The organism is Rhizobium sp. Root483D2, assembly GCF_001426685.1.
Taxonomy (GTDB): Bacteria; Pseudomonadota; Alphaproteobacteria; order Rhizobiales; family Rhizobiaceae; genus Pararhizobium; species Pararhizobium qamdonense.
This window is the reverse complement of the sequence record NZ_LMFB01000041.1, coordinates 90,989-189,200: the sequence shown is the minus strand read 5'-3', so window position 1 is coordinate 189,200 and position 98,212 is coordinate 90,989. Positions and strand designations below refer to the sequence as shown.

85 protein-coding genes and 1 riboswitch (1 of these 86 only partly in view) are annotated in these 98,212 nt (G+C 61.0%); of the genes, 37 read left to right on the top strand and 48 right to left on the bottom strand.

Annotated elements, in window-relative coordinates; all coding sequences use genetic code 11:
* Window positions 1-114: 114 nt before the first annotated feature.
* Window positions 115-606 carry an STM3941 family protein gene (locus ASD32_RS25700; protein WP_156383355.1) on the bottom strand — a complete coding sequence of 164 codons (492 nt, stop codon included), beginning with the start codon at window positions 604-606 and terminating at the stop codon, window positions 115-117.
* A 269-nt stretch (window positions 607-875) separates the two neighbouring features.
* On the opposite strand from ASD32_RS25700, the gene ASD32_RS25695 reads away from it, so the two are divergent.
* Window positions 876-2,213 (top strand): glycosyltransferase family 1 protein, encoded by a 1,338-nt coding sequence (locus tag ASD32_RS25695; RefSeq protein ID WP_060640863.1) that lies wholly within the window; start codon window positions 876-878, stop codon window positions 2,211-2,213.
* Entirely contained in the window at window positions 2,195-2,956 is a 762-nt protein-coding gene (locus ASD32_RS25690) for an HAD-IIB family hydrolase (protein ID WP_244490270.1), read from the top strand. The genes ASD32_RS25695 and ASD32_RS25690 overlap by 19 nt, the downstream gene beginning before the upstream one ends.
* A gap of 91 nt (window positions 2,957-3,047) precedes the next feature.
* Here the strand turns inward: ASD32_RS25690 and ASD32_RS25685 are convergent, their stop codons facing one another.
* From ASD32_RS25685 to recA, 3 genes are all read right to left on the bottom strand, one after another.
* Window positions 3,048-3,899: an AraC family transcriptional regulator gene (locus tag ASD32_RS25685; RefSeq protein ID WP_060640861.1), complete on the bottom strand. Its 852-nt coding sequence runs from the start codon at window positions 3,897-3,899 to the stop codon at window positions 3,048-3,050.
* A 164-nt stretch (window positions 3,900-4,063) separates the two neighbouring features.
* Entirely contained in the window at window positions 4,064-6,727 is a 2,664-nt protein-coding gene (alaS, locus tag ASD32_RS25680) for an alanine--tRNA ligase (RefSeq protein WP_060640860.1), read from the bottom strand.
* Window positions 6,728-6,952: 225 nt separating this feature from the next.
* Window positions 6,953-8,044: a recombinase RecA gene (gene recA, locus ASD32_RS25675; protein ID WP_060640859.1), complete on the bottom strand. Its 1,092-nt coding sequence runs from the start codon at window positions 8,042-8,044 to the stop codon at window positions 6,953-6,955.
* A gap of 247 nt (window positions 8,045-8,291) precedes the next feature.
* Between recA and ASD32_RS25670 the strand changes: the two genes are divergently transcribed.
* Complete coding sequence (locus ASD32_RS25670) at window positions 8,292-9,239, top strand: carbohydrate kinase family protein (RefSeq protein WP_060640858.1); 948 nt, start codon at window positions 8,292-8,294, stop codon at window positions 9,237-9,239.
* A gap of 31 nt (window positions 9,240-9,270) precedes the next feature.
* Window positions 9,271-10,194, top strand: coding sequence for a pseudouridine-5'-phosphate glycosidase (locus ASD32_RS25665; protein ID WP_060640857.1), 924 nt, complete (start codon window positions 9,271-9,273; stop codon window positions 10,192-10,194).
* A gap of 46 nt (window positions 10,195-10,240) precedes the next feature.
* Here the strand turns inward: ASD32_RS25665 and ASD32_RS25660 are convergent, their stop codons facing one another.
* Window positions 10,241-11,314 carry a D-alanine--D-alanine ligase family protein gene (locus tag ASD32_RS25660; RefSeq protein ID WP_060640856.1) on the bottom strand — a complete coding sequence of 358 codons (1,074 nt, stop codon included), beginning with the start codon at window positions 11,312-11,314 and terminating at the stop codon, window positions 10,241-10,243.
* A 216-nt stretch (window positions 11,315-11,530) separates the two neighbouring features.
* Window positions 11,531-14,131, bottom strand: a complete 2,601-nt coding sequence (locus ASD32_RS25655) for a PAS domain-containing sensor histidine kinase (RefSeq protein ID WP_060641009.1) — start codon at window positions 14,129-14,131, stop codon at window positions 11,531-11,533.
* A 380-nt stretch (window positions 14,132-14,511) separates the two neighbouring features.
* Here ASD32_RS25655 and ASD32_RS25650 point away from each other — a divergent pair, with 380 nt between their 5' ends.
* On the top strand, window positions 14,512-15,630 hold the full coding sequence (locus ASD32_RS25650) for a flagellar biosynthetic protein FliO (protein ID WP_060640855.1): 1,119 nt from the start codon (window positions 14,512-14,514) through the stop codon (window positions 15,628-15,630).
* Between the two features lie 102 nt (window positions 15,631-15,732).
* Here the strand turns inward: ASD32_RS25650 and dksA are convergent, their stop codons facing one another.
* Window positions 15,733-16,152, bottom strand: coding sequence for an RNA polymerase-binding protein DksA (dksA, locus tag ASD32_RS25645; RefSeq protein ID WP_037096519.1), 420 nt, complete (start codon window positions 16,150-16,152; stop codon window positions 15,733-15,735).
* A 490-nt stretch (window positions 16,153-16,642) separates the two neighbouring features.
* Here dksA and ASD32_RS25640 point away from each other — a divergent pair, with 490 nt between their 5' ends.
* The 3 genes from ASD32_RS25640 (at window position 16,643) to ASD32_RS25630 (ending at window position 19,840) form a co-directional block, all read left to right on the top strand.
* Complete coding sequence (locus tag ASD32_RS25640; RefSeq protein ID WP_060640854.1) at window positions 16,643-17,173, top strand: histidine phosphatase family protein; 531 nt, start codon at window positions 16,643-16,645, stop codon at window positions 17,171-17,173.
* 115 nt (window positions 17,174-17,288) lie between these two features.
* A complete protein-coding gene (locus tag ASD32_RS25635; protein ID WP_060640853.1) occupies window positions 17,289-18,764 on the top strand; it encodes a YcjX family protein in 1,476 nt (491 codons plus the stop codon).
* Complete coding sequence (locus ASD32_RS25630; RefSeq protein ID WP_060640852.1) at window positions 18,761-19,840, top strand: TIGR01620 family protein; 1,080 nt, start codon at window positions 18,761-18,763, stop codon at window positions 19,838-19,840. Before ASD32_RS25635 ends, ASD32_RS25630 begins: the two co-directional genes overlap by 4 nt.
* A 26-nt stretch (window positions 19,841-19,866) precedes the next feature.
* On the opposite strand, the gene ASD32_RS25625 is transcribed toward ASD32_RS25630, so the two are convergent.
* On the bottom strand, window positions 19,867-20,658 hold the full coding sequence (locus ASD32_RS25625; protein WP_060640851.1) for a molybdopterin-binding protein: 792 nt from the start codon (window positions 20,656-20,658) through the stop codon (window positions 19,867-19,869).
* Window positions 20,655-21,518: a cytochrome b/b6 domain-containing protein gene (locus tag ASD32_RS25620; RefSeq protein ID WP_060640850.1), complete on the bottom strand. Its 864-nt coding sequence runs from the start codon at window positions 21,516-21,518 to the stop codon at window positions 20,655-20,657. The genes ASD32_RS25625 and ASD32_RS25620 overlap by 4 nt, the downstream gene beginning before the upstream one ends.
* Window positions 21,519-21,779: 261 nt before the next feature.
* On the opposite strand from ASD32_RS25620, the gene ASD32_RS25615 reads away from it, so the two are divergent.
* Window positions 21,780-22,328, top strand: a complete 549-nt coding sequence (locus ASD32_RS25615) for a hypothetical protein (RefSeq protein WP_060640849.1) — start codon at window positions 21,780-21,782, stop codon at window positions 22,326-22,328.
* Between the two features lie 51 nt (window positions 22,329-22,379).
* Here the strand turns inward: ASD32_RS25615 and folK are convergent, their stop codons facing one another.
* From folK to folP, 3 genes are read right to left on the bottom strand one after another with little or no spacing between them, the layout of a single operon-like run.
* On the bottom strand, window positions 22,380-22,907 hold the full coding sequence (gene folK, locus ASD32_RS25610; RefSeq protein WP_060640848.1) for a 2-amino-4-hydroxy-6-hydroxymethyldihydropteridine diphosphokinase: 528 nt from the start codon (window positions 22,905-22,907) through the stop codon (window positions 22,380-22,382).
* A gap of 1 nt (window position 22,908) precedes the next feature.
* Window positions 22,909-23,277 carry a dihydroneopterin aldolase gene (folB, locus tag ASD32_RS25605; protein ID WP_060640847.1) on the bottom strand — a complete coding sequence of 123 codons (369 nt, stop codon included), beginning with the start codon at window positions 23,275-23,277 and terminating at the stop codon, window positions 22,909-22,911.
* On the bottom strand, window positions 23,274-24,158 hold the full coding sequence (gene folP / locus ASD32_RS25600; protein WP_156383354.1) for a dihydropteroate synthase: 885 nt from the start codon (window positions 24,156-24,158) through the stop codon (window positions 23,274-23,276). The genes folB and folP overlap by 4 nt, the downstream gene beginning before the upstream one ends.
* Window positions 24,159-24,353: 195 nt before the next feature.
* On the opposite strand from folP, the gene ASD32_RS25595 reads away from it, so the two are divergent.
* Window positions 24,354-24,977, top strand: coding sequence for a DUF922 domain-containing protein (locus tag ASD32_RS25595; protein WP_060640845.1), 624 nt, complete (start codon window positions 24,354-24,356; stop codon window positions 24,975-24,977).
* 422 nt (window positions 24,978-25,399) lie between these two features.
* Here ASD32_RS25595 and ASD32_RS25585 read toward each other — a convergent pair whose 3' ends face one another.
* Both ASD32_RS25585 and ASD32_RS25580 read right to left on the bottom strand, forming a co-directional pair.
* Window positions 25,400-25,720, bottom strand: coding sequence for a 2Fe-2S iron-sulfur cluster-binding protein (locus ASD32_RS25585; protein WP_060640843.1), 321 nt, complete (start codon window positions 25,718-25,720; stop codon window positions 25,400-25,402).
* A 250-nt stretch (window positions 25,721-25,970) separates the two neighbouring features.
* Window positions 25,971-26,336 carry an Hpt domain-containing protein gene (locus ASD32_RS25580; protein WP_060640842.1) on the bottom strand — a complete coding sequence of 122 codons (366 nt, stop codon included), beginning with the start codon at window positions 26,334-26,336 and terminating at the stop codon, window positions 25,971-25,973.
* A 665-nt stretch (window positions 26,337-27,001) separates the two neighbouring features.
* On the opposite strand from ASD32_RS25580, the gene ASD32_RS25575 reads away from it, so the two are divergent.
* Together ASD32_RS25575 and ASD32_RS25570 are read left to right on the top strand one after the other, a co-directional pair.
* A complete protein-coding gene (locus tag ASD32_RS25575; RefSeq protein ID WP_060640841.1) occupies window positions 27,002-33,934 on the top strand; it encodes a kinesin in 6,933 nt (2,310 codons plus the stop codon).
* Window positions 33,935-34,117: 183 nt separating this feature from the next.
* Window positions 34,118-34,459 (top strand): hypothetical protein, encoded by a 342-nt coding sequence (locus ASD32_RS25570; RefSeq protein ID WP_156383353.1) that lies wholly within the window; start codon window positions 34,118-34,120, stop codon window positions 34,457-34,459.
* A gap of 404 nt (window positions 34,460-34,863) precedes the next feature.
* Here ASD32_RS25570 and ASD32_RS25560 read toward each other — a convergent pair whose 3' ends face one another.
* From ASD32_RS25560 to ASD32_RS25535, 6 genes are all read right to left on the bottom strand, one after another.
* The gene (locus ASD32_RS25560; protein WP_060641008.1) at window positions 34,864-35,757 is read right to left on the bottom strand and encodes a cytochrome c1; all 894 of its coding nucleotides are present in this window, start codon (window positions 35,755-35,757) and stop codon (window positions 34,864-34,866) included.
* A gap of 29 nt (window positions 35,758-35,786) precedes the next feature.
* The gene (locus ASD32_RS25555) at window positions 35,787-37,061 is read right to left on the bottom strand and encodes a cytochrome b N-terminal domain-containing protein (protein ID WP_060640838.1); all 1,275 of its coding nucleotides are present in this window, start codon (window positions 37,059-37,061) and stop codon (window positions 35,787-35,789) included.
* A 14-nt stretch (window positions 37,062-37,075) separates the two neighbouring features.
* Complete coding sequence (gene petA, locus ASD32_RS25550; RefSeq protein ID WP_060640837.1) at window positions 37,076-37,654, bottom strand: ubiquinol-cytochrome c reductase iron-sulfur subunit; 579 nt, start codon at window positions 37,652-37,654, stop codon at window positions 37,076-37,078.
* 371 nt (window positions 37,655-38,025) lie between these two features.
* Entirely contained in the window at window positions 38,026-39,894 is a 1,869-nt protein-coding gene (locus ASD32_RS25545) for an ABC transporter ATP-binding protein (protein ID WP_060641007.1), read from the bottom strand.
* 113 nt (window positions 39,895-40,007) lie between these two features.
* Entirely contained in the window at window positions 40,008-40,391 is a 384-nt protein-coding gene (locus ASD32_RS25540) for a hypothetical protein (protein WP_060640836.1), read from the bottom strand.
* A gap of 42 nt (window positions 40,392-40,433) precedes the next feature.
* A complete protein-coding gene (locus ASD32_RS25535) occupies window positions 40,434-42,302 on the bottom strand; it encodes an ABC transporter ATP-binding protein (RefSeq protein ID WP_060641006.1) in 1,869 nt (622 codons plus the stop codon).
* Between the two features lie 394 nt (window positions 42,303-42,696).
* On the opposite strand from ASD32_RS25535, the gene ASD32_RS25530 reads away from it, so the two are divergent.
* Window positions 42,697-43,161 carry a tRNA (cytidine(34)-2'-O)-methyltransferase gene (locus ASD32_RS25530; protein ID WP_060640835.1) on the top strand — a complete coding sequence of 155 codons (465 nt, stop codon included), beginning with the start codon at window positions 42,697-42,699 and terminating at the stop codon, window positions 43,159-43,161.
* Between the two features lie 16 nt (window positions 43,162-43,177).
* Here ASD32_RS25530 and ASD32_RS25525 read toward each other — a convergent pair whose 3' ends face one another.
* Window positions 43,178-43,747: an NAD(P)H-dependent oxidoreductase gene (locus tag ASD32_RS25525; protein WP_060640834.1), complete on the bottom strand. Its 570-nt coding sequence runs from the start codon at window positions 43,745-43,747 to the stop codon at window positions 43,178-43,180.
* A 74-nt stretch (window positions 43,748-43,821) separates the two neighbouring features.
* Here ASD32_RS25525 and soxR point away from each other — a divergent pair, with 74 nt between their 5' ends.
* Window positions 43,822-44,301 (top strand): redox-sensitive transcriptional activator SoxR, encoded by a 480-nt coding sequence (soxR, locus tag ASD32_RS25520; protein WP_060640833.1) that lies wholly within the window; start codon window positions 43,822-43,824, stop codon window positions 44,299-44,301.
* Between the two features lie 28 nt (window positions 44,302-44,329).
* On the opposite strand, the gene ASD32_RS25515 is transcribed toward soxR, so the two are convergent.
* Window positions 44,330-44,590, bottom strand: a complete 261-nt coding sequence (locus ASD32_RS25515) for a hypothetical protein (RefSeq protein WP_060640832.1) — start codon at window positions 44,588-44,590, stop codon at window positions 44,330-44,332.
* A 214-nt stretch (window positions 44,591-44,804) separates the two neighbouring features.
* Here ASD32_RS25515 and hemF point away from each other — a divergent pair, with 214 nt between their 5' ends.
* A complete protein-coding gene (gene hemF / locus ASD32_RS25510) occupies window positions 44,805-45,716 on the top strand; it encodes an oxygen-dependent coproporphyrinogen oxidase (RefSeq protein ID WP_060640831.1) in 912 nt (303 codons plus the stop codon).
* Window positions 45,717-45,785: 69 nt separating this feature from the next.
* On the opposite strand, the gene ASD32_RS25505 is transcribed toward hemF, so the two are convergent.
* Window positions 45,786-46,040, bottom strand: coding sequence for a hypothetical protein (locus ASD32_RS25505; RefSeq protein ID WP_060640830.1), 255 nt, complete (start codon window positions 46,038-46,040; stop codon window positions 45,786-45,788).
* A 156-nt stretch (window positions 46,041-46,196) separates the two neighbouring features.
* Between ASD32_RS25505 and ASD32_RS25500 the strand changes: the two genes are divergently transcribed.
* The gene (locus ASD32_RS25500) at window positions 46,197-46,460 is read left to right on the top strand and encodes a BON domain-containing protein (protein WP_060641005.1); all 264 of its coding nucleotides are present in this window, start codon (window positions 46,197-46,199) and stop codon (window positions 46,458-46,460) included.
* A 30-nt stretch (window positions 46,461-46,490) separates the two neighbouring features.
* Here ASD32_RS25500 and ASD32_RS25495 read toward each other — a convergent pair whose 3' ends face one another.
* The 4 genes from ASD32_RS25495 to ASD32_RS25480 form a co-directional block, all read right to left on the bottom strand.
* On the bottom strand, window positions 46,491-47,105 hold the full coding sequence (locus ASD32_RS25495; protein ID WP_060640829.1) for an ABC-type transport auxiliary lipoprotein family protein: 615 nt from the start codon (window positions 47,103-47,105) through the stop codon (window positions 46,491-46,493).
* A 211-nt stretch (window positions 47,106-47,316) separates the two neighbouring features.
* Window positions 47,317-48,687, bottom strand: coding sequence for an MlaD family protein (locus ASD32_RS25490; RefSeq protein ID WP_060640828.1), 1,371 nt, complete (start codon window positions 48,685-48,687; stop codon window positions 47,317-47,319).
* A 93-nt stretch (window positions 48,688-48,780) separates the two neighbouring features.
* Window positions 48,781-49,596, bottom strand: a complete 816-nt coding sequence (locus ASD32_RS25485) for an ABC transporter ATP-binding protein (RefSeq protein WP_060640827.1) — start codon at window positions 49,594-49,596, stop codon at window positions 48,781-48,783.
* A gap of 35 nt (window positions 49,597-49,631) precedes the next feature.
* A complete protein-coding gene (locus tag ASD32_RS25480) occupies window positions 49,632-50,774 on the bottom strand; it encodes an ABC transporter permease (RefSeq protein ID WP_060640826.1) in 1,143 nt (380 codons plus the stop codon).
* Window positions 50,775-50,914: 140 nt separating this feature from the next.
* Here ASD32_RS25480 and dgcA point away from each other — a divergent pair, with 140 nt between their 5' ends.
* On the top strand, window positions 50,915-51,898 hold the full coding sequence (dgcA, locus tag ASD32_RS25475; protein WP_060640825.1) for an N-acetyl-D-Glu racemase DgcA: 984 nt from the start codon (window positions 50,915-50,917) through the stop codon (window positions 51,896-51,898).
* Here the strand turns inward: dgcA and ASD32_RS25470 are convergent.
* On the bottom strand, window positions 51,868-53,070 hold the full coding sequence (locus tag ASD32_RS25470) for an MFS transporter (RefSeq protein WP_060640824.1): 1,203 nt from the start codon (window positions 53,068-53,070) through the stop codon (window positions 51,868-51,870). The genes dgcA and ASD32_RS25470 overlap by 31 nt on opposite strands.
* Before the next feature lie 93 nt (window positions 53,071-53,163).
* Window positions 53,164-53,997 carry a UDP-2,3-diacylglucosamine diphosphatase gene (locus ASD32_RS25465; protein ID WP_060640823.1) on the bottom strand — a complete coding sequence of 278 codons (834 nt, stop codon included), beginning with the start codon at window positions 53,995-53,997 and terminating at the stop codon, window positions 53,164-53,166.
* Window positions 53,998-54,202: 205 nt separating this feature from the next.
* Here ASD32_RS25465 and ASD32_RS25460 point away from each other — a divergent pair, with 205 nt between their 5' ends.
* From ASD32_RS25460 to ASD32_RS25445, 4 genes are all read left to right on the top strand, one after another.
* Window positions 54,203-56,515 carry an NADP-dependent malic enzyme gene (locus ASD32_RS25460; RefSeq protein WP_060640822.1) on the top strand — a complete coding sequence of 771 codons (2,313 nt, stop codon included), beginning with the start codon at window positions 54,203-54,205 and terminating at the stop codon, window positions 56,513-56,515.
* A gap of 172 nt (window positions 56,516-56,687) precedes the next feature.
* Window positions 56,688-57,425, top strand: coding sequence for a LuxR C-terminal-related transcriptional regulator (locus ASD32_RS25455; RefSeq protein ID WP_060640821.1), 738 nt, complete (start codon window positions 56,688-56,690; stop codon window positions 57,423-57,425).
* Window positions 57,426-57,623: 198 nt separating this feature from the next.
* Window positions 57,624-58,268 (top strand): acyl-homoserine-lactone synthase, encoded by a 645-nt coding sequence (locus tag ASD32_RS25450; RefSeq protein WP_060640820.1) that lies wholly within the window; start codon window positions 57,624-57,626, stop codon window positions 58,266-58,268.
* 247 nt (window positions 58,269-58,515) lie between these two features.
* Window positions 58,516-59,553 carry a DUF2865 domain-containing protein gene (locus tag ASD32_RS25445; RefSeq protein WP_244490282.1) on the top strand — a complete coding sequence of 346 codons (1,038 nt, stop codon included), beginning with the start codon at window positions 58,516-58,518 and terminating at the stop codon, window positions 59,551-59,553.
* Here ASD32_RS25445 and bluB read toward each other — a convergent pair whose 3' ends face one another.
* The 3 genes from bluB to ASD32_RS25430 all read right to left on the bottom strand — a co-directional run bounded on the left by bluB (window position 59,554) and on the right by ASD32_RS25430 (window position 62,649).
* Window positions 59,554-60,246, bottom strand: a complete 693-nt coding sequence (gene bluB / locus ASD32_RS25440) for a 5,6-dimethylbenzimidazole synthase (RefSeq protein WP_060640819.1) — start codon at window positions 60,244-60,246, stop codon at window positions 59,554-59,556.
* Window positions 60,247-60,289: 43 nt separating this feature from the next.
* Window positions 60,290-60,503: riboswitch (cobalamin riboswitch) on the bottom strand.
* A 43-nt stretch (window positions 60,504-60,546) separates the two neighbouring features.
* Complete coding sequence (locus ASD32_RS25435) at window positions 60,547-61,368, bottom strand: SDR family oxidoreductase (protein WP_060640818.1); 822 nt, start codon at window positions 61,366-61,368, stop codon at window positions 60,547-60,549.
* Between the two features lie 87 nt (window positions 61,369-61,455).
* A complete protein-coding gene (locus ASD32_RS25430; RefSeq protein WP_060640817.1) occupies window positions 61,456-62,649 on the bottom strand; it encodes a phytanoyl-CoA dioxygenase family protein in 1,194 nt (397 codons plus the stop codon).
* Window positions 62,650-62,754: 105 nt separating this feature from the next.
* Between ASD32_RS25430 and ASD32_RS25425 the strand changes: the two genes are divergently transcribed.
* The gene (locus ASD32_RS25425; protein ID WP_060640816.1) at window positions 62,755-63,783 is read left to right on the top strand and encodes a LacI family DNA-binding transcriptional regulator; all 1,029 of its coding nucleotides are present in this window, start codon (window positions 62,755-62,757) and stop codon (window positions 63,781-63,783) included.
* A gap of 65 nt (window positions 63,784-63,848) precedes the next feature.
* On the opposite strand, the gene ASD32_RS25420 is transcribed toward ASD32_RS25425, so the two are convergent.
* Window positions 63,849-64,682, bottom strand: coding sequence for a TolB family protein (locus tag ASD32_RS25420; RefSeq protein ID WP_060640815.1), 834 nt, complete (start codon window positions 64,680-64,682; stop codon window positions 63,849-63,851).
* Window positions 64,683-64,698: 16 nt separating this feature from the next.
* Window positions 64,699-66,378 carry an NAD+ synthase gene (locus ASD32_RS25415; protein WP_060640814.1) on the bottom strand — a complete coding sequence of 560 codons (1,680 nt, stop codon included), beginning with the start codon at window positions 66,376-66,378 and terminating at the stop codon, window positions 64,699-64,701.
* Window positions 66,379-66,647: 269 nt separating this feature from the next.
* Here ASD32_RS25415 and ASD32_RS25410 point away from each other — a divergent pair, with 269 nt between their 5' ends.
* The 5 genes from ASD32_RS25410 (at window position 66,648) to ASD32_RS25390 (ending at window position 72,737) form a co-directional block, all read left to right on the top strand.
* Window positions 66,648-68,594: an LTA synthase family protein gene (locus ASD32_RS25410; protein WP_060640813.1), complete on the top strand. Its 1,947-nt coding sequence runs from the start codon at window positions 66,648-66,650 to the stop codon at window positions 68,592-68,594.
* Window positions 68,595-68,683: 89 nt separating this feature from the next.
* Complete coding sequence (locus ASD32_RS25405) at window positions 68,684-69,229, top strand: DUF1003 domain-containing protein (RefSeq protein ID WP_060640812.1); 546 nt, start codon at window positions 68,684-68,686, stop codon at window positions 69,227-69,229.
* 215 nt (window positions 69,230-69,444) lie between these two features.
* Entirely contained in the window at window positions 69,445-69,867 is a 423-nt protein-coding gene (locus ASD32_RS25400) for a TadE/TadG family type IV pilus assembly protein (protein ID WP_060640811.1), read from the top strand.
* A 1-nt stretch (window position 69,868) separates the two neighbouring features.
* Window positions 69,869-71,602 (top strand): pilus assembly protein TadG-related protein, encoded by a 1,734-nt coding sequence (locus ASD32_RS25395; RefSeq protein WP_060640810.1) that lies wholly within the window; start codon window positions 69,869-69,871, stop codon window positions 71,600-71,602.
* A gap of 214 nt (window positions 71,603-71,816) precedes the next feature.
* Window positions 71,817-72,737: a hypothetical protein gene (locus ASD32_RS25390; protein ID WP_060640809.1), complete on the top strand. Its 921-nt coding sequence runs from the start codon at window positions 71,817-71,819 to the stop codon at window positions 72,735-72,737.
* A 128-nt stretch (window positions 72,738-72,865) separates the two neighbouring features.
* Here the strand turns inward: ASD32_RS25390 and ASD32_RS25385 are convergent, their stop codons facing one another.
* The 5 genes from ASD32_RS25385 to rpiA form a co-directional block, all read right to left on the bottom strand.
* The gene (locus ASD32_RS25385; RefSeq protein WP_060641003.1) at window positions 72,866-73,264 is read right to left on the bottom strand and encodes a GFA family protein; all 399 of its coding nucleotides are present in this window, start codon (window positions 73,262-73,264) and stop codon (window positions 72,866-72,868) included.
* 120 nt (window positions 73,265-73,384) lie between these two features.
* The gene (locus tag ASD32_RS25380; protein WP_060641002.1) at window positions 73,385-74,758 is read right to left on the bottom strand and encodes a 3-deoxy-7-phosphoheptulonate synthase class II; all 1,374 of its coding nucleotides are present in this window, start codon (window positions 74,756-74,758) and stop codon (window positions 73,385-73,387) included.
* Between the two features lie 276 nt (window positions 74,759-75,034).
* Window positions 75,035-76,426: a glutathione-disulfide reductase gene (gor, locus tag ASD32_RS25375; protein WP_060640808.1), complete on the bottom strand. Its 1,392-nt coding sequence runs from the start codon at window positions 76,424-76,426 to the stop codon at window positions 75,035-75,037.
* A gap of 182 nt (window positions 76,427-76,608) precedes the next feature.
* Window positions 76,609-77,160, bottom strand: a complete 552-nt coding sequence (locus ASD32_RS25370) for a DUF2059 domain-containing protein (protein ID WP_060640807.1) — start codon at window positions 77,158-77,160, stop codon at window positions 76,609-76,611.
* Window positions 77,161-77,357: 197 nt separating this feature from the next.
* A complete protein-coding gene (gene rpiA, locus ASD32_RS25365) occupies window positions 77,358-78,050 on the bottom strand; it encodes a ribose-5-phosphate isomerase RpiA (RefSeq protein ID WP_060640806.1) in 693 nt (230 codons plus the stop codon).
* Between the two features lie 220 nt (window positions 78,051-78,270).
* Here rpiA and ASD32_RS25360 point away from each other — a divergent pair, with 220 nt between their 5' ends.
* Window positions 78,271-78,948, top strand: coding sequence for an HAD family hydrolase (locus tag ASD32_RS25360; RefSeq protein ID WP_060641001.1), 678 nt, complete (start codon window positions 78,271-78,273; stop codon window positions 78,946-78,948).
* A 316-nt stretch (window positions 78,949-79,264) separates the two neighbouring features.
* Here ASD32_RS25360 and ASD32_RS25350 read toward each other — a convergent pair whose 3' ends face one another.
* The gene (locus tag ASD32_RS25350; RefSeq protein ID WP_060640804.1) at window positions 79,265-81,142 is read right to left on the bottom strand and encodes a murein L,D-transpeptidase; all 1,878 of its coding nucleotides are present in this window, start codon (window positions 81,140-81,142) and stop codon (window positions 79,265-79,267) included.
* A gap of 164 nt (window positions 81,143-81,306) precedes the next feature.
* Between ASD32_RS25350 and ASD32_RS25345 the strand changes: the two genes are divergently transcribed.
* The 3 genes from ASD32_RS25345 to ASD32_RS25335 all read left to right on the top strand — a co-directional run bounded on the left by ASD32_RS25345 (window position 81,307) and on the right by ASD32_RS25335 (window position 84,338).
* Window positions 81,307-81,687, top strand: coding sequence for a hypothetical protein (locus ASD32_RS25345; protein ID WP_060640803.1), 381 nt, complete (start codon window positions 81,307-81,309; stop codon window positions 81,685-81,687).
* 18 nt (window positions 81,688-81,705) lie between these two features.
* Window positions 81,706-83,097, top strand: a complete 1,392-nt coding sequence (gene fumC, locus ASD32_RS25340) for a class II fumarate hydratase (RefSeq protein ID WP_060640802.1) — start codon at window positions 81,706-81,708, stop codon at window positions 83,095-83,097.
* Window positions 83,098-83,270: 173 nt separating this feature from the next.
* Entirely contained in the window at window positions 83,271-84,338 is a 1,068-nt protein-coding gene (locus tag ASD32_RS25335; protein ID WP_060640801.1) for a GGDEF domain-containing protein, read from the top strand.
* Window positions 84,339-84,368: 30 nt separating this feature from the next.
* Here ASD32_RS25335 and ASD32_RS25330 read toward each other — a convergent pair whose 3' ends face one another.
* From ASD32_RS25330 to ASD32_RS25315, 4 genes are all read right to left on the bottom strand, one after another.
* Entirely contained in the window at window positions 84,369-85,172 is an 804-nt protein-coding gene (locus ASD32_RS25330) for a M15 family metallopeptidase (RefSeq protein WP_060640800.1), read from the bottom strand.
* Complete coding sequence (locus tag ASD32_RS25325) at window positions 85,156-85,542, bottom strand: hypothetical protein (protein ID WP_082546935.1); 387 nt, start codon at window positions 85,540-85,542, stop codon at window positions 85,156-85,158. Before ASD32_RS25325 ends, ASD32_RS25330 begins: the two co-directional genes overlap by 17 nt.
* Window positions 85,543-85,648: 106 nt before the next feature.
* Window positions 85,649-86,257 (bottom strand): pyridoxamine 5'-phosphate oxidase family protein, encoded by a 609-nt coding sequence (locus ASD32_RS25320; RefSeq protein ID WP_060641000.1) that lies wholly within the window; start codon window positions 86,255-86,257, stop codon window positions 85,649-85,651.
* Between the two features lie 99 nt (window positions 86,258-86,356).
* A complete protein-coding gene (locus tag ASD32_RS25315; RefSeq protein WP_060640798.1) occupies window positions 86,357-87,271 on the bottom strand; it encodes an alpha/beta fold hydrolase in 915 nt (304 codons plus the stop codon).
* 47 nt (window positions 87,272-87,318) lie between these two features.
* Between ASD32_RS25315 and ASD32_RS25310 the strand changes: the two genes are divergently transcribed.
* Window positions 87,319-87,804: a MarR family transcriptional regulator gene (locus ASD32_RS25310; RefSeq protein ID WP_060640999.1), complete on the top strand. Its 486-nt coding sequence runs from the start codon at window positions 87,319-87,321 to the stop codon at window positions 87,802-87,804.
* 15 nt (window positions 87,805-87,819) lie between these two features.
* Here the strand turns inward: ASD32_RS25310 and ASD32_RS25305 are convergent, their stop codons facing one another.
* The gene (locus ASD32_RS25305) at window positions 87,820-88,194 is read right to left on the bottom strand and encodes a DUF971 domain-containing protein (RefSeq protein WP_060640797.1); all 375 of its coding nucleotides are present in this window, start codon (window positions 88,192-88,194) and stop codon (window positions 87,820-87,822) included.
* 197 nt (window positions 88,195-88,391) lie between these two features.
* Here ASD32_RS25305 and moaA point away from each other — a divergent pair, with 197 nt between their 5' ends.
* Window positions 88,392-89,441 (top strand): GTP 3',8-cyclase MoaA, encoded by a 1,050-nt coding sequence (gene moaA / locus ASD32_RS25300; RefSeq protein ID WP_060640796.1) that lies wholly within the window; start codon window positions 88,392-88,394, stop codon window positions 89,439-89,441.
* A gap of 49 nt (window positions 89,442-89,490) precedes the next feature.
* A complete protein-coding gene (locus tag ASD32_RS25295; RefSeq protein ID WP_200953651.1) occupies window positions 89,491-90,396 on the top strand; it encodes an aminoglycoside phosphotransferase family protein in 906 nt (301 codons plus the stop codon).
* Between the two features lie 62 nt (window positions 90,397-90,458).
* Here ASD32_RS25295 and ASD32_RS25290 read toward each other — a convergent pair whose 3' ends face one another.
* Complete coding sequence (locus ASD32_RS25290) at window positions 90,459-93,011, bottom strand: HAMP domain-containing methyl-accepting chemotaxis protein (protein WP_060640794.1); 2,553 nt, start codon at window positions 93,009-93,011, stop codon at window positions 90,459-90,461.
* A 455-nt stretch (window positions 93,012-93,466) separates the two neighbouring features.
* On the opposite strand from ASD32_RS25290, the gene ASD32_RS25285 reads away from it, so the two are divergent.
* Genes ASD32_RS25285 through mobB form a run of 3 tightly spaced genes read left to right on the top strand, consistent with a single transcriptional unit; the run spans window position 93,467 to window position 95,587 of the window.
* Window positions 93,467-94,372 carry a DMT family transporter gene (locus ASD32_RS25285; protein ID WP_060640793.1) on the top strand — a complete coding sequence of 302 codons (906 nt, stop codon included), beginning with the start codon at window positions 93,467-93,469 and terminating at the stop codon, window positions 94,370-94,372.
* Between the two features lie 25 nt (window positions 94,373-94,397).
* Window positions 94,398-95,054, top strand: coding sequence for a molybdenum cofactor guanylyltransferase MobA (gene mobA, locus ASD32_RS25280; RefSeq protein WP_060640792.1), 657 nt, complete (start codon window positions 94,398-94,400; stop codon window positions 95,052-95,054).
* Window positions 95,051-95,587 (top strand): molybdopterin-guanine dinucleotide biosynthesis protein B, encoded by a 537-nt coding sequence (gene mobB / locus ASD32_RS25275; protein WP_060640791.1) that lies wholly within the window; start codon window positions 95,051-95,053, stop codon window positions 95,585-95,587. Before mobA ends, mobB begins: the two co-directional genes overlap by 4 nt.
* 10 nt (window positions 95,588-95,597) lie before the next feature.
* Here mobB and ASD32_RS25270 read toward each other — a convergent pair whose 3' ends face one another.
* Together ASD32_RS25270 and ASD32_RS25265 are read right to left on the bottom strand one after the other, a co-directional pair.
* Complete coding sequence (locus tag ASD32_RS25270) at window positions 95,598-96,332, bottom strand: polysaccharide deacetylase family protein (protein WP_060640998.1); 735 nt, start codon at window positions 96,330-96,332, stop codon at window positions 95,598-95,600.
* Between the two features lie 124 nt (window positions 96,333-96,456).
* A protein-coding gene (locus tag ASD32_RS25265) for an OmpA family protein (protein ID WP_060640790.1) crosses the window boundary here: on the bottom strand, window positions 96,457-98,212 show its 3' portion. 470 nt of this gene lie beyond the right edge of the window; only the last 1,756 of its 2,226 coding nucleotides appear in the window; its start codon lies beyond the right edge, outside the window — the gene reads right to left on this strand; the stop codon is at window positions 96,457-96,459.

Here is a 98,212-nt window from a genome sequence, read left to right as displayed (position 1 = left end):
CCTCGACAAGATCGACGAGAACCTGAAGAAGGCAATGGCTGCCTAAGCAAGCCGTTGTGATGACATTGTCTTGAAATGAGAAGCCCGGCCGTCGTGCCGGGTTTTTTCATGGCGTTATGGATGAGACGGCGTGGTGGTCTGAGCCCTTTGCGCCCATTCGGCGATCATCTCGATGAGTTTTACGGGCGTGATATCCAGGCCCGCTCCGCTCAGGCACACACCTTCAAAACCAAGCCCACGATTGGCCGAGCGCGTGAACCGCACCATCCGGGTGAACGGCAGCGACTGCTCGGCCGATGGCGACAACATCAGTTCGATGATCGGCTGACGGCGATAGGTGACCAGCCGCGCGGCCAGAATATCCGGCCACCCGATCAGCGTCGCCGACACCTCGCGCGCCAGAAGGCCTTCCGGCAAAAATTCAAGCGCCGGCCGCCGGTCGAAAAGCTTGATGGCACCAACGATGGCGCACAATCCGAAGAACAGGATACTGACGAGGCCGATGAAAACGCCGAGCGCTCCGGCGCCCTCATCCTCATAGGTGACTTTCATCATGAAGGCACCGAGCGCGACGAATGCCAGCGCGCCCAGGAGGAGAAGAAGCATTTTCGTTCGCGATCGATGAACCAAGATTGGCGCCTGCGTCATAAAACTCTCCTCAAAATCCATGTCCGGCTCCCGTACCTAAAACTCGAGCGAAAATTTCCATCGGCTTAGACGCCTGCGCTGGCGGGGATTGGAGTTCGCGACCGGCAACCTGGATACTCTTCCGCAGCAAATTTAATTGGAACCTTTCCGGCGCCCGGCCGTTCGCGAAGTGAACCCTTTCGCATGCTGCACTGCACGCACCCTCCTTCCAAAAGAATTGTGACCGCATGACCAGTTCCCCCGATAAGAGCCACCTTCCCCGCATCGCGCTGGTGTCGACGCATGGATATGTCGCGGCCGAACCGCCGCTCGGTGCCGCCGATACCGGTGGCCAGGTCGTCTACGTCATCGAGCTTGCCCGCAAGCTTGCCCTTCTCGGCCATCAGGTCGATATCTACACACGGCGGTTCGAGGATCAGCCGGAGTTCGACGAAGTCGATGACCGCGTCCGCGTCATCCGCATTCCCTGCGGTGGCAATGATTTCATCCCCAAGGAATATCTCTACAAACATCTGATGGAGTGGTGCGAAAACGCTGTCCGCTTCATCCGGAAGAACAATTTCACCTATACGCTGATCAACAGCCACTATTGGGACGCCGGTATTGCCGGACAGCGCCTGTCGGAAGCCCTGGCCGTCACCCATATCCACACGCCGCATTCGCTGGGCATGTGGAAGAAGAGCCAGATGGAAACGGATTATCCGGACAAGGCCGCCGAATTCGACAAGGAATTCAACTTCTCCGAACGCATCAAGCATGAACTGATCATCTACCGCTCCTGCAGCATGGTCATTGCCACGACGCCGATCCAGGTGGAAATGCTCGTCAACGACTACAATCTGCCGCGCGACCGGGTGCACATGATCCCGCCCGGCTATGACGACAACCGCTTCTTCCCGGTATCGCGGGCAACGCGCGAAATGGCGCGCCAGCGCTTCGGTTTCGAGGGCAAGGTGGTGATGGCCATGGGGCGTCTCGCCACCAACAAGGGCTACGACCTCCTTATCGACGGTTTTTCGGTTCTGGCCGAGCGCGAGCCGGAAGCGCGGCTGCATCTGGCAGTCGGCGGCGAAAACATGGACCCTCAGGAAGCGGGCATTCTCGATGAGCTAAAACAGCGCGTTGAGGCCCTCGGGCTGAACGGCAAGGTGATATTTTCCGGCTTCGTGGCCGACGACGATCTGCCCGACTTCTACCGCGCCGCCGATATTTTCGTGCTGTCCAGCCGCTATGAGCCGTTCGGCATGACCGCTATTGAGGCCATGGCCAGCGGCACCCCAACCATCATCACGGTTCACGGCGGCCTTTTCCGTGCCGTCAGCTATGGCCGCCACGCGCTGTTTGCCGATCCCTTCGACAAATATGACCTCGGCATCACCATGATGAAGCCGCTGAAACACGAACGGCTCTATGGCCGCCTGTCGCGCATGGGCGCGCACAAGGCGCGCAGCCTTTTCACCTGGACCGGCATTGCGCAGCAACTGATCGGCGTCGTTGAAGGACGGCCGATGCCGCAGGCGATGGATGACAACGAATGGGCCGAACCATGGACGGACGGAGATTGAGGCGCGTCCGGCTGTTCTGCAGCGATATCGATGGCACGCTGGCAGGAAACAGGGACGCGGAGGCGCGGTTTAGCGTGGCCTGGCAAAGCCTGAGCAAGAACGTACGGCCACTTCTGGTCCTCAACAGCGGCCGCCTGATCGAGGACCAGAAGGCCTTTATCGCGACCACGGCGCTGCCGAAACCGGATATCTATATTGGCGGCGTCGGCACCATGCTCGACAATGAAAAAGAACCCTCCCACTGCGCCGCCTATTCCAACTCCATCGGCGCCGGTTTCGACCGCAGTAGAATTGCGAAGGCCCTGGCCGGCATTCCCGGCCTCGCCGTCCAACCGGACGTCTACCAGCATGCGCAGAAATCCAGCTGGTATCTGCGCGATGCCGACGCGGTCACCCTGGCCGGGATAGAGGAACGGCTGGCAAGCGCGGGTATTGCCGCACGCCTAGTCTATTCCAGCAACCGCGATCTCGACATCCTGCCCGACGGTGTCGACAAGGGGGCAGCCCTGACATGGCTCTGCCGCCAGCTCGGCCTGTCCCATGACGATGTCGTGGTGGCTGGCGATACCAACAATGATCGCAGCATGTTTGAACTGCCGGGCGTGCGCGGCATTGTTGTTGCCAATGCTCTTCCCGAACTAAAGGCGATTGCCGAGGACCGGCCGGACATCTACGGCGCTCACGGCCTGATCGCCGATGGCGTGCTGGAGGGGCTGGTGTATTGGGGCGTGCTGGAAAACTAGTCTCGGCGCCGCATCAGTCAAATCTTCCTTAGCCAGCTCATAAAAACAACGAACCCGGCGTCGCGATTGCATGGCCGGGTCCGTTCAGCCGCTATTTCAGCGGCAGATAAATGTCCGTCAACAGCTCCGTCGGCGCGGCCTCGCGCGGGTTATTGATATATTCCTCGAACATCACGCTATCGCGCACGTCCCGGCCCGACTTCGGCAGCCATTCGCCATAGAGCCATTGATAGGCTTTGTGCATATCGGCGTAAGGCCCCTTGTGACGCAGGACCGCATATTCGCCGCCATCCAGATGCTGATGGACCAGCGGCGCGTCAGCCGGCACGTGCTGGCCCTCCGTCACACAGGCGAAAGACCGCAGCTTATCCTCCGGCACCAGATCCGGATCATCCAGATAGAGGCCCACCATCCTCATCTCTGGCCTATAGAGCCCGCGCGCCTGCAGCGTGCCGCCAAGCGTTTCGAAAGCCAGGCCTATGCCCATATAGGAGCCGGTATGGCTGACCCCGACCAGCTCGCGCGGGGCAATCGTTTTCGTCGTAACAGGATACATGGCGCCAAATCCTTTGCCATTTGCCGATTGAAAGACCGTATGGCTCCCCTCTCTCCGGTAACGGGCCGGCGGCACGCCGAACACCGATTTGAAAATCCTGGTAAAGGATTGGAGATTGGGATAGCCGGCCCGCCTTGCGATCACATCGACACGAAGAGTGGTGCGCACCAGATCACCCGCCGCCCGGTGCAGCCGCAACCGCTTGACGGTCGCGGCCAGCGTCTCGCCGTGCACGGCCCGGTAAATCCGATGCCAGTGATGCGGCGACAGGCAGGCAATGTCTGCAAGCCGGTCAAGATCGAGCTCTTCATCCAGATGGTCGTAGATATAGGCCGATACGCGCTGCAGACGCTGCTCATACGCGGCCCAGATGCTTGCCTCCTTCATGCCGTACCTCTCGCAATCCGAACAACCAGACAGAACCACATCCGGATTTGACAAATCCTGCGGACTTGGCCGCGCCGATTTCAACACAGGAAAAGCTATCGAACACAAAAAAACCGGACCTTTCAGCCCGGTTTTCAAAGATCACATTGCGATGCCAGCCGGAATCAACCGGCGAGCGCTGCGCCGACGGCTTCGATGGCTTGTGCGGCCTTTGCGCCATCCGGACCGCCGGCCTGCGCCATGTCGGCACGGCCGCCGCCGCCCTTGCCGCCGAGAGCGGCTGACGCAATGCGCACCAGGTCGACAGCGCTGAACCGCGCGGTCAGGTCGTCGGTCACCGCAACCACGGCGCTCGCCTTGCCGTCTTCGGAGACGCCGACGAAGGTGACGACGCCGGAGCCGAGGCTGGTCTTGCCGTCATCAGCCAAACTCTTCAAGTCCTTCGGCTCGACGCCGGTGACCACCTTGCCGAGGAATTTCACGCCGCCGATTTCCTGGACCTGATCGGCCGCACCACCGGCATCGCCGCCGCCGAGCGCCAGTTTTTTCTTGGCCTCGTTCAACTCGCGCTCCAGCTTGCGGCGCTCGTCCACCAGCGCCTCGACACGTGTCAAAACCTCGGCCGGCTGAACCTTCAAGGCCGTGGCCAGCGTCTTGACCCGCTCGTCCTGCTCGTTGAGATAGGCAAGCGCCGAAACGCCCGTCAACGCTTCCAAACGGCGGACGCCAGCACCAACGGCACTTTCGCCGACAATGCGCACGAGGCCAATCTCGCCGGTTGCGCCGACATGGGTGCCGCCGCACAGCTCGACCGAATAGGGCCGGTTGGCCTTGGCGCCATGGATGCCCTGCCCCATCGACACGACGCGCACCTCATCGCCGTATTTCTCGCCGAACAGCGCCATCGCGCCCTCGGCAATCGCGTCATCGACGCTCATCAGCCGCGTCGTCACCGGGCTGTTCTGCACGATGATCTCATTGGCCATGTCCTCGACAATCTTCAACTCCTCAGCCGACATGGGCTTGGGATGCGACACGTCGAACCGCAGGCGCTCGGGCGCGACCAGCGACCCCTTCTGAGCCACATGGGTTCCGAGCACCTCGCGCAGCGCCTCATGCAGCAGATGGGTCGCTGAATGGTTGGCGCGCAAGCGCGAGCGGCGGGCGTGATCGACGGTGAGTGCTGCCGCATCGCCGAGCTTGACCGTGCCGTCGTCAACGATGCAGGAATGCACGAACAGACCCTCGCCGCGCTTTTGCACGTCGGTCACCGTCAGCTTGGCATGATCAGTCGAAATGACGCCGGTATCACCCATCTGGCCGCCGGATTCGCCGTAAAACGGCGTCTGGTTCAGCACCAGCTGCACCGTCTCGCCCTTGGATGCGCTTTCCAGCGCCTTGCCGTCGCGCACGATCGCCTGCACGACGCCTTCGGCCGTCTCCGTGTCGTAGCCGAGGAATTCGGTGGCGCCGAGCTTGTCCTTGAGCTCGTACCAGATGATTTCCGTCGCCTTGTCGCCGGAACCGGACCAGGACGCGCGGGCTTCCGCCTTCTGGCGCTGCATGGCGGCCGAAAACGCGTCGGTATCGACGCCGATGCCGCGGGCGCGCAACGCGTCCTGCGTCAGGTCAAGCGGAAAACCAAACGTATCGTAGAGCTTGAACGCGGTGTCGCCGTTCAGCTGATCGCCCTCAACGAGATCGGTCGTTGCGTCCGACAGGAGGCCGAGGCCGCGCTCCAGCGTCTTGCGGAAACGGGTTTCTTCCAGCTTCAGGGTTTCCGAAATCAGCGATTCCGCCCGGATGAGTTCCGGATAGGCGCGGCCCATCTGGCCGATCAGGGCCGGCAACAGCCGCCACATCAGCGGATCGCGGGCGCCGAGCAGCTGCGCGTGGCGCATGGCGCGGCGCATGATGCGGCGCAGCACATAGCCGCGGCCTTCGTTCGACGGCAGGACGCCATCGGCGATCAGGAAGGCGGATGCGCGCAGATGGTCGGCAATGACGCGGTGGCTGGCGCGGCGGTCACCTTCGGCCTTGACGCCGGTTGCCTCTTCCGAGGCTGCGATCAGGGCGCGAAACAGGTCGATATCATAATTGTCATGCTTGCCCTGCAGCAGAGCCGCGACGCGCTCGAGGCCCATTCCGGTATCGATCGAGGGACGCGGCAGGTCGACGCGTTCTTCCTTGGTGATCTGCTCATACTGCATGAAGACGAGGTTCCAGATCTCGATGAACCGGTCACCGTCTTCATCCTTGGAGCCGGGAGGTCCGCCCCAGATGTGATCGCCGTGATCGTAGAAGATTTCCGAGCAAGGACCGCACGGGCCGGTATCGCCCATCGCCCAGAAATTGTCAGAGGTCGGGATGCGGATGATCCGGTCGTCAGACAGGCCGGCGATCTTCTTCCACAGGCCAAAGGCCTCGTCATCGGTGTGGTAGACGGTGACAAGCAGGCGCTTGGCATCGATGCCGAAATCCTTGGTGATCAGGTTCCAGGCAAGCTCGATCGCCCGCTCCTTGAAATAGTCGCCAAAGGAGAAATTGCCGAGCATTTCGAAGAACGTATGATGGCGAGCGGTGTAACCGACATTGTCGAGGTCATTGTGCTTGCCGCCGGCGCGCACACATTTCTGCGCGGTCGCAGCCGTCGAATAGGGCCGCTGCTCAAGGCCTGTAAAGACATTCTTGAACTGCACCATGCCGGCATTGGTGAACATCAGGGTCGGGTCGTTGCGCGGAACCAGCGGGCTCGACGAGACAACCTCATGGCCGTTCTTCTTGAAGTAGTCGAGGAACGTCGACCGGATTTCATTCACGCCGCTCATATTGCGCCCTTATCTCTTGCATCGGACCGTCCGCAGCCTGCTTGGCTAAACCGCGAACCGGAAAACTTTTGAAAATCGCGGACCACCGGACATCCGCCGATCCTTCGCCGCCCCATTGGAACACAGGCTTTTATCGTCCGGGCCAATCCCTGTCCAGACGGCAAAAGAAAACCGGCCGCTCTGGTGGGAGCGGCCGGCAAACATCAGGTCGAAAATCAGACGATCTTATGCCAAAGCGGCATCGTCCTCGTCATCCTGGGCTTCCGGGCCGCCGTTTTCCAGGAACTTTTCGGCAATCAGGCCGGCATTCTGGCGCAGCGACAGTTCGATTTCCTTGGCCGTATCGGGATTGTCGCGCAGGAAAGACTTGGCATTCTCGCGGCCCTGGCCAAGGCGCTGGCTGTTATAGGAGAACCAGGCGCCCGACTTCTCGACAATCCCGGCCTTGACGCCGAGATCGACCAGTTCGCCGGTCTTGGAGACGCCCTCGCCATACATGATGTCGAACTCGACCTGCTTGAAGGGCGGTGCCATCTTGTTCTTGACGACCTTGACGCGCGTCTGGTTGCCGATGACCTCTTCGCGTTCCTTGACGGCACCGATGCGGCGGATGTCGAGGCGGACGGAGGCGTAGAATTTCAGGGCGTTGCCGCCTGTCGTCGTTTCCGGCGAACCGAACATGACGCCGATCTTCATGCGGATCTGGTTGATGAAGATGACCATGCAGTTCGACTTGGAGATCGACGCGGTCAGCTTGCGCAGCGCCTGGCTCATCAGGCGGGCCTGGAGGCCGGGAAGGCTGTCGCCCATTTCGCCCTCGATTTCAGCGCGCGGCACCAGGGCTGCGACCGAATCGATAACGAGAACGTCGATGGCGCCGGAGCGCACCAGCGTATCGGTGATTTCCAGAGCCTGCTCGCCGGTGTCCGGCTGCGAGATCAGGAGATTTTCAAGATCGACGCCGAGCTTGCGGGCATAGACCGGATCCAGCGCATGTTCCGCATCGACGAAGGCGCAGATGCCACCCTTCTTCTGGGCTTCGGCAATGGTCTGCAACGCCAGTGTCGTCTTGCCGGAGCTTTCCGGTCCATAGATTTCGATCACGCGCCCCTTGGGCAATCCACCGATGCCCAGCGCGATATCGAGGCTGAGCGATCCCGTCGAAACGGTTTCGATTTCGACAATGCTGTCTTTTCCACCGAGCTTCATGATCGATCCCTTGCCGAACGAGCGTTCGATCTGGGAGAGTGCCGCTTCAAGTGCCTTGCTTTTATCCACCGATTTGTCCTCTACAAGCCGCAAAGAGTTTTGTGCCATGTGATCCACCTTTAGGTTATGGAGCCTGCCGAGGCAATGAAGCTGCCGTTGAAAGCTATGTACACTTTTTGTTCTCATTTCGCAAGGCCTATCTATCAACTTGAATCGTCAACAGAAACGGATGCGTGTTCCTTTCTTGTTCCACAGATTTTACGATCGTGGAAATGACTGAAACAAAAAGCATATCAGCATCGAGAAGGTGCGAATCGCCCTCGACTGGCACATGGACCGGCACACAGGAAAACGCATGACAGGCAGACAGGTTTCCATTTTCGGCGGCGCGCATATCGACCGCCGGGCCCGAATCTTCGGCACCACCGTTCCCGGATCGAGCAATCCCGGCAGCTGGTTCGAAGAGGCCGGCGGCGGTGGGTTCAACGCAGCCCGCAACCTGGCGCGGCTTGGCCTTGATGTCCGCATGATCAGCCCGCGCGGCGGCGATGCGGCAGGCGAAACGGTCGCACTTGCCGCGATCGAGGCCGGGGTGATCGATTGCCCCTTCATTTTCCTTGACCGCAAAACGCCGAGCTACACGGCCATTCTGGAAAACGACGGCAATCTGGTCATCGCGCTCGCCGACATGGAGCTTTACCGGCTGTTTTCCCCAAGACGATTGCAACAAAGGGCTATGCGCGAGATCATTTCCGCAAGCAACCTGATCGTCACGGACGCCAACTTGCCGGAAGAGACGCTGGCGGCGCTGGTCAGCCGCGCTGCCGACGAATCAAAACCGGTCGCAGCCATCGGCATTTCGCCGGCAAAAGTCGGACGGCTGGTGAAAAGCCTCTCCGGCCTCACCTTTCTGTTCATGAATGAAGCGGAAGCGCGCGCATTGACGGGCCGCGACAGCGCGGACGCTGTTGAATGGCCTGCCCTTCTACAGGATGTGGGCCTTTCCGGCGGCGTCATTACCCGTGGGGGCCTGCCGGCGATTGCCTTTCACAACGGCAAAATCGTCACGGTGGCGCCGCCGCAACTCGATGCCCTCAGCGATGTCACCGGTGCCGGCGATTCGCTTGCGGCAGGGTTTCTGGCGGCGTTTGTGGCGGGCGAACCGCTTGATCTCTGCCTCCGCTCCGGCGTCGCGGCTGCCGGGATCACCGTGCGTTCCCCGCTCGCCGTCTCGGAAAAAATGTCGCGGGCCGCGCTCGACGAAGCAATTCGACTTGTGCCACCAGCCGAAATCCTGTCATGAACGCGCCTTAAAAAGCCAAAAAGGATCCGCGATGACCAAGCCCTTCTCCCCCCTTCTGCCGATGGAATATTCCAGCGAAGTCGCGGCCGCCAAGGCTCGCGGCGCGGCAGTCGTCGCGCTGGAATCGACCATCATCACCCATGGCATGCCCTTCCCCGGCAATCTCAACATGGCGCGCAGCGTCGAGGCGATCATCCGCGAGGAAGGTGCTGTGCCGGCCACCATCGCCGTCATCGACGGCGTCCTGCATATCGGTCTTGAAGATGCCCAGCTGGAAGCGCTGGCGCAGACGCAAGGCGCCATGAAGCTGTCGCGTGCCGATCTCGCCTTTGCGATCGCCGAGCGCCGCACCGGCGCCACCACGGTTGCCGCGACCATGATCGCCGCCTCCCGCGCCGGTATCCGCGTGTTTGCCACCGGCGGTATCGGCGGTGTGCATCGCAAGGCCGAGGAGAGCTTTGATATCTCCGCCGATCTCGACGAACTGGCACGCACCGGCGTCATCGTCGTCTGCGCCGGCGCAAAGGCCATCCTCGACATTCCCAAGACTTTGGAAGTGCTGGAAACACGTGGCGTCCCGGTCGTCACCTATGACAGCGACATCTTCCCGGCCTTCTGGTCGCGCGACAGCGGCCTGAAGAGCCCGTTGATGCTCAACAGCCCGGCGGCCATCGCCAATTTCCAGCGGATGCGCGATCTGCTCGGCGTCGATGGCGGCATGCTGATTGCCAATCCGGTCCCGCAAGCCAACGAAATCCCGCGCGACGAGATGGAAATCTACATCACCCGGGCGCTCGATAATGCCGAGCGCGATGAAATTTCCGGCAAGAAAGTCACGCCCTACCTGCTCGACAGCATTTTCGGCCTGACCGATGGCCGAAGCCTGGAGACCAATATCGCGCTGGTCGAAAACAATGCCCGGCTCGCCGCCGAGATTGCGGTTGCGCTGGTCTGAAGAACCGTCGCGACAACACGGGGGCTGACTTCCAGCCCCCGTCCGGTCAACCCTGCCGCGCGGCGCGCGCAAGCCCATGCGCGATCAGCCGGTCGATAATGTCGGCATAGGCAATGCCGCTGGCCGCAAGCGCCTTGGCGTACATGCTGATATCGGTAAAGCCGGGGATCGTGTTGACCTCGTTGATAACGGCGCTCATGTCGGGGCGCACGAAAAAATCGATGCGCGCCATGCCGTCACAGCCGAGAGCCCGGAACGCCTTTTGCGCCACGGTCCGCATATTTTCAGTGACCTCTTCAGGCAGTTGCGCGGGAATGCTGAGAACGGCGCCGTCCGGGTCGATATATTTGGCATCATAGCTGTAAAAGCCGTGGCTGCCGGCGGGAATGATCTCTCCGGGAAGCGAGGTGATCAGCGTACCGTCTGCCTCTTCCAGAATGCTGCACTCGATCTCCCGCCCGTTGATGAATTCTTCGACAAGGATTTTCCGGTCGTGGCGGAAGCCTTCAGCAACTGCGGCATCAAACTCGCCTGCCGTCCGCGCCTTGCTGACGCCGACCGACGAACCCTGCCGGGCCGGCTTGACGAACACCGTTTTTCCCAGCGCCGCCACGGCATCGTCGAAGGATGGAATGTCCCCCTGATGGAAGGTCAGCGAGCGTGCCACCGGCAATCCGGCTTCGTTGAGCAGGCGTTTGGCAATATCCTTGTCGATGGCGGTGGCAGAGCCCAAGATGCCGCAGCCGGCAAACGGCACCATCGCGGTTTCGGCAAGCCCCTGCACCGAGCCATCCTCGCCGTGCGGACCATGCAGGACGGGAAACACGATATCGACCGGCGGCAATTCGCGGATCGTTGCGTCCTCGGGAATGGCCAGAAGGCGGCCACGCCCACCCGGCAACAGGCAAGCGATCGTCTTTACCGCATTCAGCGGCTCCGGCAAGGCGCCATCCCGCAATTCCTGCAGCAGCCATGTGCCCTGGCGGTCGATCAGGATGGGTACGGCATCGTATTTTTCAGGGTCAAGCGCCTTGAGGACATTGCGCGCCGACAGAACCGACACATCATGTTCGGCGGAACGGCCGCCAAAAAGAACTGCAACCCTTAGCTTTGACGTCATTCTTGCGCTCGCCCGGTTTAGAGATGGAGCGCTGCACCCGATCAAGAGAAACCTCCCAAACGGACAGACAGCGCTGACCTGCGCAAATGCAATCGCGAAAAGGACCTTTTTACGACGGCTGGCATCCAGCGAAAACTATCGTCGCGAACGGTTAATGCACGGGCCGCAACAGGTTAACGGACGCGCTTGGACCCGGCTGCGAATGGTGGTGTCCGGTCAACTATCGAGCATTTCGCGCACGGCAACGGCCAGCTGCTTCAAGGAGAAAGGCTTGGGCAGGAAGCCGAATTTGGCGTCCGCCGGCAGGTTTCGCGCAAAAGCATCCTCGGCATAGCCGGAGACGAAGATGAATTTCAGGTCCGGATAGCTCTTGCGGATTTCCTTGAGCAGGGTCGGGCCATCCATTTCCGGCATGACGACGTCGGACACGACGATATCAACGGCGCCGTTCAGTTCCTCCATGACCTCAAGGGCTTCGACGCCGGAACCGGCCTCGTGCACCGTGTAGCCACGGGTTTCCAGCATGCGCTTGCCGCCCCGGCGCACGGCCTCCTCGTCTTCCACCAGAAGAACCACGGCCGAATTTCCAGTCAGATCCGTCGGTTCCGGCTTGACCGGAATCTTCGCAGCGAGCGCCGCCGCAGCCTGCGCCTCGCCGGCCTCGCCCGGCAAAGGCGCCTCCTCGATATAGCGCGGCAGAAGGATGCGGAATGTCGTGCCCTTGCCGACTTCGGATTCCGGATAGATATAGCCGCCGGACTGCTTGATGATGCCATAGACCATCGACAGGCCAAGGCCAGTTCCCTTGCCGACTTCCTTGGTGGTGAAGAAAGGCTCGAAAATCTTGTCGAGGATTTCAGGCGGTATTCCCGTCCCCTGATCGGCGACCTCGACCACCACATAGTCTTCTTCGGGAAGCTCACGCAAGTTAAAGGCTGCCACTTCGGCGGCCGGCAAGTTGCGGGTGCGCAGCGTGATGACGCCGCCATTCGGCATGGCGTCGCGCGCATTGACGGCCAGATTGAGCACGACCTGCTCGAACTGGCCAAGATCCGTGCGCACCGGCCAGAGATCGCGGCCGTAATCGACCTCGAGCTTCACATTGGTTCCGGTCATCCGGTCGACCAGCATGCGCAAATCTCCGACCACATCGGTCATCGACAGAACGGTCGGCCGCATCGTCTGCTTGCGCGAGAAAGCGAGAAGCTGGCGCACCAGCACGGCCGCGCGGTTGGCGTTGCGCTTGATTTCCATCAGGTCGGCAAAGCTCGCATCCGAGGGCCGTGCCGACAACAGCAGGTGGTCCGAGGAAAGCAGGATTGCCGTCAGCACATTGTTGAAGTCATGCGCGATGCCACCCGCGAGCGTGCCGACGGCATTCATCTTCTGCGTCTGCGCCATCTGGGTTTCGAGCGCCTTTTGTTCGGTAATTTCAACGGCATAGACGATCGCGGCCTCTTCCGGTGCTTGGTCGCTCTGGTCGATGACCGCATTCACGTAGAAGCGGAAATGCCGGGCCTCGTCGGTCGGGTGCAGCGAATCGATTGGCGCGATATCACCCTGCCGGTCCTTGGCCGCATCGAGAGCCGCACGCAGGCGCGCCTGGTCGGTCGCGTGCACGAAGGCTTCCAGCAATGCGCCATGTTCCATGTCATCCTGCGAGACGACGGCAGAGAAAAGCTTCAGGAACGGCGCGTTGGTGCGCAAGATCCGGCCATCGCCATCGACAGAGGCAATCGCCATCGGCGTATTGTTGAAGAAGCGGGTAAAGCGCATCGCAGCGATCGATGCCGACTGGTCGCTTTCGTCGTCGTTGGAGCGGGCAAGAACAATCGTGCGGCTTTCGCCAGGCGCGCCATCGCGGGCGGAAGACACCCGGTGCACCATACGCACGGCAAAGCTCTGGCCATTGGCCTTGCGCAAGTCGAGATCGAGTGTCTTGGTCTTTTTCAGCCCCGGCTCGGCCTGCACCGACTGGACGAGCGCCAGCCCCTCGCCAGCCACCAGATCGGCGATCGTCATCGATCCCGGCTGGAACTTGGTGAGATCCAGGCCCAGCCAGTCGGCCAATGTGGCGTTGACATAGAAAATCTCGCCCTTCTTTCCGGCCGAAAAAAAGCCGGCCGGGGCGTGGTCGAGATAGTCGATGGCGTTCTGCAATTCCTTGAAGAAGCGCTCCTGGTCGTCACGCTCCGAGGTGATGTCGGAAATCTGCCAGATATAATAGGGATTGCGCTCGCCATCCTCGAGCGGCAGCACACGCGCCTTCAGACGAAACCAGTGCGCGCCGGACCCGGCCGAGCCGCCGCCCGAGCGCAGCGGCTTCAAAAGCCTGAATTCCTCATGACCGGCCTTGCCTTCGTGCAGACCGTTTGTCAGCCGGTAGATCGCTTCCGTGGCTTCGCGGTTGCGCGACAGGATGGTTTCGAGCGACTGGATTTCCGTCGCCTTGGTGGCGCCGGTCAGGGCACCATAGGCAGCATTGGCATAGATGATCCGGCCCTTGCGGTCGGTGACCAGCGTGCCGTCCTGATGGCCGTCAAGGAAGGCGCGCGCCAGCTCGTCCGGACGCGATTGCGGCATGACCTCGATGAAGCCGATGACCGAGGAGACCAGAAAGAAAATCCCGACCATGGCCAGCACGCCGAGAATGCCCAGCACGATCTGGTTTCCCAGCTGATTCTTGAAAATGACGAAGGCGACGGCGGATGCAGTCAAGACGAGGGCGAGCAGAATGATCCGCAGCACCGTTCCGGGCCGCGTTCCACGGTCTACAATCGGCATGTGATAGTCACCTGCCTGCCGCAATTTCGTCATAAGGCCCTCATTTTTCGACCCTGCCATGCGCGTCCGGCCTGCCATGCGCGCCCGGAATGAACGCGCGGGTTGGGTCTTCATGCTCAGCTCAGCGGCACCCGGCGGCGAATCTTGCGCCCGCGCCGGCGGACCGCGAAACACCAAGCAAGAATCATCTTTAACAGCCGCAGGGAAGAGCAGAAAGCATCTGTTTGAGCGCCATTGCCCTGAATTCACAGAGAATGTCCCGCAAGGTCTCGCCGATGGTGGAAACCGCACTAGATTGGCGATAGGACAAACACAATTGGACAAAACCGTCACGACACTCATCACGGCTTGTATCAGTCTGAAAAAAGCCGTCAAATGAGCACAGGACACGCGTTCACGAAGGAGTATCGCATATGATCGAAGATATCGTTGGCAACAACGGTAGCCGTTTCATCATTGCCGCAGGCGCCGTTGCCCTCGGCTTGCTGTGCCTTGTGGCCGTGTTCTGGTTCATCCGCAACCGTCCGTCCTCGCCCTTTATCCGCGGCGGCAAGAACCGCCAACCGCGGCTGGCCGTGCTGGATGCCGCCGCGATCGATACGCGCAGGCGGCTCGTCCTGGTGCGGCGCGACGATGTCGAACATCTGATCATGATCGGCGGACCGACGGATGTTGTCATCGAAAGCCGGATTGCCTCCGCTGCCCAGCCGCCGATGCAGGCGATCGTTGCCGAGCCCCGGTCCGATGCCGCCCTTGCCGCACGCCCAACCCCTGAACGTTCCCTTCCGGAGCGACCGGCCGCAGACCGTCAACTCTCCGAACGCCAAGTGGCAGAGCGCCGCATCGCCCCGCAGCCGGACGCCAGACATCTTGATGTCAGGCAGCCTGATGTCAGGCAGGCGCCGGTATCCGCGATGGGGCAGGTCTTCTATGGCGAAAGCACCGAGGCTTCCACGCCCCCGGCGCGGGCCGTCCAGCCGGTGCAGCAGCCTAGAATCGATACCGCCACACCGCGCCAGGCCGTCCCCGAGCGGATGATTCCGGCGCAGGCGCAGGTTCGCCCGCAACCGGCAGCGTTAAGCACGCCGCCGGCCGTGACAGTCGAAACAGCCAGATCGCCGGAGGATATTCTCGATGCTGCCCGCTCGCGGGTGCTGACGGGAAATCAGACCGTTGCCGCAGAGCGGCCCCTGCCCCAGATCCCCGCAGCTGCCGCTACCGTGGCAGCGCAGGTGCAACCCGTTCAAAGCGAGCCGGTTCCACAGGCCCAGCCAACGCCTCCAGCCCACAAGGACGCAAGCGCCCTTGAATTCGAGCGTATCCTGGATGCCCAGATCACCGGCGACCTCGGCAAGCTGAGCGCCGACCCGGTCCGTGTCGATGGTGAAACGCGCGCAAGTCAGGCCGTGCCCACGCCGGCGATCCGCCAGGAGCCCCGCCTCGGCCCCGCCCAGGGTGGCCGCACGGAACCGTCCCTGGAAGACGAAATGAACCGCATGCTGAACGAGATCAGCGCAAACCGAAAAAACTGAACCTGTTGCCGCCGTCAGTCTGGCTGCGGCAACAACAGCACTCAAAACGCAAAAACGGCGCGATCATCTCGCGCCGTTTTTTATGCGTGTGACTGACAAAGATTATTCGTCGCGGTAAACTTTTTCCCGGCGTTCGTGACGCTCCTGCGCCTCGATCGACAGGGTGGCGATCGGTCTTGCGTCGAGACGCTTGAGCCCGATTGGTTCACCGGTTTCTTCGCAGTATCCGTATGTGCCCTCGTCAATTCTCTGAAGGGCCGCATCGATCTTGGAGATCAGCTTGCGCTGCCGGTCCCTTGCCCGGAGCTCGATGGCCCGGTCGGTTTCCGAAGATGCTCTGTCTGCAAGATCAGGGTGGTTTGCACTTTCCTCGGCCAGATGTCCGAGGGTTTCCCGGGCCTCGCGGAGGATGTCATTTTTCCAGGCGTTCAGCTTTGCTCTAAAATATGCACGCTGGTTGGTATTCATGAATTCCTCGGTCTCAGACAAGACAAAGGAACTAAGATCGATCTTCTCACTCAACGCGATTCTCCTGAAGAACATCTCATGTGCGGCGGTGTATAGACCCATGCACGCGCCGTTTCAAGTCTTTGAAAAACAGCCCACCGTTTTTTAAGCCTTGCTTACTTGGGAGGCTAACAGGCTAATATTTCATCAAAATTACAGATTTGAAATTTTTCTTGAAATTGTCTTGCTGCCATCCTTCGACATCCATCGTCAAACATGCGGGTCAACGACAGTAAATTTCGGCTAACGCTTTTTCTGGCGTTCTGCGCCGCACAGCAAATAGGCAAAACTTTTTTCATGCCCTTTCGAACTGGCCGCAAGGCCCGTCCATCCGATGCTTCAATGCCGTCAATCTTCAGATAATCCCTGCGGCATATCCGTTCGAAAAGAGCCTCTCCCGGCTTGATCTTTCCCTGCTCCCGGCGGACAAAGCAGTACCCTTATCGACGCCCTGCCTGGAACGGATAGCAAATCAGGCGGCAATACCATTTCCAGGATATCTCCCATGCCCGCTGCCTCCGCTCCGGTTTTTCGCCTTTATCTTCTCCGGCATGCCAAGGCCGCCTGGGCTCTGCCGGGCCAGAAGGATTTCGACCGGACGCTCGATGATACCGGCTATGCCGATGCCGAGATCGTCGCCGATATGGCGGCGGACAAGGGGTTGCGGCCCGATCTCGTCCTCTGCTCGACCGCCGTTCGCTGCCGCCAGACGGCCGATGCGTTGCGCCGGTCCATGACGGAAGAACTCGATATCCGCTATGTCGACGAACTCTATAGCGGCAGCGCCAATGTTTACCGCGATATCATCGGCAGCCAGGACCCGGCCCTCTCAGCCATCATGCTGGTCGGCCATAATCCGGTGATCGAAGACATACTGCGCGACGTCATCGGCGAGGACGCGGCAAACAAGGTTGCCGCAGCAGGATATCCTCCGGGCGCGCTCGCCGCGATCGACTTCAAGACACGCCCCGGCGACGGCATCCTGCCACTGGGTATTCTGGCCGCATGGCTCGATCCGGACGGCCGCAGCCGTTGATCCCGGCCAACAGCCGTGGCGTGAGTCACCTTTATTCGGCGGCGTGGCACACTATATGGCAAACGATACACATGGCCGTGAGGCCATGTTCCACGCATAGCTAGGGCCGCACCTCTTGCCACCATTCATGACACGCTTCACCGATGACGCGCGCCTTGCGCTGGACACGCTGACCGACCGCGCATCGGGTTTCGTCAACCCGACCTTGCGCCTGGGCGTCACCGGGCTTTCCCGCGCCGGTAAGACCGTGTTCATCTCGTCGCTGGTCCACAATCTCTTGAATGGCGGCCGCCTGCCGGTGTTTGAGGCCGTGCGCTCCGGGCGGGTCTCGAAAATCCGGCTGGAACCGCAGCCCGATGACGCCGTGCCGCGCTTCCAGTATGAGGATCATATTGCAGCGCTAGTGCGCGACCGGCTCTGGCCGGATTCGACACGCGCGATCTCGCAATTGCGCATCACGCTCGACTATGAAAGCGCCAGCGGCTGGAACCGGATGTTTTCGCCCGGCCGGCTGTCGATCGATATTGTCGATTATCCCGGCGAATGGCTGCTCGACCTGCCGCTTCTCACCCAGGATTTTCGCACCTTCAGCACGCGCACCGCAGATCGCGCCAAGACCGGTATTCGTGCGGAATTGTCGGCCGCCTGGCTGGCGCTGGCCGCATCGCTGGATGTGACAGCGCCCGCCTCAGAGGCGGATGCCCGCGCGTTGGCCGAAGTCTTCACCGGCTATCTGCGGGCCTGCAAATCCGACGAGCGGTCGCTGTCGACGCTGCCGCCCGGCCGCTTCCTGATGCCGGGCGACCTTGAGGGTTCACCGGCCCTGACCTTTTCGCCGTTGCCGGATCTGCCTGAAGGCCGGGCGCCAAAAGGCTCGCTCTGGGCAATGATGGAGCGGCGCTACGAAGCCTACAAGACCTATGTGGTCAAACCGTTTTTCCGCGAACACTTCGCCCGGCTCGACCGGCAGATCGTGCTGATCGACGCGCTGCAGGCCATCAACCGTGGGCCGGAATCACTGCTGGACCTGGAGAGCGCATTGGCCGACGTTTTGGCGAGCTTCCAGCCCGGCACCAATTCCTTCCTGTCCTCCTTTCTCACCAAGCGGATCGACAGGGTGTTGATCGCCGCCACCAAGGCCGACCATCTGCATCATGAGAGCCACGACCGGCTGGAGCGGATCACCGAGCGGCTGGTGCGGCGCGCCGTCGAACGCATCGGCATGAGTGGCGCCGGCCTCGAGGTCATGGCCATAGCCTCGGTCAGGGCCACCCGCGAGGCGACCGTCGAGCACGGGGGCCATACCTTGCCGGTGATCGTCGGAACGCCGATCGCAGGCGAAACCATCAATGGCGAGACCTTCGACGGCGAACGGAAAACAGCCATATTTACCGGTGACTTACCGAGGAATCCTGATGAGCTTTTTCAAGGCCTTGAGTCAAAGCCGGAAGAAAGCCTTGTGCCCGATCTGAGCTTCGTCCGCTTCCGGCCGCCGCCGATCGAGGAAACCGGCGGCGGCCTGAAATTGTCCGTCCCGCATATCCGGCTGGACCGGGCCATGCAATTCCTGTTCGGAGACCGGTTGGCATGAGCGACACGCCCAAGATTCCGCAGCGCAAACCCGCCGTGTTCACGATCGGCGATACCCCATCTGCGCCTGCCGAAAGGCCGGCGCCGGTCAAACGCCCACCGGCCAGTTTCGACGACAGGATCGTCATGACGGCGGATGCCGATGACCCCTTTGCTTCGACCACGACGGCTTTGCCCGACATGCCCGAGGCCGCGCCGCGCAAACGGCGCTTCTCCTTTGCCAAGCTTGCCGCCGGCGCGCTCAGCGTCCTGATATCCCTGGCTGCCGGCCTGTGGATCGATAGCCTCGTGCGCGATCTCTTCACGCGCGCGGACTGGCTCGGCTATCTCGCCATCGGCGCTGTCGCCATCGCCCTCATCGCCTTCCTGGTCATTATCACCCGTGAACTGTCGGGGCTGATGCGGTTGAATGCCGTGCAGGCTCTGAAGCAGGAGGCTGTCGATGCCAGCCTGTCGCAGACGGCAAAACCGGCGCGCAAGGTGATGGACCATCTCGTCCACCTCCTGGCCGCCAAGCCGCAGACGGCGCGCGGCCGCCTGCGGTTGAAGGAAACCGAGACGGAGATCATCGACGGCCCTCACCTGCTCGACCTCACCGAGCGCGAACTCCTGACGCCGCTCGACCGGGAAGCCAGAGGCCTGATCCTGAACGCCTCCAAACGCGTGTCGATCGTCACGGCCGTCAGCCCGCGCGCGCTGGTGGATCTCGGCTATGTCATCTACGAATCGGCGCGGCTGATCCGGGCGATGGCCGACCTCTACGGCGGCCGGCCGGGCACGTTGGGACTGTTGCGCCTGATGCGCGACGTCATTGCCCATCTGGCGGTCACCGGCTCGATTGCCGCCGGCGACAGCCTGATCCAGCAGGTGCTGGGCCATGGCCTGGCCTCGAAACTGTCGGCACGGCTGGGCGAAGGCGTCATCAACGGCCTGATGACGGCGCGGATCGGCATTGCAGCGATGGACCTGTGCCGGCCGATGCCGTTTCGGGCGCTGAAACGCCCCGGCATCGGCGATTTCATCGGCGACCTGACACCGGGATCCTCCAAGGCAAGGGCGCAGGACGAAAACGGCTAGCGCGGCTTATCCTTGAAGGCTCGCCCTTAAATCCCGCCATACCAATCGTAGCCCAGATCCTCCCAGAAGCCGCCCTTGCCACCGCCAAAGGGCGCCAGCGACGAGACGAGTTCGATGCCCTTGATATATTTCGCCATCTTGTAGCCGAGCTGCCGCTCGACACGGACCCTCAGCGGCGCCCCGTTGGCGACCGCCAGCGGTTTGTCATTGTTGCCATAGGCAAGAATCGTCTGGGGATGGCGTGCATCGATGAGATCGATCGATTCGTAATAGGGCACGGCGCCCTGCAGCCCGAGACTCATGGTGTCGTAACATTGAAACACCACGAAACGGGCCTCTGGTTTTACCTTGGCCTCATCGAGAATCTGGCGCAGCGGTACGCCGGTCCATTTGGCGATGCAGCTCCAGCCCTCGACACAGTCATGGCGGGTGATCTGCGTGCGCGCCGGCATGTTGCGCAACTCGTCAAGACTGAAGCTGACCGGCTTCTCCACCAGCCCGCCAACCGTCAGACGGTAATTGGCAAATGCCGCATCCTTCAGCGCAAGATAATCGGTATCGGTTGGATCCGTGGAGCCGTTCGGACGCTGGCCCTGGCGGATTTCGCTGGCGGCAAATTCCGGCACCAGCGTGTCGGCGCCGATCAGCGCGCGGTGCGCCCGGTAGGTGAGACCATTTGCCGAGGCGAGAAACTCGCGCACCCGGCTCTGTCCCGACAGCATGCTGTCAAAGGCATCGCAGCCGGAGAGCGGGATCGCAGACGCCGCAACGCCGGCCATCGTCAGGAACTTTCGCCGATTGATGATAAACCGGGTCATGCCGAATGCTCCTCGTTCTTCTGCTTGTCGGTTCGATACCAGCCGGTGACGATCGAGCGCATTTCGTTGAGCGGCCCCGCAGCAAGAACCATGACGATGTGAATGGCGAAGAATAGCACCAGCGCCGCCATGCAGAGAAAATGGATGGTGCGCGCCGTCTGCCGGCCGCCGAAAATATCAAGCAGCCACGGCCAGGCCGCGTTCATGCCCGGCGACATGGTGAGGCCAGTGGCGATGATCAACGGAAAGATGACCAGCAGCACACCCGCATAGGCGAGCTTCTGCAAACCGTTGTAACGGCCGTCATGGTGAAAGCGGAAACGCAGGTGATCGGCGATGCTGCGCGGCAACGCCTTGATATCGGCCATGGAGGGAAGGATATCACGCTTCAAATGCCCGCTGATCAGGCTGCTGACAAACCAGATCAGGAAGGCCGCGGAAAAGAACCAGGCAAAGAAGAAATGCACGACGCGTCCGGTCGCCAGATCCTGGTAGGACGGCAATGTCGCCCAGGCCGGAAAGCCGCGATAGGCGGGGTCGCCGGCCGGACCGCTCATCCCGAGCACGCCGGTCGTATCGAATGTATGGCCAAGCACCGTCGTATAGCCGCCAACCGTCCCGTCGGCCGCCTGCAGCGCGCGCATCGACAGCACGCTGTTGTCGAACTCGAAGCCGGATTGCTGGCCGATATAGAGTGTAGGATGGGCATTGAAGATCTGCAGCCCGCTCAACAGCAGAAAGAACAGCGCAATCGCCCAGGTCCAATGGGTGACGCGCGTCGCGATCCGGTGCCGGTAGATGACGGCGCCATCATCGTGCTTTGGTGGCGAGCGCGACTCGATATCATCAGTGATGGTCATCTCGTAACTCCCTTATATGCGCAACTACGTATCAAGCAGCATGACAGTTTCCAAAGCACATCCTGTCACCGCTTAACACGTCCTGGTGATGGACCCGTGAAAATGCTGGATTTCCAAGGGTTTCAACGCTTCGCAACCCCATGCATGAAACATTTCGTGAGCGTTGATGACCACGATCAGGCGAGCCAGCGAAACGCTCCATTAACCAATTAAGTGCAAATGTAGCCTCACATTCCTGACATCGACCATCAAGGATCGTTCATGTTCTCGCGCCCTTCTTTGATCGCTCGCGGCGTCGCCGCAGCCTCGCTTACCGCCCTGACCTGCGCAGCATCGCCTGCTTTTTCGAGCGACGACAAGGCGTTTTTCGAACAGGTGTCCGGCCAGTGGAAAGGTCCGGGCGAAATCGTTGCCGGCAAGTACAAGGGCACGAAATTCACCTGCGACCTGACCGGCGAACCGGCTGACGGTGCCGCCGCAGGCATCAAGCTCGACGGCACCTGCCGCGTCGGCGTCTTCAAGCAGCCCATGTCGGCTTTGATCACCCAAAAGGGCAAGACCTATACAGGCAAGTTCCTGGATGGCGCCAACGGCAAGGGTCTCGACATCGTCTCGGGCAATGTCGCCAAGGACAAGGTCGTGGTCGGCATCAATCGCAAGAAACTGAACGGCGCCATGATCGCCCGCCTGCAGGATCCGTCCACGCTGAACATCACCATTTCGGTCAAGGTCGAAGATGCGATGGTGCCGGTGATCGGCGTCAGCTTGAGCCGCCAGGTCGACACCATGGCCGTCGGTTCGATCGAGTAAAACGCGGAGACATCGCTACTCGAAGAGCCGGCTTGTCCGGCTCTTTTGCGTTCAGGGTGAAGATGTCTGCGAAATCTGCCGCCACCAGTCGCTGCGCGCATCGGCTGTTTCGATGCCAGCCACATCGGCATCTTCAAGCCAGTTTGCAACGGTGCGGCCGGAAATAACCAGATGCGGTGCAAAATCCGCCAGCGGCTTCAAGACGAACCCACGCTCGGTCATCCGCGGATGCGGTATTTCCAGCGTCTGCGAATGCTGCGTGCGGTCGTCATAGGTCAAAACGTCGATATCGATCGTGCGCGGCCCCCAGCGTTCCAGCCGTTCCCGCTTCATTTGCCGTTCGATCGACAGGCATGCCTCCAGCAGATCATCCGGAGCCAGCGTCGTGCGCACCGCAGCGCAGGCATTGAAAAACCAGGCCTGGTCGATTTTCCCCCAGGGCGGCGTACGGTAGAGTTTCGAGACATGCTCCACCGCGCAATCCGGCCGGGTGTCGAGAAGAACGAGCGCGCGCGCCATCGAGGCGGTGGGATCGCCGATATTGCCGCCAAGGCCAAGCGTCGCCAGATGTCCGTCCATGTCAGGCAAAATGCTCGACTGTCACTTCCACATAATCGAGCACGCCGGGAACGGGCGCGTTCGGCTTGCGAATCGATATTTTCGCCCGGCGGATCTGCGGAAAAACCGAACAGAGCGTCGTCGCCACTTCCAGCGCCAGCGCCTCGATCAGGTAGCGACGGCGGCCGGTGATGATCTTCTCGATCTCGGTGAAGGCGATACCGTAATGGACGGTATCATTGATCGAATCCTCAAGCAGCGCCGTGCCCTGCTCGACATCCAGTTCCGCATCGACGAAGAACCGCTGTCCCAAAAACTCCTCCTCGTCATGAACGCCGTGGCGCGCGAAAAAGGCGCAGTTCTTCAGGGTGATCGTGTAGATCGCTGTCATGGTCGATTTTCCTTCCCAGGCCGTTCCGGCATATTTCTTTTTGCGGCGAGCATAGCATCCGCCACCAGAAGCGCATCCCTGTTGATTGCGACATCATGTACCCGGAAAACCGCAGCACCCGCTATTCTGAGCAGCGCCGTCGTTGCAGCCGTGGCCGCATCCCGCTCCTGCGCCTCGCGGCCGGTCATGGCCCCCAGAAAGCGTTTTCGCGACGTGCCGGCCAGAAGCGGCAGCCCGAAACCCACAAGTTCCTCAAACCGCGCCATCAGCGCGATGTTTTCACCGGTGTCCTTGGCAAAGCCGAAGCCGGGATCGAGCACGATCCGCCGGCGCTCGACACCGGCAGCAGCGGCGATTTCCAGCGACCGTTCCAGGAACAGATATTGGTCGCGCACCACATCCGTCAGTTTTTCGCGGTCCCGGCCGGTATGCATGATGCACAGCCCTGCCCCGGTCGCAGCCGCGACAGCGGCCAGATCGGGCTCGCGTTGCAAGCCGTGCACGTCGTTGATGATGTGGGCACCGGCGGCAATGGCGAGGCGTGCGGTCGCTGCCCGGTATGTATCCACAGAAATGATCGCATCGGTCCGGCTGGCAAGTGCCGATATCACCGGCAGTACCCGGTCCTGTTCCTGCGCTGCCGTCACGGCGGCAGCTCCCGGGCGGGTCGATTCACCGCCGATATCAAGGATATCAGCGCCGTTTTCCAGGCAGCGCAAGGCCTGCGCTACTGCGGCTTGCGTATCGGTATAGCTGCCGCCATCTGAGAACGAATCCGGCGTGACGTTGATGATCGCCATCAACCGCCCGGCCGGGCCAAGCGTCAACGTCCGGCCATGCGCCAGGGCCCATTCGAAGGGGAGAAAAGGATCGATCATGATGGTTTCATTCCCTTTCTAGCACGGGACGGCCGGCTGGCTCCTCACCTTGCAAGCATACGCAAACCGGGTCGCAGCAAATATCCGAATTTCATTGGCTTTTCCGGATTGCCGGGGGCTGTTGCCTATTTGCTGTTGCGCTTGCGCTGGCTATGCCCCAAGCTCATGGGAAGTTCAACTGCCGAGACCTGTAAACATATGCCGACTGGCCGCATTTCCTTCGCCGCGCTTCTGATCGCCAGTATCGTGGCAAGCCCCTCCGCGATAGCCCATGCCGAAACTGTCGTGAACAAGAGCATCACCTATTTTTCGATCGGCGGGCGTACGGCAGAAGAGCTGGACAAGGCGCTGTCGGAAAACGGCCCGATGATGAAAAGCAGCGGCTCGCGCCATCCCGGCGCCACCAAGATCAAGTTCGGCGGCACGGTCACCTATGTGAGGCACGGCAGCCGCTGCGCCGTCGGCAGCGCCAAGGTCACGCTCAGCACCCGGCTGATCCTGCCGCGCTGGACAAACCGGCGCAAGGCAAGCCGCGACCTCGGCCTCGTCTGGGATACGCTGTCGAGCGATATCAAGCGTCACGAGGAACGCCATGCCGAAATTGCCCGCAACCATGCGCGCAAGCTGGAGAAGGACTTCCTGTCGCTGAGACCCGAGGCCGATTGCGAGCGGATGCAGGCCCGCGTTGCCCGGCTCAGCGAAACCGCCATCCAGGCCCATGACCGCGATCAGGCCCGCTTCGACAGGACGGAAGCCGCCAATTTCGACCGGCGGATGATCCGGCTCTTGCAGTACCGGCTGGACACGCTCACCAAGCGCTAGAGCCTCGCACAATCAAACGTCCGGTGGAGAACCACGTGGCTTGCGCAAAGCATGCGCGTCAACAGTATATCATTGGTGATTTCTAGCGATACAACAACGCTGCAGGATGATGTACAGTGCAAGCATAGAGTGAAGAACAGGAAACGATCCAGCTTCATTTCAGTCCGGACTACTGAATGCGCGCCCATAGAGGCTGCGCCGAACCGGAACTATTGCTTCGTGCCTGACGGTCTCTCCGGATTGATGTTTAACCGGCCGGAGCGATCCTGCAGACTATGTTTTCGCAGATCGTGTTCTCCTGGCGTATCCTGATGCAGCAGATGTTCCCTCCCTCATCTGCATGCGATGCGCCCTCCTGGCCCTGCTCGCCGATCGCGGCAAGCGGGGCTTTTTTTGCACATCGCATCAGGCTTGCGGAAAACTCAGGCCTGGCGCTCGGGAACATGAACGACGAGCCCATCCAGGGCGTCGCTCATCTTGATCTGACAGGACAGCCGCGAGGTCGGCTTCACGTCGTAGGCAAAATCGAGCATGTCCTCTTCCATCGCCTCAGGCGCGCCCACCCTCGCCGACCATTCCTCGTCCACATAGACATGACAGGTGGCACAGGCACAGGCACCGCCGCATTCGGCCTCGATGCCGGGCACCGAGTTGCGGACAGCGTTTTCCATGACGGTGGAGCCTGCTTGAACGTCCAGTTCGTGGCGCGTGCCGTCAAAGGCAATGATACTCAGTTTTGGCATTGTTTCTTCCGGATGCTTGGCGTTGTTTCGGCGTGCCGCAAGAACAAACACGCCGCCCCGAAACAGAGGCGGCGGCGGAACGCGGCGAATTCACCCGATTTCTTCCAACAAATCCCGCCACCAGTCAACTCAGCCGGTCAACTCGGCCATCTCGCGCCTATGGGATTTGGCACGGTCCGGCATCTCAACAACCCCATGCTGCCGAGATTTTCCCGTGACGGTTGCCGGCTTCCTCACCGGCAACGTTCAGTTACCGGCAGAGTTTCAGGATAAACAATTCGGCTTCAAGCACGGCTGCACCCAGCGCCGCAAGGTTTCCGGCGTCCTGCGGCGCCGCTTCGACTGCTGCCGCCGTCTCTGCCACGTTAAAAGCGCCGATGGCGAGAGCCGCGCCCCGCAGGCGATGGGCGGTAGCGAGGCGGGCATCCGAGCTGTCGGACGAAAGTTCCTTCATCAGCTGCCGGGTCTGGCGGGCAAACATCTGCAGAACTTCGATTTCGAGAAGCTTGTCCCCCATCGTCTGCGTCGCCAGATGCACGAGATCGATGGGCCGCGCCGAAGGGCAAGCGCCCCCGAAATTGTCGGGTGCTTCGAATGCGATCTTGAGAGCCGCCATGTGCCAATGTCCTTGTTGTGTTTTTTTCTGACGCACCGGCTCGCAACCGGACGTCCCGTTTTAAAAATCCGGTCTTCACCGTCATGACGCTCCGGATTGCCCGGATGTCTCTGGAAGTGCCTGACCCGTCTACCTATTATAAGGCTTCAAGATGGCGGAGACCTTTTGGCCGCCTGCCCTGCAAAGCCGCTATTTGCATCAACTCTGGCGCTGATTAAGCCGGAGTGGCGCTGCTATCTGATTAAAACGCGGCACAATGAGGGCAGCTTTCGCTTGGCATGGTTAACGGTCATTAAACCGCCTGATTACAAGGGTTTTTGGCCTAAACGCCTCCAATTTTCATTAAGAACTTGTTAGGATTTTAACGAATGCCCAAGGGGCTTAATTGTAAGAAACCGGTGAATGTGTCACTACGGTACGTTGAGGGATTTGTTCATATCTTCTGATAGGAACGGTCCTGGCAGAAAACTGTATTGAATGAAGCACCTACGGGTCTCAATGCGTTATCCGCCGGTGCGTGGTTGAAATGGGTGCATGTCAGGGTTCTGCGTAGATGGTATGCGCGTATCCTCATGTCACCGTCCGAGTTTCGGAGGTGTTCCCAATGCAGGCGGTGTTGCGGCGGATCCTTCCGAAAGGACAGTTTAGTAACGAGGCGTATCCGCATGGCGACAAATAAAAGCAATGAGTCGATCGACGACAAGGCATTTCAGGCGTTGGAAGACGCTCTGAAAATCGATTTTGACGAGCTTAAGTCTGCCCTCAACGACAAGGCCTCCCCGGATCATCCGGAGGACAATGTGTCCGGCGCGCCCAAACACGCTTCAGCGCCCAGTGCGGCGAAGAGCCAGAAGGCGCAGCAGGAGCAGGCCGCCAAGGCCGCCCGCGCCGCCGAAACCCAGAGAGCCCTGTCTCCGGAGCCCGCCCCCAAGGCCCCCTCCTTCGCGCCCGCAAACGACGACGGCCGCAAGACGCCTGCCGCGATCCTGCGATCGCTGGACGTCCGCTCCAGCCGCTCGGCCATGCGCATTGCCGCTGCCGTCTCAGCCCTTTGGATTGTCGGTGGCCTGGGTGTCGCCAATCTGCTCTACGGCCCGGAAATCTGGCAGATCCGTTCGCTGGCCGATCTTTCGGCTATGCCGGGCGCCATCGGCGTGGCGATCTTCATCGTCCTGCCGGTCATGCTGTTCTTTTCCTTTGCCATCATGATTTCGCGCGCGCAGGAATTGCGCAGTGCCGCCCGCTCCATGGCCGAAGTCGCGCTGCGCCTTGCAGAGCCCGAAACGGCGGCCTCCGAACGCATCATGACGGTCGGCCAGGCCGTTCGCCGCGAAGTATCGGCGATGAACGAAGGCATCGAGCGCACGATCGCGCGCGCCACCGAGCTTGAGACGCTGGTTCATTCCGAAGTCAACGCGCTCGAGCGCAGCTACAGCGACAATGAACTGCGTGTCCGCACCCTCGTGCAGGAACTGGGTCTTGAGCGCGAATCGATCGTCGGCCATGCCGAACGCATCCGCTCGTCGATCTCGGGTGCCCATACCCAGCTGAAGGACGAGCTGGCGATTGCCGGCGACGACATTTCAAACCGCATCGCCACCTCCGGCGAAGCTTTTGCCTCGATGATCGAAACCCGTGCCGCCGCCCTGATGGAGCGTTCCGATAACGCCACACAGACGATCGGCGCCATGCTGTCGACCCGCACCGACGCCCTGCTTTCGGGCCTGACCACCGCCGGCGTCTCCCTCAGCAACGAATTCGACACACGGCTGGACAATCTCAGCCAAACGCTGGCAAAGCGCGGACAGCAGCTTCTCGGCCAGTTCGAGACCCGCGCCTCCTCGCTCGATGCCAATACGGAAAAGCTGAATGCCGCGCTCAATGAGCGCGCCCGCCAGCTCAACGAGACGCTGATTGCCCGTACGCGCGATCTCAACGAGAGCCTCAATATCGGCCAGCAGGCCATTACCGGCGGTCTCGACGATATCTTGAATACGCTGAATGCGACGCTGGACGAAAAGGGCGCGAATTTCCGCCAGAGCCTGAAGTCCAGTGCCGATGACATGATCATGGACATCGACCTGCGCACCGGTTTCTTTGATGAGAAACTGCAGACGACCGTCGGTCACCTGGCCACCGCCTTCGACAGCCGCTTCCACGAATTTGCCACCGCCTTCGACAAGCGCGCCAGCCTGCTCGATTCCAAGCTGATGGAAAGCCTTGCCCGGATCAACCAGTCGGTGACCGGCGGTGCCGATTCCATCGGCGGCATTCTGGACGGCGGCATCGACCGCTTCGAAACCGCCCTGCAGGATCAGTCGCTGACATTGGCGACGACGCTCGGCACCACGCAGGATTTCATCGAGCAGACCATCAGCGGCAAGACAGCCGAACTCAGCGACGCCATCGGCAACGCCCATGTCCGCATCGACGGTGTTCTGTCGGAACGGTCCGGCAGCCTGATGGGCGCATTGACGGCGGCCCAGGACCGGCTCGAAAACGGCTTTGCGCAGCGCGCAATCTCGCTTGAAACGGCACTTACCGAGAGCCAGCAGCGGCTTGCCGACACGCTGGATGCCCGCACCAGCGCGATCAATGCCAGCAACCAGCAGCTCGCTCAAAACCTGGACACGCACACAACCGGCTTTATTGACGGCCTGCAGGCCATCCACGGCCGCATCGAGGAAACGCTGACCAACCGCGCCGACGAGATCACCACGTCGATTGCCGCCAGCCAGCTGCGCCTCGACAATACATTGTCGGAACGAACCGTCGAACTCTCCAGCCTGCTCGCCGCAAGCTCGGAATCCATCGACAGCGCCTTTGAAGGCACGGCGGAACGGATCGATACGATCCTGGCACAGCGCACCGGCGCCCTATCCAACGTCCTGTCCTCTTCGACAGCAGCCATCGACGGCGCTTTTGATGGCACCGCCGAGCGGATCGACTCAATCCTGGCGCAGCGCACTGGCGCCCTTGCGGAGGTGCTGTCCACCTCGACTGCAACGATCGACGGCGCATTCGATGGCACGGCCGAGCGGATCGACGCCATCTTGTCACAGCGCACCGGCGCGCTTGCCGAGGTGCTGTCCACCTCGACCGCAGCCATTGACGGCGCATTCGACGGTACGGCCGAGCGGATCGACACGATCCTGGCACAACGCACCGGCGCTCTTGCCAATGTCCTGTCCACATCGACGGCCGCGATCGACGGTGCATTCGACGGCACGGCCGAGCGGATCGACACGATCCTCTCGCAGCGCACCGGCGCCCTTGCCAATGTCCTGTCCACATCGACCGCCGCCATCGACGGCGCGTTTGACGGTACGGCCGAGCGGATCGACACCATCCTGTCGGAACGCACCGGCGCGCTCGCCAATGTCCTCTCCTCATCGACCGCAGCCATTGATGGCGCGTTCGATGGCACAGCGGAACGTCTCGACACCATCCTGTCGCACCGCACGGGTGCATTGGCCAACGTCTTGACCTCCTCGACGGGTGCGATCGAACAGGCCATCGGCGGCACTGCCGATCGCCTGGAGAGCGTCATGAGCGAACGCAGCCGCGCGCTCGGCGACACGCTCTTGACCCAGACCACCACGCTCGACATGCTTTTGTCGGAACGTTCCGCCGAAATCTCCGGCACCATGGCTGCCCGCGCCACCGAAATGACGGAAACGCTCAGCACCCAGACCGAGGAAATTGCCGACAGCCTGTCCTACCGCGCCAGCGCCATTGCCGAAACAATGGCCGACCGCGTCAGCGACATCGAAAAGGAACTCTCCGGCCGCGTTGCTGCGATTGCCGACGATCTCTCGGGCCGCGTCAGCGATATTGCCGGCACGATGACCAGCACCTCGGCGGAAATTGCCAGCGCCCTGTCCGGTCATGCCTCCGAGCTGGCTCTCGCCATGACCGGCCGCGCAGCCGATATCGAGCAGACTCTTGCCGGCCGCGCCGATCAGCTATCGACCTCGCTGTCCTCCACCCACGATCAGATCCGCGCAACGCTCGCCGACCGGATCAACGCGATCCACGTCGCCGTGGCGCAAGGCACCGGCCAGCTGTCCGATGTTCTGGCCGAACAGTCCATGTCGATCGCCACGACGCTTGCCACCTCCGCCAGCATGCTGGAAATGTCGCTGGACGAACGCCAGGCCGAACTGGGAAGCACGATCGACAGAAGTGCGCTTGCACTTGAGCAGCGCATGCTCGCCAGCACCAGCCACGTGGCCACCCAGCTTGGCGAAACGGCCGACCAGATCAGCCGCGCTGCCGACACGCTGACGCACCGTATGGATACGTCGCTCACCGCGATCAACAGCAGCGTCGATGAGACCGGCGCCCGCATCGAAACCAGCCTTGGCGCCCTTGAGGGCCGCATCCGCGAAAGTGTCGGTGGTGTCAGCGAATTCGTTGATAATGCCGGTCAGCGGATCGCCGATACGCTCTCTGCCAAGGTCTCCGAACTGGATGAAGTCAGCGACCGCGCCGCTGCGCGCATTGCCGGCAGCCTGTCCGGCCACACCGGCGAGATCGACCGCATCGGCAGCGTCGCCGCCGCGCGGATTGCCGATGCGCTCTCCAGCCATACGGCCGAATTCGACCAGATCAGCACGGCAGCTGCCGCCATGATCACCGACAGCCTGGCTGGACGGACCGAAGAGATCGACCGCGTCGGCAATGCCGCCGCAGCGCGCATCGCCTCGACCCTGTCCGACCACACGGCCGAACTTGACCGCGTCGGCACGCTCGCCGCCGACCGGATCGCGGTCAGCCTTTCCGGCCGCGCCGACGAGATCGGCCGCATCAGCGGCGAAGCCGCGACCCGTATCACCGAGACGCTCACCACCCATACCGCCGAACTCGACCGCGTCACGGCCGCTGCCGCGACCCGCATCGAAGCCAGCATCGAAGGTGGCACAGGCCGTATCGAAGAGCGCCTCGGCACCATGGACCGCGCGCTGTCAATCGGCCTCGACAATGTCAGCCGCACGATCGAGGGCAAGGCCGCCGGCCTCGTCACCAACCTGCGCGGCGCCGTCGGCGAAGCGGCCCAGGGCATCGACGCCGAAGCCCAGCGCTCGGCCGAACTGCTCGCCAAGGCCGGCGACGATTTTGCCCAGGCGATGGCGGCACGCCAGGCCGATTTCCAGTCGGCGGTGGAGCAGACGGCAGCGACCGCCGCGATGCGCAGCGCCGAGCTTGCCCGTTCCGTTGGCGAAGCATCCGATGGCGCTGCCGCCCGCATCGCCCAGACCCAGTCGCGCGTTGCCGAACAGGCGTCCTCGCTCAACCAGAGCCTTAGCGATGTCGAGAAGGCGCTGGAGACCCGTGGCAACTCGATCCGCACCACGCTTGACGACAGCACCCGCGAGCTCAACTCGATGCTCGCTGGCCGGTCCGCCGAGCTGACACGCATCATCGACGAGCAGGCCCGTCCGATCATCGACCAGTATGCCGCCACCGGCAAGGAAGCGGCCGACCGGATCAGCGAAGTGGCCCAGCAGAGTGCGCAGCGTCTGCGCGCTGAAAATGCCAGCCTGCTCGACAGCCTGACCGAGCGCACCGGCGAGACGCTGAATGCGATCTCCAGCCGTGCCGAAGAGACGGCCAAGGCCATGAAGATGGTCGAAAACCGTCTGCAATCGACGGCCATGGGCCTGATCGACCAGCTGGCTGCCAGCAACAGCTCGATCGCCGGGGTCATCGAACAGGCCAGCACCAATCTCGGTGCCATGGACGAGCAGCTGGAATCCACCACCGCGCGCTTCTCCGAATCCGCCACCCGCGCCTCCGACATGCTGTCCACCTCGACCCGGCTTCTCGAAGGCAAGGTCGATAAGCTGGCCGATATTTCCGGCTCCACCCTGTCGCAGATCGGCGGCATTGTCGGCCGCTTCGAAGACCATTCCAAGGTTCTCAGCCAAGCGTCCGATCTGCTTGCCGCCGCCCAGTCCAATCTGGTCAGCACGCTCGAGGAGCGCCAGGATGCGCTGCGCACCCTTTCCATCGGTCTCGTCAGCCGGTCCGAAGAGATCGAAAAGACCATGCATGCGCTTGAAGGCTTCGTCGATGGCGCCTTCCAGCGCGCGGAAGACCGCTCGGCCCAGGTCGCCGGAAACCTGCGCTCCGGCATCCAGTCGTCCTTCAGCGATGTCGGCCGCATTCTGAGCGAAGCCGAACAGCGCGCCGCTTCGGCCGCCGAAGCCATGCGCAACGCGGTGGTCAAGGCTGGCGACGAAGCGAGCCTGTCGGTCGAATCGGTCTTCGTGCGGGCAGAGGAACGCTCCAACGAGATCGCCAGCAACCTGCGCGCCGGTGTCCAGTCGTCCTTCGCCAATGTCAGCAAGACGCTTTCGGAAGCCGAAGCCCGCGCCGCCTCCGCCAGCGAAGCCATGCGCGCCGCCGTCACCAAGGCCGGCGAAGATGCAAGCCTCTCGGTCGAAGGCGCCTTCGTGCGTGCCGAGGAACGGTCAAAGGAAGTTGCCTCCCGCCTGCGCGGCAGCGTTGGTGCATCGCTCTCGGACATCGATCGCCTGATGACCGAAACCAGCAAGAAATCCGATGGCACAGCCGAGCATATGGGCACGGCCATCCGCCAGGCCGTCGAAGAGGCGGTCAGCCGCTTCAGCGGGGCCACCGACGAAATCCGCCGCTCGGCGCACGAGATCCGCAAGGAACTCGACATGACCCGCGAGGAACTGAAGCGCGGCGCCTTCGACCTGCCGGAAGAAGCCAAGGAAAATGCCTCGGTCATGCGCCGTGCGGTCGCCGAACAGATCAAGGCGCTGCAGGAACTGTCCGACATCATCGGCAAATCCTCCGGCCAGCTCGAGATCGCCCAGCCGTCCGTCCGCCAGCCGACAACGGCCCAGCAGGCCATCCAGCAGGCCGTAGCGCCCGCCCCGGTCCGCGCCGTAACCCAGCAGCCCGCGCCTGAGCCACGCCGCCCTGAGCCCGCCCTTCGCGGCAGCCTCGGTATCGAGCAGCCGCGTCCCGCAACGCCGCAGCCCGTTGCCCAGCAGCCGGCCGTTCAGCAGCCTGCCCTTCAACAGCCCGTTGCCCGTCAGGCGGAGCCACAGGCAGCAGGCAGCCAGCGGACGGAAGAAGGAAGCGGCTGGATGCGCGACCTCCTGCGCGGTGCTTCGCGTGACGAGGACCCCGCAACCACAGCAGCACCGGTCCAGCGCACTGCGGAACCGCAGCCGGCAGCGCCTGCGGCCCGCTCCGGCGACACACGCAACCCGCGCCATGTGATGGAATCGCTGAACTCGCTGTCGGTCGATATCGCCCGCGCCATCGATCACGATGCCTCCGTCGATCTCTGGCGCCGCTACCAGCGCGGCGAACGCGACGTGTTCACGCGCCGCCTCTATACGCTCAAGGGCCAGCAGACCTTCGACGAGATCAAGCGCAAGTATGACCGCGAACCGGAATTCCGCACCGCCGTCGATCGCTATATCGCCGACTTCGAAAAACTGCTCGGCGACGTCGCCCGCAACGACCGCGACAAGGTGATGACGCAGACCTACCTGACGTCGGACACGGGCAAGGTCTACACCATGCTCGCTCATGCCGCCGGACGGTTCAGCTGAAAGCGTTGAGCGCAGTCTGAGACATCAAGGCCCCGGAGGAAACTCCGGGGCCGTTTTATTATCGACAAGGCCTCTCAGGATGTCCTCTTTGACCGGAGGCGGAGATGTTGTCAGGGGTCGATGATCGGCTACCATACCTCGCCTAGACCCCTCCGGCACAAGCGAGCCAGCATGGTTCCCCAGGTGAAAATTTCCGATATCGCCATTTGGATCAAGCATGTCGAAAACCCGCAACTCCGTGCGCGGTTGAAGGCTTTGCCGGACGAGGAATTCATTAATCTGGAAACGGATGGAGTTATCGGCCGGTGGGTGCGCATGAAAAGCGGAAAAGACGGCCGTCCGACAGAAGGCATCCGGCCAGACGGGAATATGAAAAAAGTCTGGAACGATTGGTATAAAACCAGAAGAGGCGAACTCGTCTCGATCCGCGAGGTGCAGTTCGCAGACGATTATCTGGTCAATGTTTCCAAGCTATTTGTCGAATGGGACAGCCCGGAGGATAAGGAAGCATTTCGTGATCTGTGAAAGATACGAAACCATTGTCGTCCCCTTTCCCTTCTCAGACATTCCCATTTTAAAGCGGCGCCCGGCAGTGGTCCTTTCAGGAGCAGCATTTAATCATGTCAACCAATCACCGTAGTCGCGATGATTACTACGGCGAAGGCGACATCGTGGCCAAGCGACGTCGTGCTTAAAGACCTGTTGTCCGCAAATCTCCCGCAGCCTTGCCTCGTCCGGTGGCGACTGGCCACGATCCCCAACGCTCTTATTCTCAGAAAGCTCGGCGCATTGGCTGTTATTGATCGGCTGGCGTGTGAGCGCGAGTTCGCCAACATTTTGACTTAGAGCCTCGGACGGCCCGAAATAATGGGCACAAAAAAAGGCGGCCACCCGGACCGCCTCTTGTCGTTCGAAAGCCGTGACAGGCCTCAATGTTCCTTGTTGGCGTAAACCGACTTCTTCGTCAGGTAGATCAGGCCCGTAAAGATCAACAGGAAGATCATGACCATGAAGCCGGTGCGCTTGCGCGCTTCCAGATGCGGCTCTGCAGCCCACATCAGGAAAGCGGAGACGTCGCGCGAATATTGCTCGACCGTCTGCGGCGAACCATCGTCATAGGTGACCTGATCGTCGGAGATCGGCTTTGCCATCGCAAGTGCCGCCGCATTGGCGAAATACGGGTTGTAATGGGTGCCCGGCGAAATCTCGACGCCTTCCGGCGCATCCTGGTAGCCGGTCAGCAGCGCGTGGATATAGTCCGGGCCGCCTTCCTGATACTGGGTGAACATGTCGAAGATGAAGGTCGGGAAGCCGCGCTCGATACCGCGCGCCTTGGCGATCAGCGAGAAGTCCGGCGGTGCTGCACCATTGTTGGCGGCAGCGGCAGCCTCGGCATTCGGGAATGGCGAGGGGAAATGATCCGAAGCCACGGCCTTGCGGGTATACATTTCGCCGTCGGCGTTCGGGCCGTCCTGGACTTCGTAATTGGCGGCAAAGGTCTTTACCTGGGCCGGCGAGTAGCCGAGGCCTTCCAGCGTGCGGAAGGACACAAGGTTCATCGAGTGGCAGGCGGAACAGACCTCGGTGTAGATCTTCAGGCCGCGCTGCAGCTGGCCCTTGTCATAGTGGCCGAACGGTCCGGCAAAGGACCACTCTTCCTGTTCCGGCTTGTGGATCGGGTAATGCGGCGTGCCGCCACCATGCTCTTCCTCAGCGGCAGCACCGGCAGGCTTGGCTTCACCGGTCTCAGCGGCGAACACCATGCCTGCACCAAGACCGGCGACGACTGCGAGCGAAAGAATGCCTGTAACAAGCTTTTTCATTGTTTTGGGTTCCTTGATCTTCGCAGACATCACGCAGCAACTGGCTTTTTCTTCGCAGCCTGTTTTTCCAGAACCGCTTCGGTAATGGAATTCGGGATGCGCTTCGGCGTCTCGACCAGGCCGAGAACCGGCATGATGACGAGGAAGAAACCGAAGTAATAGAGAGTGCCAAGCTGCGACATCACGACGTAGAGGCCTTCAGCAGGACGCGAGCCCAGCCAGCCGAGCAGGATGGCGTTGATCACGAAGAGCCAGAAGAACAGCTTGTACCAGGGGCGGTAGACGGCGGAGCGAACCTTCGACGTATCGAGCCATGGCAGGAAGAACAGGATGATGATCGCACCGAACATCACCAGAACGCCACCGAGCTTGGAATCGATCGGGCCGACATTGAAGGTGATGGCGCGCAGCATCGCGTAGAACGGCAGGTAGTACCATTCCGGAACGATATGGGCCGGTGTCTTCAGCGCATTGGCCGGGATGTAGTTGTCGGGATGGCCAAGGAAGTTCGGCATGTAGAAGACGAACCACGCGTAGAACAACAGGAAGACCGATACGCCGAGCGCATCCTTGAGGGTCGCGTAAGGGGTAAAGGCAACCGTGTCCGTCTTGGTCTTGACCTCGACGCCGGTCGGGTTGGTCTGGCCGACCACATGCAGGGCCCAGATGTGAAGGACGACGACGCCGGCGATCATGAAGGGCAGCAGGTAATGCAGCGCGAAGAAGCGGTTGAGCGTCGGATTGTCAACCGCAAAGCCACCGAGCAGGAACTGCTGTATCCATTCACCGACCAGCGGGAAGGCCGAGAAGAAGCCGGTGATAACCGTGGCGCCCCAGAACGACATCTGACCCCAGGGCAGAACGTAGCCCATGAAGCCGGCAGCCATCATCAGAAGGTAGATGACCACGCCGAGGATCCAGAGGATTTCGCGCGGCGCCTTGTACGAGCCGTAGTAGAGACCGCGGCCGATATGCAGGTAGACGGCGATGAAGAAGAACGACGCACCGTTGGCATGCATGTAGCGCAGCAGCCAGCCCTGGTTGACGTCGCGCATGATCTTTTCGACGGAATTGAACGCAACCGTCGTTTCGGCGGCGTAATGCATGGCCAGAACGACACCGGTCAGGATCTGGATGATCAGCATCACCGAGAGCATGGCGCCGAATGTGTAGGCGTAGTTCAGATTGCGCGGAACCGGATAGGAAACGAAGCTGTCATGCACGAGCCGCGGCAGCGGCAGGCGCGAATCCACCCATTTCTCGATACCGGACGTCGGCGTATAGGTTGAATGATCACCACTCATAATCAGTATTCCCCTCAACCGATCTTGATGACTGTGTCGGTAGCGAACGCAAATGTCGGTACGGCGAGGTTCTGCGGTGCCGGGCCCTTACGGATACGGCCGGCCGTATCGTAGTGAGAGCCGTGGCACGGACAGAACCAGCCGCCAAAATCGCCGGCCTGGCCAAGCGGTACGCACCCCAGATGCGTGCAGGAGCCGACCATGACGATCCAGTTTTCTTTTTCCTTGCCGGCGGAGCGGTCAAGGTCGGTCGCCGTCGCATCGGCCGGCAGGTTGGCGTTGCGCGCAACCGGGTCCTTCAGGTCGGCCAGCGCCACCGCATTGGCCTCCTCGACTTCCTTGTCGGTCCGGTTGCGGATGAAGATCGGCTTGCCGCGCCATTTCACCGTCAGCGACATGCCCGGCTGCAGGCTTGCGACATCGACCTCGATCGAGGCCAGCGCCAGCGTCGAGGCGTCGGGCCGCATCTGGTCGATGAACGGCCATGCAACGGCGGCTGCACCAACCGCACCGGCCATGCCGGTGGTCAAATACAGGAAATCGCGGCGAGTGGGCTCGCCCGAGGTTTCGCTTGATATCTCGTGTTCGCTCACGGCTAAACCATCCTCTCACGCAATGTTTTGCGGAAACCGCACTGTCCCCGGCGTCGATCCGCGCCCCGTGCTGACACTTGAGCGAAAGAACAGCGCCAAATCAATAAGCCTCTATGCACGATTCGAAGAAAACTTTCGCCTTCTCCGCTCATGCACCAAAACCGGGCAAACCTCGCCCATCAAAAAAACGGCAGATTCCCCCGGCATTCCGGCGCGTTCTATGCTTGATCGCTGGGGATGTCTAGCCTTGGGTGCAAGGGGTGAGCCACATTGTCGCGGGAAAACCGAAGCCGATGTTCGCAAACCGCTTTTTGCCGCCCGGTGCGATCGAAACGCGGCATTGCAGGGCCGCTTGACGCCACGCCGGTGCGTTATTCGGCCGCAGCCTCGCGGGCCAGAAAACCGCCGGACTGGCGCAGCCACAGATCGGCGTAGAGACCGCCGGCTGCGATCAGCTGGTCATGGGTCCCATCTTCGACGATCCGGCCCTGATCCATGACGATCAGACGGTCGAGCGCTGCGATGGTGGACAGGCGATGCGCAATGGCAAGCACGGTCTTTCCGTGCATCAGCCGGTCAAGATTGGACTGGATGGCGGCCTCGACTTCCGAATCAAGCGCCGAAGTCGCCTCGTCGAGCACGAGGATCGGCGCGTCCTTCAGCATCACGCGTGCTATCGCCACCCGCTGGCGCTGCCCGCCGGAGAGCTTCACTCCGCGCTCGCCCACATGCGCGTCAAATCCCCTGCGGCCCCTTTGGTCCTGCAGATTCTCGATAAACTCCAGAGCCTCTGCCTTTTCGGCGGCGTCGCGCAGGCCATGCTCATCGGCATCGGGACGGCCGAACAGGATATTGTCGCGGATCGAGCGGTGTAGCAGAGAGGTATCCTGGCTGACGACGCCGATTTGCATGCGCAGCGATTCCTGCCGCACCAGGGAAATGTCCTGCCCGTCGATCAGGATGCGGCCGGATTCCAGATCGTAAAAGCGCAGCAGCAGATTGACGAGCGTCGTCTTGCCAGCACCTGAGCGGCCGACAATGCCGATTTTCTCACCCGGCCGGACCACGAGAGACAGGTTATCGATAACGCCCTGCCCCTTGCCGTAATGGAAATGAATATTCTCGAAACGGATCGCGGGGCTTTCGACGACAAGGGCCGGCGCATCCGGCTGGTCGACCAGCTGGACCGGCTGCGAGATCATTTCGGCGGCGTTCTGGATCGTGCCGATATTGCGCATGATGCCGTTGAACTGAACCATCATCCGGCTAAGGAGAAAATTCAGCCGCAGGATCAGCGCCATGGTAAATGCGACGGCGCCTGAGCTGATTGCCCCGGACAGCCAGAGATCGACGCTCAACCCCGCCATGGTGACGATCATGATCCCCGACAGAAATGCCATGGAGGCGCGAACGCCGGTGATGAACCGGGTGAAGCGCAGGATCGTATCCTGATAGATATCGAAACCCTGCCGCATGTAGCGGTCGTTTTCCTCGTCGCGCGCAAACAGTTTCAGCGTCTGCATGTTGCTGTAGGCATCGACCATGCGGCCGCTCAGCATGGACGACGCTTCGGCCGTTTCCTTGGAATGTTTGCGGATGCGCGGCACGAAATAGCGCGCCAGGAAGGCAAAGCCGATCAGCCAGAGCAGAACGACGACGGCAAGCGACAGATCGAGCTGCCCGACCAGCACCAGCGTCGAGACCGAATAGATGCCGACGAACCAAACACTTTCCATCAGCGACGTCACGACATCGCCGACCGCCTGCCCGCCCGACCAGACCTTGGTGACGATGCGGCCGGAAAAATCGTTCTGGAAGAAAGAAAGCGACTGACGCGAGACATGCAGATAAGACTGCCAGCGCACCAGATTGTAGAACCCGGGCGTGATCACCTGCTGATCGACCAGCGCCATCACCAGCGACACCACGAAACGGACAATGCCGATCAGGACGAGCATACCGAACAGCTCGGCGCCGTGCGCCGCCAGAAGCCCGCTCCAGCCGTCGGCCGGTTTGACCGTTGCGAGGATATCGACGACGCGGCCGACAAACCAGAACAGCGTCGCCTCGATCGCCGCCGTCAATCCGCCGAGAATAAGCATGGCGATGAATGGCGCCTTGGCCTGGCGGATGTAGAACCAGATATAGGGGATCAGCCGTTCCGGCGGCTGCAAGCCGTCGCGAACAGCGAAAGGCTGTATCCAGTTCTCGAAATAGGCAAACAGGGCGCGCAGCAGCATCTCTCCGATATAGGCAGATTCGCGCGCGCGGCAATCCGGAATCGGCCGCAACCGCCGATGATCTCGATTACAAATCCGTCATGTTCAAAAGCGGTGCTTCCAGCCCCCAATTTTCAGTCGTCATCATGGCCGGCGAACGGATAGACGCAAAACTCGAGTTCATAGCCAAGCGCCGAAACCCGAGCCATGGTCGAGGGCTTGAGGCCAAGGCTGAAACCCGCCGTCGTCGCGCTGTCGAAATAGACGGCGATGCGAATGCAATGACCATGCCCAAGATTTCTAAGCAACGACAACTGGGCCGCATATGCATCGAGATGCAGCGCCACGAAACGGCTGGCATCCGTTTCATCCAGGGTCAGCTGAGGCGGCTCACTGAGGAAGCCGCCATTCTTTCCGTAGCGGCAGGTCCAGTCCGGATTTCCAGCGGTGAAGACATCGAATGCCGCCGTGCGCTCACCCTTTATCAGGACGTCGAATTCAAAACCGATATCGCTCACGCCGATCGCCCTAGAAGTTGACATGCAAGGCTTGGAGGCGGCCTATTCGGCCGCCTCCTCCTTTTGTTTGTCCGTGCCATCGCCATCATCGGCGATGAACCCGCCGGATTGCCGCGACCAGAGATCGGAATAGAGACCGCTGCGGCTGATGAGCTCGGCATGGCTACCGGTCTCGACGATCTTGCCGGCTTCGAGAATGACCAGCCGGTCCATCTCCGTCAGCGTCGACAGGCGGTGGGCGATGGCGATTACCGTCTTGCCCTTCATCAGCGCAAACAGGTTTTCCTGAATGGCCGCTTCCACTTCCGAATCGAGCGCCGAGGTTGCCTCGTCGAGGATGAGGATCGGCGCATCCTTCAGGAAGACCCGGGCGATGGCGATCCGCTGGCGCTGACCGCCGGACAACTTGACGCCGCGTTCGCCGACCTGGGCATCCAGTCCCCTGCGCCCCTGGTTGTCCTCGAGCTGTTCGATGAAATCCAAGGCATTGGCCCGCTTGGCGGCGGCGATAATGTCGGCATCCCCGGCTTCCGGGTGACCATAGGCGATGTTGTCCCGGATCGAGCGGTGCAAGAGCGAGGTATCCTGCGTTACCACGCCGATCTGGGCGCGCAGGCTGTCCTGCGTCGCCGCAGCGATATCCTGCCCGTCGATCCGGATCGTACCCGATTCCAGATCGTAGAAGCGCAGCAACACGTTCATCAGCGTCGTCTTGCCAGCGCCCGAGCGTCCAACCAGGCCGATCTTCTCGCCCGGCTTGATCGCGAGCGAGAGGTTTTCGATCACGCCCTTGTTCTTGCCGTAGTGGAAGCCGATATTTTCGAACGCGATGGCCCCCTGCGGCGCCTTCAGCACCTTGGCATTGTCGTTATCGACAATGTCATGCGCCTTGGTCATCATGCTCATGCCGTCATAAACGGTGCCGATATTCTCAAACAGCGCCGAGACTTCCCACATGATCCACTGCGACATGCCGTTGATGCGCATGGCGAGCGATACGGCAATGGCGATCGAACCGACCGACATGCCGCTGGTCATCCAGAAATAGATGCCGAGCGCCGAGATCGCAAACAGCGCGATGCAGTTGTTGGTGTAGACGAGCACATGGAACAGCGTCACCTTGCGCATCTGCCGGTGCACGGTCTGCAGAAACGCATCCATGCTTTCCTTGGCATAGATCTCCTCGCGGCCGGCATGCGAAAACAGCTTGACGGTGGCGATATTGGTATAGCTGTCCACCACGCGGCCGGTCATCATCGAGCGTGCATCCGCCTGATCCTTGGAGATCTTGCGCAGACGCGGCACGAAATGCGTCACGATGCAGATATAGATGATGATCCAGACGATCAGCGGCGCCAGAAGCCGCCAGTCGGCGGCGGCCACAACGACAAGCATCGAGATGAAATAGGCAACGACATAGACGAAGACGTCGAGGATCTTCATCACCGTTTCGCGCACGGCAAGCGAGGTCTGCATCACCTTGGTGGCGACGCGGCCGGCAAACTCGTTGGCGAAAAAGGTCATGCCCTGGCGCAGCAGATACCGGTGCATCTGCCAGCGCGCGATCATCGGATAATTGCCGAGAAGCACCTGGTGCATGATGATCGAATCGATCGCGACGACCGTTGGCAGGCCAATCAGGATGAGCGCGCCCATCCAGATCAGTTTGGTGCCTTCGCTTTGCAGGAACGTGTCCTGCCTGGCGGACGACAGCCAATCCACGACATTGCCGAGAAACTGGAACAGTGCCACTTCGCCGATCGCGATCAGCATAGTGCAGACCGACATGGTCAACAGCCAGGGGGCCGCCGGCTTGGTATAGTGCCAGCAGAACGCAAACAGACCCTGCGGCGGAACCGTGGGCTCCTCGACGGGATAGGGATTGAGGCGGGATTCAAACCAGCCGAACATGCTAAGCTCCTTCAGGAAGCCAATGAAGGAAGGCGGGACATCCCGCATTCATCGATCAGAAACATAAAAACCCGGAAAACAGCTCAATCGTGAACGCGAGACGTGTTCGTCCGGAATGCGGGCGGTCGAGCGCAAGGATGCCGTAAAAGGAAAAGCGCGAAACCGGTCAGCCGAAAAGGACTGGAGGCACAGCCTGGAGGCTGGTGGTCATTCGAATATCCATGCATGCCTCCTATGGTTCGCGTTGAAGATGAAGCATGACTAGAATGATTTGCGCCGGTACGCCAGATTGTCCATGGCGTTTTTTTCATCATTTTTGTCTCTGGCAGGATTCTGTTGCCATTACGGCACAGATTGATTACGGCCATTGATGAAGCCCATAAGACTTGTTGATATGTCGCCACATTCACTGCGCATCGCCCTCTACCAGCCCGATATTCCCGGCAATACCGGGACGATTCTGCGCCTTGCCGCGTGTCTGGGCCTTGCCGTCGATATTATCGAGCCCGCCGGGTTCGATCTGTCCGACAAGAACCTGAAGCGCGCCGGCATGGATTACATCGCCTCTGTGACCCTGACCCGCCACGTCAACTGGGAGTGCTTCGAGGCGGTGCGTCTGCGTGAGGGCCGCCGCCTGGTGCTGGCCTCCACCAAGGCGGCAGAGCCCTATACGCGGTTCTCCTTCCAGCCCAACGACACGCTGCTCTTTGGCCGCGAAAGCGCCGGGGTTCCCGATCACGTCCATGACAGGGCGGACAGCCGCATCATCGTCCCGATGGTCGAGGGCCAGCGGTCGCTGAACGTGGCCATGTCGGTGGCGATGATCGCGGGCGAAGCGCTCCGGCAGGTCGCCGGCTGAGAGCGACGCTTCCGCGTCACGCCGCAACGCCCGCATAGGCGTTTTCGGCCCGGGCCGCTTTCAGGGCGCTCGCCCACCATTTCAGGCGCCGCAGCATCACCATCAGCCCGGCCTTGGCTTCCGCCGCCTTGAACGGATTGCCGGCGGCATCGAACTGGCCCCAGACATTGGAAAAGCTGACGGTGTCGCGGATGGTGACGGTGTGCAGTTCGGCAAAGACCTGGCGCAACTGCTCGACGGCGCGCAAGCCACCGGAAATGCCGCCATAGGAGATGAAGCCGACCGGCTTTGCGTGCCAGGGCTCGTAGCAACTGTCGATCAGTTCCTTCAGGCAGGCCGGATAACCGTGGTTATATTCCGGCGTCACGATGATGAAGGCGTCGGCGGCAGCGATCTTGTCTTCAAGCGCCTCACCGTCGAGCACCCCGTCTCCGGCGCCACCCTTCAGCTCCAGAGGATCGATCAGCGTGATGCGGAACCCGCATTCGGCCCACAGCTCCGTCAAGGCCCAGTTGACGACGGTGTCGCAGAAGCGCCCTTGGCGTGCGCTGCCATAGACGACGGCGATGGTCATTTTCTCGTTCATGTCTGCAAAAGCTCCGTTGCCGATAGAATGGAGCTCATGGTATAAAACCTCAACTAAAGTTGAGGTCAATAGAGATGCCGGAAAAAAACCAGGGCCAGCTGCCACGCCGCGAACTGACCGTCGGAGAAGTCGCTGCCCGTAGCGGCGTCGCGGTCTCGACGCTGCATTTCTACGAGACCAAAGGCCTGATCCAGAGCATGCGCAGCCGCGGCAACCAGCGCCGCTATCCCCGCAGCGTCCTGCGCCGCATCGCCGTCATCAAGATTGCTCAGCGCACGGGCATTCCGCTCGCCGATATTCAAAAGGAGCTTTCCGCCCTACCGAACGACCGGCAATTGCTGGTCAGCGACTGGGAGCGTCTGTCGGAACACTGGAAGGCCGATTTGAACGAACGGATCGCCAAGCTCACCGCGCTGCGCGACCAGCTGACGTCCTGCATCGGCTGCGGCTGTCTTTCCATGCGCGACTGTCCGCTGCGCAACCCGGATGACACATTGTCGGAAAAGGGCGCCGGCGCCTATCTGATCGAACATGCCGGCGAAGAACAGGGCTGATGCTGGGGATGGAGAATGTTATCGGCCGTCAATCGGCGCTGGGCAGACGCCGCATGGTGAATTCGATCTGGTCACCGTCCAACAGCCGCCAGCTTTCCACCTCAGTCCAATAGGCGGCTTTTGGCCAGGCATCGAACCATTCCTGCGCTTTCTGCCGCGCATCGCTCCGCTCGAGCCGGAACGTCTCGCGCACGAACAATCCGTCATTGCGTTGCGGATTGTCCTTGCGGTGCCGGTCGATCTGACGTTTCAACCCGTCGAGCGGCGGTGCTGCCGGAAGTCTTGCCATGAGCTCCTACCTTTCGCCAGTCGAACTCGCCTGTTGAAGATAGGGAAATATTCCGGGTTTTGCGAGTCCGAATCAAAGGGTCGGCCCCTGCGGCACACTGACCGGTTCGCGCCCTGCGCCGTTGCCAGCTGTGGCAAAAATCTGAACTGTCGGCCAAGATGCGAATCGGCGCGCTTTGTTGCCGCTTCAGGCCACGCCAAACAGGATTACTTTCATGGAACGACCCAACCTGCCGCAAGGATTGCCTGCGGATATCGAAGACAAGAAGGCGAGAGCAACGGCTTGGTTTCAATCCTTGCGCGACAGCATCTGCGCCGCGTTCGAGACCATCGAGGACGAACTGGCAGGCCCCTTGTCCGACCGCGAGCCGGGGCGCTTCATCGGCAAGGACTGGCTGCGCGACAAGGGTGCCGGCGGCGGCGGCCGCATGTCGATGATGGACGGCCGGGTTTTTGAAAAGGTCGGCGTTCACACATCCACCGTCCACGGCGAGTTCTCGCCGGAATTCCGCAGCCAGATCCCCGGCGCCGAGGAAGACCCGACCTTCTGGGCGTCCGGCATTTCGCTGATTGCCCATCCGGTCAATCCGAACGTGCCCGCCGTGCACATGAACACCCGCATGGTCGTCACCACCAGCCACTGGTTTGGCGGCGGCGCCGATCTCACGCCGGTGCTCGACAGCCGCCGCACGCAGACCGATCCGGATACGATGCTGTTTCATCGCGGTATGGAGATCGCCTGCCGGCGCCACGCCGTTGCCGATTACCCGCGCTTCAAGGATTGGTGCGACGAGTATTTCTTCCTGAAACACCGCAACGAATCCCGCGGCATCGGCGGCATCTTCTTCGACTGGCTGCATTCCGGCGAGGAAAAAGGCGGCTGGGAGGCCGACTTCGCCTTCACCCAGGATGTCGGCAAGGCGTTCAGCCTGATCTATCCCAAGATCGTGCGCGCCAATTTCAACAGGCCTTGGACCGAGGAAGATCGCGACGAGCAGCTGGTGCGCCGTGGCCGCTATGTCGAATTCAACCTGCTCTACGATCGCGGCACGATCTTCGGCCTGAAAACCGGCGGCAATGTCGATTCGATCCTGTCCTCGCTGCCGCCCGTGGTTCGCTGGCCCTGAGAAGTGATGCCTGACGCAAAAATCCGGCCGCTGTCAACGGCCGGATTTTTGTTGCCTGAAGAGTGCGTATCAGTCGCAGATCTTGATGCGGCGGATATGCAGGTTACCCCAGCGGTCCCAGCGCTTCACCTTCTTGGTGTAGCAGGATGGCTGATAGTAGCCGCCGCCATAATATCCATCGCCATAATAGCCCGTGTTGTAGAAGCCGATGGAGAATCCGCCATGGTGACGGCCGTGATGGTGATGTCCGCCGGCCTGCGACGGTGCGGCAAACGAGATGGCGGCAATGACTGCGACGGCGGCGGAAAGAATGAACTTGCGCATGCTGAAATCTCCTCTGTTGGTTCCTGATGAGTTCGTCTCATCCAGTGATCCAACAGTCTCACGCGCCGCTTATCTGCGCTGTTTCGAATGGAACAGGGCTGAACAAAAGGCTCAATGCCGCGTTATCCGCGCATAACCGCATCGGAGCACAAAGCCATGGTTTTCAAAGAGCGCACATTCTACGGCAAAACGCCCGAAGAGCTGATCGAGGGCGATGAGGCGGATCTCGAAACGCGGGTCGCCAATTGCCTGGCCACCGTGGACGGACTGGACGCATCGGATATTTCGGTGGTCTCGAAGGGAAACACGATCGTGCTCAACGGCACGGTAGCGACCATCGAAGAGGTGGAGCGGGCAGAAGAAGCCGCAAACTCAGTAGAAGGCGTTGCGGAAACCGTCAACCGGATCGTGGTGGCTTGATCCCGGTTACCTGATCGGGTTCTTGTCCGATCAGATCGCTTTCAGCGTCCAGCGGACAATCTCGCCGGCAACCTGTGCAAATGCACCGTCAAGACCCGCGACGAATGCCGGCGCTCCGCTCCCGCGCACCGGAACGGTAGCGCGAAATGCCTTTTGTGCCCCGACAGTGCCGGTGCGATCATTGAGGATCTTGGCGAAAATTTCCACGACGGCGGTATCGGAGCCAGCCGTCGATATTTCGAACGAGCGGATTTCGGTGATCACCTGATAGTCGATGGCGAGTCCCTCGCCCGGCTTGCCGACGCCGCCAATCTTGCCGGTATTCTCAAAGGCCTGCACCAGCTTCGCCTGCACCATTTTCGGCAAGCGGTCGCTCCACTGCGATTTGGCCAGATACTGGATTTCCGAACCCGACAGCCGGATCACCACCTGGTCGCTATCCAGTGCCTTCAGCGCCGTCGGCTCGGGAACAAGGATCTGCTTTTTGCTCGAAGAAGGCCCTTCGACAACGGGGGAAGCGGACAGGCTATAGGTGTCGTTATTGGCCTTGCCGGCACAGGCGGAAAGCGTGGCGGCAAGAAGGAGTGCAGAACAGGCCCGGATCAAACCTGCCTTACGACCAAACGACATACCGGGAAAATTCATTGCAAACACTATCCTTCGCCAATCAGCAGCAACGTAGAGGCTGATCCGGTCAAAACAAGCCAAAAAAGCAGTGAAACCGCTGCGGATAGGTTAAAAAACCGCCAAGGCGTGCAGCCTTGCCACGCAAACGTCACGTCGATGGAAGCAAAGCGCTGTTCGCTGGTGGTCTCAGCGCCAATTTCCCGTCCCGATGATTGCCGTTATGCTCGAATCAGCGCCGCGTGCGTCCGTCATATTGCTTGACCGTTTCGCCTCCGAACAGCAGCCGCTGCGGATTCTTGTCGAAGGTCGAAATCGTCGTATCGAGCGAATTGACGGTCCGGCGGGTATCGCTGACCAGTGCTTCGATATCGCGCAGGCCAGACCCCGAGAAACGCTTGAGGTTTTCCGCGATCGGACCGATCTGCGCATTCAGATTGTCGGCAACCTTGCGGAAGGACTGAAGCGTCGCGCGGGCGTCCGCTGACAGTGACGGCGCATCGGCATCGCCCAGGAAGCCGTCGAGCTTGACCAGGATACCATCGACGCGGCTCGACGCGGCATTCAGCTTGTTGGCCATCTGCGTGACATCGGTGATCGTCTGGTCGATATCGTTCTGGCGGCCCTTGATGCTCTCGGCAAAATCCGCCACCGACGCAACCGCCTTGCGGGCATCGGCGCTGGCCGCTGAGACATCGTTGACGACGCCGGAGACCTTCTGCGTGTCGATGGAGGCAATCAGCAGATCGACACGATCGAGCGATGCCGTCGCCTTTTCGCCAAACCGTTCATAGGTATCGGCCGTCTTCTTGAACGAGGCGATGGTATCGGCCACGCCGGAGGAAGCAGCGCTCAGGTCGTTGCTCATCTTCTCAACATTGGCGACGATATTGTCGATCTTCCTTGGATCAACCGATTTGACCAGCGTATCGGCGGCAGACAGGGTGGAATCGAGCTTGCTCGCCGCTGACGTGATCGAGGTCGATAGCGCGCTGACGCTTTCCAGGAATTTGTCGATGCCTTCCGAATTGTCGGCCAGCGACCGGGTGAAACGGTCGGCATTGGAGATCGTATTGGTCAACGGCCCGCGCACATCCTTGACGAAGCCCTGGATGTCGCCGATCGCGTCATTGGCACGGTCGAGGATTTTGTCGGCGGTGGCCAGAAGGCTGGTGACGCTGGACTGGTCGGCGGTCAGCTGTGCGGATGTGCCGGTGTCCAGCGCCTTGCGCAGGATATTCTCGTCACCCTTGTTGCCGCCGCTGAGCTCGATATAGGCAGCCCCTGTCAGACCCTGGATTTCCAGGGTTGCCGTGGTCGATTTCAGCACCGGCGCATCGGCCGACACCTCGGTCACGGCAACGGAATAGCGCGGATCGTTGGAATTGATGGCAAGGCTGCGCACCGAACCGACGGGAATACCGTTGAAGCGCACCGGTGATCCGACGCTCAAGCCGTTGGCCGAGCCAGGAATGCTGATGACAAGCTCAGCCATTTCGCCGCTTCTGCCATATTGGGACATCCAGTAGACAAAGCCGAAGGCCGCGAAGATGACCGCGACGGTGAAAAATCCGACGATGGCGTAATTGGCTTTTGTTTCCATTGCTACCGGTACCCTTGGGGGACGCCGCCAACGCGGCTCCTTGCTTCAATTAATCAGTCGGCTTCAATTCGTCGTTCCTGTCATGCAGCGCTGTCAGGAGGCTTTCGTGTCATCGTCGCGCACGATCGAACGCGCGCGCTTGCCCTGGAAGTAGGAGGTCACCCACTCGTCGTCGCAGGCCAGCATGTCCTCGATCGTGCCTTCGACCAGAACCTTCTTCTTGCCGAGCACCGCAATCCGGTCGCAGACCGAAAACAGGCTGTCGAGGTCGTGAGTCACCATATACACGGTCAATCCCAGGGTGTCGCGCAGTTTGGCGATCAGATTATCGAACTCCGCCGCCCCGATCGGGTCGAGCCCGGAGGTCGGTTCATCGAGGAAGACAAGGTCGGGATCGAGTGCCAAAGCGCGTGCTAGAGCCGCGCGCTTGATCATGCCGCCGGAAAGTTCGGATGGAAACTTGTCGGCCGCTTCCGGCGCGAGGCCCACCATATCGATCTTCAACCGGGCCAGCTCGTCCATCAGCTCCTGCGGCAGGTTGAGATATTCCCGCATCGGCACCTGGATGTTTTCCTTGACCGTCAGGGAGGAAAACAGCGCGCCGTGCTGGAACAGCACGCCCAGGCGCATGTCGAGCTCCATGCGTTCCTCCTCGCTGACGGCATCATATTCGACGCCGAGAATCTTGATCGAGCCGGACCGGCGCGGCAAAAGCCGCAGAACCGTGCGCATCAGTACCGATTTGCCGGTGCCCGACGCCCCGACGAAACCGAGAATTTCGCCGCGATAGATATCCAGGTTCAGCTTGTCGAGAACGATATTGGAGCCGAAACCGACGGTCAGGTCCTTTACCGACAGGATGACTTCCGTGCCGTCTTCACCCGGCTGTTTCACCGCGTCGTCTGTCATCTCGTCCTCTACATCCACCGGCAAAACCTCTCCCATCAGAAATTGATCGCCGCATAGAAGATCGCAAACAGGCCATCGACGAGAATGACCACGAAGATCGACTTCACCACCGACTGGGTCACGTGCTTGCCAAGCGATTCGGCGCTGCCGCCGACCTTCAAGCCTTCAACGGCGGCAACCACGCCGATGATCAGCGCCATGAAGGGCGCCTTGATCATGCCGGCCAGGACAGAGGAAAAATCGACTGCTTCCTGAAGGCGCGCCAAAAAGGTGGAAAACGTGATGCCGGAATAGCTCCAGGTCACCACGGCAGCACCCGTGAGCGCAGAAAAATTGGCGATGATCGTCAACAGCGGCAGCGCCACGGTCAGCGCCACCAGCCTTGGAAATACCAGGACGCCGATCGGGCTCAGTCCCATCACTTTCAGCGCATCGATTTCCTCGCGCATCTTCATCGAGCCGATTTCGGCCGTGATCGCGCTGCCGGAACGGCCGGCGATCATGATGGCGGTGAGCAAAACGCCGATTTCACGCAGCTGCAGGATGCCGACGAGATCGACGACAAAGAGTTCGGCGCCGAAATAGCGCAGCTGGAACGCCCCCTGCTGGGCAATGATCGCGCCGATCAGAAACGACATCAACAGGATGATCGGCACCGCCTGGACACCCATGCGATCGATCTGGTTGATAATGGCCGCCGGCGACACTCCGCTCTGGCGGCCAAGCTTCAATTGCGCACCGCGCACCGCCGACCCGAGAATGAACATCGCGGCAACGGTGTCTTCCCAGGCGGAGACGACCGAATTACCGACCGGGGTAAAGATGCGGACAAACAGTGATCTGGCGCTCTTGCCGTCTTCGGCCGGCTCGGGCAGCGCTTCCGGCAAGGCGCTCAGGAGTTCGATATAGCGCGGCTTGTCGCTGGTGAGCTTCACGTCGCCGATCTGCGTCATGAAGCGGCGGATGACCCAGGCGCCGGCCGTGTCCATCGCGGTGACGCCGCTCAGATCCACCTCGCCCGCCTCGCCGCCCTTGGCCGCGAACGCATCCAGCTTCGGCGTCGCCAGGTGAATGGAGACGCTGCGCCAATCGCCGCTAAACCGATAGGCCCGGGTGCTGCCATCGTCAGCTTCTGCGAGCTCGACGTCGGTATCGGTTTTCAGTTGGGAACGCGTCACGTGTGTTAGGTCTTCCGGAGATGGCTGCATTTGATAAAACGTCAGCGACTCATAGCCGCTAGAACCCGGTCTGTCACCGATTGAAACGTTTCCGTACCAAACGGTTGCCAGCTGCGCCATGGAAGACACAGGAGAACGCCATGACCCGCCAGATGAAAACCACTGCCGAACACTTTCCGATCTCAGGCAGTTTCACGATTTCGCGCGGCAGCAAGACCACCGCCTCCGTGGTGACCTGCCACGTTTCCGACGGCGGATTTTCTGGCATCGGCGAATGCGTGCCCTATGGGCGCTACGGTGAAACCATTGACAGCGTTCTGGCGGCAATCGAAGCGATGCGCCCGCAGATCGAGGCTGGCATCGGCCGCGGGGAGTTGCGGCAGATCATGCAAGCCGGTGCGGCGCGCAATGCCGTCGATTGCGCGCTTTGGGATCTGGAAGCGAAAAAAGCCGGGATTCCCGTCTTCACGCTTGCCGGACTTGCTGAGCCCCGCCCGCTGACCACCGCCTATACGATTTCGCTCGGTGAGCCCGAGGCCATGGCGGCACAGACCGCACATTATGCGCACCGGGCGCTCTTAAAGGTCAAGGTCGGAACGGCCGACGATGCCTCGCGGATCCGCGCCGTGCGGGCGGCGGCCCCAGATAGCGCCATTATTCTCGATGCCAATGAAGGCTGGACGGAAACCAACCTCGCCTATCACTTCGCCGTCTGCGCCGAATCGGGAGTATCCTTGATCGAGCAGCCGCTTCCCGCAGGACACGATGCGCCGCTCGCCTCCATCAGCCGCCCCGTCCCGGTCTGCGCTGATGAAAGCGTCCACAAGACCGAGGACCTGCCGAAGCTTGCAGGGCTTTATGACGCCGTCAATATCAAGCTCGACAAGACCGGCGGCCTGACCGAGGCGCTGCGCATGCGCGATGCGGCGCGGGCACTCAACCTGAAAATCATGGTTGGCTGCATGGTCGGCACGTCGCTCGGCATGGCGCCGGCGGTGCTTTTGGCTGAGGGCGCCGAGTTCGTCGATCTCGACGGTCCGCTGCTTCTCGCCCGTGACCGCGAGCCCGGCCTGCACTACGAGGGATCGCTGGTCTACCCGCCTCGTCCCGCTCTCTGGGGCTGAAGAACCCAGGCGGCAAAGGCAGAACAGCAGCCGATAAAGGCAACGACCGACATCGAGTAGAAGCCGTGCACGCCAAACCAGGTGTAGAAATAGCCGGAAGTGAACGTGAAGATCGCCGTGAAGATGCCGGTATAAAAGAAGTACAGCCCCTGCGCCGAGGATTCCTGTTCCTCCGGAACGCGCTGCACCAGGATATTCTGCATCCCCGTATGCATGATTGCATAGGTGAAGGCGTGGAAGCATTGGAGGGCGAAATAGCCCCAGAAGCCGAGATCCATCGGAAAGATGATCCAGCGTACGACGGCAAGGAGGCAGCCTGAAAAGATCATCGTCCACAGGCTGAACCGCCGGATGATCATTCTCGCGCAGAAGAACATCGCAACTTCAGCGGCAACCCCCGCACTCCAGAGAAGACCGATTTCGGTGCCGGTAAAGCCGATATGCTGCCAATAGATCGCCGAAAAGGCAAACAGCATCGCATGGCTGCCGTTGACCAGCGTCACGCCGATCAAAAGCAGCTGCAGATCCAGTTTGCGCAGCGCCTTGGGTGGCGGCTCCGTGAGCGTCGTCAGGGTGGACGGACGGCGCGGCTTGCCGACGCGTGGCGCAATGAAGGTCAGCGCAATCATCAGCAGAAAACCACCGGCCATGGCAGGCAGCACCATCGCGCCGCCGTAAAGGCCGATCATCACCCCGCCCAGCATGGTCGCCCCGATGAAGGCGACGGAGCCCCAGACGCGCATCGTCGCATAATCGAAACCCCAGCGCCGCACGCCGGTCAGCGCAATCGCCTCGACGATCGGCACATAGGGCGCATAGACGCCGCCCTGGACGGCGTAGATGATCAGCACGAACCAGAAACTGTGGGAGACGAAGAGCGCGAGTGCCGTCAGCAAGGACAGCACGGCCGACCAGATCAGCACTTGCGCCCGCTCGCCGATTTTGTCGGCCAGAAGCCCGACCAGCGGCGCCGTCACGACGCGCACGAACATCGGCACGGCGAGGATGATGCCGATCTCGAAATCGCTCAGCGACAACGTGCTCAGCCAGACCGGAAAATACGGCATGGCAAAACCATTGACGACCAGCGGCGCGCAAAAGAGCAAGGCGATCCGCACCACGAAATAACGCGGCGCTTCCTCGCGAACGGGAGGCGGAGACAAGGGAATCATGGAAGGACCTGACAGTAACGTGCAGGATTTATCACGCGAGCTGAGAACAGCGCCAGCCGCTAGTTTTCCCTACAGGGCCTGCCAACCACAGTTTTAGGCCGCCTGTTGCGAAAGAGCCCGCGCCATCATGATTTCGACCTCGGTCGTGTCTTCGCGCGTAACCGGCGCGCTGCTCAGCTCCCGCCAGGTAATCAGCTCCATGGTTCCGTCATGATGCTCGGCGATCGCCGTGCAGCTCTCCACCCAGTCGCCGGTATTGATGTAGCGGATGCCGCCAATGTCTTCCATCACGGCATGATGGATATGGCCGCAGATGACACCATCGGCATTTTCGCGGCGGGCCTCGTCGGCCACCACGCGCTGGAATTCGCCGATGAAGTTGACCGCGTGCTTGACCTGCAGCTTCGCCCAGGCGGAAAACGACCAGTAGGGCATTCCAAGACGGCGGCGGATGGCAGCCAGGCCGATATTGATGACGATCGCCGTGTCATAGGCCCAGTCGCCGAGATAGGCGAGAAGGCGGGCATTGCGCACGACCACGTCGAATTCGTCCCCGTGCAGCACCAGATATTTGCGGCCGTCGGCAGCCTCGTGCATGTGGCGCTGGGCCACCTCGATGCCGCCGAAATGCACGCCTGGAAAATCGCGCATGAACTCATCGTGATTGCCGGGAATGTAGATGATGCGGGTGCCCTTGCGCGCCTTGCGCAGCAGTTTCTGGACGACGTCGTTGCACGATTGCGGCCAGTACCAGCTGCGCTTCAGCCGCCATCCATCGACGATATCGCCGACAAGGATGATCGTCTCGGCCTCGGTCACACGCAGGAAATCGAGGAGATAATCGGTCTTGGCGGCCTTTGAACCCAGATGAACGTCGGAAATGAACAGGGTCCTGAAACGCTGGGGTTCTTGCTCTTTCTCGGTCATGCTGCCTCGCAACGGTCTGTCGTGCCTCTCTTGTAAGCCTTCAAAAACAGACTCTTGTTTCAGGATAATGACAGCCTGTGGAACCAGCGGCATGCCCGGAGAAACACCTGTTCCCGAAAACCGGGGATAAACGCCCGTTTCGAAACTGTACGGAGCCGACTTTTCATGCAAAAAGAGCCGCGACGAATAGGTAGGGAATGACGATATGAGCACCGGCGACAAGGCCAAGACCCCAGCGGCCCCAGCAAGCGGCGACCTCGACGAGCAGGCGCTGTTTTTCCACCGCTATCCGCGCCCAGGAAAGCTCGAGATCCAGCCGACCAAGCCGCTTGGCAACCAGCGCGACCTGGCGCTTGCCTATTCCCCCGGCGTTGCAGCCCCCTGCCTTGCCATACGCGACGATCCGGCAACCGCTGCCGACTATACCGCGCGCGCCAATCTGGTCGCCGTCGTCTCGAACGGCACGGCGGTTCTGGGCCTTGGCAATATCGGCCCGCTCGCCTCCAAGCCGGTCATGGAGGGCAAGGCCGTCCTGTTCAAGAAATTCGCCGGTATCGACGTCTTCGATATCGAGATCGATGCGCCTGAAATCGACCAGATGGTCAATGTCATCTCGGCGCTGGAGCCGACCTTCGGCGGCATCAACCTGGAAGACATCAAGGCGCCGGAATGTTTCGAGGTCGAACGCCGCCTGCGCGAAAAGATGGATATTCCGGTTTTCCACGACGACCAGCACGGAACCGCAATCATCGTTGCCGCCGCCATCCTCAACGGCCTGGAGCTGGCCGGCAAGGACATCGCCAAGGCGAAGATCGTTACCTCCGGTGCCGGTGCCGCAGCCCTCGCCTGCCTCAATCTTCTGGTGACGCTCGGCGCAGAGCTTCAAAATATCTGGGTGCACGATCTCGAAGGCCTCGTCTATACCGGCCGCGAAGTGCTGATGGACGAGTGGAAGTCGATCTATGCGCAAGATAGCGACAACCGTGTGCTGGCCGACAGCATTGCCGGTGCTGACGTCTTCCTCGGCCTCTCTGCCGCCGGCGTTCTGAAGCCGGAACTTCTGGTCCAGATGGCGGAAAAGCCGCTGATCATGGCGCTCGCCAACCCCAATCCCGAAATCATGCCGGAGGTTGCGCGGGCAGCCCGCCCCGACGCCATGATCTGCACCGGCCGCTCGGACTTTCCCAACCAGGTCAACAACGTCCTCTGCTTCCCCTATATCTTCCGCGGCGCGCTCGATTGCGGTGCCCGTACGATCAACGAGGAAATGAAGATGGCGGCCGTGCGCGCCATCGCAGCTCTTGCCCGCGAAGAACCTTCCGATGTCGCCGCCCGCGCCTATTCCGGCGAAACCCCGGTCTTCGGCCCGGACTACCTGATCCCCTCGCCGTTCGACCAGCGCCTGATCCTGCGGATCGCGCCGGCTGTTGCCAGGGCCGCCGCCGATAGCGGCGTCGCCAACCGGCCGATTACCGATTTCGACGCCTATCTCGATCAGCTCAACCGTTTCGTCTTCCGCTCCGGCTTCATCATGAAGCCGATCTTTGCCGCCGCCAAGAATGCTCAGAAGAACCGGGTGATCTTTTCGGAAGGCGAGGACGAGCGCGTGCTGCGCGCCGCCCAGGTACTCTTGGAAGATGGCACGGCCCGCCCGATCCTGATCGGCCGCCCGCAGATCATCGAAACCCGCCTGAAACGCTACGGCCTGCGCATCCGCCCGGACGTGGATTTCGAAGTCGTCAATCCGGAAGGCGATCCCCGGTTCCGCGACTATGTCGATGATTATTTCGCGCTGGTCGGCCGCCTCGGCGTCATTCCGGAAGCAGCCCGCACCATCGTTCGAACCAACCAGACCGTCATCGGCGCGCTTGCCGTGCGGCGCGGCGAAGCCGATGCCCTCATCTGCGGCGTCGAAGGACGCTACAGCGCCCATCTGCGCGCCGTCTCGCAGATCATCGGCAAGCGTGAGGGCGTGCTGGACTATTCCGCGCTCAGCCTGCTGATCTCGCAGCGCGGCGCGACTTTCCTTACCGATACCTATGTGACCTTCAATCCGACGGCCGAGGAAATCGCCCAGAAGACGGTCATGGCCGCCCAGGAAATCCGCCGCTTCGGCATTACCCCGCGCGCGGCCCTGGTCTCCCATTCGAATTTCGGCTCGCGGGATTCGGAAAGCGCCTTCAAGATGCGCAAGGCCATGCAGATCGTGCGGGAACTGGCGCCCGATCTGGAGGCCGATGGCGAGATGCACGGCGATTCCGCCATTTCGGAAGCCCTGCGCCGCCGCGTTATGCCCAACAGCACACTGGCCGGCGAGGCCAATCTCCTGGTCTTCCCCAATCTCGACGCAGCCAATATCACGCTCGGCGTCGTCAAGACCATGACCGATAGCCTGCATGTCGGACCGATCCTTCTGGGTACGGCCCTGCCCGCGCATATCCTGTCGCCATCGGTCACATCGCGCGGCGTGGTCAACATGGCCGCACTGGCGGTGGTGGAAGCCTCCTACCCCGCCTAGTAAAAAACGGATCAAACCGGCGTAAAAACCGGTTTGATCAAAATAAATCCACAATCTAAACTGCAATTTATAGTTTAGTGTATCAAAAATACACAGTTAACCAAAGATTGCACTGGACAAAGACTGAAACGGTTATCATGCTGAAACCCACAAAATAACAGGGTATCGTAGCATGGCTGACCAACAGGCATTCTTTGACCTGCTGGACATTATGGAAAACGAGGAACTCGTTGAGCCGACACGGTTTTTCGACCTGATGTGCAGCACTTTCAGCATTGCAAACCTGCTTTACCTCGACGTCGGCATTCTGACGGCCGGTGTGGTTATCCACAGGCTGCACCACACGTTCAGCGCCCGCAGCCTCTCAACCTATATCGACAAGCAATACCAGCGTATCGATCCGATCCTGCGCATGACCATGGGCGGCTTGCGGCCCGTGGATTGGGCAACGGCGCGCAAGCTTCATCCCGAAAGCGAGCCCCTTTTCTCCTCGGCCACGCAGCTCGGCCATGGGCTCGACGGCGTCACCCTGCCGCTTGCCACACCGCCGCGGCGGCTGGCCTTTTTGGCAATCCAGGCCGATGTCCCCGCCGACGAATGGCCGGCCTACAGGCGTCTGCACCTGCGCGATTTCCAACTGCTGGCCAATCTCTTCCACGCCGCCCTGCTGGAAAGCGACGAGGAGTGTCAGCCGCCCGAAGAATGCGCCAAGGCGTTAACCCACCGGGAAACCGAAGTGCTCGGCTGGGCTGCCGCCGGCAAGAGCTACTGGGAAATCGCCACCATCCTTGGCATTTCGGAGCGCACCGTCCGCTTCTTCATGACCAATGCCCGGCGAAAGCTGAACGTCGTCTCCAACAGCCAGGCCGTCGCCCAGGCCGTCCGGCGCGATCTCATCCCCACCTTCTGACATCGTCCGCAAGGGTTCGTCGTAGCCCGAAGCCCCTTCATCCCTTGTTTTCCGTCTTCTCCTGATCGGAGGTCCTTTTGGACCTCCGATCAGGAGAAACGCATTGGCGTGCATTGGAAACCTGTCACTACCGACAGTTATGCCAACCCATAAAATTTGACAGCATTTGCTCCTGAACCATCAACACAGGAGCAAACCATGATCAGGATTTTCAACCGCAACACCGGCAAGCAGAATCCCGGCGACCTCGATGCCATGTTCCGGCTGCGCAAGCGCGTCTTTCACGACCTGCTGAAATGGGACGTTTCGCTGCGTGGCGATTGGGAAATCGATCACTACGACGACGCCAATCCGCTCTATGTCATGTCCTATTCGGACCAGACGGGCCGTCTGCGCGGCGCGTTGCGGCTGCTGCCGACGCTCGGACCGAACATGCTGGATGATACGTTTCCGATCCTGCTCGGCGACAATCCGCAGGTGCGCAGCGCCTCCATCTGGGAATCCAGCCGCTTCTGCATCGATCCGGCCATCTCGCAGGATCGCGGCTCCAACCAGGTGACGATCGCAGCGGCGGAGCTGATGTGCGGCGTCGGAGAGCTCGGCCTGTCCTCCGGCCTCAGCCATATCGTCACCGTCACCGATGTCTTCCTGGAGCGCATGTTCCGGCGCATGGGCTGCCCTGGCGAGCGCATCGGCGAACCGCAGCGGATCGGCTCGGTGTTTGCCGTTGCCGTTGCCTGGGAGGTCACAACCGGCCTTCTGGAGCAGATGAAAACTGTCGCCGAAATCGGCGGTTCGGTGCTGGAGCGGCCAATGTCGCTTGAAACCGCCCGGGCGGCATGACCGGATATCCGGGAGAGCCGCCGATTGTGGCTCTCCCGCCTCGCCCCGCATTTATCTCCCGCTTCCCGTTAACGCTGGCAACGAGACTGCGTTGCAGCAGCGCCGAATGACGCTATGATGGGCAAAAAGTCAGAGTGCGAGGATGTTCCTTCGCACCCGGCAGGGAGCCGGTATGCTCAGGCGAGAGAAACACGTGATTTTCCGTTCGATATCCACTGCGGCGCTGATCGCTCCGCTTCTTCTGGCCATGACGGCAACCGCCAGCGCCTCGGCGGTGTGTGAACGGCTGAATGCCCGTCTTGCCAGCCTGCCGAGGATCGTCGCCTCCAATGCCAATGTGCGCGACTATACCGGCGCAATCTCCCGCCAGAATCTCGACCTGCGTCAGGCGCGCAGCGATCTCAGGCGGATGGGCTGCAGTTCGGGCAGCGTCATCATTGTCGGCGGTCCGAATGAAGACGCCTGCGATAGCCTCAGCGCTGAAATCTCGCAGATGGAAATGGATCTTCAAACGCTGAAGGCCCGCCGCCAAAGCCTGGTGACGGGAAGCGACAGCGACGTCATCCGCCGCCGCATCGAGGCCGCCCTTGCCGTCAATCGCTGCTTTGACGATCAGGACGAGGTTCTGGAAGCCGCCATTGAAGAGCCGGAAGCCCACCGCAATATCCTGAACGGCCTGCCGCCGATCAGCGACGGTTACGATGACATGCGCGGCAGCGATACCGACTTCACCACGCCGCATGACAACTACGGCCCCGGAGCCACCGGAAGTTTCCGGACGCTCTGCGTGCGCACCTGCGACGGCTCGTTCTTCCCGATTTCGTCCGATGCCTCACCCGCCGATTTCCAGCGCGATGCGGAAACCTGCCGGCAGCGGTGCCCGGGCGCAGAGACGGCGCTGTATTATCACGCGCTGACGACCGAAGAGACCGACCAGATGGTGTCGGCCGCCACCGGCGAGCCCTATGCCGACCTGCCCTCGGCATTTGCCTACAAGACCCGCGACCGCAGCCAGAACGGCCAGTGCGGCTGCCGTCCGCTGGGTCAAACCGCCATCCAGCAGAGCACGCCCGACAACGGCAAGGGCGTCGTCGATCTGCGCGCCACCAAGAAGACGCAGGACACTGAGGCAACGCAGGTGAAAAACACCGTTGCGGACCGGCCTTACAATCCGCAGGACAACAAGGTTCGCGTCGTCGGCCCCAGCTTCCTGCCATCGCAGGAAACCTCGATCGACCTCAGGCATCCCGCCGGCCCCGGCTACCAGCAGCAGCAGACGAATTGATCAGGCGCTGCGTGTGACGCCCCAGGCGTCCTGAAACACCAGATCCTCAAGCGGCAACCGCTGGCGCCAGCCTTTGACGGCCAGTTCCGGCTCGGCGTAAAGCGTATCGATATAGCCGAGGCACAGCCAGGCGATGATCTCGATGGAATCGGGAATGCCGAGCACGTCCTTGATATCGCGCTCATGGAAGATGCTGACCCAGCCGACTCCAACACCTTCTGCCCGCGCAGCCAGCCATAGGTTCTGCACGGCGCAGACGGTCGAAAACGCATCCATGCGCGGATTGTGCGTGCGCCCCAGAACCACCTTTCCTGCCCGGGATGGATCACAGGTCACGCAGATGCTGGCCGGCGCCTTGCGGATGCCTTCGAGCTTCAACGACCGGTATCTGTCACGCGCCGCGCCCTCAAACATCAGCGCCGCTTCCTCGTTGGCGCGCTGGAAAGCGTCGAACACCCGTTCGCGGCGGCCCTCGTCGCGCACCACGATGAAGTTCCAGGGCTGCATGAAGCCGACGGATGGTGCGCTATGGGCAGCGGCCAGCAGCCGCGCGATCACCTCATCCGGCAAAGGCTGCGGCAGGAACTGGTCGCGCACGTCGCGGCGGGTTTCGATGGCGCGGTAGACGGCGGCGCGCTCGTCCTGTGAAAAAGCATCCGCCTTCACAAGGCGGTCTTGCGGTTCAGTTTGCATCGTTTGATCCCCAACAATGCGAAACCTCCCGCCGTCCGCGCGGGGCTGGTCTATCTCGTCAGGCCGGTCTTCTGACTGCGGATCAACCGGCTTTGCGACCTTCCCGGATCGCTTGAAGATCCAGTGGCAGAACGCTGAAATGATTCAGACATTCATAAATACAAAACCGTCCCCGTCACAGCGTTGGGCACGTGCCGGATTTTCACCGGCTTCCCGATTCTCCCGCTTGCGCGGGCACCTGAGCAAGACCGATATGGGCATGGCGGGCCGCCAAATGCAAGACGGCCCACCCTGATCCCGTCAAATCGCGGCAACCGGATGCGGCGAGCCGTCATAGGCACCCCAGATCGACTGGTCAAAGCAGATCACCGAGCCGGTCATCAGGCCGGATTCACCAGATGACAGATAGGCGCAGGCCCGCGCCACCTCGGCCGGATCGACCAGACGGCCAAACGGCTGGCTTGCCGCAGCCTTGTCCAGCCAGTCGCTGGCTGCACCGTGATATTCCCGCTGGATGCGATCTTCGCCTTCAGAGGCCATCCAGCCGATATTGAGGCCATTGACGCGGATCCGGTTGCGCAACACGGCATAGGCGGTGTTCTTGGTCAGCGTTTCCAAGGCGCCCTTGGAGGCGCAATAAGCTGCGATGAACGGCTGACCAGCCTTAGCCGACATCGAGCCGATATTGACGATGGTGCCCTCGATCTTTTCCCGGCGCATCACGTTGATCGCCTCCTGCATCAGGAAGAACGGCGCGCGCACATTGACGGCAAACATCCGGTCGAACAACTCCGGGCTTGTATCGAGGATCGTGCCGCGATCGGTGATCGCCGCCGCATTGACCAGCGCATCGACGCGGCCAAACGCACTGTCGCAGGCAGCCACAACCTTGCGCGCATCCTCCACCTGTTCGAGATCGGCCTGCACGTAGACGACCTTGGTGCCGGTCGCCTTGCCGATCTCTTCGGCCTTGGCCTCGCCCTTGATGGCATTGCGCCCGCAGATGACGATGCCGGCCGCACCGCGCTCGGCAAACAGCGTCGCGATCGTTGCCCCCAGCCCTTGCGTCCCCCCGGTCACGATCGCGATTTTGCCGTCCAGACGGCCATGGTCATTGCTCATCCTATTTCCTCCGTTTCGATGTCGCTGATGTCAAAAAACTCCCGCCCGGCATCCGGGCAGGAGTTCAAATTGCAAGATGTGGTGGCTCTAACTGAGCTTCTTCTCCGACTGGTCCGCAAGTGCCTTCGTAAACTGCGCCTCCTCCCAGTTGCCTGACAGCGCCTCATGCATCAACTGCGCCTGCGTCTTCGGCGCAAGCCCGCCGACCGGCGGATCGCGGTCGAGATTGGTCGGGAAGGAATAGCCCTCGGCGCAGGAGGCAATAGCGCACGCCGCTTGCGCTGCGGACAGCCGGCCGTGCGCAAGCATTGCCTTCAAGGCAGGATAGAGAACGCCGCTCATGCGCTCCCGGTTGACCGTCTCCATCGCCCGGCCAAAGGCGGAGGACACCTGCAGGAGGTTCGCCACCCGCTTGATACCCTCGGAGCGATTGGTTCCTGCGGCGTGAAACAGCGCTGGATTGAAGAATACCAGATCACCCTTTTCCAAGGGCAGTTGAACATGGTGCTCATCGAAATACGCACGGAACTCCGGACGTTTCAGCGCCAGATAGCCGGGCACATAAGTCTGGCTGAACGGCAGGAACAAGGTCGGCCCGCTTTCCAGCGGCATGTCGCAATGGGCAACGGCGCCCTGCAGCGTCAGGACCGGCGACAGCCGGTGAACATGCGCCGGAAACTGCTCGATCACTGCGGAGGACTGAAAACCGAGATGGTAATCCCGGTGCGCCGATTGCGCCGCACCGCCCGGATTGACCCGGTTGACCTGCGCGGTCATTTGGTAGCCCGGCCCAAGCCAGGCTTCGCTGACCAAGGCGATCAGCGCATTACCGTAATAGGCGGCAAAATTCTCCGGCGCACGCAGGCAATGCTTTTCCAGCGAATTCCAGATGCGGTCATTGGCCCCCGGCTTGGCAAAATGATCGCCGCCGCCGCTATTGGTGCGGTGCTGTTCGTTGATAATATCGTCGAAAATGCCGCTGGCCGCATCGATCACGGCCGTGTCCTCGAAAGCTTGCTTCAAGACGATGACGCCCGGCCCGGTCGCAAAGGCCTCGCAGATCTCAGCCAGCACCGCCCGGCGCCCGTCGGGGGTGGCGGCCGCCTTCAGCACGCTGGCGCCATTGTAGATCAGAACGTTCTTCTCGGCGCGCTCAGCATGCGGATAGTCGGCAAGCGACACCGTGCGCTCCACCTCGGCCCGGAAATCCTCCAGATCGCAGCTGGCCTCCGTCAGCCAGACGCGGTCGGCGCGCTGCTTGATATTGTTGTCGGTCTTCATCCCGTTTTCCTCCCACCGGATCTCTGTCGTTGCCAGCACTATACGCGGGGACAAAAGCTGATATAGAGCAGAAACCCATCAAAAAACCATCAGAACGGAGCCGCGATGGCGCACGAGTTTCTGGTCAAGGACATCGCCTTTCAGGCCGGATTGAGCGCTGCCACGGTCGATCGCGTGCTCAACGAACGTGCGGGCGTGCGGAAACAGACGGAACTGCGCGTGCGCGCCGCCATCCGCGAGCTGGAAAAACAGCAGGCGGGCGTCGAAATCCAGGGACGCAAGTTTGGCATCGATATCGTCATGGAGGCCCCCGACCGGTTCACCGACACGGTGCGCGATGCGTTCGAGAGCGAAAGCCTGACATTCCTGCCGACGATCTTCCGCTCCCGCTTCCATTTCGCCGAAATGATGCGGCCGGGCGACATTGTCCAGTTGCTCGACCGGATACGCCTGCGCGGCACCGACGGTGTGGTGCTCAAAGCGCCGGATGTGCCCGAGATCAGCGCCGCCGTCGCGCGGCTCGAACAATCCGGCATTCCCGTGGTCACGCTGGTCACCGATCTGCCCAACGCGCCGCGCACCGCCTATGCCGGGGCGGACAACAGGGCAGCGGGCGAAACCGCAGCCTACCTGATCGGCGAACGTTTCTCCGGCCAGCCGGCCACGGTGCTGGCAACCCTGTCGAGCAGCCGGTTCCGGGGCGAAGAAGAACGCGAAATCGGCTTTCGCCGCACCTTGCGCGACCGCTATCCGTCGATCGGCATCGTCGAAATCAGCGAGGGTCTCGGCCGCGACGATGCGACGGGTGCTCTGGTAACGGCAGCGCTTTCAGCCCATCCCGGCATCAACGCCGTCTATTCGATCGGCGGCGGCAATCGCGCAGTGCTTTCTGCCTTTGCGCAAGCGAACCGGACATGCGCCGTGTTCCTGGCCCATGATCTCGACAGCGGAAATCTCGACTTGCTGCGCAACGGAAAAATCCATTTCGTCCTGCATCACGACCTGAAAGCCGACGTGCGCACCGTCTTCCGGGCCATCATCGGCCGCCGCAGCGCGGTTACGGCACCCGGCATCGCCCGCCTCTCCGCCGTCGAGGTCATCACGCCCTACAATATTCCGCTGTCGCTGCGGTGATGCCGTGAATGGGTCCAAAAGCATGCGCGCCAAAACCTCATTGGAACAAACGGGCCTGAGGACCGCTATTGGTCCGCAGCCGGCTCGTAGCGCAGGAAAGCGAACGCAGTGCCATCGGGCGACCAGTTGGGAACGTTGATCGTGCCCTGCCCGCCAAACAGGCTGAACAGCACGCGCGCATTGCCGCCATCCGGATCCATCAGCCGCAGCCGCACGTCGAGATCGCGCGGATGGTCAAAGACGTCGCCGTCATAGGAGAGGACCAGCAGGTGTTTGCCGTCGGGAGACGGATGCGGGAACCAGTCGCCATATTCGCTGTCGGTCACGCGCGTCACATCCGAGCCATCGGCGCGCACCCGCCAGATCTGCATCCGGCCGCTGCGGCTGGAGTTGAAATAGATCCACGCACCGTCATGACCGTAGTCGGGACCGTCATTGCGCCCCTCGCCGAAGGTCAGCCGGGTCTCCTCGCCGCCCTCGACGGGAATGGTGTAGATATCGAAGACCTGATCGCGAATGCCGCAATAGGCCAGCGTCTTGCCGTCAGGCGACCAGCCATGCCAGTAGGACGGCCGGTTCAGCGTCACCTGCCGGGGTACACCGCCGGCCGCCGGCAACGTATAGATCGTCGATGCGCCGAATTCCGTCTTGTCGCTGATGACGATTGTTGATCCATCCGGCGAAATGCCGTGATCGTTGTTGCAGGTGCGGGCAAAGCCGGTATCGATGAGCTGGGGTTCGCCGCCTGAAAGGGCTAGGCGATAGAGCAATCCATCGCCGTTGATGACAAGCGACTGCCCGTCCGGCGACCAGTTCGGAGCCTCGACCAGCTGCTGGGTCTGCCAGACGATGTGGGTTTCGCCCGTGGCAATCGTGTAGATTTCGACCGAACTGCGCATCGCCTCGTCTCCAGGTCTACCGGTCGCGAAACCGGTTGGTAATGGGATAGCGCCGGTCGCGGCCAAAGTTCTTCTTGGTGATCTTCACGCCCGGTGCCGACTGGCGGCGCTTGTATTCGGCGATATAAAGCAGATGCTCGATCCGGTGCACGGTTGCCTCGTCATGGCCGCGCGCGACGATCTCTTCCGTGCCCATTTCCTTTTCGACCAGGCATTCGAGGATATCGTCGAGCACCGGATAAGGCGGCAGTGAATCCTGGTCCGTCTGGTTGGGGCGAAGCTCGGCCGAGGGCGCCTTGTCGATGATGTTCTTCGGGATCACCTCGCCCGATGGCCCGAGCGCACCTGGCGGTACGGTCGTGTTGCGCCAGCGCGACAGGCCGTAGACCTGCATCTTGTAGAGGTCCTTGATCGGATTGAAGCCACCATTCATGTCGCCATAAAGCGTCGCGTAGCCAACCGACATTTCCGACTTGTTGCCGGTGGTCACCACCATCGAGCCGAACTTGTTGGACAGCGCCATCAGGATGGTGCCGCGCGTACGGCTCTGCAGGTTTTCCTCGGTAATGCCCGATTCTGTTCCCTCAAACATTTCCGACAACGCGCTCAAAAAGCCCTTTACCGGCTCTTCGATCGGAACGATATCGTAGCGGCAGCCGAGCGCCTTGGCGCAGTCCTCGGCATCCTTGAAGGAATCAGCTGAGGTATAGCGGTAGGGCAGCATCACCGTGCGCACGCGCTCCTCGCCCAGCGCATCGACGGCAAGGGCCGCACAGATCGCCGAATCGATGCCGCCGGACAGGCCAAGCACGACATTCTTGAAGCCGTTCTTGTTAACGTAATCGCGAAAGCCCAGCATGCAGGCGCGATAATCGGCCTCCTCCTGCTGCGGCAGCCTCGACATCATGCCGTGTCGGCAGACCCAGCCATCGCCGTTTCTGTGCCATTCGGAAATGGAAATGCTCTCTTCGAACTGGCTCATCTGGAATGCGAGCTGCCGGTCGGCATTGAAGGCGAAACTTGCGCCGTCAAACACCAGTTCATCCTGTCCACACACCTGATTGGCATAGATAATCGGCAGACCCGTCTCGATCACCTGGCGAAGCACCACCTGATAGCGCACGTCGATCTTGCCGCGATAATAGGGCGAGCCGTTCGGCACCAGCAGGATTTCAGCACCGCTCTCCGCCAGCGTCTCGCAGACACCCAAATCGTTCCAGACTTCCTCGCAGATCGGAACGCCGAGCCGTACGCCGCGAAAATTGACCGGTCCCGGCATCGCGCCTTCGGTAAAGACACGCTTTTCGTCGAACTCGCCGTAATTGGGCAGATCGAGCTTGTCGCGAACAACGAGCACCTCACCACCATCCAGAACCGCAACGGAATTGTGGCGCCCCGCTTCCCCCTGCCGTGGATAGCCGACGATGACACCCGGGCCACCATCCGCTGTGTCCGCTGCCAGCGCATCGACGGCCTTCTGGCATGCTTTGAGAAACGCCGGCTTCAGCACCAGATCCTCCGGCGGATAGCCGGAGATGAACAATTCGGTCAGCAGAAGCAGGTCGGCGCCGCTGCGCGCTGCATCAGCGCGGGCTTCGCGTGCCTTGGCGAGATTGCCTGCGACATCGCCAACCGTTGGGTTGAGCTGGGCAACAGCGATACGGAACTTCGTGGAAATGGTCTTTTGCGCGGTCATGAACAGGCCTGTGCTTGATCTTGTTATCGCGGATACCGGGGCATCCAAAGAGCTGTTTATCGCATTCCGCAGCAAAATACCGCGTGCTTGCCATGAAGTCAGAAAAAAATCCGCTCTTCGTTGCCGATGACCGCCTCTGCGCGGCGCAGACCCCGCGTTCCCGCAAATGTCCGATGCCATCACGCGCCGAAAAAGCAGTGGAGAACGCCACTTGAATTATTCATCCTCCGTTCAAGATGACAACTGTATGACATTAGAACGACAGTTTTATGAAATTGGAGACGGCCTTGGCCAGTTTTGAATCGGCAGCAATCGCTGCCACTGCTTCCAGGGCATATGGTCCGCACATCAGTTTTGGCGCCCGCCATGCCAAGACGCTGTCGATTGCACGGCATCTCTCGCTGTCTCTGCTTTTGTCTATCGCATTGATTTTCTGTGTGGAATGGATCGCCCGCAATTCCGCAATGGAGGCGGTGCGGTTTTTCCTCGATCCGGCGCGCCCGGCCTGGACGACCATCGGCGTATTCTTTCTGCTCTTTCTCGCCGTCGATGCGATTTTCGCGCGCGAAAATTTTGGCGTCATTCTGCTTTCGCCGCTGGCGCTCGTCCCGGCACTTGTGAGCCGCCAGAAGCAGATCTTTCTGTCTGACCCGCTTTACCCCACGGATTTCCTGTTCGGCCGCCAGATCATGGAGTTGATGCCGGTTCTGGTGCGCGACCGTCCTTGGACGGCTGTCGGGATCGTCGTCGGCCTCATTGTGGCGCTGGTTGCCCTTGCCTGGCTCATCCGTTTCGCCTGGCGCCGTTTTCCAAACCTCTCCCGGCGCCAGCGCCTGGCGCGCTTTGCCGTGGCCTTGCCGCTGCTTGGCGCATTCTATCATCTGATGGACTACAACACGTTCTCCTGGGTGCGCGATCGCCTGCAGGTCATTCCGATCATGTGGGACCAGACCGAAAACTATCGTCACAACGGCTTCACCATGGCCTTTGCGCTGAACCTGCCGATGGCCAACGTCACCGCACCGCAGGGCTACATGGCGGACGCGATCGACGAGATCCCGACCAAGCCGATGCCGGCCGGCACGTCGCATCGCGGCAAGCCAGACGTGATCGTGCTGATGAGCGAATCCTTCTGGGATCCGACCCGCCTGCCGAATGTCAAACTGTCGCCCGATCCGATGCCGACGATCCGCGAGATGCAGTCGGGCAATGTCTTTTCGCCGGAATTCGGAGGGATGACCGCCAATGTCGAGTTCGAGGCGCTGACGGGTTTTTCGAATGCCTTCCTGCCCTATGGCAGCATTCCCTATCAGCAATATATCCGCAATCCGATCCCGTCGCTTGCCACCTTCTTCCGCGGCGAAGGCTATGTGGCGCGCGCCGTGCATCCGTTCCAGAAATGGTTCTGGAACCGCAGTGCCGTCTACAAGGCGTTCGGCTTTGATCAGTTCAAGTCGGAAGAGAATATGCCGGTCATGCAGAAGCGCGGCATCTTCGCGTCGGACGAATCGCTGACCAAGGAAATCATCCGCCAGGCCGATCAGCTGCGCGACCCGTTCTTCTTTTTCACGGTCACCCTGCAGGGCCATGGCCCCTATGAGGCCAACCGCTACGCCAAGAACACCATCAAGGTCGAAGGCAACCTTCCGGCTGCCGACAAGCAGGTGCTCGAAACCTATGCGCAGGGTATCAAGGAAGCCGATGACAGCCTGAAGATGCTGATGGACTGGGCGAACGAGCGCGACCGCGAAACCATCATCGTGCTGTTTGGCGATCACCTGCCGCCGCTCAACACGGTCTATCCGAACAGCGGTTTCATGAACGACGTCACCGCCTCGCGCAAAGGCTCGCTCGAGCAGATGAAGGCGCAGCACGAAACGCCGCTCGTGGTCTGGTCGAACAAGACAGGCCCGGTCAAGGATATCGGCTCGATCAGCCCGGCCTTCCTGTCCTACCAGATCCTCAAGCAGGGCGGCTTCGAGCATCCCTACTATACCGGCTTTCTAGGCAATATCTTTGAAAAGTACCCCATCATCGACCGCTACATGCTTGTCGATGCCGCAGGCAAGGAGACCGCAGGTTGGGGCCGCAAGAAGACCATCCCGCCGCTCATCCGCGACTATCGCTTCCTGCAGCATGACATGATGTTTGGCCAGCGCTATGCGACGGACCGGTTCTTCCAGTCGCACGCCGATCTGTTTGCAAACGCACTGTAAAAAAGAAGCGGGGACGCCAACTTCCGGCGTTTCCGCAAATCAACGGCATAGGCTAAAACAGGGCAACGTTTTCTCAACGGAGCACGCCCATGCCGCATCTTGACGAAATCTCCCGCACCCTCTTTGGCAAAGCCAGCAGCGAACTCGGAGCCATCGAGCGCCGGGTTCTGCACCATGCCAAAGAACGCAAGATCGTCTCCGAGGACACCAATGCCAGCTTCATTGCCGGACAAGGGTTTGGCGACCGGATGGCCGACAGCATCGCCCGGATCGGCGGTTCCTGGGGGTTCATCATCGCCTTCCTGATTTTCCTGGTTGTCTGGGCCTTCGCCAATACGGTCTTGCTGACGCGCGATGCCTTCGATCCCTACCCCTTCATCTTCCTCAACCTGCTCTTGTCGATGATCGCCGCCATCCAGGCGCCGATCATCATGATGTCGCAAAACCGCCAGGCGATGAAGGATCGCTTCGATGCCTCCAAGGATTACGAGGTCAATCTGAAGTCGGAAGTGGAGCTGATTTCGCTGCACAACAAGATCGATACGGTGCTGTTGCGCGAGATATCCGAACTTCGCGCAGATGTCGCCCGGTTGCAAATTCAACTCGCGCAATACAGAGATAAGGACAACCTGTAGATGTGAACAGGGTTGTACAATTTACATGCAGTTGATGCATTCTTCATCACACTCAACCAAAAATGTCGCAACTTAAAATCGAAATTCAGTAATTTTTTGGGGTCTAAACCTAAAAACCGATCTTTAGAGCAGGGAAAAAATTAAGAAATACAGCACACGATATAGGTGTAGAGGCCCTGGCATAACGGCTTCCTACAAACCTGGGAGTGTGTTTGATGTCTCTGATATCGCGGATGCGCGGCGATACCAAAGGTGCGGCGGCGCTGGAATTTGCCCTGGTCGCCCCACTGTTCTTCCTGACGATTTTCAGCATGATCGGCTATGGCATTTATCTGAGTGCCGCGCATGCCGTGCAGCAGATCGCCGCCGATGCGGCCCGCACCGCAGTCGCTGGCCTGTCGCTGACGGAGCGAAAAAGTCTCGCGCAAAGCTTCATCCAGTCATCGACGCTGAAGTACCCCTTCATCACCCCGGCAAAGCTGAAGGTTGATGTCGCAGATGACGCAAAGAACCTCAACCAATTCACCGTGACCATCGTCTACGACGCGAGCGACCTGCCGATCTGGAAGCTGTTTTCCTTCGCGCTGCCCGACGAAAACATCAGACGTTACGCAACCGTAAGGCTGGGAGGCATTTGATATGATCCGCGATACGCTGAAACGCTCCAATATTCTGACCAACACATCCGGCAATATCGGAATGTCCGCAGCCCTCGTTCTGCCCCTCGTCGTTCTGTCCCTCGGGCTTGGCGTCGATTTCGGCTATCTGACGCTGCAAAAGCAGGAACTGCAGGGCGTCGCGGACCTCACCGCCATCGTCGCTGCCTCCGATCTGCCCAATCTGGAAACTGCGGCGCGCAACCACTTCAAGACCAACGGCCTTTCCATGGCGATCGCAACCAAGAACGGGCTGATCAACCCGGACGGCAAAGTCATCCCGAAAGATCAGTTCGCAGCGAAAAACGGCATCGCCACGATCGTCACGGGGCGCTACGTGCCCGACCCGTCGCTGCCAACCGGACAGCGCTTCATCGCCAATGCCACGCCGGCGGATGCAGCCCAGGTCACGATCGAGAAGGAAGGCACGATCCACCTCGCGGCCATGTTCAGCAAACCGCCGACGATGAGCGCGACCGGCACTGCAGCCAGCACCAAGCTTGCCTCCTTCTCCGTCGGCTCAAGGCTCGCCAGCCTCAATGACGGAATTCTCAACCAACTCCTCGGCCAGATGCTCGGCACCACCATTTCCCTGAAGCTGATGGACTATCAGGCTCTGGTGAATGCGGATATCAACATCCAGCCCTTCCTCAAAAACGTCTCCACCCGTCTGAACCTGACGGCGGCGAGCTATGACGATGTGCTGAAGGCCAATATCACCATGCCACAGCTGCTTGCCTCCATGCAGGCGGTGCAAGGGGTCTCCGCTGCCGCAAATTCCGCGCTCAAGGCGCTGGAAACCGCGACAAAACTCAACAAGAAGACCTTCACTCTTTCGCAGATCCTCAACATCGACCCGAAGAAGGCGATCAGCGTCAATGCCGGCTCGAACTGGGCCATGAAGGTCAGCGCGCTCGATATCGTTTCAACGGCCGCAGCTCTTGCCAATGGCAACAAGCAGATATCGCTCGCCGCCATCGCCGGCCTGCCCGGCATTGCCTCCGCCAGCGTCAATCTTGCCATCGGCGAACCGCCGGTTACCACGCCCAGTCACAGGCTCGGCGCACCGGGTTCGGCCGTGCGCACTGCACAGACGCGGCTGATGATAGAGGTCAATATCGACGGTCTGGCGCTGCTGGCCGGTTTAAAGATCAAGCTGCCGATCTATGTTGAAGTGGCTTATGCCGAGGCCAAGCTTGCCGATATCCGCTGCTATGGCGGATCGGCCACCAACGCCAGCGTTTCGATCGATGCCGTTCCCGGCGTCGCCGAGATCGCTATCGGCACGGTCAATCCAACCGTATTGTCAAACTTCAGCAGCGACGCAAGGGTGGAAAAAGCGCGCATCCTCGATTCCCTGCTGGTGAGGATCGACGGCATTGCCCATGTCGAAGCCACGAACCTGAAGCCCCAGAGACTGACCTTCAGCCCGTCCGAAGTTGCGGCAAACTCCCTCAAGACGGTTTCGACCAAGGATATCCTGACCTCGGCGACGCAAACGCTGCTCAACAATCTGGACGTCGATATCCAGGTGCTGTTCCTGACGCTCGGCAGCCCCAAGCTCGTTCAGGCAGCGCTCGCCCAGACCTTGGGCGCCGTGACCCCGGCGATCGACACGCTGATCTACAATCTGCTGCTGGCGGTCGGTGTCCGGGTCGGCGAGGCCGATGTGCGCGTCACCGGCGTCAACTGCCTGCAGCCGGTTCTGGTTCAATAAACGTAGAAACGCGCTTTTCTCCTCTGACCGGATGGCAATATCGCTATCCGGTCTTTTTATTTGAATAGATCGCCCCTTGAAACCGTCTCTTATTTACACGCTTTGGTGAAACAATTGATGGACTTAAACCGTTTTGCAAGAGACATACCTTCACAATAGGATCTCAGCCGATTCCCGGCGCGACGCAGCACCCGTAGGAACTTTCGCCAACATCATGACCGGCAAGCCGTCATCCGCGATCTATACTGACGAAACCGGCCTCGCCTCAGAGGTTGATCTGTTTGCGGCCAATCCTGCCCTGTTCCCCATCCTGCAGCAGGGTGCGCGGCACATGATCGAGCTTTACGATCACTTTCCGCGGGTCGCCCGCCTGGTCGCCGCCCAGCAGAAATGGCTGCTGACGCAAGCTGCGTATTCCTTGCATCTCGAGCGCGATCCCTCAGATCCCCTTTCCGGCATCACGGCCGCACGATTGCTCGACCTCATCGCCCAGACCAGCCTTGCCAGCCGCAACACGGCGACTGCCTTTCTCGCCGAATTGCGCGCCTATAAGCTGGTGCGTGACGTTCCCGGATCGCCCAGCAAGCGCAGCCGCCCGCTGGAGCCAACGGACATCAGTCATGAGGCGATGACCTTGTGGTTTCGAGCCCAGATGCGCAGCCTCGACCTGATCGACCAGGGCAGCCGCGTGGCGCGGCTGGAGGCGGATCCTGATGTCTTCCGCTATGCCCAGCCGATCGCCGCAAAACGGCTGATCGCCGATCCCGCATGGCGCGAACCGCCGCTCAGCATCTCCTGCTTCGTCTGGACAGAATATGGCGGCTTGATTCTCGATGATTTCATCACCCGCATTGCCAATGCCGAACCGGAGGACGGGCGCCACTGGGTCGAGGACCTGCGCTTTTCCGAGCTCTCCAGCCATTATTCGCTCTCACGCACGCATGTGCGCCGTCTCTTTGCGCGCGCAGAAGCGCAGGGCTGGATCGGCTGGCTGGATCGCAACGGCAACCGCAACCGGATCTGGGTGACAGCCGATTTCGTGGAGGATTACAAACGCTGGCAGTCGATCAAATTCTGCGCGCTGGACCGGGCTTACAGGGAAGCCGTGCGCCTGATCGACGCCGGCGCGCGCTAGAACGCCCACCTCCCCCTTGAGGGGGGAGGTCGCAGCAACGCTGCGGGTGGGGGTGACGGTCAGAGACGCACAAGTCACCCCACCCCGGCACTGCGTGCCGACCCTCCACCTCAAGGGGAGGGTAAAGTTCAGGCATCCGACTGCGCAAATTTGGGCAGGTCATCATCGATTTCGTAGAAATCGCCCTTATCGGCACAGAAGATGTGGATGCCGAATGCCAGGCCGGTCGGAGTGTCGAAGGCTCCGGCCATGATCGATGAATAATCGTCGCCGTCCCGCTTCCAGATGAGCGCCGAGCCGCATGTCCGGCAAAAGCCCCGGCGGGCTTGCGGGCTGGAGCGATACCAAGTGATGTTCTCCGCGCCTTCGATCTCCAGGTGGCTGTCCGCAACATTGGTGGCGGCGTAGTAGAGCCCGGTCTGCTTGCGGCACTGGGAACAATGGCAGGCGGTCACGGCGCGCAGTGGCCCCTGTGTGCGCAGCCGCACCGCGCCGCAATTGCAAGATCCCGTATGGACATCCGTCATGCTCATCCCTCTCGACAGTTCTTGGCCCCGCAACCGGGCATGAAAAAACCGGGCCAGCTTCGTCAGCCAGCCCGGTTCTGTCAAATTCAATGCGCGAAAGACTGTTATCAGCCGCGCTGATCAGCCGTTGACGACCATCCGCTTTTCGTCGCGGCCGCCCTTCATGCGCTCGGCAAGAAGGAAGGCCAGTTCCAGCGCCTGGTCGGCATTGAGGCGCGGATCGCAATGGGTGTGGTAGCGATCGGCGAGATCGGCGCCCGACAGCGCGCGCGCGCCACCGGTGCATTCCGTGACGTCATTGCCGGTCATCTCGATATGGATGCCGCCCGGATGCGTGCCCTCGGCGCGGTGGATCTGGAAGAAGCTTTCGACTTCTGACAGGATCCGCTCGAAGGGACGCGTCTTGTAGTTGTTGAGCGTGATCGTGTTGCCATGCATCGGGTCGCAGGACCAGACGACCTTGCGGCCTTCCTTTTCGACCGCACGAATGAGGCGCGGCAGGTTTTCAGCCACCTTGTCATGGCCAAAGCGGCAGATCAACGTCAGACGGCCGGCTTCGTTCTGCGGGTTGAGCAGGTCGATCAGCTCGATCAGGCCATCGGCCGTCAGCGACGGACCGCATTTGAGGCCAAGCGGGTTCTTGATGCCACGGCAATATTCGATATGCGCGTGATCGGCCTGGCGCGTCCGGTCGCCGATCCAGATCATGTGGCCGGATGTGGCATACCAGTCGCCCGAGGTCGAATCGACGCGGGTCAGCGCCTGCTCGTAGCCGAGCAGCAGCGCCTCATGGCTGGTGAAGAAATCGGTCTCGCGCAGGTTCGGATTGGTTTCCGGCGTAATGCCGATCGCCTTCATGAAATCCATGGTTTCGGAAATCCGGTCGGCGAGCTTGCGGTAGCGCTCGGCCTGCGGGCTTTCCTTGACGAAACCGAGCATCCACTGGTGCACGTTGTCGAGATTGGCATAGCCGCCCATCGCGAAGGCGCGCAGTAGGTTGAGCGTCGCTGCCGACTGGCGGTAAGCCATGATCTGGCGCTCGGGGTCCGGAATACGGGCCTTTTCGGTGAATTCGATACCGTTGATGATGTCGCCACGATAGCTCGGCAGCTCGATATCACCCTGCTTCTCGATATTGGAGGAGCGCGGCTTGGCGAACTGGCCGGCAATGCGGCCGACCTTGACCACAGGCTGCTGCGCGCCGAAGGTCAGCACGACAGCCATCTGCAGGAAAGCGCGGAAGAAATCGCGGATCGTGTCCGCGCCATGTTCGGCAAAGCTCTCGGCGCAATCGCCGCCCTGCAGGAGAAAACCCTTGCCTTCCGAAACATTGGCGAGCTGGCTCTTCAGGCGGCGTGCCTCACCGGCAAAAACCAGCGGCGGATAGGTCGCGAGCTGCGCTTCGGCGGCTGCAAGCGCTGCCATATCCGGAAAATCCGGCACCTGCTGGATGGGCTTCTGCCGCCAGCTGTTCGGGGTCCAATTCTGTACCATGTCGATCACCTGTTCTCTTGCGCAAGGTCCGCCGCAGCAGCAGTTGCATCACCGGATCCCCTCCGGGCAATGCCGCCTGAAACCGGTTTTGAACCGCGTATCAACGGCACAATTCCTGAACCGCAGCCTTCCCTTTCCGGAAAGCGGCGATTTTGCGGATGCGGGCTTATAAACGTTAACATGGGGATTGCAAAGCCATTGTGCCAGCAAAGTGCGCCGACCCTCCAACGCACCCTGCCCTATAGTGCCATGCGTATGGCGGAAGAGGCCGCCGCCCTAGCTGATCCGCTCGCCGTTCTTGATCCGGTAGCTCGGATTGTACATGGTCACAAGCTCTTCCGACGCCGTCGGGTGCACCGCCATGGTCCGGTCGAAATCGTCCTTGGTGCAACCGGCTTTCAGCGTAATTCCAAGCAATTGCGCCATTTCGCCGGCCTCATGGCCCAGAATATGCGCCCCCAGAACCTTACGGTCGGCAGCGTTGACGATCAGCTTCATGATGGTTTTTTCGCTGCGCCCCGAAAGGGTCGCCTTCATCGGGCGGAATTCGGCGCGGTACACTTCAAGGTCCTCGAATTTCTTTGAGGCATCCTCTTCCGACAGGCCCACCGTGCCGATTTCCGGCTGCGAGAAGACGGCGGTGGCGATCAGATCATGATCGGGAGACGTCGGGTTGCCCTTGTACTCGGTCTCGATGAAGCACATCGCCTCGTGGATCGCCACCGGCGTCAGCTGCACGCGGTCGGTCACGTCACCCAGCGCATAGATGCCGGGCGCGCTAGTGCGCGAAAATGCGTCGATGACGATCGCGCCGCGTTCGTTGACGGTCACACCGGCCGCATCAAGGCCGAGCCCGGTGGTGTTCGGCACGCGCCCAAGCGCCAGCATCACCTGGTCTGCGGTCAAGGTGCCATGCTTCATCGTCTCGGCCACCAGCCTGCCCTCGGCATTCTTGGTGACGGACTGGATCAGGTCCTCGCAGAGGATGCGGATGCCCTTCTGTTCCATTGCCACATGCAGGCCGCGCCGCATGTCCTGGTCGAAGCGCGACAGGATTTCCTTGCCGCGATAGATCAGCGTCGTCTCGACGCCGAGGCCATGGAAGATATTGGCGAATTCGACGGCGATATAACCGCCGCCGGCAATCACGATCGATTTCGGCAGTTCCGGCAGATCGAAGGCTTCGTTGGAGCTGATGCAAAGCTCATGGCCCGGCAGCGCTTCGTGCGGCGTCGGATGACCGCCGACCGCAATGACGATACGCTCCGCCGTGACGGTTTTGCCGCTGTCGAGCAGTTTGATCGTGTTCGGTCCGGTCAGTTCTGCCCTGGTGTGCAGGATCTCAGCGCCGGCATTGGCCAGCCCCTTCTGGTAGAGACCCTCCAGCCGGGTGATTTCCGTGTCTTTCGCCGCAACCAGCTTTTTCCAGTCGAACGTGCTTTCACCGACGGTCCAGCCAAACCCTTCGGCATCCTCGAAATGCTCGGCAAATTGCGAGGCATAGACATAAAGCTTCTTCGGCACACAGCCGCGGATCACGCAGGTGCCGCCATAGCGGAACTCTTCGGCGATCGCCACCTTCTTGCCCATGGACGCGGCAAGCCGGCCGCTGCGCACGCCGCCGGAACCGCCGCCAATAACGAAGAGGTCATAATCGAAAGAAGCCATGATGAGATACTCCCGGCCGGGTCATATGCGAAGGAAGGCGGAGCGCGGGGCAAGACTGGCGATTCCACCGTGTGATGTGTGAAGGTGATATAGGGTGGCAGCCACCAAAATGAAAAGCCCGGAATGACCCGGGCTTCAGCAAATCGTCGTGACAATCACTGCCGGGAACCGGCGGCGGTGTCTTATTGGGCAGGCGTCGCAGGCGCTGCGCCATCGGCCGGCTGCTGGCCGGCACCGAGCGTCGCGCTCAGTTCCTTGGTTGCAGCCGCGTTCAGATCGCGGGAAATGCCGGCCCCCCAGATATTGGCGGCCTTGACGAGTTCGCGCGAGGCGATCGGGCCGTCGTTCAGCAGCTTCTTGCCGGCATCGGACGTGTAGAATGCGGTGATTGCGTTCAACTGCTCGACGGAAAAGGTCTTGGCGTAGATGGTCGCCGCTTCGCGCTCCAGATCGCCACGGCGGGCAGCCAGTTCAAGCGCCTTGGCATCAACCGTCTTGGAGATCAGGTCCTCATAGTTCGGCGAGGACTGGATGAGCGTCGTCTTCAGGCGTTCGGCGAGACCCGGCAGGATATTGTCGAAGCCGCTGGTGGCGTTGATAGCGGCGATAGCGGCGCGTGCGGCCTTGATCTGGTCGTCCGTCACGTCCTGCGCCCGCAGCGTGGGGACCATAACGGCGGAAAGGATAATGGCCGTTGCAGCCACTGTACGGCCGAGACCTGCGAAATTCATCATGTCTGTAACGCTCCTGTCAGTTGATGCCGGGTTGCGCCCGCCTTGTATCTGCGAACCCTGGCATAATTCAAATTTAAAGCGGCCGCCACTGCACCGGACAAGTCCGGCCGGCGGCGCTGCAACAATCCTGCACGGCCACGGCCGCAAGTCTCACGCAGCCACGGCCGCAAAGCCTCGCGCGGCCCGGCCGCAGCCGGTCAAACCGTCATCACCCTCGCCCCCGCCGGACCGGCGATGATGGCCAGAGATGCGATGCCGATGAAAAGTCCGTGTTCGACAACGCCGGGAATGGCGTTCAATTCGCGTGCCAGCGCATCTGCATCAGGAATGCGGCCAAAAGATGCGTCCAGAATGAGATGTCCGCCGTCGGTCATGAACGGCCCGTCGCCGGACGCGCGCACGCTGATCTCGCCGGAAAGTCCGTGCCGCGCGGCCAGCTTTTCAACGGCGATACGCGTGGCGCCCAGGCCGAACGAGTTGACCTCGATCGGCAGCTTGAACGCGCCGAGTGTTTCGACCACCTTCGTTTCATCGGCGATGACGATCATCCGCGCCGACGCGCAGGCGACAATCTTTTCCCGCAAAAGCGCACCGCCGCCGCCCTTGATCAGACGCAGCTGCGGATCCACCTCGTCGGCGCCGTCGATCGTCAGGTCAAGTTCGGGAAGGTCCTCGAGCGATTTCAGCGGCACGCCCAGTTCCAGGCAAAGCCGAGCCGTGCGCTCCGATGTCGGCACACCCTCGACCCGGAAGCCGGACGCCACCTTTTCGGCGAGCAGACGGACGAATTCTTCCGCCGTCGAGCCGGTGCCGATCCCAAGCCGCATGCCGTTTTCGACATAGTCGAGCGCTGCCGCAGCAGCCTTGATCTTCATTTCACGGGCGTCCATGCGCCGCAATCTCCCCAAAAACGCACCGGTGGGCGACGGTAAAACCTGCCGCCGCTTCGTTCCGTTGAGACGTTTACACGGCTGCAACACCAAACAAAAGCCCCCATGGCGGCCAGAATGCAAAAGCAAACCGGCGCTGCCGCAGAAAGTTGCGATTGCTTTTCCCGCCCGCTTCGCCTACCCGGATGGCAAGATTTTTCGCCAATTTCAAGAGGTTCCAGTGTCCGCATCCGTTGTCGTCTTTGATCTTGATGGAACCCTCGTCGATACAGCACCCGATCTGGTGGCAAGCCTCAACCATGCCGTCACGCAAGCCGGGCTTGCGCCAGTGACCTATGACGACCTCACCCATCTCGTCGGCCACGGCGCCAAGGCGATGATCGAGCGCACGTTCACATTGCGCGGCCAGACACTCTCCACCACGGATCTGGACTGGCAGATGAAGGAATTCATCGATTTCTATCATGGCTCGATGCCGGGCGATTCGTTTCCCTATCCGGGCGTCGTGACCGCCATGGACCGTCTCACCGATGCGGGCTATACGCTCGCCGTCTGCACCAACAAGCTGGAAATGCTGGCGAAAAGCCTGCTCGAGGGCCTGGGCCTGGCGTCCCGCTTCGCGGCCATCACCGGCGGCGATACCTTTTCGGTTCGCAAGCCCGATGCCGAACATCTGCTATCGACCATCCGCCTTGCCGGTGGATCACCGGAAAAGTCCGTCATGATCGGCGACAGCCTCAACGATATTCTCGTCGCCAGGAACGCCTCCATCCGCTCGATCGGCGTTCCCTTCGGCTATTCCGACGTGCCCATCGAAAGCCTTCAGCCCGATATCATCATCCGCCATTTCGACGAACTGACCCCGGCTTTGATCGAACGCCTGATCGCACGGACGTGATAGTCGCTCAGTTATAAGGGCGGCAGCTTAAAAGCTCTTTTCAGACCGCTCGTAAACTCAGAACACAAGGGTTTGGCAAGAGCCGTACCCCACTCTCCGTCATCCTCGCCCCCGTGGCGGGGATCCAGCGACCCGGCGTCCGTCGGGTCAAAAGACTCTTTCAGCTCAAGGACTTGAGCTGACTGGATTCCTGTGACAAGCACAGGAATGACGGAGGATTTGGCAATCGCCCGATTTCCCAAGTAGCCTACGGGGAACGAATTTATGCATAGCTTGAAGCCGGCTCAACACCGGCTTCGGGAACGGATCAATCGTCTCACCCCTCGGCGCGGCGGGCGAGGCGAGTGGCCTCAAGGGCGCGGTCCATATACATGTCGCGATCATAGACATCATGGAAATATTCGACCGTACCGTCCTTGTTCGGCCATGCGGTGAAATAGGCTACGTAGACCGGGATTTTCTCCGGTACCGACACGCCCTTGTTGCGGCCACCGGCAATCTGCTTGCCGACATCCTCGACCGTCGTTCCAAGCACGGCTGCCGCCATCTTGCGCGGATCGGCCAGGCGCACGCAGCCATGGCTCAGCGCCCGGTCGTCCTTTTTGAAGAAGCTCTTTGACGGTGTGTCGTGCATGTAGATGGCATGCGCATTCGGGAACAGGATCTTCAACTCGCCCAGCGCATTGTCGCTGCTTGGCGGCTGGCGCACGGCGACGCCGGCGGTCGAGCCGTTCCAGTTGACGTCGTAGGACGAAACCGGCCGCCCCTTCACTTCCACCTGGTAGCCGAGACGGTCGAGATAACCGGGATCGTTGCGCAGCTTGGGTAGCATCTCATTGATGATGATCGACTGCGGTACGCCCCAATAGGGATTGAACTCGACCGTCTGGATCTCGTCCTGGAAGAAGAATGTCTGGTGCGCCTTGGAGCCGACGACCACGCGCATGGCAAACTGCTCAGCACCCTGATCGTGGTAATACACCATGAAGGCGGGCTGATTGATGAACACATAGCGGCTGCCGAGATCGCCCGGAAGCCAGCGGGCCTGCTCCATGGCGATCCGCACCTTGGCGGCTTTGCTTTCTGTCGTGTCGCCACCCGTGAGCAGGCGGATCGACGCCTTGCCGACGACACCGTCAGGCGTCAGGCCGTGTTCTTTCTGAAAACCTTCGACCAGCGCCACCAGGTCCGGCGTATAGTCCGGCGTACCCTGATAGGCCGACAGCGTCAGCGCGTGTTCGACCTTCAGCGCATCCGAGCCCTTGGCGCGGATGGCAGCGACCACATTGGCCAGCTCCGGATTGCTGATCCCTGGCTTCAACAAGGTGCCCGGCGCAATCGCAATCCGCGGTGCATCACCGCTCTCGGCCTGAAGGGCCGCCAGTTCGCGCTTCAGCGCCTGAAATTCGACACCGGTCGGCGTCTGCGAATTCAGATAGGCGGCAACGTCATGGCTTCTGGCGATATTCTCCATCTTGCCGGTGAGGTTGACGTCCTTGCGCTTGAAATCGTGATAGCCGGAAATCTTGTTTGGATCGATGCGGCCACGCACGGTGTCAGCGATATAGGTGAGCGTTGCGGCAGACAGTTGGATTTCGAACTCGACCAGCGCCTTTTCGCGCGCGGGCATGTCGTTGCGGTCGAACATATCGGATGGAACCGTGACGGCATAATCCTGCGGATCAAGACCGACGCTTGCCGCCTGCCCCAAAACAGTCAGCGCCGCTTTGGCGGCTGCATTCGGCGCTTCGCCGTCGATCCAGACGAAGCCGTCGCGGCCCGTGTAAAAAGCCTCGACCGCCTTTGCGATATCGGCCGGAGCGTAAGCGGTGACGTCTGGAAGAAACTGGCGCGCACCGGCTGGCGCGTCCACCGGCGCCGTTGCCGAAACGTCGGTACTGACGGAACCGGTCACCACAGGATCGACGAGCTTTGCCGTGGCGATCCGGCGCAGCGGCTCGGCCTTATAGGTATAATATTGCGGCGACGTCACCTTGGGCAGCGGCCGTGCCGCCTGTTTCTGCACGGGCTGTGTCTGCTCGACACCCGGCAAAGGCTGGTATTCCTCGGCAACCGGCCTCTTCTTGCGGAAAAGATCCATGAGGGTCAGCGCTTCGGCATTGTGCACACCGAGAGAGGCAAACGCGCACCCGGTCATCAGTGTCACGATCGCAGCAGTCTTCATCAACTTCATTGGCTCACTCGTCCCCGTATCGCATTGCCGCCACCAGCGGTTCGCGCCTGATGCTCCGTCATGTCACCAGGCTTTCGTACTTATAAGAAAGGATGGTGAATGAAAAGGAAACGGCCAGCTGGCAAGACCCGCGCAGACCGTCACAAATCTGTGAGAACGGCTGCATGAAGAAGACGGATGAGGGCATCCAAAAATTTGAAATCCTTGCATTATTTTTCAACAATGCGAGAAAATCGGCCTGCCGCATTAAAACTGCTGAGAATGCCGGTAAAACTATCCCGGCGCTTGTGTCTGAAAAGGCACAGGCAGGCGTGCGGGAGGTGCGGCGAATAGCCATCTCCACGCGCAACCACCGGAAAGACCGGCGGGATGATATTTTAAACGATTGTAGCATGGCGCCCGCCCTCACAACCTCTTTACAAGCACCGGGCACCTGGGCCAGAGAGAACCGCATCACAGCTTTAGACCGCCGCACCCGGCGGCAAAATCCACCTTCCGGTGTCAACCGCCCGGCCTTGAAACCGCCCCGGTCCTCCACCGCATGACGAAAGCAGGGATTTCAGATGACTTCAACGCGCACGGAAACAGATACGTTCGGCCCGATCGACGTTGCCAGCGACCGCTATTGGGGCGCACAGGCACAGCGCTCACTCGGCAATTTCAAGATCGGCTGGGAAAAGCAGCCGCTGTCGATCGTGCGCGCCTTGGGGATCGTCAAGCAGGCCGCCGCCCGCGCCAACATGGAACTGCAGGGCCTTGACCCGACCGTCGGCAACGCGATCATCGCGGCCGCCCAGGAAGTCATCGACGGCAAGCTCAACGATCATTTCCCGCTCGTCGTCTGGCAGACGGGCTCCGGCACGCAGTCCAACATGAACGCCAATGAAGTCATCTCCAACCGGGCCATCGAAATGCTCGGTGGCGTCATGGGCTCGAAGAAGCCGGTGCATCCGAACGACCATGTCAACATGAGCCAGTCGTCGAACGACACCTATCCGACGGCCATGCACATCGCCTGCGCCGAACGTGTCGTCCATGACCTCCTGCCGGCCCTGAAGCACCTGCATGCCGCGCTCGTCGCGAAGGTGAAGGCCTTCGACCATATCATCAAGATCGGCCGCACCCACACGCAGGATGCCACGCCGCTGACGCTCGGCCAGGAATTCTCCGGCTATGCCGCACAGGTCGCCTCCTCGATCAAGCGCATCGAAATGACCCTGCCCGGCCTTTGCGAACTGGCACAAGGCGGCACGGCGGTCGGAACCGGCCTCAACGCGCCGATCGGCTTTGCCGAAAAGGTTGCCGAGGAGATCGCCGCGATCACCGGCATCGCCTTCGTCACCGCCCCCAACAAGTTCGAAGCGCTCGCCGCCCACGATTCGATGGTGTTCAGCCACGGCGCCATCAATTCGGCCGCAGCCGCCCTCTTCAAGATCGCCAACGATATCCGCTTCCTCGGCTCCGGCCCGCGCTCCGGCCTTGGCGAACTGTCGCTGCCGGAAAACGAGCCCGGATCGTCGATCATGCCGGGCAAGGTCAACCCCACCCAGTGCGAAGCGCTGACCCAGGTCTGCGTTCAGGTCTTCGGCAACAATGCCGCCCTCACCTTCGCCGGCAGCCAGGGCCATTTCGAACTCAATGTCTACAATCCGCTGATGGCCTATAACTTCCTGCAGTCGGTCCAGCTGCTCTCCGATGCCGTGGTCTCCTTCACCGACAATTGCGTCGTCGGCATCGAGGCGCGCGAAGACAATATCAAGGCGGCCCTCGACCGTTCGCTGATGCTCGTCACGGCGCTTGCCCCGAAGATCGGCTATGACAATGCCGCCAAGATCGCCAAGACCGCCCATAAGAACGGCACGACACTACGCGAAGAAGCTGTCGGCGGCGGTTACGTCACCGATGCCGAGTTCGACGCGGCGGTGCGCCCCGAAACGATGATCAGCCCTTCCTGAGACGGCAAGCACGCAATCTCCGGTAGATCATTCGGGCAGTCCTCAGGGCTGCCCGTTTTTGTCTGCCAAGGTGTGAAAGCATTTTTTCATGGCCGGATTTGCCAAACGTTAAGCCTTCCAAAATCTTTAACCCCTAAAACTAGCGGCTGGAGACAACAAAACAGGAGCTTGCCATGCAAGCGACTTCTAATAAGGCGCAAATTCCGGATATCGCGGCGCAGGTAACCTACGCTATGCGGATCATGGGCATCTCACCGCTGCCACGCAACTATGAGCTTTATTACGAAGCCTATATCGGCTCCAACCCGAAATTGACCAAGGAACTGGCAGCACTCGGCAGCCGTGCAACACAGGAAGAGCTTGACGAGATCGGTGCCCGCTATTTCAGTCATGTCCATCATGCCGCCGGCATCGACCGCGCCCATAACCATCTGACCACCGAACTTGCCGAACTGCTCAAGCTGTTGCGCGACGAACAGTTTGCGCTGGAGAACTACAACAAGCTTCTGGACGAGACCTATCAGAACATTACCGGCAAGAGCAGTTCCAGCGCCGAAATCCTGCGCCAATGCGTCAGCCTTCTGACCGAGGCGACGGCGGACACGATGAGCCAGGGCAAGGAGCGGGCCGAAAATGTCTCGCTGAAATCCTTCGAAATGGAGATCATCCGCCAGGAACTCGACGAATATAAGCGCATCGCCAACACCGATTCCCTGACCCGCCTTGCCAACCGCCGGGCTTTCGACGAAAAACTGGCTTCGATCTACAATTCCGACCAGCAGCGCAGCTTCACCGGCTTGCTGATTGCCGATATCGACCATTTCAAGAAGGTCAATGACAGTTACGGCCATCCGGTCGGCGACAAGATCCTGGCGACGGTCGGCACGGTCATCCGCGCCAATCTGCGCCGCGACGCCTTTGTGGCGCGCACCGGCGGCGAGGAATTCGCCATCATTCTGAGCGATAGCAGCCTGGAGGAAAGCCTGCAGGTGGCCGAGCGCATCCGCAACGCACTGGCGACCACGCCCTTCAAGAACTCCAAGACCGGCGTCAATTACGGCCCGATCACGCTCTCCGTCGGCGTCTGCCAGGCATCGCATGCCGACGACCCGACCGACCTCTACAACAAGTCCGATATCGCGCTCTACTGCGCCAAGAATGCCGGCCGCAACAGGACGATCCTGTTCGAAGAGGGCATGAAGAAGGATACCGGCAAGAACTGGCTGATCTACCGCAAGTAGACGGCGATGCGATTCCCAGCTCCTTAAGCGCTACCGGCAGGCCGCAGCGCCGGCTGCCTTGCCGATGGCGATCAGTTCGGGCCGGTATTCGAAATGCATGGTGTCGTAGTGATACCAGCGCCCGCCCCAGATGAAACCGTGCCGCTCAAAGACATCGACGATCTCCATCGGATATTGGTTGCGGTATTGCGCCACCCTGCCCGGCTTGCCGCCGGCCCAGATCCAGTAATCGGCATGTTGGGTATTGAGATCGATCGCCGCCCCGAAACTATGGACTGACATATTCGAGGCGCCAGCCACCCTGCGCCAGTTGAAGGTTCCGGCCGATGGCGTGAGAAACGCCTTCAGTTCCGGCATCGTCTTCAATGCGTCGCGCACCTTTTCCAGCGCTGCGGCAGCCCCTTGACGTTTGGTCACGCGCAGCACCGTGCCGAACCAGTCGACGGGGACGAGAGACGCCTTCACCTCATTGGCCGATTGTCCATAAAGCTGCATCATCAGCACATCGCTGCGAATGCGGCCCGGATCGAAATTCACGTCCGGCTTGATCGCGCAGGGACCGGCGGGATAGAGCTGGGACAGGCTGTCCTCGATATCGCCGTTAGCCAGTTTTTCCGCATGATCCTTGACCTTGCCGTCATCGACCGGCAGCGATCCGCCCGAGCGCAAGGCAACGGAGCCATCTTCGGCTTTGGAAAGCGTTGCGGGATAGGCCGCGATCAGCAAATTCACTTTCTGTTCAAGCGTCAGTTCCGAGGCCTGAGCTGGAAAGGCGGTAGCCACCGTCGCTGCAACCGCCAGCCCGGCGAACACCCGCCTAATCGACGGAAACATTTATATAGTCGCCATCGGCACCCCTTAAAATCTGCACATCGATGACGGACCCGCCCCGCAGCAGCGCGCGGGCGGCGCGGTAATCGATCGTGCCATACTCGATCATGCGCTCGGCCTTTTCACGGTTTTTGGGCGAGGCAAAGAAACTATCGCCTTCATCGCCGGGCTGGCGGACGCCGTAGCGGTGATAGTTCGCCCGGTCCTGCCGGATCACCTGCCAGGGCTCAGTCAACGCCTCGCCATTGGAGTTATAGAGATCCTCCTCGCCGATATAGGCACTATATTCCTCGACGAGCCTGTCGGCTTGTGCGGCGCCCGCTGAAAAGCCAAATGCGGCGATCATTGCCAGAAATGCGGTCCTGTATGTCATATCTTCCCCCCAACAAACGGCAACTGTTGCATCATCAAACGAACACCATGCCTGTTGCTGGAAAAACGATTTGCGACCCGGTTTTATTCGCCAGCGACCGCGTTTTTTACCACATGGTCTTTGCGGCGCGCTCCGGCCATTCGCGGTCATAGCTGTCCTTGTCGAAATCCGCTTTGGCGGCCTTCAACAGCGTGCCCGGTGTGGGCAGCGACTGCGGATCGACGAAGCGTTCGGGATCCCAGATTCGGGAGCGGATGAGGGCGCGGGCACATTGGAAATAGACCTCGCCGACGGTGACGACGATGACGCTGCGCGGATGTTTGCCATCGACCTCGAACGACTGGGTGAGGTCCGGATCGACGCTGACCACGGCGGTGCCGTTGATCCGCATCGTCGTCGTCGAGCCCGGCACCAGGAACATCAGCGCCACCCGCGGGTCGCGCACGATATTGGCCAGCGAATCCACCCGGTTATTGCCGCGCCAGTCCGGCATCAGTACGGTCTTGTCCTCTGCGATGCGCACCACGCAGGCGTCGTCGCCGCGCGGAGAACAGTCGAGCCCTTCCGGTCCGACCGTTGCAAGTGCTGCAAAAGGTGACGCCTCGATCATCCGGGCATAGTCAGGCGTCAGCCGGCTGGTCACCTTGACCATCGATGCCTCGCTCGTGGCGCCATACAGCGCCGTCAGTTCCTCGACCGTGCGAATGATCGTCATGCCGCTCTCCATATCGAACCCGCCTTCGTCAGGGCCGTAAGCCCTGGCGATCCTTTCGACCGATAGCATGACGTCATTATGACAGCACGCGCGAATCGGTCAGGCAGCCCTGCGCTGCCCGGCCTCACTCGCATGAAGGAAGGCATTGATGCGCGCGATCACGGCTGGAGCAGAGACGATCCGGCGGTGACCGAGGCCGTTGGCCCATTCGAGATCGATATTGCCGCCCGCCGCCGCATACCGGCGCGCATGATCGGCACTGACTTCCTTGTCGTCCTCGGCATGGATCACCAGCACCGGCGTGCCAAGCATTCCAACGATCCGTGCTGCATCGAACTCCTCGATCTTCCGGCCGGAGAGACGCATCACCATATCCTCAAGTGCCGCCTGGGCCTTGGCGGATAGCCGGAGATACCTGCCAAAGCCTTTGAAAAGCCAGGTCATCTCGCTGGGTGCGCCGATCAGCACCATTTTCCCGGCAACGTGGGAGGGCACATCGTCCACCACACCGCCCGCCGCACAGGCAAGGCTCGCACCGCCGAAAGAATGCCCAACGGCGGCATCGAAGCCGCCGAACTGCCGCCATGCCGCATCGATCGCCCGCACGGCCGCCGGCATGGTCAAGGTGCGTCCCGGCGAAGCGCCGTGTCCCGGCCAATCGAGAGCAACCACCTCGGCGCCACCGGCCGTCAATCCGTCGATCATGGCCGCCAGATAATTGCTGCGTGATCCCCAGCCGTGAACCAGGAGGACACGGCTTTTCGCGCCGCCTGCCGGTTGCGCGTCAAAATGCTTTGCCGTGATCCAGCCGCCGGCAAAGGACAGCGTCACCGGCCGCGCCCTGGCCATCACGGGTTCCGCAGCCGCAAGTGCTGCTTTTTCCTTGGGACTCCTGGGCTTGCGCGATGGCGTGATGCTGAACAGGCGGAAGGCCATCTGGCCCGCCATCTCCGGCGAAACCGCCGAAACGCATTTCAGCGCAAGGCGGGTGACCTTGACCGCAAAGGATGCCATAGTGGGATTCCCTTTAAATGTTCAATGATGAACATTATTGTACAACGATGAACAAAAAGCAAGCGACGATCGAACATCCTCAATTTCCCTGGGATCATCCGCGTTTCCGCAGCTGGATCGCCGTTGCCCGTGCCTGCCAGCTGATGCAGCAAACGCTGACGCGCAGGCTCGCCGAACTCGATATCAAGCCGCCGCACCTGGATATCCTGATCAATCTTTATCGCTTCGACGGCATCTCGCAGCAGGAGCTGGCGCGAAAACTGCTGGTCGGCCGCTCCAATATGAGCATGCTGCTGCCGCAGCTGGAAAAGCGCGGCCTGATCGAGCGGCGCGGCGACGACAAGGACAAGCGCGTGCTGCGCCTGTCGCTGACGGCAGACGGCCGTCTGCTCACCGAACAGGCGATGGAAATCCAGACGGCCGTGATCGACAAATCGCTGGAGAGCGAGCCAATCGAGGAATGCCTGATGGTGGCGCAATCGATGGAACGGCTGATCCAGCGGCTGCTGAAAGACGAAGCCGACCTCGGCTGATGGCGAAGCACACCGTCAGCGCGGCTTTTCCGCCTTGTCGCGCGTCATGCCCTTGTCAGAGAGATCCTGTTCGTAGGCCGCAAACAGCGTTTCTCCGGTTGCCCCCAGCTCGCGCAGATAAGTCCAGGTGAAGATGCCGGTATCGTGGCCGTCGTCAAAGCCGATGCGAACCGCATAGTTTCCGGTTGGGGTCATCGAGATGATCGCGACATTGCGCTTGCCGGGCACGGTCAATCCCTGCCCCGGTCCATGGCCCTGGACCTCAGCCGACGGCGACAGGACGCGCAGCATTTCAGCCGAAAGATCAAAGGACGTGCCATCGTTGAAAGCAACCGTCAGCCGGTGGCGGTCCTTGGATACGCGCAGTTCGGTCGGCCAGATATCGCTCATGCCATGTCGTCTCCATTGCTGCGAGAGCACTAGCGCAGTTTCGAACCGGAGGGAATTGCCCGCGTCGCCGCGATCGCAAAGCCGCACTTCCCTCTCATCGGAATAAACTGTTTCTCGCCTGTTTCTCAAGCATTTGACCGCTTGCGCCTTGACGCCGCCTGTTTTGGTCACGACATTGAAGGAACAGGAGAATTGTGTTGAATACCGTCACCATCGACAGGACCGGCGCCCAGAGGCTGGCCGATGCGAAAACACCGATGATCGACCCCTTCGGGCGGGCCGTAACCTATTTGCGGGTTTCGGTCACGGATCGCTGTGACTTCCGCTGCACCTATTGCATGGCCGAAAACATGACCTTCCTGCCGAAGAAGGACCTGTTGACGCTGGAAGAACTGAACCGGCTCTGTTCCGCCTTCATCGCCAAGGGCGTGCGCAAGCTGCGGCTGACCGGCGGCGAACCGCTGGTGCGCAAGAACGTCATGTTCCTGGTGCGCGAACTGGGCAAGCATGTGCATGCCGGCGATCTCGACGAATTGACGCTGACCACCAACGGCTCGCAACTGTCGAAATTCGCAGCCGAACTCGCCGATTGCGGCGTACGCCGCATCAACGTCTCGCTCGACACGCTCGATCCGCAAAAATTCAAGCAGATCACCCGCTGGGGCGAGTTGGCGAAAGTCATGGAAGGCATCGATGCCGCGCAGGCAGCCGGCATCCACGTCAAGATCAACGCCGTCGCGCTCAAGGGCTTCAACGATTTGGAAATCCCCGCCATGATGCGCTGGGCGCATGGACGCGGCATGGACCTGACACTGATCGAAACCATGCCGATGGGCGAAATCGACGAGGACCGCACGGACCACTACATGCCGCTGTCCGAACTGCGCGATACGCTTGCCGAAAAATTCACCTTCTCCGACATTCCCTACAAAACCGGCGGCCCGGCACGCTATCTTCAGGTCGCCGAGACCGGTGGCCGCCTTGGCCTGATCACGCCGATGACCCATAATTTCTGCGAGAGCTGCAACCGGGTGCGCCTTACCTGCACTGGCACGCTGTACATGTGCCTCGGCCAGAACGACGCCGCTGACCTGCGCACGGCGCTGCGCGCCTCCGAAGACGACGCCTACCTGTCCACCGTCATCGACGAAGCCATCACCCGCAAACCCAAGGGCCACGACTTCATCATCGACCGCACCCGCAACAAGCCGGCAGTTGCAAGACATATGAGCGTTACGGGCGGCTAAATACAGACCTCCTAGGATAGGTGCGCGGTTATCGATGCCGGTTAAAAGGATGCATCAGGACGAGCTTGATATCGGTAAGCCGCTTGTAAGCCGCCTGATCGCGGAACAGTTTCCAGCTTGGGCCGCTCTTCCTCTAAAACCTGTGCTTTCGGCAGGCACCGACAACGCTATATATCGTTTGGGAAGCGATATGGCCGTGCGTCTGCCGCGCCACGCAGGCGCCGCGCTGCAAATAAAGAAAGAAAGCCTCTGGCTGCCGCGCCTTGCCCCGCACCTGCCGCTCGCAGTCCCTGTCCCGCTGGCACTCGGCATGCCGGCCTCGGGTTACCCCTTCCATTGGTCGGTATGCCAATGGCTGCCAGGTAAAGACGCTGTGTCCAGCCCGATCGATGATCTCCACGAGGCCGCAATCAGTCTTTCCCGGTTCATCAGCGCCCTGCGGAAAATCAATATCACCGGTGGCCCGCCACCCGGCGCGCATAATTTCTTCCGAGGCGCATCTCTTACAAGCCGGGACGTGCAGACTCGCGCCGCCATTGAAAGCTTGACCGGCATCATTGAAACGGCTCCGCTGACGCACGCCTGGAATGCCGCCCTTAAGACGACGCCATGGGACAGGCCCGCAGTCTGGCTGCATGGCGACATCCACGCCGCAAACCTGCTTGTCGATCAAGGCCGCATCACCGCCGCCATCGATTTCGGCGGCCTTGGCATTGGTGATCCCGCATGCGATCTGATGGTTGGCTGGAACCTCCTGGATGCTGGAGCCCGCGCCACATTCCGCCAACACTTGTCCGCCGACGACGCAACATGGAACAGAGCCAGAGGCTGGGCCCTCTCCGTCGCGGTTGTCGCGCTCCCTTACTATTTGAACACCAACCCGGTCCTCGTCAACATATCCCGCCATGCCATCAGCCAGGTCCTTTCCGATTATGGGGATGAATTGGACGGCTGACCCAGCTCAACAAAAAGCCGCCCGGTTTGGGCGGCCTTCATTCGCATCGGCATTGTCAGCGCTTACGCAGCGTAACTCCGGCCATATCCCTGAACCCGGCCACCCGAGACCGAGCGGCTGGTGCCTGTCTTGAAGCGTTCGATCTTCTCGTTGAGAATATCGACCTGATGGCGAAGGCCGTGGATTTCGGCGGTGTTTTCCTCGACCATGGCCGCGTTCTGCTGCGTGATCAGCTCGACTTCGCGCACCGCCTGATTGACCTCGTTGAGGCCGCGATACTGGTCGGCGGCAGCCGATTCGATGTTGCTGACCAGTTGGTGGATGGTCGAGATATGCTGGTTGATGACGGTGAGCGCATTGCCGGTTTCCTGCACCAGTTCCACGCCGCCGCGCACCTGCACGGAGCTTTCCGAGATCAGCCCCTTGATCTCGCGGGCAGCGCCTGCGCAGCGCTGCGCCAGCTCGCGGACTTCCTGGGCAACGACGGCAAAGCCGCGGCCCGCCTCGCCGGCCCGCGCCGCCTCGACCCCGGCATTCAGCGCCAGAAGGTTGGTCTGGAACGCAATTTCGTCGATGACGCCGATGATCGTCGAGATCTTGTCGGACGACTTGTTGATCGCCGCCATCGCATCGATCGCCTTGGCGACGACTTCGCCGGAATGCTTGGCATAGCTGTGGGTCTGATCGACCGAGACGGTGGTCTTGCGCGCGCTTTCCGCCGTCGAGCGAACGATCTCCGTCAGCTGGCCAAGGGCGCGCGAGCTTTCCTCCAGCGCTGCGGCCTGCTGCTCGGTGCGGCGCGCGAGGTCGTCAGCCGAGGTCGCAAGGTTGCCGGTACCGCTGGTGATTTCGTCGGTCACCGTGCGGACGTCGATCAGCGTCGCGCGCAGCGCGTCCACCGCATTGTTATAGGTGCGGGCCATGACGATGTAATCCTCGGAAAGATCTTCCGCCATGCCCTCTTCCAGATTGCCGTCGGCAAGCTTGGCCAGCACGTCCGACAGCGCGGTGAGCGCTTCCATCTGATCGGCCTCGATGCGGGCGCGCTCCTTGCGGCGGCGGCCTTCCTCTTCGGCCGAGAGCGTGCGGGCCGCTTCCGCCTCCTGCCCCAGCCGGACATTTTCAACCGCATTGTCGCGGAACACGGCAACCGAGCGCACCATGTCGCCAATTTCGTCGCCGCGGTTGCGGCCTTCGATGGCAACTTCAAGATCGCCATTGGCAAGCCGCGTCATCGTTTCGGTCACGCGCTTCAACGGGCCGCGCAGCGTTTCGATCAGCATCAGGCCGCCGACGATGGCAAGCAGCGTGCCGGCAACCATGGCTATGATCGAGACATCGGCGGAACGCTGGCTGTCCTTCTTGCCGGCCTCCTGGGCGCTGCTCACGAAATTCTCAAGGGTCTGGCTGGCATCGGCCACCAGCGCTGCGGCGTCAGCTTTTGCCGCCTGCCAGCGGGCGCCGACATCGATCAGCTGGGCTGTCCCGGTATCGATCTGCGTCAGCGATGGCGCAAGCTTGCCGGCGAGATCGCGCAAAGCCGCATTCTTGGCGCCGAGGTCCGACAGTTTCGCCACGCTTTCGCGCACCGACGCAATATCGGTCATGACACTGGCGCGGCTTTCCGTATCCAGCTTGCGGTGCAGTTCGCTGATATGCAGGCGCGTGTCGTCGAGGCCCTTGAAGGTCTCGTTCATCAGGCCGATCAGCGTTTTCAAGGTGGAGATTTCGCTGTCCATGCCGACGAAGCGCTTGGCGGCCGTGTCCGAATTGGTCACGGCTTCCTTGGCAAAGTCGGATTCATATTTGGAAAACTTGATCAGCGCCGAACTCAGCTGGGTCTTCTTAACGTCGTTGGGGTCGCTGCTGGCCAGAATATCCTGAATGACCTTCGTATCCGCCTTCACCTCGGCGATCTTCGTCAAGACCTTGTCGGAGGCGATCTTCTCGGCCTCGGTAATCTGCTTCAAAAGATGCGGCGTCAACGTCGTCGCCTGCTGCACCTTGGCATCCGGGGCGATCGCCATGGTGACCGGCAGGCGGAATTTCTTGATGCGTTCGGCAAGGCCCTGGTAAGCGGCGGCATCAAACAGCAGCGCCTTGGCAAAGGATTCCTTTTCGCCGGATTCCTTGCGCAAAATATCGATCTGCTTGAAGGCAGTGTTGCCCTGCGCCGTCATATCGGCCAGCGCCGCATCAAGCGATGCCGTGACCGCGTCGCGCTCGGTCTTGATCGACCAGAGCTTGTCTAGTTGACCCCGCATGGCCTCACCCAGCGACACGACCGGATGAACCTTCGCCTTGTCTTCGCCCGCCGTCAGCAGGCCGTCAAGCGTGCGGATGCCGCTTTCCTGCTCGTCGATCTGGCTTGCCAGCGCGGCGCGCGTCTCGTCGGTCGGATTGTCTGAGAAATTCTGCAGCCCGCTGCGCAGCGACTGGAAGTCGGAGAGATTGTTGATCGTCTCGCGCGTCACGGTCATATGGCCGTTGAGCGTGCTTGCGGTAAAATATCCGACAAGTCCGATACCGGCAATCAGCGCCACCAGCGGCACCACGAACAGCAAAACCTTGGTGACAATGCGCAGACGCTGCAAAGAGCGATCGATCAGGGACATTCCGAACTCCAGATGTTGAGCAAATCGGACATTTCCGCCAGATTGCTCTCTGGTTGAGAACGAACGAACCGGGGCGCAGCCATGGCGCTGATCGGAATGTCATCCGGTTGAGGCGAGCGGACATAGGTGTCCGTTACGTCAACCTTATTCGCATCATGCGAAGGGCAGCGGAATTTGATCACGATAGGCAGCGAAACTTAATATTTCGCCAAAAATCCCAGGGTTTAAAAGCGCGCTCAAAATTTCGGCAGGGCCATATTTCACGGTTCTACAAAGAGAATGGAATTGGCTATTCTTGCAGTGCTGCCATCAATTTAAACAGAACCGGGATAGCAGTTGCATAAAACAAATGCCGATGCTTTAGAGATAGGCAAAGACCAGCAGCGCAGACTTGAAGCCCGCCGCATCGCTGTTTCAAGAAACCGGGCAGCGATGAGAACGGACCTGTAAAAAGAATGCAACCCACCGCAAATTTCCGCGGCGCCATCTTCATGTGCCTGGCCATGGCAGGCTTCACCTGCAACGACGCGCTGATCAAGTCCGTCACCGGCGTGATGAATGCCGGCCAGATCATGCTGGTGCGCGGCTTCTTCACATCGGTGCTGGTTCTGCTCTTGGCGCGCCATTTCGGCGCGTTGCGTTCGTTCCGGCTGATCCGCTCGCCGGTCATTGCGCTGCGGATCGCCGCCGAAGTCGGCGCCTCCATCTCCTATATCTATGCGCTCGGACAGATCCCGCTCGCCAATGCCTCGGCGATCCTTCAGGCGCTGCCGCTGGCGGTCACTTTGGGGGCGGCGTTGTTTCTCGGCGAACCCGTCGGCTGGCGGCGCTGGCTGGCGATCCTCATCGGCTTTGTTGGCGTGCTCATCATTCTCAGACCTGGCCCGGAAGGCTTCACAGTCGCGGCTTTAAGCGTCGTCGTCTCCGTCGTCTGCGCAGCGATCCGCGATCTGTGCACCCGCCGGATCGATCCTGCGATTCCCTCCCTGTTCATCTCCGTGATCACTGCCACCGTCATCACCGTAACAGGTGCTATTCTCATCGTACCGCTCGGCGGCTGGCAACCGATGTCGATGACCTCGATCGGCATTTTGGCCGGGGCCAGCCTGCTGCTGTTAGTCGGCTATCAATGTATTGTTCTGGCCATGCGCAACGGCGAAATCGCCATCGTCGCGCCGTTCCGCTATACCAGCCTGATCTGGTCGATCAGCATCGGCATCCTGTTCTTTGCCGAAGAGCCGGATGTATGGATGGTGACCGGCGTTGCGATCATTATCGGCTCGGGGCTTTATACATTCGCCCGCGAAAACAAGCGGCGGATCGCGCTTGCGCAGCAATCGCAACCGGGATCGCCGAAATGAACCTCTTAGAAAACAAGACTGTCTCATGAGCCTACCGGCAAGCCCGCCATCCCATCTCCCGCGCGGCGTCGTGCTCGCCGGCGGCCTGTCGTCGCGCATGGGTGAGGACAAGGCGGCGGTGATGCTGGGGGGTAAGCCGCTTGTGCACCATGTCATCGAACGTCTCGCGCCCCAGACGGACGGCCTCAGCGTCAATAGCAATAAAGGTGGCTTGAACCTTTCGCCCGGCATCGCCGTCTTTGCCGATACGGTTCCCGGCCATGTCGGGCCGATGGCAGGGGTGCTGTCGGGAATGCGGCATGCGGCGCGGCATTCGCCGATTGCCAGCCACATCGCCACCGTCCCGACGGACACGCCATTCTTTCCGCGTGATCTCGTTGCCCGGCTTCAACAGGCGCTCACCCGCCCCGGCCAGATCGCCGTTGCCTCTTCGGCCGGCATCATGCATCCGGTCTTTGCGCTTTGGCCGGTTGCCCTGGCCGATGCGCTCGAACATTGGCTGCTGACCGACGCAAAGCGCCGGGTGCGTGGTTTCATCGAAAGCCACCCGTTTGAAAAGGCCGAATTCCCGGTGATCGAAACCGTGGACGGCCCGATCGACCCGTTCTTCAATATCAACACAAAGGCAGACCTTGAAACGGCACAGCGCTGGCTGCCGCTGATCGAGGGGCTTGAACGATGACAGAGCTTGAAACCAAGGGTCCAAAAGTCTTCGGCATCGCCGGCTGGAAGAATTCCGGCAAAACCGGTCTTGCCGTGCGCCTCGTCACCGAACTGACGCGCCGCGGCTACCGCGTCTCGACGGTCAAGCACGCCCACCACGATTTCGACATCGACAAGGTCGGCGCCGACAGCTTTCGCCACCGTGAGGCAGGTGCCCATGAGGTGACCATCGTCTCGGGCACGCGCTATGCCATCATGCACGAGCTGCGCGGTGCGCCCGAGCCGACATTCCCGGAAATCCTCGCACGCCTGGCGCCCTGCGATCTCGTGCTGATCGAAGGCTACAAGCGCGAGCCGATCCCGAAGATCGAGGCCCGGCGGCTGGACTCCAGGAACCGCGAGCCGCTCGCCCCCACCGATCCGCACATTGTCGCGATTGCCGCCGATCACCCGGTCGAAGACAGCGGCCTCACGGTCTTCGACCTCGCCGACACGCTGGCGATCGCCGATTTCATCGAGCAGACCACGGGACTGGCAAAACAGCCGGAATGATTTTCGGCGATCAGTTCGTCGTGTCGTCGCTGCCGTCCTCGGTCGCCTCTTCGAGACGCACGAACGTGTAGCCCTTGGTTTTCAGGTCGAGGATGCCCTTGACGACGCCGTCTCCGGCCGCATGCGCCGGCTGGTTGATATGGGCAATGATCACGTCGCCGTCCTTGGCAGAGGCAAACCGCTTTTGTGCAGCGCCTGCCGCAAGCAGCGAACCGCCATCGCCATTCACCGAATAGCCCGCAACCCGAAATCCCATCTGCCGGATCTGCCCGATCGACGACAGGGTATATTTCGCTGTTGCGCCCCGGAACCAGTGCGGCTGCAGACCTTCGGCTTCGATCGCGCCCGCCCCGCCGGCAACTTCCGCCGCAACCGCCTGCGCACTGCCGGCCGCCGCAATGCCATAAATCGAGACCGGATGATCGACCGCCGGAACATGCATCGCCCCGTGATTCTCGATCTCGAACAGATCAGGATGCGCCTTGAAGATGGCCATGGTTGCGGCGTTGCGTTTCAGCCAGCGCGCCGTCACGAAGATCGTCGCGGGGATGCGGTTCTCGATCAGGGTCGACAGGATGCGCACGTCGGTCTTGCCGCTGCAGGCATCGAAAGTCAGGGCAACGCGCGGTGCGGCCCCCTTCGCCTGGCTTTCAAGCTGCAGCTTCGGCTCCACCAGCCGGGTTGCAGCAAGACAGGCGTGACCGGCGGACATGCTGATCAGGAGAGCGGCAAGAACAGTTTTCATCGGAAACTCGCGAATGCAATCCGGCAGGAGTGCCGGGATGGAATAATACACGACGCAAAACGGCCCGGCGCTTGCGCATCGGGCCGTCGCTCAGGGCATCTCTAGCAGAGAGACCGGACTATGGCTATTTCTGGGCCACCGGACGGACCAGCGGCGTCACGCGGCGGATTGTCACGCGACGGTTCTCCTGCTCTGGCCCTTGCGTGCGCACCTTGAGGAAACGCTCGCCATAGCCCTGTGTGACCAGGTTTTCGGCCGGAATGTCATAGACTTCGCTCAGCAGCGAAGCGACCGATTCGGCGCGCTCGTCCGAGAGCACCAGGTTCGGCTCGTCGCCACCGACGGCATCCGTATGGCCTTCGATGAAGAAGGTTTCGCCCGGATCCTTCTCGATCACTTCCAGCATCGCATCGGCCACCTTGCGCAGGGTTTTCGCCTGCGACAACGGAACTTCGGCGCTGCCGGTCGCAAAGGTGATGGTATCAAGATCGATACGGCGCACCTTGTCGCGGATACGGGCAGAGTTCTTCACCTCGTCGATCGTATAGGTACGCTCGACCTGCTCCACCGGAGGTTCGGCGAGGAAGTCGTAGTAATCGCGGTCTGGCTCGCTCGACGTATCGATGATGTAATCGCGAACCGGCACGCGCAGGCGCATCGGCGGCAGATCCTCACCCACGTCATAGGCCGGCGGGCGCGGACCCTCATCGGCTTCCGGCGCATAGATCATCAGATATTCGCGGCCGTCCTGGTCAATCCGCGAGCGCTGCATGATATCGCCGTAGCGATTGTAGATCGTCACGATGCGCACGCCGTTCGGCCGCTCGATCGTCTCGCGGGACCGGCCGCGCGACAATTCTTCATAGTAGGTTTCCTGCGCGTTGCGGCGCAGACGCGGGCGGTCGTCGCTGCGAACGATGATCTGGTCGCCGAAATCGATAACTGTGCGGTTGTCGCGGCTCTCATCGATGCGCGGACGCCGTCCGCCATTGCCGGTAAAGGCATCGATCAGGTCGTTGACGCCGAATTCCGGCTCCCGGTCGACACGGCGGCCTTCCTCCTTCAGATTGGCGCCGAGTTCCTCGCGGGTCGGACGGCGGTCGTTGCGCCGCGACTGCGCTTCGGCATCGCTCTTCGGAACTTCGACATTATCGTCCTCTGCACGGGCACGCTCACGCTGCTTGCGGCGATTTTCGCGCGCATTGCCGTCGGCATTGTCGGCATCCTTGTCGCTGTCGAGAACGGCTGCGCCATTATCGACCGGAAGCACGACGGTTTCGTCGCTCTTGGATGGGTCGCTGGCGATCTCCTGCTTTTCCTCCTGGCTGCGGGTATCGACAACCTCCGGGATCGGCTTGCGGCGATCGGGACGCTTGGCGGGCTCCGCATCACCGTCGATGGCCGGACGCAAAGCGCCCTCGGCTGCCGGCTCCTGGCCATCCTGCTGACCTTCCTCCTGCTGCTCGGCCTGTTCGCGCGCCTTTCTTTCAGCGCGGATACGCGCTTTCTCCTCGGCGGCTTTCTGTAGTTCCGCGTCGTCGCGCGAGGGAGCAGTCCGCTGCTCTTCCTCCAACTTCTTCTTGCGCTCGGCACGATCCCTGGCTTTTTCCTGCCGGGAAGCCTTGCTGTTGTCATCATCAGACGGCTGGGCCTGTTCTTCCTGCTGCTGCTCGGCCTGCTGTTTTTTGCGTTCAGCACGGGCCTTGGCCTTCTCTTCGGCAGCCGTTGCCGCCCCATCGTCACCGGAGGGCTGCGCCTGTTCGGATTGCTGCTCCTGCTGTTGCTGCTCAGCCTTCTGCTTGCGGCGCTCGGCACGGGTCTTGGCCTTTTCCTCGGCAGCCGCTGCAGCGCCGTCATCACCGGAGGGCTGCTCCTGCTGC

Bases quoted from the DNA above. Each gene is read 5' to 3' on its own strand.
- ASD32_RS25700 (WP_156383355.1), bottom strand. From the start codon at position 606: ATGCTTCTTCTCCTCCTGGGCGCGCTGGCATTCGTCGCGCTCGGTGCC.
- ASD32_RS25695 (WP_060640863.1), top strand. From the start codon at position 876: ATGACCAGTTCCCCCGATAAGAGCCACCTTCCCCGCATCGCGCTGGTG.
- ASD32_RS25690 (WP_244490270.1), top strand. From the start codon at position 2,195: ATGGACGGACGGAGATTGAGGCGCGTCCGGCTGTTCTGCAGCGATATC.
- ASD32_RS25685 (WP_060640861.1), bottom strand. From the start codon at position 3,899: ATGAAGGAGGCAAGCATCTGGGCCGCGTATGAGCAGCGTCTGCAGCGC.
- alaS (WP_060640860.1), bottom strand. From the start codon at position 6,727: ATGAGCGGCGTGAATGAAATCCGGTCGACGTTCCTCGACTACTTCAAG.
- recA (WP_060640859.1), bottom strand. From the start codon at position 8,044: ATGGCACAAAACTCTTTGCGGCTTGTAGAGGACAAATCGGTGGATAAA.
- ASD32_RS25670 (WP_060640858.1), top strand. From the start codon at position 8,292: ATGACAGGCAGACAGGTTTCCATTTTCGGCGGCGCGCATATCGACCGC.
- ASD32_RS25665 (WP_060640857.1), top strand. From the start codon at position 9,271: ATGACCAAGCCCTTCTCCCCCCTTCTGCCGATGGAATATTCCAGCGAA.
- ASD32_RS25660 (WP_060640856.1), bottom strand. From the start codon at position 11,314: ATGACGTCAAAGCTAAGGGTTGCAGTTCTTTTTGGCGGCCGTTCCGCC.
- ASD32_RS25655 (WP_060641009.1), bottom strand. From the start codon at position 14,131: ATGACGAAATTGCGGCAGGCAGGTGACTATCACATGCCGATTGTAGAC.
- ASD32_RS25650 (WP_060640855.1), top strand. From the start codon at position 14,512: ATGATCGAAGATATCGTTGGCAACAACGGTAGCCGTTTCATCATTGCC.
- ASD32_RS25640 (WP_060640854.1), top strand. From the start codon at position 16,643: ATGCCCGCTGCCTCCGCTCCGGTTTTTCGCCTTTATCTTCTCCGGCAT.
- ASD32_RS25630 (WP_060640852.1), top strand. From the start codon at position 18,761: ATGAGCGACACGCCCAAGATTCCGCAGCGCAAACCCGCCGTGTTCACG.
- ASD32_RS25625 (WP_060640851.1), bottom strand. From the start codon at position 20,658: ATGACCCGGTTTATCATCAATCGGCGAAAGTTCCTGACGATGGCCGGC.
- ASD32_RS25620 (WP_060640850.1), bottom strand. From the start codon at position 21,518: ATGACCATCACTGATGATATCGAGTCGCGCTCGCCACCAAAGCACGAT.
- ASD32_RS25615 (WP_060640849.1), top strand. From the start codon at position 21,780: ATGTTCTCGCGCCCTTCTTTGATCGCTCGCGGCGTCGCCGCAGCCTCG.
- folK (WP_060640848.1), bottom strand. From the start codon at position 22,907: ATGGACGGACATCTGGCGACGCTTGGCCTTGGCGGCAATATCGGCGAT.
- folB (WP_060640847.1), bottom strand. From the start codon at position 23,277: ATGACAGCGATCTACACGATCACCCTGAAGAACTGCGCCTTTTTCGCG.
- ASD32_RS25595 (WP_060640845.1), top strand. From the start codon at position 24,354: ATGCCGACTGGCCGCATTTCCTTCGCCGCGCTTCTGATCGCCAGTATC.
- ASD32_RS25585 (WP_060640843.1), bottom strand. From the start codon at position 25,720: ATGCCAAAACTGAGTATCATTGCCTTTGACGGCACGCGCCACGAACTG.
- ASD32_RS25580 (WP_060640842.1), bottom strand. From the start codon at position 26,336: ATGGCGGCTCTCAAGATCGCATTCGAAGCACCCGACAATTTCGGGGGC.
- ASD32_RS25575 (WP_060640841.1), top strand. From the start codon at position 27,002: ATGGCGACAAATAAAAGCAATGAGTCGATCGACGACAAGGCATTTCAG.
- ASD32_RS25560 (WP_060641008.1), bottom strand. From the start codon at position 35,757: ATGAAAAAGCTTGTTACAGGCATTCTTTCGCTCGCAGTCGTCGCCGGT.
- ASD32_RS25555 (WP_060640838.1), bottom strand. From the start codon at position 37,061: ATGAGTGGTGATCATTCAACCTATACGCCGACGTCCGGTATCGAGAAA.
- ASD32_RS25545 (WP_060641007.1), bottom strand. From the start codon at position 39,894: ATGCTGCTGCGCGCCCTGTTTGCCTATTTCGAGAACTGGATACAGCCT.
- ASD32_RS25535 (WP_060641006.1), bottom strand. From the start codon at position 42,302: ATGTTCGGCTGGTTTGAATCCCGCCTCAATCCCTATCCCGTCGAGGAG.
- ASD32_RS25530 (WP_060640835.1), top strand. From the start codon at position 42,697: ATGTCGCCACATTCACTGCGCATCGCCCTCTACCAGCCCGATATTCCC.
- ASD32_RS25525 (WP_060640834.1), bottom strand. From the start codon at position 43,747: ATGAACGAGAAAATGACCATCGCCGTCGTCTATGGCAGCGCACGCCAA.
- soxR (WP_060640833.1), top strand. From the start codon at position 43,822: ATGCCGGAAAAAAACCAGGGCCAGCTGCCACGCCGCGAACTGACCGTC.
- ASD32_RS25515 (WP_060640832.1), bottom strand. From the start codon at position 44,590: ATGGCAAGACTTCCGGCAGCACCGCCGCTCGACGGGTTGAAACGTCAG.
- hemF (WP_060640831.1), top strand. From the start codon at position 44,805: ATGGAACGACCCAACCTGCCGCAAGGATTGCCTGCGGATATCGAAGAC.
- ASD32_RS25505 (WP_060640830.1), bottom strand. From the start codon at position 46,040: ATGCGCAAGTTCATTCTTTCCGCCGCCGTCGCAGTCATTGCCGCCATC.
- ASD32_RS25500 (WP_060641005.1), top strand. From the start codon at position 46,197: ATGGTTTTCAAAGAGCGCACATTCTACGGCAAAACGCCCGAAGAGCTG.
- ASD32_RS25495 (WP_060640829.1), bottom strand. From the start codon at position 47,105: ATGAATTTTCCCGGTATGTCGTTTGGTCGTAAGGCAGGTTTGATCCGG.
- ASD32_RS25490 (WP_060640828.1), bottom strand. From the start codon at position 48,687: ATGGAAACAAAAGCCAATTACGCCATCGTCGGATTTTTCACCGTCGCG.
- ASD32_RS25485 (WP_060640827.1), bottom strand. From the start codon at position 49,596: ATGACAGACGACGCGGTGAAACAGCCGGGTGAAGACGGCACGGAAGTC.
- dgcA (WP_060640825.1), top strand. From the start codon at position 50,915: ATGACCCGCCAGATGAAAACCACTGCCGAACACTTTCCGATCTCAGGC.
- ASD32_RS25470 (WP_060640824.1), bottom strand. From the start codon at position 53,070: ATGATTCCCTTGTCTCCGCCTCCCGTTCGCGAGGAAGCGCCGCGTTAT.
- ASD32_RS25465 (WP_060640823.1), bottom strand. From the start codon at position 53,997: ATGACCGAGAAAGAGCAAGAACCCCAGCGTTTCAGGACCCTGTTCATT.
- ASD32_RS25460 (WP_060640822.1), top strand. From the start codon at position 54,203: ATGAGCACCGGCGACAAGGCCAAGACCCCAGCGGCCCCAGCAAGCGGC.
- ASD32_RS25455 (WP_060640821.1), top strand. From the start codon at position 56,688: ATGGCTGACCAACAGGCATTCTTTGACCTGCTGGACATTATGGAAAAC.
- ASD32_RS25450 (WP_060640820.1), top strand. From the start codon at position 57,624: ATGATCAGGATTTTCAACCGCAACACCGGCAAGCAGAATCCCGGCGAC.
- ASD32_RS25445 (WP_244490282.1), top strand. From the start codon at position 58,516: ATGACGGCAACCGCCAGCGCCTCGGCGGTGTGTGAACGGCTGAATGCC.
- bluB (WP_060640819.1), bottom strand. From the start codon at position 60,246: ATGCAAACTGAACCGCAAGACCGCCTTGTGAAGGCGGATGCTTTTTCA.
- ASD32_RS25435 (WP_060640818.1), bottom strand. From the start codon at position 61,368: ATGAGCAATGACCATGGCCGTCTGGACGGCAAAATCGCGATCGTGACC.
- ASD32_RS25430 (WP_060640817.1), bottom strand. From the start codon at position 62,649: ATGAAGACCGACAACAATATCAAGCAGCGCGCCGACCGCGTCTGGCTG.
- ASD32_RS25425 (WP_060640816.1), top strand. From the start codon at position 62,755: ATGGCGCACGAGTTTCTGGTCAAGGACATCGCCTTTCAGGCCGGATTG.
- ASD32_RS25420 (WP_060640815.1), bottom strand. From the start codon at position 64,682: ATGCGCAGTTCGGTCGAAATCTACACGATTGCCACGGGCGAAACCCAC.
- ASD32_RS25415 (WP_060640814.1), bottom strand. From the start codon at position 66,378: ATGACCGCGCAAAAGACCATTTCCACGAAGTTCCGTATCGCTGTTGCC.
- ASD32_RS25410 (WP_060640813.1), top strand. From the start codon at position 66,648: ATGAAATTGGAGACGGCCTTGGCCAGTTTTGAATCGGCAGCAATCGCT.
- ASD32_RS25405 (WP_060640812.1), top strand. From the start codon at position 68,684: ATGCCGCATCTTGACGAAATCTCCCGCACCCTCTTTGGCAAAGCCAGC.
- ASD32_RS25400 (WP_060640811.1), top strand. From the start codon at position 69,445: ATGTCTCTGATATCGCGGATGCGCGGCGATACCAAAGGTGCGGCGGCG.
- ASD32_RS25395 (WP_060640810.1), top strand. From the start codon at position 69,869: ATGATCCGCGATACGCTGAAACGCTCCAATATTCTGACCAACACATCC.
- ASD32_RS25390 (WP_060640809.1), top strand. From the start codon at position 71,817: ATGACCGGCAAGCCGTCATCCGCGATCTATACTGACGAAACCGGCCTC.
- ASD32_RS25385 (WP_060641003.1), bottom strand. From the start codon at position 73,264: ATGACGGATGTCCATACGGGATCTTGCAATTGCGGCGCGGTGCGGCTG.
- ASD32_RS25380 (WP_060641002.1), bottom strand. From the start codon at position 74,758: ATGGTACAGAATTGGACCCCGAACAGCTGGCGGCAGAAGCCCATCCAG.
- gor (WP_060640808.1), bottom strand. From the start codon at position 76,426: ATGGCTTCTTTCGATTATGACCTCTTCGTTATTGGCGGCGGTTCCGGC.
- ASD32_RS25370 (WP_060640807.1), bottom strand. From the start codon at position 77,160: ATGATGAATTTCGCAGGTCTCGGCCGTACAGTGGCTGCAACGGCCATT.
- rpiA (WP_060640806.1), bottom strand. From the start codon at position 78,050: ATGGACGCCCGTGAAATGAAGATCAAGGCTGCTGCGGCAGCGCTCGAC.
- ASD32_RS25350 (WP_060640804.1), bottom strand. From the start codon at position 81,142: ATGAAGTTGATGAAGACTGCTGCGATCGTGACACTGATGACCGGGTGC.
- ASD32_RS25345 (WP_060640803.1), top strand. From the start codon at position 81,307: ATGAAGAAGACGGATGAGGGCATCCAAAAATTTGAAATCCTTGCATTA.
- fumC (WP_060640802.1), top strand. From the start codon at position 81,706: ATGACTTCAACGCGCACGGAAACAGATACGTTCGGCCCGATCGACGTT.
- ASD32_RS25335 (WP_060640801.1), top strand. From the start codon at position 83,271: ATGCAAGCGACTTCTAATAAGGCGCAAATTCCGGATATCGCGGCGCAG.
- ASD32_RS25330 (WP_060640800.1), bottom strand. From the start codon at position 85,172: ATGTTTCCGTCGATTAGGCGGGTGTTCGCCGGGCTGGCGGTTGCAGCG.
- ASD32_RS25325 (WP_082546935.1), bottom strand. From the start codon at position 85,542: ATGACATACAGGACCGCATTTCTGGCAATGATCGCCGCATTTGGCTTT.
- ASD32_RS25320 (WP_060641000.1), bottom strand. From the start codon at position 86,257: ATGACGATCATTCGCACGGTCGAGGAACTGACGGCGCTGTATGGCGCC.
- ASD32_RS25315 (WP_060640798.1), bottom strand. From the start codon at position 87,271: ATGGCATCCTTTGCGGTCAAGGTCACCCGCCTTGCGCTGAAATGCGTT.
- ASD32_RS25310 (WP_060640999.1), top strand. From the start codon at position 87,319: ATGAACAAAAAGCAAGCGACGATCGAACATCCTCAATTTCCCTGGGAT.
- ASD32_RS25305 (WP_060640797.1), bottom strand. From the start codon at position 88,194: ATGAGCGATATCTGGCCGACCGAACTGCGCGTATCCAAGGACCGCCAC.
- ASD32_RS25295 (WP_200953651.1), top strand. From the start codon at position 89,491: ATGCATCAGGACGAGCTTGATATCGGTAAGCCGCTTGTAAGCCGCCTG.
- ASD32_RS25290 (WP_060640794.1), bottom strand. From the start codon at position 93,011: ATGTCCCTGATCGATCGCTCTTTGCAGCGTCTGCGCATTGTCACCAAG.
- ASD32_RS25285 (WP_060640793.1), top strand. From the start codon at position 93,467: ATGCAACCCACCGCAAATTTCCGCGGCGCCATCTTCATGTGCCTGGCC.
- mobA (WP_060640792.1), top strand. From the start codon at position 94,398: ATGAGCCTACCGGCAAGCCCGCCATCCCATCTCCCGCGCGGCGTCGTG.
- mobB (WP_060640791.1), top strand. From the start codon at position 95,051: ATGACAGAGCTTGAAACCAAGGGTCCAAAAGTCTTCGGCATCGCCGGC.
- ASD32_RS25270 (WP_060640998.1), bottom strand. From the start codon at position 96,332: ATGAAAACTGTTCTTGCCGCTCTCCTGATCAGCATGTCCGCCGGTCAC.